At 67.8% G+C, this 93,508-nt stretch carries 92 protein-coding genes, 1 tRNA gene and 2 riboswitches (1 of these 95 only partly in view); of the genes, 44 read left to right on the top strand and 49 right to left on the bottom strand.

Annotated elements, in window-relative coordinates:
• Nucleotides 1–454: 454 nt before the first annotated feature.
• Nucleotides 455–529: transfer RNA gene (locus IE266_RS12380), tRNA-Glu, on the bottom strand.
• A 413-nt stretch (nt 530–942) separates the two neighbouring features.
• Between IE266_RS12380 and IE266_RS12375 the strand changes: the two genes are divergently transcribed.
• The 6 genes from IE266_RS12375 to IE266_RS12350 are packed head-to-tail and all read left to right on the top strand — an operon-like array spanning nt 943 to nt 7,566.
• Nucleotides 943–2,091 (top strand): aromatic ring-hydroxylating oxygenase subunit alpha, encoded by a 1,149-nt coding sequence (locus IE266_RS12375; protein ID WP_229864063.1) that lies wholly within the window; start codon nt 943–945, stop codon nt 2,089–2,091.
• Nucleotides 2,092–2,101: 10 nt separating this feature from the next.
• A complete protein-coding gene (locus IE266_RS12370; protein ID WP_189680395.1) occupies nt 2,102–3,376 on the top strand; it encodes a flavin-containing monooxygenase in 1,275 nt (424 codons plus the stop codon).
• Between the two features lie 20 nt (nt 3,377–3,396).
• Nucleotides 3,397–3,813: a RidA family protein gene (locus IE266_RS12365; protein ID WP_189680394.1), complete on the top strand. Its 417-nt coding sequence runs from the start codon at nt 3,397–3,399 to the stop codon at nt 3,811–3,813.
• A 4-nt stretch (nt 3,814–3,817) separates the two neighbouring features.
• Nucleotides 3,818–4,492 (top strand): DUF1028 domain-containing protein, encoded by a 675-nt coding sequence (locus IE266_RS12360; protein ID WP_189680393.1) that lies wholly within the window; start codon nt 3,818–3,820, stop codon nt 4,490–4,492.
• 41 nt (nt 4,493–4,533) lie between these two features.
• Nucleotides 4,534–5,475 carry a LysR family transcriptional regulator gene (locus IE266_RS12355; protein ID WP_189680392.1) on the top strand — a complete coding sequence of 314 codons (942 nt, stop codon included), beginning with the start codon at nt 4,534–4,536 and terminating at the stop codon, nt 5,473–5,475.
• A 24-nt stretch (nt 5,476–5,499) separates the two neighbouring features.
• Nucleotides 5,500–7,566 carry an oxidoreductase gene (locus tag IE266_RS12350; RefSeq protein WP_189680391.1) on the top strand — a complete coding sequence of 689 codons (2,067 nt, stop codon included), beginning with the start codon at nt 5,500–5,502 and terminating at the stop codon, nt 7,564–7,566.
• Between the two features lie 127 nt (nt 7,567–7,693).
• On the opposite strand, the gene IE266_RS12345 is transcribed toward IE266_RS12350, so the two are convergent.
• Entirely contained in the window at nt 7,694–8,473 is a 780-nt protein-coding gene (locus IE266_RS12345; RefSeq protein ID WP_189680390.1) for a short-chain dehydrogenase/reductase, read from the bottom strand.
• Between the two features lie 28 nt (nt 8,474–8,501).
• Nucleotides 8,502–9,383: a LysR family transcriptional regulator ArgP gene (locus tag IE266_RS12340; RefSeq protein WP_189680389.1), complete on the bottom strand. Its 882-nt coding sequence runs from the start codon at nt 9,381–9,383 to the stop codon at nt 8,502–8,504.
• 89 nt (nt 9,384–9,472) lie between these two features.
• Here IE266_RS12340 and IE266_RS12335 point away from each other — a divergent pair, with 89 nt between their 5' ends.
• From IE266_RS12335 to IE266_RS12310, 6 genes are all read left to right on the top strand, one after another.
• Nucleotides 9,473–10,072 (top strand): LysE/ArgO family amino acid transporter, encoded by a 600-nt coding sequence (locus tag IE266_RS12335; RefSeq protein ID WP_189680388.1) that lies wholly within the window; start codon nt 9,473–9,475, stop codon nt 10,070–10,072.
• A 39-nt stretch (nt 10,073–10,111) separates the two neighbouring features.
• A complete protein-coding gene (locus IE266_RS12330; protein WP_189680387.1) occupies nt 10,112–11,017 on the top strand; it encodes a DMT family transporter in 906 nt (301 codons plus the stop codon).
• A gap of 74 nt (nt 11,018–11,091) precedes the next feature.
• Nucleotides 11,092–11,664, top strand: coding sequence for a choline-binding transcriptional repressor BetI (gene betI, locus IE266_RS12325; protein ID WP_189680386.1), 573 nt, complete (start codon nt 11,092–11,094; stop codon nt 11,662–11,664).
• A gap of 19 nt (nt 11,665–11,683) precedes the next feature.
• Nucleotides 11,684–12,322: a glutathione S-transferase family protein gene (locus IE266_RS12320; RefSeq protein ID WP_189680385.1), complete on the top strand. Its 639-nt coding sequence runs from the start codon at nt 11,684–11,686 to the stop codon at nt 12,320–12,322.
• Nucleotides 12,322–13,971 (top strand): choline dehydrogenase, encoded by a 1,650-nt coding sequence (gene betA / locus IE266_RS12315; RefSeq protein WP_229864061.1) that lies wholly within the window; start codon nt 12,322–12,324, stop codon nt 13,969–13,971. The genes IE266_RS12320 and betA overlap by 1 nt, the downstream gene beginning before the upstream one ends.
• Nucleotides 13,972–14,025: 54 nt before the next feature.
• Nucleotides 14,026–14,673, top strand: a complete 648-nt coding sequence (locus IE266_RS12310; protein WP_189680384.1) for a thermonuclease family protein — start codon at nt 14,026–14,028, stop codon at nt 14,671–14,673.
• On the opposite strand, the gene IE266_RS12305 is transcribed toward IE266_RS12310, so the two are convergent.
• Nucleotides 14,670–15,776, bottom strand: coding sequence for a mandelate racemase/muconate lactonizing enzyme family protein (locus IE266_RS12305; RefSeq protein ID WP_189680383.1), 1,107 nt, complete (start codon nt 15,774–15,776; stop codon nt 14,670–14,672). The genes IE266_RS12310 and IE266_RS12305 overlap by 4 nt on opposite strands.
• A 150-nt stretch (nt 15,777–15,926) precedes the next feature.
• On the opposite strand from IE266_RS12305, the gene IE266_RS12300 reads away from it, so the two are divergent.
• Nucleotides 15,927–16,163 (top strand): HP1242/YdcH family protein, encoded by a 237-nt coding sequence (locus tag IE266_RS12300; RefSeq protein WP_189680382.1) that lies wholly within the window; start codon nt 15,927–15,929, stop codon nt 16,161–16,163.
• 49 nt (nt 16,164–16,212) lie between these two features.
• On the opposite strand, the gene IE266_RS12295 is transcribed toward IE266_RS12300, so the two are convergent.
• The 10 genes from IE266_RS12295 to IE266_RS12250 all read right to left on the bottom strand — a co-directional run bounded on the left by IE266_RS12295 (nt 16,213) and on the right by IE266_RS12250 (nt 25,669).
• Nucleotides 16,213–16,503 carry a hypothetical protein gene (locus IE266_RS12295; RefSeq protein ID WP_189680381.1) on the bottom strand — a complete coding sequence of 97 codons (291 nt, stop codon included), beginning with the start codon at nt 16,501–16,503 and terminating at the stop codon, nt 16,213–16,215.
• Nucleotides 16,504–16,559: 56 nt separating this feature from the next.
• Nucleotides 16,560–16,901 carry a MerR family transcriptional regulator gene (locus tag IE266_RS12290; protein ID WP_189680380.1) on the bottom strand — a complete coding sequence of 114 codons (342 nt, stop codon included), beginning with the start codon at nt 16,899–16,901 and terminating at the stop codon, nt 16,560–16,562.
• Nucleotides 16,898–17,830 (bottom strand): DnaJ C-terminal domain-containing protein, encoded by a 933-nt coding sequence (locus tag IE266_RS12285; RefSeq protein ID WP_189680379.1) that lies wholly within the window; start codon nt 17,828–17,830, stop codon nt 16,898–16,900. The genes IE266_RS12290 and IE266_RS12285 overlap by 4 nt, the downstream gene beginning before the upstream one ends.
• Before the next feature lie 207 nt (nt 17,831–18,037).
• Nucleotides 18,038–19,057: an LLM class flavin-dependent oxidoreductase gene (locus IE266_RS12280; RefSeq protein ID WP_189680378.1), complete on the bottom strand. Its 1,020-nt coding sequence runs from the start codon at nt 19,055–19,057 to the stop codon at nt 18,038–18,040.
• 108 nt (nt 19,058–19,165) lie between these two features.
• Nucleotides 19,166–20,146: an ABC transporter ATP-binding protein gene (locus IE266_RS12275; RefSeq protein ID WP_189680377.1), complete on the bottom strand. Its 981-nt coding sequence runs from the start codon at nt 20,144–20,146 to the stop codon at nt 19,166–19,168.
• The gene (locus IE266_RS12270; protein WP_189680376.1) at nt 20,146–21,135 is read right to left on the bottom strand and encodes an ABC transporter ATP-binding protein; all 990 of its coding nucleotides are present in this window, start codon (nt 21,133–21,135) and stop codon (nt 20,146–20,148) included. Before IE266_RS12270 ends, IE266_RS12275 begins: the two co-directional genes overlap by 1 nt.
• Nucleotides 21,135–22,019, bottom strand: coding sequence for an ABC transporter permease (locus IE266_RS12265; protein ID WP_189680375.1), 885 nt, complete (start codon nt 22,017–22,019; stop codon nt 21,135–21,137). Before IE266_RS12265 ends, IE266_RS12270 begins: the two co-directional genes overlap by 1 nt.
• Complete coding sequence (locus IE266_RS12260) at nt 22,016–22,993, bottom strand: ABC transporter permease (protein WP_229864060.1); 978 nt, start codon at nt 22,991–22,993, stop codon at nt 22,016–22,018. Before IE266_RS12260 ends, IE266_RS12265 begins: the two co-directional genes overlap by 4 nt.
• Before the next feature lie 67 nt (nt 22,994–23,060).
• Nucleotides 23,061–24,623, bottom strand: coding sequence for an ABC transporter substrate-binding protein (locus IE266_RS12255; protein ID WP_189680411.1), 1,563 nt, complete (start codon nt 24,621–24,623; stop codon nt 23,061–23,063).
• Between the two features lie 92 nt (nt 24,624–24,715).
• The gene (locus IE266_RS12250; RefSeq protein WP_189680374.1) at nt 24,716–25,669 is read right to left on the bottom strand and encodes a LysR family transcriptional regulator; all 954 of its coding nucleotides are present in this window, start codon (nt 25,667–25,669) and stop codon (nt 24,716–24,718) included.
• Nucleotides 25,670–25,793: 124 nt separating this feature from the next.
• Between IE266_RS12250 and IE266_RS12245 the strand changes: the two genes are divergently transcribed.
• Nucleotides 25,794–27,434, top strand: a complete 1,641-nt coding sequence (locus IE266_RS12245) for an amidohydrolase (RefSeq protein WP_229864058.1) — start codon at nt 25,794–25,796, stop codon at nt 27,432–27,434.
• A complete protein-coding gene (locus tag IE266_RS12240) occupies nt 27,431–28,336 on the top strand; it encodes a CobW family GTP-binding protein (protein WP_189680373.1) in 906 nt (301 codons plus the stop codon). The genes IE266_RS12245 and IE266_RS12240 overlap by 4 nt, the downstream gene beginning before the upstream one ends.
• A gap of 2 nt (nt 28,337–28,338) precedes the next feature.
• On the opposite strand, the gene IE266_RS12235 is transcribed toward IE266_RS12240, so the two are convergent.
• From IE266_RS12235 to thiM, 8 genes are all read right to left on the bottom strand, one after another.
• Complete coding sequence (locus IE266_RS12235; protein ID WP_189680372.1) at nt 28,339–29,175, bottom strand: universal stress protein; 837 nt, start codon at nt 29,173–29,175, stop codon at nt 28,339–28,341.
• 80 nt (nt 29,176–29,255) lie between these two features.
• Nucleotides 29,256–29,933, bottom strand: coding sequence for a 5,6-dimethylbenzimidazole synthase (gene bluB, locus IE266_RS12230; protein WP_189680371.1), 678 nt, complete (start codon nt 29,931–29,933; stop codon nt 29,256–29,258).
• A gap of 48 nt (nt 29,934–29,981) precedes the next feature.
• Nucleotides 29,982–30,167: riboswitch (cobalamin riboswitch) on the bottom strand.
• Between the two features lie 26 nt (nt 30,168–30,193).
• Nucleotides 30,194–30,910 (bottom strand): ABC transporter permease, encoded by a 717-nt coding sequence (locus tag IE266_RS12225; protein WP_189680370.1) that lies wholly within the window; start codon nt 30,908–30,910, stop codon nt 30,194–30,196.
• Nucleotides 30,907–31,602 (bottom strand): ABC transporter ATP-binding protein, encoded by a 696-nt coding sequence (locus IE266_RS12220; RefSeq protein ID WP_373310570.1) that lies wholly within the window; start codon nt 31,600–31,602, stop codon nt 30,907–30,909. Before IE266_RS12220 ends, IE266_RS12225 begins: the two co-directional genes overlap by 4 nt.
• Nucleotides 31,599–32,519 (bottom strand): ABC transporter substrate-binding protein, encoded by a 921-nt coding sequence (locus IE266_RS12215; protein WP_189680369.1) that lies wholly within the window; start codon nt 32,517–32,519, stop codon nt 31,599–31,601. The genes IE266_RS12220 and IE266_RS12215 overlap by 4 nt, the downstream gene beginning before the upstream one ends.
• 4 nt (nt 32,520–32,523) lie before the next feature.
• The gene (thiD, locus tag IE266_RS12210; protein ID WP_189680368.1) at nt 32,524–33,321 is read right to left on the bottom strand and encodes a bifunctional hydroxymethylpyrimidine kinase/phosphomethylpyrimidine kinase; all 798 of its coding nucleotides are present in this window, start codon (nt 33,319–33,321) and stop codon (nt 32,524–32,526) included.
• Entirely contained in the window at nt 33,318–33,920 is a 603-nt protein-coding gene (thiE, locus tag IE266_RS12205; protein WP_189680367.1) for a thiamine phosphate synthase, read from the bottom strand. Before thiE ends, thiD begins: the two co-directional genes overlap by 4 nt.
• Nucleotides 33,917–34,705 (bottom strand): hydroxyethylthiazole kinase, encoded by a 789-nt coding sequence (gene thiM / locus IE266_RS12200; protein WP_189680366.1) that lies wholly within the window; start codon nt 34,703–34,705, stop codon nt 33,917–33,919. The genes thiE and thiM overlap by 4 nt, the downstream gene beginning before the upstream one ends.
• Before the next feature lie 52 nt (nt 34,706–34,757).
• A riboswitch (TPP riboswitch) is annotated at nt 34,758–34,852 on the bottom strand.
• 211 nt (nt 34,853–35,063) lie between these two features.
• Here thiM and IE266_RS12195 point away from each other — a divergent pair.
• Together IE266_RS12195 and rpsD are read left to right on the top strand one after the other, a co-directional pair.
• On the top strand, nt 35,064–36,122 hold the full coding sequence (locus IE266_RS12195) for a Hint domain-containing protein (RefSeq protein WP_189680365.1): 1,059 nt from the start codon (nt 35,064–35,066) through the stop codon (nt 36,120–36,122).
• A 230-nt stretch (nt 36,123–36,352) separates the two neighbouring features.
• Nucleotides 36,353–36,973 carry a 30S ribosomal protein S4 gene (gene rpsD / locus IE266_RS12190; RefSeq protein WP_189680364.1) on the top strand — a complete coding sequence of 207 codons (621 nt, stop codon included), beginning with the start codon at nt 36,353–36,355 and terminating at the stop codon, nt 36,971–36,973.
• A 73-nt stretch (nt 36,974–37,046) separates the two neighbouring features.
• Here the strand turns inward: rpsD and IE266_RS12185 are convergent, their stop codons facing one another.
• From IE266_RS12185 to IE266_RS12175, 3 genes are all read right to left on the bottom strand, one after another.
• Nucleotides 37,047–37,706 (bottom strand): class I SAM-dependent methyltransferase, encoded by a 660-nt coding sequence (locus IE266_RS12185; protein WP_189680363.1) that lies wholly within the window; start codon nt 37,704–37,706, stop codon nt 37,047–37,049.
• A gap of 12 nt (nt 37,707–37,718) precedes the next feature.
• Nucleotides 37,719–37,985, bottom strand: a complete 267-nt coding sequence (locus IE266_RS12180) for a hypothetical protein (protein WP_189680362.1) — start codon at nt 37,983–37,985, stop codon at nt 37,719–37,721.
• Between the two features lie 165 nt (nt 37,986–38,150).
• Nucleotides 38,151–39,101: a class I SAM-dependent methyltransferase gene (locus IE266_RS12175; protein WP_229864056.1), complete on the bottom strand. Its 951-nt coding sequence runs from the start codon at nt 39,099–39,101 to the stop codon at nt 38,151–38,153.
• Nucleotides 39,102–39,356: 255 nt separating this feature from the next.
• On the opposite strand from IE266_RS12175, the gene IE266_RS12170 reads away from it, so the two are divergent.
• Complete coding sequence (locus IE266_RS12170) at nt 39,357–40,967, top strand: hypothetical protein (RefSeq protein ID WP_189680360.1); 1,611 nt, start codon at nt 39,357–39,359, stop codon at nt 40,965–40,967.
• 144 nt (nt 40,968–41,111) lie between these two features.
• Nucleotides 41,112–42,527: a homospermidine synthase gene (locus tag IE266_RS12165; RefSeq protein ID WP_189680359.1), complete on the top strand. Its 1,416-nt coding sequence runs from the start codon at nt 41,112–41,114 to the stop codon at nt 42,525–42,527.
• Here the strand turns inward: IE266_RS12165 and IE266_RS12160 are convergent.
• The 4 genes from IE266_RS12160 to ilvD all read right to left on the bottom strand — a co-directional run bounded on the left by IE266_RS12160 (nt 42,524) and on the right by ilvD (nt 46,145).
• A complete protein-coding gene (locus IE266_RS12160; protein WP_189680358.1) occupies nt 42,524–42,892 on the bottom strand; it encodes a hypothetical protein in 369 nt (122 codons plus the stop codon). The two genes, IE266_RS12165 and IE266_RS12160, sit on opposite strands and share 4 nt — an antisense overlap.
• Before the next feature lie 11 nt (nt 42,893–42,903).
• Nucleotides 42,904–43,665, bottom strand: a complete 762-nt coding sequence (locus IE266_RS12155) for a DUF6478 family protein (RefSeq protein ID WP_189680357.1) — start codon at nt 43,663–43,665, stop codon at nt 42,904–42,906.
• 103 nt (nt 43,666–43,768) lie between these two features.
• The gene (locus IE266_RS12150; RefSeq protein WP_189680356.1) at nt 43,769–44,401 is read right to left on the bottom strand and encodes a hypothetical protein; all 633 of its coding nucleotides are present in this window, start codon (nt 44,399–44,401) and stop codon (nt 43,769–43,771) included.
• Nucleotides 44,382–46,145 carry a dihydroxy-acid dehydratase gene (gene ilvD, locus IE266_RS12145; RefSeq protein WP_189680355.1) on the bottom strand — a complete coding sequence of 588 codons (1,764 nt, stop codon included), beginning with the start codon at nt 46,143–46,145 and terminating at the stop codon, nt 44,382–44,384. Before ilvD ends, IE266_RS12150 begins: the two co-directional genes overlap by 20 nt.
• Nucleotides 46,146–46,307: 162 nt before the next feature.
• On the opposite strand from ilvD, the gene IE266_RS12140 reads away from it, so the two are divergent.
• From IE266_RS12140 to IE266_RS12120, 5 genes are all read left to right on the top strand, one after another.
• A complete protein-coding gene (locus IE266_RS12140) occupies nt 46,308–49,427 on the top strand; it encodes an ABC transporter transmembrane domain-containing protein (protein WP_189680354.1) in 3,120 nt (1,039 codons plus the stop codon).
• Nucleotides 49,420–50,313: a CPBP family intramembrane glutamic endopeptidase gene (locus tag IE266_RS12135; protein WP_189680353.1), complete on the top strand. Its 894-nt coding sequence runs from the start codon at nt 49,420–49,422 to the stop codon at nt 50,311–50,313. Before IE266_RS12140 ends, IE266_RS12135 begins: the two co-directional genes overlap by 8 nt.
• Before the next feature lie 61 nt (nt 50,314–50,374).
• Entirely contained in the window at nt 50,375–51,292 is a 918-nt protein-coding gene (gene accD, locus IE266_RS12130) for an acetyl-CoA carboxylase, carboxyltransferase subunit beta (RefSeq protein ID WP_189680352.1), read from the top strand.
• Entirely contained in the window at nt 51,289–52,563 is a 1,275-nt protein-coding gene (locus tag IE266_RS12125) for a bifunctional folylpolyglutamate synthase/dihydrofolate synthase (RefSeq protein WP_189680351.1), read from the top strand. Before accD ends, IE266_RS12125 begins: the two co-directional genes overlap by 4 nt.
• A gap of 66 nt (nt 52,564–52,629) precedes the next feature.
• Complete coding sequence (locus tag IE266_RS12120) at nt 52,630–53,307, top strand: peptidoglycan-binding domain-containing protein (RefSeq protein ID WP_189680350.1); 678 nt, start codon at nt 52,630–52,632, stop codon at nt 53,305–53,307.
• 15 nt (nt 53,308–53,322) lie between these two features.
• Here the strand turns inward: IE266_RS12120 and zapE are convergent, their stop codons facing one another.
• Nucleotides 53,323–54,387 (bottom strand): cell division protein ZapE, encoded by a 1,065-nt coding sequence (gene zapE, locus IE266_RS12115; protein ID WP_189680349.1) that lies wholly within the window; start codon nt 54,385–54,387, stop codon nt 53,323–53,325.
• A 165-nt stretch (nt 54,388–54,552) separates the two neighbouring features.
• Here zapE and IE266_RS12110 point away from each other — a divergent pair, with 165 nt between their 5' ends.
• Complete coding sequence (locus tag IE266_RS12110; RefSeq protein ID WP_189680348.1) at nt 54,553–55,800, top strand: MFS transporter; 1,248 nt, start codon at nt 54,553–54,555, stop codon at nt 55,798–55,800.
• A 15-nt stretch (nt 55,801–55,815) separates the two neighbouring features.
• On the opposite strand, the gene IE266_RS12105 is transcribed toward IE266_RS12110, so the two are convergent.
• The gene (locus tag IE266_RS12105) at nt 55,816–56,262 is read right to left on the bottom strand and encodes a winged helix-turn-helix transcriptional regulator (protein ID WP_189680347.1); all 447 of its coding nucleotides are present in this window, start codon (nt 56,260–56,262) and stop codon (nt 55,816–55,818) included.
• 84 nt (nt 56,263–56,346) lie between these two features.
• On the opposite strand from IE266_RS12105, the gene IE266_RS12100 reads away from it, so the two are divergent.
• Complete coding sequence (locus IE266_RS12100) at nt 56,347–57,705, top strand: MATE family efflux transporter (RefSeq protein WP_189680346.1); 1,359 nt, start codon at nt 56,347–56,349, stop codon at nt 57,703–57,705.
• A 224-nt stretch (nt 57,706–57,929) separates the two neighbouring features.
• Here the strand turns inward: IE266_RS12100 and IE266_RS12095 are convergent, their stop codons facing one another.
• On the bottom strand, nt 57,930–59,369 hold the full coding sequence (locus IE266_RS12095) for an aldehyde dehydrogenase family protein (RefSeq protein WP_189680345.1): 1,440 nt from the start codon (nt 59,367–59,369) through the stop codon (nt 57,930–57,932).
• A 166-nt stretch (nt 59,370–59,535) separates the two neighbouring features.
• On the opposite strand from IE266_RS12095, the gene IE266_RS12090 reads away from it, so the two are divergent.
• Nucleotides 59,536–60,189, top strand: a complete 654-nt coding sequence (locus IE266_RS12090) for a peroxiredoxin (protein ID WP_189680344.1) — start codon at nt 59,536–59,538, stop codon at nt 60,187–60,189.
• A 69-nt stretch (nt 60,190–60,258) separates the two neighbouring features.
• A complete protein-coding gene (locus IE266_RS12085; protein WP_189680343.1) occupies nt 60,259–60,915 on the top strand; it encodes an FkbM family methyltransferase in 657 nt (218 codons plus the stop codon).
• 7 nt (nt 60,916–60,922) lie between these two features.
• Here the strand turns inward: IE266_RS12085 and IE266_RS12080 are convergent, their stop codons facing one another.
• Nucleotides 60,923–61,633: a glycosyltransferase family 25 protein gene (locus IE266_RS12080; protein ID WP_189680342.1), complete on the bottom strand. Its 711-nt coding sequence runs from the start codon at nt 61,631–61,633 to the stop codon at nt 60,923–60,925.
• A gap of 98 nt (nt 61,634–61,731) precedes the next feature.
• Entirely contained in the window at nt 61,732–63,879 is a 2,148-nt protein-coding gene (gene pnp / locus IE266_RS12075; protein WP_189680341.1) for a polyribonucleotide nucleotidyltransferase, read from the bottom strand.
• Nucleotides 63,880–64,236: 357 nt separating this feature from the next.
• On the opposite strand from pnp, the gene IE266_RS12070 reads away from it, so the two are divergent.
• The 3 genes from IE266_RS12070 to IE266_RS12060 all read left to right on the top strand — a co-directional run bounded on the left by IE266_RS12070 (nt 64,237) and on the right by IE266_RS12060 (nt 65,959).
• A complete protein-coding gene (locus IE266_RS12070) occupies nt 64,237–64,944 on the top strand; it encodes an SGNH/GDSL hydrolase family protein (RefSeq protein ID WP_229864054.1) in 708 nt (235 codons plus the stop codon).
• Between the two features lie 74 nt (nt 64,945–65,018).
• Complete coding sequence (locus IE266_RS12065) at nt 65,019–65,375, top strand: TA system antitoxin ParD family protein (RefSeq protein WP_189680339.1); 357 nt, start codon at nt 65,019–65,021, stop codon at nt 65,373–65,375.
• Nucleotides 65,372–65,959, top strand: a complete 588-nt coding sequence (locus tag IE266_RS12060; RefSeq protein ID WP_189680338.1) for an ATPase — start codon at nt 65,372–65,374, stop codon at nt 65,957–65,959. Before IE266_RS12065 ends, IE266_RS12060 begins: the two co-directional genes overlap by 4 nt.
• 88 nt (nt 65,960–66,047) lie before the next feature.
• Here the strand turns inward: IE266_RS12060 and rpsO are convergent, their stop codons facing one another.
• The 9 genes from rpsO to IE266_RS12015 all read right to left on the bottom strand — a co-directional run bounded on the left by rpsO (nt 66,048) and on the right by IE266_RS12015 (nt 74,466).
• Nucleotides 66,048–66,317 (bottom strand): 30S ribosomal protein S15, encoded by a 270-nt coding sequence (rpsO, locus tag IE266_RS12055; protein WP_189680337.1) that lies wholly within the window; start codon nt 66,315–66,317, stop codon nt 66,048–66,050.
• A 164-nt stretch (nt 66,318–66,481) separates the two neighbouring features.
• Entirely contained in the window at nt 66,482–66,991 is a 510-nt protein-coding gene (locus IE266_RS12050) for a DUF1643 domain-containing protein (protein WP_373310568.1), read from the bottom strand.
• Nucleotides 66,988–68,595: a hypothetical protein gene (locus tag IE266_RS27250; protein WP_308434590.1), complete on the bottom strand. Its 1,608-nt coding sequence runs from the start codon at nt 68,593–68,595 to the stop codon at nt 66,988–66,990. Before IE266_RS27250 ends, IE266_RS12050 begins: the two co-directional genes overlap by 4 nt.
• Nucleotides 68,596–68,648: 53 nt before the next feature.
• Entirely contained in the window at nt 68,649–69,548 is a 900-nt protein-coding gene (gene truB, locus IE266_RS12040) for a tRNA pseudouridine(55) synthase TruB (protein ID WP_189680336.1), read from the bottom strand.
• Between the two features lie 333 nt (nt 69,549–69,881).
• Complete coding sequence (locus IE266_RS12035; protein WP_189680335.1) at nt 69,882–70,214, bottom strand: DUF2322 family protein; 333 nt, start codon at nt 70,212–70,214, stop codon at nt 69,882–69,884.
• Between the two features lie 350 nt (nt 70,215–70,564).
• Nucleotides 70,565–71,491 carry a metal ABC transporter permease gene (locus IE266_RS12030; RefSeq protein ID WP_189680334.1) on the bottom strand — a complete coding sequence of 309 codons (927 nt, stop codon included), beginning with the start codon at nt 71,489–71,491 and terminating at the stop codon, nt 70,565–70,567.
• The gene (locus tag IE266_RS12025) at nt 71,488–72,693 is read right to left on the bottom strand and encodes a metal ABC transporter permease (protein WP_189680333.1); all 1,206 of its coding nucleotides are present in this window, start codon (nt 72,691–72,693) and stop codon (nt 71,488–71,490) included. Before IE266_RS12025 ends, IE266_RS12030 begins: the two co-directional genes overlap by 4 nt.
• A gap of 3 nt (nt 72,694–72,696) precedes the next feature.
• Entirely contained in the window at nt 72,697–73,500 is an 804-nt protein-coding gene (locus tag IE266_RS12020; protein ID WP_189680332.1) for a metal ABC transporter ATP-binding protein, read from the bottom strand.
• A 3-nt stretch (nt 73,501–73,503) separates the two neighbouring features.
• Nucleotides 73,504–74,466, bottom strand: a complete 963-nt coding sequence (locus IE266_RS12015) for a metal ABC transporter solute-binding protein, Zn/Mn family (protein WP_189680331.1) — start codon at nt 74,464–74,466, stop codon at nt 73,504–73,506.
• A gap of 184 nt (nt 74,467–74,650) precedes the next feature.
• Between IE266_RS12015 and deoC the strand changes: the two genes are divergently transcribed.
• From deoC to IE266_RS11985, 6 genes are all read left to right on the top strand, one after another.
• On the top strand, nt 74,651–75,640 hold the full coding sequence (deoC, locus tag IE266_RS12010; RefSeq protein ID WP_189680330.1) for a deoxyribose-phosphate aldolase: 990 nt from the start codon (nt 74,651–74,653) through the stop codon (nt 75,638–75,640).
• A gap of 141 nt (nt 75,641–75,781) precedes the next feature.
• Nucleotides 75,782–78,118, top strand: a complete 2,337-nt coding sequence (locus IE266_RS12005; protein ID WP_189680329.1) for an aldehyde dehydrogenase family protein — start codon at nt 75,782–75,784, stop codon at nt 78,116–78,118.
• 264 nt (nt 78,119–78,382) lie between these two features.
• A complete protein-coding gene (gene fdhF, locus IE266_RS12000; protein WP_189680328.1) occupies nt 78,383–81,148 on the top strand; it encodes a formate dehydrogenase subunit alpha in 2,766 nt (921 codons plus the stop codon).
• 67 nt (nt 81,149–81,215) lie between these two features.
• Nucleotides 81,216–82,427, top strand: coding sequence for a Zn-dependent hydrolase (locus IE266_RS11995; protein WP_189680327.1), 1,212 nt, complete (start codon nt 81,216–81,218; stop codon nt 82,425–82,427).
• A 56-nt stretch (nt 82,428–82,483) separates the two neighbouring features.
• Nucleotides 82,484–83,092: an ATP-dependent Clp protease proteolytic subunit gene (locus IE266_RS11990; RefSeq protein WP_189680326.1), complete on the top strand. Its 609-nt coding sequence runs from the start codon at nt 82,484–82,486 to the stop codon at nt 83,090–83,092.
• Between the two features lie 2 nt (nt 83,093–83,094).
• A complete protein-coding gene (locus IE266_RS11985) occupies nt 83,095–83,844 on the top strand; it encodes an NYN domain-containing protein (RefSeq protein WP_189680325.1) in 750 nt (249 codons plus the stop codon).
• Between the two features lie 106 nt (nt 83,845–83,950).
• Here the strand turns inward: IE266_RS11985 and IE266_RS11980 are convergent, their stop codons facing one another.
• The gene (locus tag IE266_RS11980; protein WP_189680324.1) at nt 83,951–84,640 is read right to left on the bottom strand and encodes a gamma-glutamylcyclotransferase; all 690 of its coding nucleotides are present in this window, start codon (nt 84,638–84,640) and stop codon (nt 83,951–83,953) included.
• A 245-nt stretch (nt 84,641–84,885) separates the two neighbouring features.
• On the opposite strand from IE266_RS11980, the gene IE266_RS11975 reads away from it, so the two are divergent.
• On the top strand, nt 84,886–85,470 hold the full coding sequence (locus IE266_RS11975) for a glutathione S-transferase family protein (protein WP_189680323.1): 585 nt from the start codon (nt 84,886–84,888) through the stop codon (nt 85,468–85,470).
• Here the strand turns inward: IE266_RS11975 and IE266_RS11970 are convergent.
• A complete protein-coding gene (locus IE266_RS11970; RefSeq protein WP_189680322.1) occupies nt 85,467–85,865 on the bottom strand; it encodes a nuclear transport factor 2 family protein in 399 nt (132 codons plus the stop codon). The genes IE266_RS11975 and IE266_RS11970 overlap by 4 nt on opposite strands.
• A gap of 67 nt (nt 85,866–85,932) precedes the next feature.
• Entirely contained in the window at nt 85,933–86,550 is a 618-nt protein-coding gene (locus IE266_RS11965; RefSeq protein WP_189680321.1) for a TetR/AcrR family transcriptional regulator, read from the bottom strand.
• 123 nt (nt 86,551–86,673) lie between these two features.
• Here IE266_RS11965 and mbfA point away from each other — a divergent pair, with 123 nt between their 5' ends.
• A complete protein-coding gene (mbfA, locus tag IE266_RS11960) occupies nt 86,674–87,648 on the top strand; it encodes an iron exporter MbfA (protein WP_189680320.1) in 975 nt (324 codons plus the stop codon).
• A gap of 34 nt (nt 87,649–87,682) precedes the next feature.
• On the opposite strand, the gene IE266_RS11955 is transcribed toward mbfA, so the two are convergent.
• Complete coding sequence (locus tag IE266_RS11955; RefSeq protein ID WP_189680319.1) at nt 87,683–88,123, bottom strand: hypothetical protein; 441 nt, start codon at nt 88,121–88,123, stop codon at nt 87,683–87,685.
• A 204-nt stretch (nt 88,124–88,327) separates the two neighbouring features.
• Here IE266_RS11955 and IE266_RS11950 point away from each other — a divergent pair, with 204 nt between their 5' ends.
• The 5 genes from IE266_RS11950 to IE266_RS11930 all read left to right on the top strand — a co-directional run bounded on the left by IE266_RS11950 (nt 88,328) and on the right by IE266_RS11930 (nt 92,163).
• Nucleotides 88,328–89,257 carry an AEC family transporter gene (locus IE266_RS11950; RefSeq protein ID WP_189680318.1) on the top strand — a complete coding sequence of 310 codons (930 nt, stop codon included), beginning with the start codon at nt 88,328–88,330 and terminating at the stop codon, nt 89,255–89,257.
• A gap of 19 nt (nt 89,258–89,276) precedes the next feature.
• Nucleotides 89,277–90,107, top strand: a complete 831-nt coding sequence (fghA, locus tag IE266_RS11945) for an S-formylglutathione hydrolase (protein WP_189680317.1) — start codon at nt 89,277–89,279, stop codon at nt 90,105–90,107.
• Nucleotides 90,104–90,550, top strand: a complete 447-nt coding sequence (locus IE266_RS11940) for a YaiI/YqxD family protein (RefSeq protein ID WP_189680316.1) — start codon at nt 90,104–90,106, stop codon at nt 90,548–90,550. Before fghA ends, IE266_RS11940 begins: the two co-directional genes overlap by 4 nt.
• A gap of 84 nt (nt 90,551–90,634) precedes the next feature.
• Complete coding sequence (locus tag IE266_RS11935) at nt 90,635–91,255, top strand: HAD family hydrolase (RefSeq protein ID WP_189680315.1); 621 nt, start codon at nt 90,635–90,637, stop codon at nt 91,253–91,255.
• Nucleotides 91,252–92,163 (top strand): ornithine cyclodeaminase family protein, encoded by a 912-nt coding sequence (locus IE266_RS11930; protein WP_189680314.1) that lies wholly within the window; start codon nt 91,252–91,254, stop codon nt 92,161–92,163. The genes IE266_RS11935 and IE266_RS11930 overlap by 4 nt, the downstream gene beginning before the upstream one ends.
• On the opposite strand, the gene IE266_RS11925 is transcribed toward IE266_RS11930, so the two are convergent.
• Both IE266_RS11925 and IE266_RS11920 read right to left on the bottom strand, forming a co-directional pair.
• Nucleotides 92,160–93,002 (bottom strand): DMT family transporter, encoded by an 843-nt coding sequence (locus tag IE266_RS11925; RefSeq protein ID WP_189680313.1) that lies wholly within the window; start codon nt 93,000–93,002, stop codon nt 92,160–92,162. The genes IE266_RS11930 and IE266_RS11925 overlap by 4 nt on opposite strands.
• Nucleotides 93,003–93,161: 159 nt before the next feature.
• Nucleotides 93,162–93,508: the final stretch of a hydantoinase B/oxoprolinase family protein gene (locus IE266_RS11920; protein WP_189680312.1), read on the bottom strand. It continues 1,393 nt past the right edge of the window; 347 of the gene's 1,740 nt are visible here — the last part of the coding sequence; its start codon lies off the right edge, out of view — the gene reads right to left on this strand; the stop codon is at nt 93,162–93,164.

Here is a 93,508-nt window from a genome sequence, read left to right as displayed (position 1 = left end):
GACCCTACCGAGAAACCCGATGGCCACCGACAGCTACACCACGCACCGGGACGTCACCGCCGTCCCATCGCACGAGCTTGAAACACGTCGAAATCGTGTGTCCGGAGACGATGAACTTTCTTCGAAAAGCCCTGGCCGATCAGGAAAACGGAATTCGCAGATCGGCAGGTCGGGTTCGGCCGGGGGGCGGAAGCAGGCTCACCCGTCGAAAGGGCGTGCCATAGCACCGGTTTCAGTTTGGTGATGCGTTTCCGGAACGAGAAAGGCCTCTGCGGGATTGATGCCGCCGGAGATGTGGCTCTCCCAAGTTCCTGGTGCTGAAGTCGCAAACAGAGCCCTACGCTCAGGTCGGCCGCTCGTCCTTCGGCATTTGGCCTCGCCATGCGCCCTGCGGTTTCGAAGGTCGCAAGACCTTCTTGCTTGCCGCCGTCCTCTGTGAAGTGCTGGGAAGCTGTGGCAGCCCGTAGGGGAGTCGAACCCCTCTTTTCAGGTTGAAAACCTGACGTCCTAACCGATAGACGAACGGGCCACGCTGTGTGTGGCGGTGTTTAGTTTGAGGCGGCGGGGGGCGCAAGAGGGAAACTGCGGATTTTTTGCAGATCGGGCAAAGGTTTTTTCGGGCGTTCGGCAAGCGGGCCGCGCCGTCGGTCGTAGGGCCGGGCGTTCGGCGCGCCGGGCCGGTCGAAAACGGCGTAAAATACGGGCAATAAAGGGGAATATGGGTTGGCCTTCCGGCACTCTCCGGAAAACGGCTTAGGCTGATCCTAATCGCAGGTGCGGAATCTAATGCTTGCCGCCGAAGCCATCTTTGTCTGATCCTGCGGGGGTATCGCGGAAAAGGCGCCTGGGCGTGATTCTGGCGGTGCGCCGGGATGCCCTCCGCCGCGGGCATCCCCGGAGTGGCAGAATCAACGCGGCGCTGCGACGAGAGGAAGACCCGCCTTGGCCCGCGACCATATCGACAGCGACCCGATCGCAGACCTTGCCGCCAATACGGCGCTGCCCTTCGAGCAGGCCCGCGCGATGCCGCCTTCGGTCTATACCTCGCAGGCTTTCCTCGAGGCCGAGTTGGCCGAGATCTTCCGCAAGGAATGGTATTGCGTCGGCCGTGCGGGCGCGCTGAGCAAGCCGGGCGACTATGTCACCGGCGAGCTGGCAGGGCAGCCCTTCATCGTGGCGAGGGGGCAGGACGGGCAGCTCAGGGCGATGTCCAACGTCTGCCTGCACCGGATGTCGACGCTGCTGGAGGGGCGGGGCAGTACCCGCGCCATCGTCTGCCCCTATCACGCCTGGACCTACAACCTCGACGGAACGCTGCGCGGTGCGCCGGCGATGACCCTGAACGGCGGCTTCGACAAGCGCGACTACTGCCTGCCGCAGATCCGCTGCGAGGAGTGGCTGGGCTGGGTCTTCGTCACACTCAACCCCGAGGCGGCTCCGGTGGCCGAGCGGCTTGCCCAAGTCGGGGACATGGTCGCCGGCTATGACATGCTGAACTATACCGAGACCTTTTTCGAGGAACACGTCTGGGACACGAACTGGAAGGTGCTGGCCGAGAACTTCATGGAAAGCTACCACCTGCCGGTCTGCCACGCGGGCACCATCGGCGGGCTGTCGAAGCTGGAGGAGATGGTCTGCCCGCCGGGCCTGCCGGCCTTCAACTATCACACCATCCTAAAGGACGATTCCCTGCGCATCGCCATGGCGCATCCCTCCAACACGCGGCTGAAGGGCGAGGAGCGGCGCACGACCTTCCTGCTGGCGCTCTACCCGAGCCTGCTCATCACGCTGACGCCCGGCTATTTCTGGTATCTCTCGCTGCACCCCAGGGGGCCGGGGCAGGTGCATATCCGCTTTGGTGGCGGCATGTCCGACGATTACAAGGACGACGCCGATGCCCAGGCCAATTTCGCCGCGCTGAAGACGCTGCTCGACGAGGTGAACGTCGAGGATCGCGGCTGCACCGAGAAGGTCTATCGCGGCCTCTGCGCCCAGCTCAGCGCGCCGGGGCATCTGAGCCACCTGGAACGGCCGAACTATGATTTCGCCCAGTATCTGAACGCGCGCGTCTCTGCTGCGCGCGCCAAGTGAGGACACAACAGTGACGACAGAGAAGATCGACACCCTTGTCGTGGGGGCCGGCCAGGCCGGCGTCGCGATGAGCGAACACCTGACCCGCAACGGCATTTCGCACATCGTGCTGGAAAAGGACCGGATTGCCGAGCGTTGGCGCACCGGGCGCTGGGATTCGCTGGTGGCGAACGGGCCGGCCTGGCACGACCGTTTTCCCGGGCTGGACTATGACGATGCCGATCCGGAATCCTTCCCCTCGAAGGACCGCGTGGCGCGCTATTTCGAGCAATATGCCGCCAAGTTCGAGGCGCCGATCCGCTGCGGGGTCGAGGTGCGCAAGGCTGAACGCAACGTCGGCCACCCCGGCTTCACCGTCGAAACCTCGCAGGGCACCATCGAGTGCGAGAATATCGTCGCGGCCACCGGGGCTTTCCAGATCCCGGTGATGCCCGATCTGGTGACCGCGCGCGAAGGCCTGACGCAGATGCACTCCATCGACTACCGCAACCCCGGCGCGCTGCCCGAGGGCGCGGTGCTGGTGGTGGGGGCGGGGTCGTCGGGCGTGCAGATCGCCGAGGAGCTGGTGCGCGCCGGGCGGCGTGTCTATCTCTCGGTCGGCCCGCACGACCGGCCGCCACGGGTCTACCGGGGCCGCGATTACTGCTGGTGGCTTGGCGTCCTCGGTCTCTGGGACATTCCCGCGCCGCGGCCCGGCACCGAACATGTCACCATCGCGGTGAGCGGCGCCTATGGCGGCCATACGGTCGATTTCCGCGACCTCGCGCGGCAGGGCATCACGCTGGTCGGGCGCACGACCGACTGCGACCAGGGCGTGCTGACCTTCTCGGGCGATCTGGCCGCGAATATCGCGCAGGGCGATGCCAACTACCTCTCGGTGCTGGACGCTGCCGATGCCTGGGCCGAGCGCAATGGCGTCGACCTGCCCGAAGAGCCCGAGGCGCGCGTCTTCGGCCCGGACCCGGATTGCGTGACCCATCCGCTACGGTCGCTCAACCTTGCCGAGGCTGGGATCACCACGATCGTCTGGGCCACCGGCTATCGCCGCGATTACAGCTGGCTCAAGGTCGATGCATTCGACGAGGACGGCGCTCCGCGCCATCAGCGCGGCGTCTCGACCGAGCCGGGGGTCTACTTCCTCGGGCTGCCCTGGCAGTCGCGCCGGGGGTCGACCTTCATCTGGGGCGTCTGGCATGATGCCCGTCACGTGGCCGACCAGATCGCCATTCAACGCAGCTATCGCGATTACGTCGGCCCGGCGCGCTCGATGCGCCAGACCGCTTGAAACTCAACGGAGACCCGGAATTGGCCCACTATCGCCACCGCAAGTTCAACACCAAGGACACCTATCCCGAGCAGAAGCTCGACAACGATCTCTGCCAGGCGGTCGTGACGCAGGGCGGGCGCACGGTCTGGCTGCGCGGGCAGTGCCCGCAGGATCTCGACACCGCGAAGAATATCGAGAGCCACGATCCGGTGGAGCAGACCCACAAGGTGATGCAGAACATCCAGCAGTTGATCGAGGAATGCGGCGGCAAGATGGAGCACCTGGTGAAGGTGGTCGTCTACATCACCGACGTGCGCCACCGCGAGGCGGTCTACCGGACGATGGGCGAGTATCTCAAGGGCGTCCACCCGGTCTCGACGGGGCTGGTGGTGAATGCGCTGGCCCGGCCCGACTGGCTGGTCGAGATCGACGGCACCGCCGTCATCCCGGACTGAGGCGATGACCTTCTCGCTTGTCGCCCGCTGCGCGCAGACCGGGATGTTCGGCGTGGCGATCTCGTCGTCCTCTCCGGCGGTGGCGGCGCGCTGTTCCTATGCGCGTGCCGGGGTCGGGGCGGTGGCCTCGCAGAACGTGACCGACCCGACGCTGGGGCCGCTGACGCTCGACCTGATGGAACAGGGGATGTCGGCGCCCGAGGCCATTGCCGAGGTGCAGAGGCGCGGCAGGTTCATCGAATACCGCCAAGTGCTGGCGGTGGACGGGGCGGGGCGCACGGCTATCCACTCGGGCCCCAATAGCTTGGGCATCTGGACCCAGGCGCAGGCCGAGAACGTCGCCTCGGGCGGCAACCTGCTGGCCAATGACACCGTGCCGCGGGCCATCGTCGACGGCTTCCTGTCCTCGCAGGGTTATCTGGGTGACCGGCTGATCGCTGCGATTCGCGCGGGGCTGGCGGCGGGGGGCGAGGCGGGGCCGGTGCATTCGGCGGGCATGAAGCTGGTCGACCGGGTCGCCTGGCCCGTCGCCGACCTGCGCTGCGACTGGACCGAGGACTGCCCGATCGAGGCCGTTGCCACCGCCTGGGAGGTCTACAAGCCGCAGCTCGACGCCTATGTGCAGCGTGCCCTCGATCCCCGCGCCGCGCCGTCCTATGGCGTGCCGGGCGACGAATGAGCGCGCTTGCCTCACCCGTTGCCCGGCGCGAATACTCGTCCATGCCCCTGCGTTTCACCCTGCGCCAGCTCGAATACTTCGTCGCCGTGGGCGAGGCGGGGTCGATCGCGCTCGCCTCGGAACGGGTGAAGGTCTCGTCGCCCTCGATCTCGGCCGCCATCGCGCAGCTGGAGCAGGAATTCGGCATCCAGCTCTTCGTGCGCAAGCACGCCCAGGGCCTCGCCCCCACCCAGGCCGGGCGGCAGTTCCTGGCGCAGGCGCGGCAACTGCTGGCCGACGCCGACCGGTTGAACCGGCTGGCCGACGATCTCTCGGGCACGGTGCAGGGGCCGCTGCGCCTCGGCTGCCTGCTGACCTTCGCGCAGCTCGTCGTCCCGCAACTGCGCCGCCGCTTCGAGACGCGCTTTCCGAACGTGCGGGTCAGCCAGCGGGAGATGGACCAGCAGCAGATTTTCGAGGGCCTGCGCAGCGGCGATCTCGACATTGCCCTGACCTACGATCTCGAGATCCCGCCCGACCTGCATTTCGTCCCGCTGGCGCAACTTGCGCCCTACGCGATGCTCTCGGAAAACCACCCGCTCGCCGGGCTGCCCGAGATCTCGGTCCGCCAGTTGGAAGACGAGCCGATGGTCCTGCTCGACCTGCCGATGAGCGCCGATTACTTCCTGTCGTTCTTCAAGGCGGCCGGCATCCGGCCCAAGATCACCGAGCGCACCCGCGACATGGCGGTGATGCGCAGCCTCGTGGGCAATGGCTTCGGCTATGCCATCGCCAATATCCGCCCGCTGAACGACCTCTCGCCCGATGGCCGCAAGCTCTGCTTCGTGCCGCTGAAGGGCCCGGTGCGCCCGATGATCCTGGGCCTGCTGATGGCCGAGGGAGCGGCGAATGTCCTCACCGTGCGCGCCTTCGTCGACCATTGCCGCGACCTCGTCACCGCCGACAGCATGCCCGGCATGAAGATGCCGCCCTCGGGCCGCTGATCTCACCCACCCACGGAGCCAGCCTTGCGCGATCCCCGCTACGATATCCTGTTCCAGCCGATGCGGATCGGCCCGCTGACCGCCAGGAACCGCTTCTACCAGGTGCCCCATTGCAACGGTGGCGGCTATCGCGACCCCTCGGCCGTGGCCGAGATGCGCGCCGCCAAGGCCGAGGGCGGCTGGGGCGTGATCTTCACCGAGCAGACCGAGATGCACCACAGCTCGGAGATCACCCCCTTCATCGAGCTGCGCCTCTGGGAGGACCAGGACATTCCAGCGCTGGCCCGCATGTCCGAGCGAATGAAGAGCCATGGCGCGCTGGCGGGCATCCAGCTTGCCTATTCCGGGATCAACGGGCCGAACCTCTATACCAAGGAGGTGCCGCTGGCCCCGACCGCGCTGCCGATCCGCACCTTCACCAATGATCCGGTGACGGCGCGGGCGATGGACCGCGAGGATATCCGCAACCTGCGCCGCTGGTTCGTCAACGCAGCGAAACGCTCGCGCACCGCCGGCTTCGACCTGATCTGCCTCTATGGCGCGCATGGCTTCGGGATCTTCCAGCACTTTCTGTCCCGCGCCACCAACCAGCGGTCCGACGAATACGGCGGCAGTCTGGAAAACCGCGCGCGCTTCGTGCGCGAGGTGATCGCCGACATGCGCGATGCGGTGGGCGAGACGATGGCGCTGACACTGCGGCTGTCGTTGGATGAAACCATCGGCGACCTCGGTTTCTCCAACGCCGAGGTGCGCGACTTCATCGAGATGCACGGCGATCTGCCCGACCTCTGGGATCTCGCCCAGGGCACATGGGAGGAATGCTCCGGCCCCTCGCGCTTCAAGGAGGAGGCGGCGCAGGAAGACCTGGTGCGCGGCATCCGCGCGCTGACCTCGAAGCCGGTGGTCGGTGTCGGCCGCTTCACCAGCCCCGACGTGATGGTGCGCATGATCCGCTCGGGCACGCTCGATTTCATCGGCTGCGCGCGTCCTTCCATTGCCGACCCCTTCCTGCCGAAGAAGGTCGAGGAGGGCCGCATCGAGGATATCCGCGAGTGCATCGGCTGCAATATCTGCATCACCGGCGACATGACGCAGGGCATGGGCCGCTGCACCCAGAACCCGACATGGATGGAGGAATGGCGGCGCGGCTGGCACCCGGAACGGATGAACCCCAAGGGCGAGAGCGGCAATGTCCTGATCGTCGGCTCCGGTCCGGCGGGGCTGGAGGCCGCCCGCGCGCTGTCGCTGCGCGGCTATGACGTCGCCATCGCCGAGGCGCGCGACGAGATCGGCGGCCGGGTGACGCGGGAACGCCGCCTGCCGGGGTTGTCGGCTTGGGGCAGGGTGGTCGACTACCGCGCCCACCAGCTCTCGCAGCGCCCGAACATCGAGACCTACCTTGCCTCGGAGCTGGATGCCGCGCAGATCCTCGACTTCGGTTTCCAGAACGTCTGCATTGCCACGGGGGCCCGCTGGCGTGGCGATGGTGTCGCGCGTCAGCATGTCGTTCCGATGGCAATGGATCCGGGATTGGCCGTGTTCACGCCCGACGACCTGATGCAGGGCCGCCTGCCGTCGGGGCGGGTCGTGCTGTTCGATGACGATCACTACTACATGGGCGGCGTGCTGGCCGAGCTGCTGGCCTCGAAGGGCTGCGAGGTCACATTGGTCACGCCCGCGCCCTATGTCTCGGACTGGTCGCGCAACACGCTGGAACAGCACGCCGTGCACGTGCGGCTGGCTGGGGCAGGGGTGCGGATCCTGCTCAACCGTGGCGTTGCCGCACTGCGCGGGGACGGGGCGGAGACCAACTGCACCTATACCGATACCCGCGAGGTCATCCCCTGCGATGCGGTCGTGCTGGTGACGGCGCAGGCGGCGGAAGATGCGCTGTACCGCGACCTGCTTGCCCGTCGAACCGACTGGGCCGATGCCGGGATCCGTTCGGTCAAGGTTATCGGCGACGCCAACGCGCCGGGCCCGATCGCATGGGCCACCTTCGCCGGCCACCGCTATGCGCGCGAGCTGGACATGCCCGAGTTGGGTGACGCCATGCCCTTCCGGCGCGAGGTGACGGCGCTGGCGCGCTAGCCAGGTGTCCACGCCCTTTGGCCGCGCGCGCATCGGGGGCGCTGCCCCCGCCGCGCCCAGGGGCGCGGCCCCCCCGGAGATATTTTTGAAGAAGAGAAGCCAGGGGCGCGGCGCGAGGTGCCGCTTGTCACGCTTTCCAGCGCTGGCCGCCGTCGATATCGACCACCGTGCCCGAGAGATACTGCACCCGGGTCGAGGCCAGCATCACCGCCAGGGCGGCGATCTCGCCGGTCTCGGTGGGGCGCCCGAAGGGGTATTTCGACGGATCCACCAGTTCCTCCCAACGCGCGGCATCGCCCAGCTCGTGGCTGGCGCGCGCCTTCAGCTGGTCGATCATCCGGTCGGTCTTGGTCACCGTCGGGTTGATCCCGAAGACGCGGACATTGTCCTTCGGCGTTGCCGCCCCGATCGCCGAGGTGAAGCCGATCAGCGCCGAGTTGCCCGCCGCGCCGATGATGTAGCTTGGCCGCACCGAGCGGCCTCCGATGCCGATCAAGTTGATCACCGTGCCCGAGCGGCGCTTGCACATCTCGGGGATGTAGAGCTTGCAGAGGTGGATGTAGCCCCAGACCTTGAGATCGAAGCCGGCGCGCCAGTCCTCCATGCTGAGCGCCTCGAGCGGGCCGCCCTTGATCGCCCCGGCGTTGTTGACGAGGATATCGATGCCGGGGCGCTCGGCGAAGAGGCGTTCGCGCCCGGCGTCCTGGCCGAGGTCGGCGGCGATCCAGTCGACGCTGGCGCCGGTGGCCCGGGAGATCTCGGCGGCGCGGGCTTCCAGCACCTCGGCCCGGCGCGCCACCATCGTCACCCTGGCCCCTTCGCGCGCGAAGGTCTCGGCGATCTCCAGGCCGATCCCCTTCGAGGCGCCGGTGACCAGCACGTGGCGGTCCTTCAGTTGCAGATCCATTCTCGCTCCTTCCCCTTTGTATTTTCTCTCAGCTGACCAGTTGCTGCGCCGCCACCCGGCGGATCGCCGATGTCAGCGGCGCCAGCGGCGCAGCCATGATCCGGCTTACCTGCCAGCGCAGCGCCACGTCCAGCGGTGCCTCGGGCAGCAGCGGCACCAGGCGGCCCTCGGCCACCGCGTCGCGCACCAGCGCCTCGGGGTTCATGCCCCAGCCGAAGCCATGCAGCGCGGCGTCGATGAAGGCATGGGTCGAGGGCACGAAATGCGCAGGCGCGGAGGGGCAGGGGCCGATGTGCCGGGCCACCCAGATGCGTTGCAGCGCATCCTTGGCGTTGAAGGTGACGCGCGGCGCGCGGGCCATGGCGGCGGCGCTGACGCCCTCGGGGAACCAGCGTGCCATGAAGCCGGGGCTGGCCGTCGCCAGGTAGCGCAGCGCGCCGAGGGGGATACTGTCGCAGCCCGGCACCGGACGGCCCTGGGCGGTCACCGCCGCGCTGACCTCGCCGCGCCGCAGCCAGTCGGCGCTGTAACTTTCATCGTCGACCACCAGGTCGAAGAGCACGTCCTCGACCTGCGCCAGCGCGCCCATGAACCAGGTGGCGAGGCTGTCGGCATTGACCGCGATGCGCATCACCACGGGCCCCGGCGCGGCCTCGAGGCCAAGGTCGCGCGCCAGCTGCGCCTCGAGCAGGCCGACGTCCTCGGCGTGCTTGGCGAGCCGCGCGCCGGTGGGCGTGGCGGTGCAGGGCGTGCCGCGGTTGATCAGCACCGCGCCGACCCGATCCTCGAGCGCGCGGATGCGCTGCGAGATCGCCGAGGGGGTGACGCTCAGGTCCGCGGCCGCGCCCTCGAAGCTGCCCTGGCGCAGGATATGGGTCAGCGCGTTCAGCTGGTCGGGATCGAACTGCATCAGTTTTTCTTAACTCGGGCCAATCTCTTTAATTTGATAGCGTGCGCCGGGACGGCTAGTCAAACCTCCTGTCTTCCAGGGGAGCCGACATGTTCACAGCCGCCCTCTCGGGCTTCCTGCTCGGGTTCAGCCTGATCCTTGCCATCGGCGCGCAGAATTCCTTCGTGCTGCGCCAGGGCCTGCGGGGCGAGCATGTGCTGGCCGTCTGCCTCACCTGTGCGCTCTCCGACGCCGCGCTGATCGCCGCCGGGGTGGCGGGTTTCGGCGCGCTGGCCGAGGGGTTTCCGCTGCTGCTGGTGCTGATGCGCTGGGGCGGCGTGGCCTTCCTGGTGGTCTACGGGTTGCTCAGCCTGCGCCGGGCGGCCAGCGGGGCCTCGGCGCTGGCGGCGGGAGGGCCCGAGGGCGGGCGGCTCTCGGTGGCGCTGCTGATGGTGCTGGGGTTCACCTGGCTCAACCCGCATGTCTATCTCGACACGCTGGTGCTGGTCGGTTCGGTCGCGGCGCAATCCGCGCATCCCGCGGTCTTCGGGGCCGGCGCGGTGGTGGCGAGCTTCACCTTCTTCTTCGCGCTGGGCTATGGCGCGCGCCTGCTGGCGCCGCTCTTCGCGCGGCCGCGTGCCTGGCAATTCCTCGATGCCGGCATCGGCGTGACCATGTTCGCCATCGCCGCCCGGTTGGTTGCCATGTGAAGGGTTGCCAGTGCCGGCGAACGGGTGTTCAACACCCACATGAGTGAAACCGTCCCCTCGCGCCCGCTCGTGGGCATCCTGTGGATGCTCTTCGCGGGCATCTGCTTCGTTGGCGTGAACGCGCTGGTCAAGATTCTCGGCTCGCGGATCCCGGCCCCCGAATCGGCCTTTCTGCGCTATCTGATCGGGCTGGTCTTCCTGCTGCCGCTGGTGCGCCAGATGGCCTCGGTCAGGATCGACCGGCTGCTCTGGACGCAGTTCATCGGGCGCGGGATGTTCCACAGCCTGGGCGTGATGCTCTGGTTCTACGCGATGACCCAGATCTCGCTCGCCGACGTGACGGCGATCAACTACCTGACGCCGGTCTACATCACCATCGGTGCCGCGATCTTCCTGGGCGAGCGGCTGGCGATCCGGCGCATCCTGGCGATCTTCGTGGCGCTGATCGGGGCGGCGATCATCCTGCGGCCGGGCTTCCGCGAGATCGGGGTGGGGCACTGGGCGATGATGCTGGCGGCGCTGATCTTTGCCGGGTCCTATATCCTGGCCAAGATCGTGGTGGACAAGGCCAAACCGGCGCTTGTCATGGGAATGCTCTCGCTCTGGGTCTCGGTCGGGCTTGCGCCCTTCGCCATCGCGGTCTGGGTGCCGCCGACGATGAACGAGATCCTCTTGCTCGCCGGCGTTGCGGTCTGCGCCACCATCGGACATTACGCCATGACCCTGGCCTTCGCCGCCGCGCCGATGGCGCTGACGCAGCCGGTGACCTTTCTGCAACTGGTCTGGGCGACGCTGCTGGGCGCGCTGTTCTTCCACGAGGCGATCGACCCCTTCGTGATCGGCGGCGGCCTGCTGATCCTGGCCTCGGTCACCTTCATCAGCTGGCGCGAGGCCATGCTGAACCGCCGGGCCGTGACCCCGCCGGCACCGGCGCCGGAGGTGTGATCGGCTTTTGTTGATTGACGAGTCAATAAACCAAACCTAAGGTCTCCGGCGACTTTTCCGGAGACTGCATCCCCATGCCCAAGGTCGGAATGGAACCGATCCGCCGCGAGGCGCTGGTCAAGGCCACCATCGCCGAGATCGGCGCGGCCGGATCGCTGGACGTGACCGTCAGCCAGATCGCCCGCCGCGCCGGCATGTCGAGCGCGCTTGCGCATCACTATTTCGGCGGCAAGGAGCAGATCTTCATTGCCGCCATGCGCCGCATCCTCGCCGATTTCGGCGCCGAGGTGCGCGCCGGCATGGCGCAGGCCGGGCCGGGGCAGCGGGCCGAAGCGATCATCCGCGCCTGTTTCGCGCCCTCCTGCTTCACGCCCGAGGTGATCAGCGCCTGGATGACCTTCTATGTCCTGGCCCAGACCCAGCCCGAGGCGCTGCGGCTCTGGCGGATCTACCAGGCGCGCATCCGGTCGAACCTGACCCACGCCCTGCGCGGCCGCGCGCATGAAGCGGGGGAGGTCGCCGCGACGCTGGCGGCGCTGATCGACGGCCTCTACATCCGCGCCGCCCTGCACGAGCCCGACCTGCCCGAGCGCGCCACCGACCATGCGTTGCGGGTGCTGGCACAGCTGACCGGGGGCGCGCGATGACGGGGCAGGGGAAAAAGACATGCTGACGATCTACGGCCGCCGTAACTCGTCCAACGTGCAGCTCGTCATGTGGGCGGTGCACGAGTTGGGCCTGACCCATGAACGGCTCGACTACGGCTTCGGCCATGCCTCGCCGCAGGCGCCCGAGTTCCTGGCGATGAATCCGATGGGCAAGGTGCCGGTGCTGCGCGACGGCGCGGTCGTCATGTTCGAGGCCGCCGCGATCCTGCGCTATCTCGGCGCGGCCTACGGCGACGACCGGTTCTACCCCGCCGATCCCAGGCGGCGCGGCCCGCTCGACACCTGGGCCGAGTGGGGCAAGAACACCTTCACCGAGGTGGTGCTGCGCCTCTTCTACCACCTGGTCCGCCAGCGGCCCGAGCAGCGCGACCCGGCCTATTACCAGACCGCCATCGAGGCGCTGGTCCCCCTCGCCGGGATCCTGAACGCCCGGTTGCAGGACCGCGCCCATATCGGTGGCGATGACTTCACCTTCGCCGACATCGCCTGCGGCCATATCCTGCACCGCTACTTCACGCTCGACTGGCCGCGCCCCGACATGCCGGCGCTGGCCGCCTATTACGAACGCCTCCAGGCCCGGCCCGCCTATCGCGAGCACGCCATGGTCAACTACGAAGCGCTGCGGGGCACCTTCTGATGGAAGCCGATTTCGTCATCGTCGGCGCCGGTTCGGCCGGTTGCGCCATGGCCTGGCGGCTGACCGAGGCGGGCGCCTCGGTCATCGTGATCGAACACGGCGGCAGCGATGCCGGCCCCTTCATCCAGATGCCCGCCGCGCTCAGCTATCCGATGAACATGCCGCTCTACGACTGGGGCTATCGCAGCGAGCCCGAGCCGCATCTGAACAACCGCCGCCTGGCTACCCCGCGCGGCAAGGTGATCGGGGGCTCGTCCTCGATCAACGGCATGGTCTACGTGCGCGGCCATGCCCGCGACTTCGACCACTGGGCCGAGCAGGGCGCCGATGGCTGGAGCTATGCCGACGTGCTGCCTTACTTCCGCCGGATGGAGAACTGGGACGACGGCGGCCATGGCGGCGATCCGTCCTGGCGCGGCACCGACGGTCCGCTGCACGTGACGCGCGGGGCGCGCTGGAACCCGTTGTTCGACGCCTTCGTCGAGGCCGGGCGGCAGGCGGGCTACCCGGTCACGTCGGACTACAACGGCCAGCAGCAGGAAGGCTTCGGCCCGATGGACCGCACCATCTGGAAGGGCCGCCGCTGGTCCGCCGCCAACGCCTACCTGCGCCCGGCGCTGAAGCGGTCCAACTGCACGCTGGTAAAGGGCTTTGCCGAGCGGGTGGAGATCACGCAGGGCCGTGCCACCGGCGTCATCCTGCGCGGCCAGCCGCCGATCCGCGCCCGGCGGCAGGTGGTGCTTGCCGCGTCGTCGATCAATTCGCCCAAGCTGCTGATGCTCTCGGGCATCGGCCCGGCGCAGCACCTGCGCGAGATGGGGGTCGAGGTGGTGGCCGACCGCCCTGGCGTCGGCGCCAACCTGCAGGACCACCTGGAGGTCTATATCCAGATGGCCGCCAGCCAGCCGATCACGCTCTACAAGCATTGGAACCTCTTCTCCAAGGCGCTGATCGGCGCGCAATGGCTGTTCACCAAGACCGGCCTCGGCGCCTCGAACCAGTTCGAGAGCGCGGGCTTCATCCGCTCGCGGGCAGGGGTCGATTACCCCGACATCCAGTTCCACTTCCTGCCCATCGCCGTGCGTTATGACGGCCAGGCGGCGGCCGAGGGCCATGGCTTCCAGGCCCATGTCGGCCCGATGCGCTCGGAAAGCCGGGGGGCGGTGACGCTGCGCTCGGCCGATCCCGCCGAGGTCCCGGTGATCCGCTTCAACTACATGAGCGAGGACAGCGACTGGCGCGACTTCCGCGCCTGCGTGCGGCTCACGCGCGAGATCTTCGCCCAGCCCGCCTTTGCGCCTTTCGTCAAGCACGAGATCCAGCCCGGCGCAGCCGTCCAGAGCGACGCCGAGATCGACGCCTTCATCGCCGAACACGCCGAGAGCGCCTATCACCCTTGCGGCACCTGCCGGATGGGCCGCGCCGACGATCCGATGGCGGTGGTCGATCCGCAGGGCCGCGTGATCGGGGTCGAGGGGCTGACGGTGGCCGACAGCTCGATCTTCCCGCGGATCACCAACGGCAACCTGAACGCGCCCTCGATCATGGTGGGCGAGAAGATGGCCGACCACCTGCTGGGCAAGGCACCGCTTGCGCGCTCCAATGACGAGCCCTGGATCAACCCGGCGTGGGAAAGGTCACAGCGTTAACCTTTCGCGCAACGTGCGATTGAATCCTTAACGGCGGCCCCGTACCTTAACCGGATGTTAAGGATTTGCGCCGCCCTCGTTTTCGCCCTGATTGCCGCCCTTGCCCAGGCCGCGCCCTCGGGCCGCGTCAAGGTGATCGACGCTGACACCTGGGACGTCGGCGATACCCGCGTCCGGATCTTCGGCATCGACGCGCCCGAGCTGGGTCAGAGCTGCACCGACCGCGACGGCCGCGACTGGTCCTGCGGCGACTGGGCCACCCAGCAGACCCGCGCGCGCTACCAGGGGCATGTCGCAAGCTGCGATGCGCTGGACACCGACCGCTACGGCCGTACGGTGGCGCGTTGCACGGTCGGGGGCCAGGACGTGGCGCGCGAACTGGTGCGCAACGGCTGGGCGCTAGCCTTTCGGCGCTACTCGCTCGACTACGACCTCGACGAGAAGGCGGCCCATGTCGCCGGCGTCGGCATCCATCGCGGCACGATCCAGCAGCCCGCCGAGTTCCGCGCCCGCCCGGTGCAGCCGGCGACGGTGGAGGGCTGCAAGATCAAGGGCAATATCTCGTCCAAGGGCGAACGCATCTATCACCTGCCGGGGCAGGAGCACTATGACCGCACCCGCATCTCGGTCAGCAAGGGCGAACGCTGGTTCTGCTCCGAGGCCGAGGCCCGCGCCGCCGGCTGGCGCCGCGCCCGCCGCTAGATGCTCAACCGCTCCACCGCCTCCTGGTCGAGCGTGATCCCCAGACCCGGCGCGTCGGGCATCTCCAGCCAGCCGTTCACCGGCGCAAGCGAGGGCGCGGCCACGATATTGTCGCGCGCCAGCTGCCACATGATCTGGTTGCCGTCGTCGAGGTTCGGGATCATCCGCGCGATCTGGTATTCCGCCGCCGTGGTGATCCCGGTGGTAAAGCTCGAATGGATGCAGATGTTCAGCCCCGCCGCCTCGGCCACCGCCGCCGCCTTGAGCATGTTCTGGATGCCGCCCACCTCGCGCGGGCCGATGCAGATCATGTCCGCCGCCCGCTGGCGGCAGATCTCGTAGACGTCGAACAGGGTGAAGGCGGCCTGGTCGGCCACGATGGGAATGCCGACCGAGCGGCGCACATGGGCCAGCGCGTCGATCGACCAACTGGTGGTCGGCTGCTCGATGAAGTCGATGTCGAAGGGCTCGAACTTGCGGCACATGCGGATCGCGCGATAGGGGTCCCAGCCCTCGTTGGCGTCGAGCCGCAGGCGGGTGTCGCCGATCTCGGCCCGCACCGCGCGGACGATCTCGATATCGACCTGCTCGTCGGCGCGGCCCACCTTCACGTAGATCACCCGCTCGCCCGCCGCCCGCGCCCGCGCGGCATCCTTCGCTAGCTCGTCGACGGTATCGCCCTGCAGGAAGCAGAAATACCCCACCCTGCGCCGGAAAGCCCCGCCCAGCAGGTCGCAGACCGGCCGCCCGGCGATCTTGCCCTGCGCATCCCAGATCGCGAAGTCGAGCCCCGCCAGCATCTGGTTCGCGGCCCGCATCGTGTTCGCCCCGAAGGCCATGTAGCGCGTCTTGAGGATGCGATCCCGCAGCGGCGCGGCGTCCCAGAGGCTCTCGCCGATCAGGCTCGAGGCCAGCGCCTCCAGTATCCGAACGCTCGCCTGCTGGTCCGGCGCGACGGTGCATTCGCCAAGGCCGATGGTGCCGTCCTCGCATTCCAGTTCGATCAGGTTGACCGAGAAATCCGTCCGGATCCCCTGTGTCCAGTGATAGGGCACCTTGAGGGGCAGGGTGATCGGGCGGATGCGGAGCGCGGTGATTTTCATGGGTCCGATTGAAGGCGCCCCGGCCCCGGCCTTCTGGCCTGTACGCGACATCCAATGGCGGCGCCTGACCCTGCGTCATTTGATCCGCGTCAAAGCCGGGGGCGATTTCTGGCGTTAGGCATGGGTGAACGTAAATTTGGGAGACAACAAATGTCGCAACATACGCCGCACGAACTGCACGAGGAATTCCCGGACAAGGCCGCGAAGATCCAGGACCTGAAGTCCTCGAACCCGCATTTCGCCCGTCTCGCCGACGAGTATCACGAGGTCAACCGCGCCGTGCACCGCGCGGAAACCAACGTCGAGCCGATCGAACAGCTGGCCGAGGTCGACCTGCGCAAGAAGCGCGCGCAACTGAAGGACGAGATCGTCCGCATGCTCGCCTGAGCATGTTTGGCGGCGGCTTTGGCCGCCGCCCCTGGCCCCTTGCGGGCCGTCAGCCTTCCGTCAGCAGCAACATGACCCGGTGCCGCCGCGCCAGCCGCGCCTTGGCCTCGTCGAGGTTGCGCCGTGCCACGGCCAGCTGCTGCAGGGCCTTCTCGCGCCGATCATAGAGCTTGCGGACCCGCGAGCCCGGGCTGCCGATCACCACGGCCATGCCGCGACGGGCGCCCGGGAACCAACTGCGCGCCTCGCGCGCTGCCGCCGACCAGTCACGGTCGGCCTCCTGATACCGCTGGATAGTCAGCACCAGCACCCGGCGCTGCGTTTCAAGATGTCGAAGCATCAAACCCTCCCTGGATTGGCCCGACTGTCTAAAGCATAGCAAAATACGAATGTGATTCAACCATTGTCGCGCTCGTGCAGCTGGCGGCAGGCCTCCAGCACGGCCTGGCGCAGCTCGTCGGGCTGGCTGTCGAGCGCCGCGCCAAGCGTGCGCAGGCTGCGCCGCGCCGCGTGCAGCCGGTCGAGCAGCGTCAGCACCACCGGCATGGCGTCGGCGGGCAGGGACATGTCCTTGCGCAGGTCGCAGATCAGCCGCAGCCGCGCCACGTCGAGCTCGTCGAACACCGGCCCGGCCTCGCCCTGCGCCGGCAGCACCCAGCCGGCGCGCACCCATTGGCGCAGGTCGCGGATGGTCAGGCGCTCGATCCGCAGCACCACCTGTTTCTCGTTCAGGCTCATTTGCTCCTCCGCTGCGGTTTGCGCGGGTCATGGCGGACATGGGCGCGCCAGCGGCGGGCGATCTCGGCCATCTCGTCGTCCATCTTCTCGGGCAGCACGATCTTCAGCCGCACCAGCTGGTCGCCCGCCGGCCCCTTCGCGGGCTTGATCCCCTTGCCCTTCAGCCGCAGCCGGTGGCCCGAGGAGACCCCGGCGGGGATCGTCATCGACACCGGATCGCCGATGGTCGGCACCTCGACCTTGCCGCCCAGCACCGCCTCGTCGAAGGTGATCGGCAGTTCGACCTCGATGTCATCGCCGTCGCGGGCAAAGCTCGGATGCGGGCGCACGTTCACCGTCACCAGTGCATCCCCCGCCGGACCCCGGCCCATGCCCGCGCCACCCTTGCCCTTGAGCCGCAGGGTCTGGCCGTCCTTCAGCCCGGCGGGAATGGTCATCTCGATGGCCGAGCCGTCGGGCAGCGACAGGCTGCGCCTGGCCCCGCGCGCGGCATCGAGGAAATCGACCTCGAGGTGATAGCGCATATCCGCCCCCCGCGCATCGAACTCCTGGTAAGTCCGCCGCCCGCCGCCCTGCTGACGGTTGCCGAAGAGGTCGGAGAAGAGATCCGACAGGTCTTCGTAGCCGCCCGGACCGGCCTGGTCATAGCGCCGCCCGGCGCCGGTATCGGCGTATTGCTGGTAATACTGCCGCTCGGGGCGTTCCTGCCCGCTGGCGTCGATCTCGCCCGCGTCGAACCGCTTGCGCTTCTCGGGGTCGCCGATGATGTCATGCGCGGCGGTGACCGCCTGGAACTCGGCCTGCTTCGAGGCATCGCCCGGGTGCAGGTCGGGGTGCAGCTTCTTGGCAAGCTTGCGATAGGCCTTCCGGATCTCGTCCTGCGTCGCCGTCTTGGCCACGCCGAGGACTTTGTACGGGTCTTCGTGCATCGTGTCCGTGCTCGTGCTTTCGGGGCCAACGCCCGCCGGGTGCCGTCTGTTCCGGCATCGGCGCGGCCCGAGCCTGTGAAATGACAGTGTCAAACTGCCCCCTCAAGGTCGGGATCACCTTGACCTGCGTCAAGCCTCGGCACGTGGGCCGACACGCAAAAACCGCCGGCTGGGCAGCCGGCGGCGGTCATGTTCGTGCCCGGAGGCTCAGCGCCAGCCGAGCGCCGGGGCCACGTGGGTCAGGATGCTTTCCAGCACATGGGCGTTGTAGTCGACGCCCAGCATGTTCGGCACCGTCAGCAGCAGGGTGTCGGCCTCGGCAATGGCGGTGTCCTTCTTCAGCTGCTCTACCAGCCGGTCCGGCTCGTCCGCATAGCCGCGCCCGAAGATGCCGCGGAAGTTGTCGATATGGCCGATCTGGTCGCTTTCCTTGCCGCCCCGCCCGAAATAGGCGCGGTCCATGTCGTTGGTCAGCGCAAAGATCGACCGGCTGACCGAGACGCGCGGCGTGCGGGTATGGCCGGCTTCCTTCCAGGCCGCGCGGAAGGCCAGGATCTGCTTGGTCTGCTGCACGTGGAAGGGCTCGCCCGACTCGTCGACCTTCAGCGTCGAGCTTTGCAGGTTCATCCCCATCTTGCCGGCCCAGACGGCGGTGGCGTTCGAGGCCGAACCCCACCAGATGCGATCCCGCAGCCCTTCCGAATGTGGCTCCAGCCGCAGCAGGCCCGGCGGGTTGGGGAACATCGGGCTGGGGTTGGGCTGGGCAAAGCCCTTGCCGTCGAGGTGGCTCAGGAAGATCTCGGCATGGCGGCGCGCCATCTCCGAGGCGTCCTCGTCCTCGCCCGGCTGATAGCCGAAATAGCGCCAGCCATCGATCACCTGCTCGGGCGAGCCGCGCGAGATGCCCAGCTGCAACCGCCCGCCCGAGATCAGGTCGGCGGCGCCCGCGTCCTCGATCATGTAGAGCGGGTTTTCATAGCGCATGTCGATCACGCCGGTGCCGATCTCGATCCTGGATGTGCGCGCGCCGACAGCCGCCAGCAACGGAAAGGGCGAGGCGAGCTGGCGGGCAAAATGGTGAACGCGGAAATAGGCGCCGTCGACGCCCAGCTCCTCGGCGGCGACCGCCAGTTCGATGGATTGTGTCAGCGTCTCGCCCGCGCTGCGCAGGGGCGAGCCGGGTTCCGGGTTCCAATGTCCGAAGGACAGAAAGCCGATCTTCTTCATGATCTATCTCCAGGGCGCGGTGGCGCCGTTGCCCCGGAGATAGGCGATTTCAGCGCCTGCGCCAATCTTCGCACATGCGCAGCCGCTGTGACCTGACGCGCACCGGGATCAGGCCGGGTCCGGCACCAGGTGGCAGGCCACGCGATGGCCGGATGCGACTTCGCGCAGGGCAGGGGGCGTCTCGCGGCAGCGCGCCTCGGCCAGCGGGCAGCGGGTGGCGAAACGGCAGCCCTTGGGCGGGTTCATCGGGTCGGGCGGATCGCCGGGGATCAGGATCCGCTTGGTCGCCTCGCGCCGCGCCTTGTCGACCGAAGGCACCGCCGAGAGCAGCGCGGCGGTATAGGGGTGCAGCGGGTTCGAGAACAGGCTGATCCGGTCGGCATGTTCCACCACCTTACCCATGTACATCACGGCGATGGAATCGCTCATGTGCTGCACCACGCCAAGGTCGTGGCTGATGAACAGGTAGGTGAGGCCGAATTCCTTCTGGAGCCGCCGCAGCAGGTTCAGGATCTGCGCCTGCACCGCCACGTCCAGCGCCGAGACCGGCTCGTCGCAGATGATGAGCTCGGGCTGGGTCGCCAATGCCCGCGCGATGCCGATGCGCTGCCGCTGCCCGCCCGAGAACTGGTGCGGGAACAGCCGCTGCTGCTCGGGGCGCAGGCCCACGGCCTTGAACAGCCGCGCGACGATCTCGGCTTTCTCGGCCTCCGGTTTGTCCGAGAGGCTGTCGAGCGGTTCCTTGACGATGGCCTCGGCCCGCTGGCGCGGGTTGAGGCTGGAATAGGGGTCCTGGAAGATGAACTGCACCCGCCGGCGCGCGCGGCGCAGCTCGGCCCCGTCGAGCGGCAGGATATCGCGCCCGTCCAGCTCGACCTTGCCGCGCCAGGCGTTCACCAGCCGCGCCACCGCCAGCGCGGCGGTGGTCTTGCCCGAGCCGGATTCGCCGACGATGGCCAGCGTCTCGCCCTTCTTCACGGCGAACGAGATATCGTCGACCGCGTGCAGGTAGGATTTCTTCCCGAACATCCCGCCGCGCTTCACCTCGAAGCGGACGCAGAGGTTCTCGACGTTCAGAAGGTCGCTCATCACATCGCCTCCGCGTGCCAGCAATCGGCCACCTGGCCGTTGGCAAAGGTCTTCGCCGGCGGCCTCTGGTCCAGGCATTCCTGCGTCCGGTGCGAACAGCGCGAGGCGAAGAGGCAGCGGTTCTGCCCGAAGTCGCGCAGGCTTGGCACGATGCCCGGTACCTCGGTCAGGTCGTGGCGTTCCTCGGTGATGGTCGACAGGATATGCGGCACGCAGGAGATGAGGCCCCGCGTATAGGGATGGCGCGCATGGTCGATGATCTGCTCCACCGGCCCGATCTCGGCCTTGCGGCCGGCATACATGACGATCATCCGCTCGGCCATTTCGGCCACCGCGCCCATGTCGTGGGTGATCATGATGATCGAGGTGCCGGTCTCCTTCCTGAGATCGCGCAGCAGGTCGAAGATCTGCGCCTGCACGGTCACGTCCAGCGCCGTCGTCGGCTCGTCCGCGATCAGGATCTTGGGCTTGCAGGCCAGCGCCATGGCGATCATCACCCGCTGCCGCTGGCCGCCCGACATCTGGAACGGATAGGCCGAGGCGCGCGACTTCGGATTGGGGATGCGCACGGCGTCCAGCAGCTCGACCGCCTGGTTCCAGGCCGCCTGCTGCGACAGGCCCTGGTGGGTGCGCAGCACCTCGGCGATCTGCTCGCCCACGGTGAAGACCGGATTGAGCGAGGTCATCGGCTCCTGGAAGATCATGCCGATCTCGTTGCCGCGAATGTCGCGCAGCCGGCTTTCGCTGGCCTGGGTCAGGTCTTCGCCGTCAAAGACGATCCGCCCCGAGGCGATGCGTCCGATGCCCTCGGGCAGCAGCCCCATGATCGCCAGCGCGGTCATCGACTTGCCGCAGCCCGACTCGCCGACGAACGAGATGTTCTCGCCCGGCATCAGGTCGAAGGACAGGTCGTCGATCACCGGCGCGACCCCGTTGCGGGTCTTCAACTCGATGCGCAGGTTCTCGACCTTGAGAAGCGGTTCGGTCATCAGCGCTGCCTCAGTTTGGGGTTCAGCGCGTCGTTCAGCCCGTCGCCGACAAGGCTGATCGCCAGCACGGTGATGAAGATCGCAAGGCCCGGAATGGTCACGGTGAAGGGCGACTCGAGGATATAGGTGCGATTGCTGCCGATGATCTGGCCCCAGCTCACCACGTTCGGGTCGGTCAGGCCCAGGAAGGACAACCCCGCCTCGAACAGGATGGCGCCGCCCACCATCAGCGCCGACTGCACGATGATCGGGGTGAGGGCGTTGGGCAGGATCACCTTGAACATCAGCTTGAGGTTGGAGGCCCCCGAGGCGCGGCTGGCGGTAACGTATTCCAGTTCGCGGATGCGCAGGAACTCGCCCCGAGTGATGCGGGCCACGGCGGTCCAGCTGACCACGCCGATGGCGAAGGTGATCATCGGCAGCGAGGCGCCGAACAGGGCGACAATGACCATCGAGAACAGCAGCGTCGGCAGCACCTGGAAGAACTCGGTGATGCGCATCAGCACTTCCTCGACCACGCCGCGGTAGAAGCCGGCCAGCGCGCCCACGGTCACCCCGATGAAGACCGAGACCAGCGCTGCGGCCAGCCCGATCACCAGCGACACCCGCGCGCCCGACAGGATCAGCGCGGTGAGGTCACGGCCAAGGTAGTCGGTCCCCAGCAGGAACCCGTCCGCGCCGGGGGGCGAGAAGGGGGCCCAGACCATGTCGAAGGGGTCGGTGCCATAGAGCGCGGGGCCGAAGATTGCGGCCAGCACGATCAGGATCAGCACCACCAGCGCGGCCACGGCAGCATGGTTCTTGCGGAACATCTCCCAGGCCTCGGCGATCGGCGGGCGCGCCTTCTCGACGGTTTCCTCGGGCAGGGCGGGGGCGTCGCTCATCTGCGTCCTCCGATTCGGGGATCGACCAGGCGCAGGGCGAGGTCGGTCAGGATGTTGCCGACGATCACCACCAGCGCCGAGAAGAACAGGATGCCGAGGATGGTCGGCGTGTCGCGGGCGATGATCGACTGGAAGGCAAGCGTGCCGAGGCCGGGCCAGGAGAACACCGTCTCGACCAGCACCGCGCCCGACACCACCGCCGAGAACTGCAGGCCCGCCAGCGTGATGACCGGCGCCAGCGCGTTCTTCAGCGCGTGCTTGTAGACCACGTCGCGCATGGTCAGGCCCTTGGCCTTGGCGGTGCGCACATAGTCCGAGCCCAGCACCTCCATCATCGTGGCGCGCGCGAGGCGCGAGTAGAGGGCAAGGAAGATCGAGGCCAGCGTCACCATCGGCAGCACCAGATGGCGCGCAATGTCCAGCGCATGGGCGAAGAAGCCGCCTTCGACGGTCACATCCTGCATCCCCGCGACCGGGAACCACTGGATCTTCAGCGAGAAGGCAATCAGCAGCAGGATGCCGGTCCAGAACACCGGGGCGGAATAGCCGAAGAGGGCGAAGAAGGTGACGAAGTGGCTCAGGATCCCGTTCGGCCGCCGCGCCGAGAAGACGCCCAGCACCACGCCGACCACCAGCGCCAGAATCTGCGCCGAAAGCACCAGCAGCAGCGTCGCCGGCAGGCGTTCCAGGATCAGGCTCGTGACCGGCTGGTTGTAGAAGAACGAATAGCCGAGGTCGAACTGCAGCACCCGCAGGACATAGCGGCCAAGCTGCACCAGGAAGGGCTGGTCGAGGCCGTAGTCGGCCCGGATCTGGTTCAGGACGGTCTCGTCCGCGCCGCCCATCGACTGGGCGATGGTGTCGACCACGTCGCCGGGGGCGAGGTGCAGCATCGAGAAGTTGAGGACAAGAACCGCGAGCAGAAGCATCACGGCATAGGCAAGCCGGATCAGGGTTGATCTGAGCTGGTCCAAGGGCGGATCCTTATCGGTCTGGCGGTGACCCGCGGCGCGCGGTGGCGCCGCGGGAAAGGAGAGGCGATCAGTCCTTGAGGTAGGTCATGTCGATCGGCGAGCTGGTGCCCCAGATGCCCATCGGCGGGTTGCCCACCTTGTCGGAATAGATCGTGTGCATCGGCACCGCGTTCAGGAAGTAGATCGGAACCTCGTCGGCGACGATTTCCTGGAACTCCTTGTAGAGCGCCTTGCGCTTCTCGGGGTCGTTCTCGGTGCCGGCCATCTGCAGCAGCTCGTCCACGCGGGCGTTGGCATAGCCCTGGGTGTTCGACCAGACGCCCTTGCCGATGTTGTCGCTCATATAGGTGCGGTTCACGCCGATCACCGGGTCACCCCAGTTGTAGACGCTGTCCAGCGACATGTCGAAGTCGAGGGTGCCCATCATCTTGGCCCAGCTCGGGAAGTCGGCCGAGGAATGGATCGTCGCGTTGATCCCGACCTTCGAGAGCGCCTGCTTGATGTATTCGGTCTGCGGCTTGTAGCCCGGGAAGGGCGCCAGTTCGAGCGTGAGGTCGAACCGCTTGCCGTCCTTCATCGGGAAACCGGCCTCGTCGAGCAGGGCCGCGGCCTTGTCGAGGTCGAGCGGGTAGTTGTTCACATCCGCATCGTAGAGCGGGCTGTCGGGGTGGATGCCGGTCTTGGCCTCGACCGCGGTGCCGCGCAGGATCGCCTTCAGGATGAAGTTCTTGTCGATCGCATAGGCAATCGCCTGGCGCACACGCTTGTCCTGCAGCGGGCCGCGGGTGGTGTTCATCGCCAGCCAGTCGATCGGGCCGATACCGCCGTATCCCTTGTTGGTGATGTTCAGCCCCTTCACCTTGGACAGGCGCTGGATCAGCGTCGGCTCGGCTTCAAAGGCGGCCAGCATCAGCTCGCCGTTCTCCAGCGCGATGGCGCGGGCCGAGCTGTCGGGCATGATGCGCATCACGATCTTGTCGAGGTAGGGGCGGCCTTCCATGAAGAAGCCGTCATAGCGCTCGAGGATGATGTGCTCGCCGTTCTTGAACTCGACCAGCTTGAACGGGCCCGAACCCACCACGTCGACGTTGTTGCGGGGGTGGTTCTTCGGGTCCTGGCCGTCGCCGTAGATGTGCTTGGGGATGATCGACATCAGCTGCCCCGACATCGCCAGCATCAGCGCCGGGTGCGGCTTGGACAGGTTGATCACAGCCGTATGCGCATCAGGCGTGTCGACCGAGGTCACCGGCGCGAACATCGACTTGAACGGGTGGTATTCCTTGATGACGTCCACCGAGAAGGCGACGTCTTCCGAGGTGATCGGCTGCCCGTCGTGGAAGGTGGCGTTCTCGACCAGGTGCAGCGTGACCTTCAGGCCGTCCTCGCTGACCTCCCAGCTTTTCGCCAGGTAGGGCTGCGGTGTCCAGCTGTCGTCATAGCGCAGCGGCGAGGCAAACAGCTGGGCGCCCGGAAAGCCGGTGGCGATGCCCGACTGCACTGCCGGGTTCAGCACCCGCGGGGTCGAGGTGATCACCGTCACCAGCGTGCCGCCCCGCTTGGGTTCATCCGCCATGGCCGAAGTGGCCAGCAGAGCTGCCGCGGCGGTCGCGGTCAGGAATTGCTTGAACATGTGTCGCACGAGACGTGATCCTCCGTGTTGCTTGTTTTGATCTTTTTATTTCGAGAGAGCGTAGATCAGCACATTTCCCCCATAAAACAGTTTTAATGCGGACTATTGATGTTTTTTTTGGCGGAACTAACCGGCGCTGCCGATACGATGAGCGGGTCGAAGGCACCGGCATCGCGCAGTTCGATGCAGGTCCGGATAAATGCCCGTACCGTGCGGGGTTGCCGGGTCTGGCGCATGGTCGCGATCCCGAAGATCGGGGCTTCGGTCTCGTCCAGGATGGGCAGCGCGCGATAGGCGCTCTTGTCGCCGTCGAACTCCGGCGGGCGGATGTTGAGGATGGTATAGCCGAATCCCCCCGCCACCAGCGCCCGCGCGAAATCGGCCGAGCGGGTGGCATGGCCGACCGTGGGACTGAGGCCGCGCCGCGAGAACAGCGTGCTGAAATAGTCGCGCGCATAGGGCAGGTCGAGCATCACCATCGTCTTGCGCGATAATTGGGCATAGGTGACGCCCGGCAGCTCCGACATCGGGTCGTCGGTCGAAATCAGCGCATAGGGCGGCGCGTTGAACAGGGGTTCGAATTGCTGCCCCGAATCAAGGCCCATTTCATATGTGAAGGACAGGTCCGCCTTGCCGTCACGCAGGAAGTCCACCACCGAGGACATGTCGCCCTCCAGCACGTCCACCGTGATATTGGGCCGCCTGTCCTTCATCGCGCGCAGGATCTCGGGCAGGAAAGCCGGCGCAGCGGTGCCATAGCAGCCGATCCGCACCACGCCCGTTTCGTCGCCGCCGACCGATTGCAGGTCGGCCTCGAAATGGCGCGAATGATTGAGGAATCCGCGGATCATCTGCAACGCCTCCAGCCCCGGCGGCGTGGCGTGGATGCCCTTGGCCGGGGTGCGCACGAAGAGGTCGTAATCCAGCGAATGCTCCAGCGCGTCGATCGCGGCGGTGATCGAGGATTGCGAGATCGCCATCTCCTCGGCGGCACGGGCGATCGAGCCCAGACGCCCGGCGGCCTCGACATAACGGAGCTGTTTCAACGTGAAATTCATTGCGGATCCATTCCACCAGAAAATCGCGGTTGATGGACAGATAAAACCATTTTTCCCCGCTTGGGAAGCGTCCTAGGCTCGCCGGCAAAGCGCAAAGTTCAGGAGACAGGCCGTGGCCGGCACTACCATTTATTCCGCAAAGACCATTCTCACCATGAACCCGGCCCGCCCGCGCGCCACCCATGTCGCCGTGCGCGAGGGGCGTATTTTGGGGGCCGGCACGCTTGAGGAACTGGCCGGCTGGGGTGACTACACCCTCGACGAACGTTTCGCCGACAAGGTGCTGATGCCCGGCCTCGTCGAGGGCCACGCGCATACTTCGGAAGGCTCGCTCTGGCGCTATACCTACCTCGGCTGGTTCGACCGGATGGACCCGGCCGGCAAGACCTGGGACGGCCTCAAGACCATCGACGCGGTCCTCGAACGGCTGCGCGAGGCCGAGGGCCAGCTTTCGGGCGACACGCCGCTCTGCGGCTGGGGCCTCGACCCGATCTACATGGACAACCAGCGCGTCAACCGCCAGCACCTCGATCAGGTCTCTGCCACGCGGCCCATCGGGGTGATGCACGCCTCGGGCCACATCCTGAACGTGAACACAAAGGCGCTGGAACTGGCCGGCCTCATGAAGCCCGGCGTCAACCACCCCGGTATTCCGCTGGGCCCCGACGGCTATCCCACCGGCGAGCTGAAGGGTCCCGACGTGATGACCCCGGTCGGCCCGCATGTCGGCTTCGACCGCTCGCTGATGGACTGCGACGAGATGGGCCTGCGCGACTTCGCCAAGCTCTGTGTGCGCACCGGCGTCACCACCGTGACCGACCTCGCCTCGCGGCTGGAGCCGGAAACCGTCGAGATGATGCTGCGCGTCACCGGGGAAGAGACCTATCCCGCCCGCGTCGTTCCGCTGCGCTTCTTCCTCGGCCTGCCGCCCAAGGAACTGGTGGCCGAGGTGGTGCGCCTCAAGGCGCTGGCAACCGACCGCTGCCGGCTCGGCCGCATCAAGGTCGTCGCCGATGGTTCGATCCAGGGTTTCTCGGCGCGGCTCAAGTGGCCGGGCTATTACAACGGCGCGCCCAACGGTCTGTGGTATGTCGCGCCCGAGCAGATGGCCGAGATCTATGAACGCGCGCTGGAGGCCGGCGTGCAGGTCCACACCCATACCAACGGCGACCAGGCGACCGAGCTGGCGCTCGACATGCTGGCCCCGGCGCTGATGAAGCACCCGAGCCGCGACCACCGCTTCACCCTTCAGCACTGCCAGCTGGCCGATGCCGCGCAGTTCCGCCGCATGAAGGCGCTGGGCATGTGCGTCAACCTCTTCGCCAACCACCACTACTACTGGGGGGACGAGCATTACCGCCTGACCGTCGGCCCCGAGCGCGCCACCCGCATGAACGCCTGCCGCACCGCGCTGGAGCAGGGGGTGCCGATGACCATCCACTCCGACGCGCCGGTCACGCCGCTGGGGCCGCTCTTCACTGCCTGGGCGGCGGTCAACCGCATCACCGCCTCGGGCCGGGTGCAGGGCGAACACGAACGCATCGGCGTCGACGACGCGCTCTGGGCGGTGACGATGGGCGCGGCCTACACGCTGCATCTCGACGGCGAGGTCGGCAGCATCGAGACCGGCAAACGCGCCGATTTCGCGGTGCTCGAACAGGACCCGACCACGGTGGAGCCGATGGCGCTCAAGGACGTGCCGGTCTGGGGCACCGTGCAGGGCGGCCGCGTCTTCGCCGCCAGCGCGATATGAGCGCGCTGCCGGTCACGGTAATCGGCGGCTATCTCGGCGCGGGCAAGACCACGCTGGTCAACCACCTGCTGCGACACGCGGGCGGGCGGCGGCTGGCCGTGCTGGTGAACGAGTTCGGCACGCTGCCGATCGACGCCGACCTGATCGAGGCCGAGGGCGATACGCTGATCTCGATTGCCGGGGGCTGCGTCTGCTGTTCCTTCGGCAATGACCTGACGGCGGCGCTGATGCAGATGCGCCAGCTCGACCCGCGGCCCGACCATGTGCTGATCGAAAGCTCGGGCGTGGCGATTCCGGGCTCGATCATGGCAACGGCGGCGCTGCTGGCAGAGGTGCGCTGCGACGGCGTGGTGGTGCTGGCCGATGCCGGGGACATCCGCCGCGCCTTCGACGACCCCTATATCGGCGATACCATCGCCCGCCAGCTGGCGCAGGCCGATATCGTGATCCTGAACAAGATGGACCTGGCCCCCGAACCGCCCGAGACGCTGACCGCCTGGGTCGCCGCGCAGGCCCCCGGCGCCGCCGTGGTGCCCTGCCGCGACGCGCAGGTGCCGGCCGAGGTGGTGATCGGCCTCGGCCCCCATCCGGTCGAGGCCCATGCCCACGCCCATGACCACGCCGACGGGCTGTTCGAGAGCATCGTGCTGACCCCCGCCGCCTCCGAAGACGCCGCCGGACTGGCCCGCCAAATCGCCACCGGCCCCTATGGCGTGGTGCGGGCCAAGGGCTGGCTGCGCACGCCCGAGGGCATGGCGCTGATCCAGGTAGCCGGGCGCCAGGGAACCGCAACCCCGGCCTCGCCGGAGTCGCGCGAAGGCCTGGTCTGCATCGGCCTCAAGGGGCAGCTCGATATCGCCGCCCTTCACGCGCTGGCAGCCCGTGAGACCGCCAGCGGCTGAACTCATTTGGCCAGCAGCACCGGCAGCGTGGCATTCTGCATCAGGTAGGTCGTGACCGCGCCGATGACGAAGTCATATAGCCGCGAGTGCCCGAAGGCTCCGGTCACCAGCAGCTGCGCGTCGCGCTCCAGCGCGGCGGCCAGCAGCGCTTCGCCCGCGGCCCCTGCGGCGGCATCGCGGTCGAGCACGGTCGCACGATAACCAAGCCGGTCGAGCGCGGCGGCCATGTCCTCGCGGCTCGACGCGGCGGCATCCATCGGCCCGACCGAGCGGTGCACCGAAAGGATGTCGATCACGGCGCCCGCGGCGGCCAGCGTCAGTGCGTCATGCGCCGCCCGGGCGGCCTCGCGCGTGTCGCTCCAGCCGACCAGCAGCCGGTCCGGGCGCACCGCCAGCGGCGCGTCTTTCGGCATGACCAGCACCGGCCGCCCCGACCGGCGCACCAGCTCGTCCCGCAGCCGTTCGACCGAAGCGGCGTTATGCGCGGGATCGGCGGTTCCGGTCACCACCAGATCGGCGCTGCGCACGCTCGACAGGGCGAATTCCTCGGCCCCGTAGAAACCGCTGTCCTGCTGGCGGAACTCGTTCGCCACGCCGGAGAGCTTGGCCGCCCGGTTGAAGATCTCGGCGATCTGCTCGGCCGTTTCGATCTGCATCCGCGTCAGTTCCGGCAGCACCGCGCCTTCCATGCCCATCGAGGCATAGAGCTGGATCGGCTCGGCGGCGTGCAGGCCGATAAGATGCGCCTCGTGGACGCGGGCGAGTTCGCAGGCGGCGGGGGCAAGCCATTCGGCCTCCTGGACCGAGAGCAGGACGACGGCGATGGTCTTGACGGACATGGTGCGCTCCAAAATTTGCGACAATAATAAATCTTTAACACGCTTCCGGCCCCCACGAATTGACGTAGGTCAAAAACCGCCTAGGGCCGTCCCTCCCAGCGGTCGGCAAAGATCATCTCGTCCAGCGGGCGCTTGCTGGCCCAGCCGCGAATCTCCAGCTCGGGGCTCTCGTAGAGCGTGTTGACGTGCCCCATGCAGAGATAGGCCACCGGCACCACCCGTTCGGGCAGGCCAAGGATGCGCCGCAGGTCGTCGTCGCGGAAGATGCTGACCCAGCCGACGCCGATCCCCTCGGCCCGCGCGGCCAGCCAGAGGTTCTGCACCGCGCAGACCGTCGAATAGAGGTCGGTGTCGAGGTCATGGGTGCGCCCCAGAACCACCGGCCCGCCGCGCTGGCGGTCGCAAGTCACGCAAAGGTTCAGCGGCGCCTCGCTGATGCCCTGCAGTTTCAGCTGGGAATAGAGCGCGCGGCGCGAGCCGTCGAACATCGCCTCGGCCTGGGCATTGGCGCCCTCGAAGGCGCGGCGCACCTCTGCGCGCACCGCGCCGTCGCGGATGACGATGAAGTTCCAGGGCTGCGACAGCCCGACCGAGGGCGCGGCATGGGCGGCCTCCAGGATGCGCCGCAGCACCGCCGGGTCGACCGGGTCGGGCAGGAACTGGCCGCGCACGTCGCGGCGTTCGTTGATGGCGCGATAGACGGCCGCCCGTTCGGGCGCCGCGAAAGGTCCGGCGGGTTTCAATCCGGTAGGCTGCATGACAAATCCCCTGTCCGACAAGCCGCAACCCCGCCGCCGTCCGCGCGTCGGGGTCTCTCTTGTCCGGCCGGTCTTCTGACTGGGCTTCAACACGAAACGGCGCCTTCCCGGCTTGCGCCAGTGGCCTCTGCCGCCCGGTCCACCTTACAGCGTTGGGCACGTCACGGAGTTTCACCGTGTTCCCGATTATCCGCCGCGCTGGGCGCAAACGGCACCGGACGCGCATTGCTAACCAGCTTCGCGGACAGGCGCAACGGCCGTCACATCGACCAGCGCCGCAGCAGGTGGTGCGTGCCCCGATTCAGGAGCAGCGTCATCAGCACGATCAGCACCAGCGCCGCGAACATCAGCTCGACCCGCATCCGCGCATTGGCCATCAGCATGAGATAGCCAAGCCCCTTCGACGCCCCCACCCATTCGCCGATCACCGCCCCGGTCGGCGCATAGGTCACGGCGATCCGCAGCCCGGCACCGAGGTGGGGCAGGGCATGGGGCAGGCGCAGCCAGTGCAGTTCGCGCAGCCGCCCCGCGCGGGCGATCCGCGCGAGGTCGAGGACCTCGGCGGGCGTTCCGCGCAGCCCGTCGAGCAGCCCCGAGGCCACCGGGAAGAACACCAAGAGCACCGTCATGGCGATCTTGGGCGCGGGTCCGTAGCCGAGCCAGATGGTCAGGATCGGCGCCAGCACGAAGACCGGCAGCGCCTGCGAGGTCACCAGCAGCGGCCCGAGCAGCCGCAGCGCCGGCGGCGAGAGGCACATCACGATGGCGGTGGCGGCCCCCAGCGTCACGCCGATGGCCAGGCCCGCCGTCACCTCGCCGAAGGTCACAAGGAAATGCCCGGCCAGCAGGGCGCGTTCGGCGACCAGCACCTCGGCCACCCGCAGCGGCGAGGGCAGCACGAAGGGCGGCAGCAGCCCCAGCGCGCTCACCGCCTGCCAGAGCGCCAGCGGCAGCAGCAGGGTCAGCAGCCCCCTCATGCGCTGAGCCGCGCCAGCAGTGCCGCCGCCGCGAGCGCCAGTTCCGCATCGCCGGGCGCGCGCGGATGCGGCGGGGGCAGGGGGGGCACCTCGCCGATGGTGCCGTTGCCGACCAGCAGCACCCGGTTGCCCAGCCGCAGCGCCTCGGCCGGGTCATGCGTCACCATCACCACGATGCGCCCGGCCAGCCGGTCGTGGGCAAGGCTCTGCATCGCCAGCCGGGTCGCCGGGTCCAGCGCGCCGAAGGGCTCGTCAAGCAGGATCACCGGCGCGTCCTCGGCCAGCACGCGCGCCAGCGCCACCCGCTGGCGCTGGCCGCCCGACAGGGTATCGGGCCGCATGTCGCCGCGCCCCGCCAGCCCGACCGAGGCCAGCAGCGCCTCGGCCCGCTCCCGCCGCGCGGGCTCGCCGCGCAGCCGGGGCATCAGCAGCACGTTGTCGATAAGGCTCAGCCGCGGCTGCAACAGGTCCGCCTGCGCCATCCAGCCGATCCGCTCGGGCGCCCGCCTGTGGCCGTCAAGCCGCGCGGCGCTCTCCAGCCCGGCAATCAGCCGCAGCAGCGTCGACTTGCCCGACCCCGAAGGGCCGAGCAGGCAGGTCCACCCCACCCCGAAGGTCAGGTCGAGACCGCCGAGCAGCCGCTTCCCCTCCAGCTGGACGTCCCCGGCAATGGCGCAGGCCGCCCCGGTCACGGCCGCGCGATATCGGCCACCGCGGGCGCCGCCGGGATCAACCCCACCTCGGCCATATAGGCCCCGAAGGCCGCATAGCGCGCGGTGTCGAGCGCCACCGGATCGGTCGCAAAGAACGGCCGGGTATCGCCCCAGGCCAGCGCGTTCAGCCGGTCGTCCAGCTCGGGCGCATAGCTCTTGAAGCTCTCCCAGCCCGCCGCGTTGTCGGCCGCGATCTCGACCGCCGCCCGCGCCGTAGCCGCCATGAACCGCGCGATCCGGTCATCCCCGGCGATCTCCTTGCGCGCGACATAGATCAGCTCGTCATAGGCCGGCACGCCGTTCTCCTCGGGCAGGAAGCAGCGCCCCTCACGCTCGACCCCGCTCATCTGGTGCAGCTCGAAGTTACGGAACGCGCCCGAGACCGCGTCGACCTGTCCCGCCACCAGCGCCGGGGTCAGCGAGAAGTTGACGTTGACCTGCTCGACCTCGGCAGGCTCCACCCCGTTGGTGCGCAGCATGGTGTAAAGCAGCGCCTCCTCGATCCCGGCGACCGAAAAGCCCACCTTGCGCCCCTTCAGGTCGGCAAGCCCGTGGATCGGGCCGGTGGCATCGACCATGACACAGTAAAGCGGGTGGTTGACCAGCGTGCCCACCCGCACCAGCGGCAGCCCGGCGGCGTGCTGGAGGTAGAGCTGCGGCTGGTAGCTCACCGCGAGGTCGACGTTCCCGGCAGCGGCCATCTTTGGCGGGTCGGCGGGGTCGGCGGGCGCGATGATTTCGACCTCCAGCCCGGCCTCGGCGAAATAGCCGCGTTGCTGGGCCACGATGATCGGCCCGTGGTCGGGATTGACGAACCAGTCGAGCATCACCGAAAGCTGGTCCTGGGCCGAGGCCGGCGCCGCTAGAAGGCCGAGGATAAGCGTAAGACGTTTCACAGCGTTATGTCCTTGTCATGAAGAAATGGTCGGTCGGCCCGTGGCCTTCCCCGACGTTCAGGTTGTCGGCCCCGGCGATCGCGCCATGCACATAGGCCTTGGCGGCCAGCGCCGCGGCCTCGATGTCGCTCAGCCGCGCCAGCTGCGCCGCCAGCGCCGAAGAAAGGGTGCAGCCGGTGCCATGGGTGTTCTTCGTCCCGATCCGCGGCGCGGTGATCCAGCGCGACCCGCCCGGCCAGAGCAGCAGGTCGGGGCTCTCGGCATCGGGCAGGTGCCCGCCCTTGAGAAACACCGCCTTGGGCCCCAGCGCCAGCAGCGCCTCGGCCTGGGCGACCATCTCCTCGCGGCTCTGCGCCTCGGCCCTGTCCAGCAGGTCGGCGGCCTCGGGCAGGTTCGGGGTGATCATCGTCGCCATCGGCAGCAGCAGTTCGCGCAGCGCCGCCACCGCCTCCTGCGCCAGCAGCCGGTCGCCGCCCTTGGCCACCATCACCGGATCGACCACGATGGGAATGCCGCGCCCGCGCAGGCCATCCGCCACGGCGGCGGTGATCTCGGAACTGCCCAGCATCCCGATCTTCACCGCATGCACGGCGATATCGTCGAATACCGCGCGGATCTGCTCGGCGACGAAGCCCGCGTCGACCATCTGCACGGCGCGCACGCCCCGCGTGTTCTGCACCGTCAGCGCGGTGATCGCCGCCATGCCATAGGCGCGATTGGCCGAAATCGCCTTGAGATCGGCCTGGATCCCGGCGCCGCCCGAGGGGTCTGACCCGGCGATGGAAAGCACATTCGGAATCATGCCGCCCTCCAGGCTTCCGCCAGCGCCCGCGCCGCCGCTTCCGGGTCGGGCGCGGCGCTGATCGCGCTGACCACCGCCAGGCCGGCGCATCCCGCGCGTTTGAGCGCCGGTATGTCCGCCAGCCCGACACCGCCGATTGCGACCGCAGGCAGCCGCGTCGCCGCCACCATCCGCGCCAGCCCGTCCAGGCCGATTGGCGTGGCATGGTCCGGCTTACTCGCCGTCGCGCGCACCGGCCCGACGCCCAGATAGTCGACCCCCGCCGGCACCGCCGCCACATGCGCCTCGGTCTCGACCGAGAGGCCGAGCAGCGGCCCGTCGCCCAGCAGCGTCCGGATCTGCCGCGGATCGCCGTCCGACTGGCCGATGTGCAGCCCCTCGGCGCCGCAGGCCAGGGCCACTTCGATGCGGTCGTTGATGACCAGCGGCACCCCGGCGGCGCGCAGATGCGGCAGCAGCCGCTGCGCCTGCGCCAGCATCTCGGCGTCGCTGGCGGTCTTGTCGCGCAGCTGCACCACGCTGGCCCCGCCCCGCAGGGCGGCCAGCACCAGCGCGTCGTCGACCCCGTCAGGCGTAACGAAATAGACCGAGAGTTTCATGCCTCGGTCACCTTCGCCCCGGCGGATAGCGTCCCGGCGTCGATGCTGTGCAGCGCGTCGAGGAAGGCGACGGCAAAGCTGCCCGGCCCCTGCGACGTTTCCGCCGCGATCTCGCCCGCCAGCCCGAAATAGGCCAGCGCCGCCACCGCCGCCTGCAACGGCGGCTGGGTCGCGGCAAAGGCCGCCATCACACCGCCCAGCGAACAGCCGAGCGCGGTGATGCGCGGCATCGTCGCGTCGCCGTTGGCGATTCGGAAGGACCGGCTGCCGTCGGTCACGAAATCCACTGGCCCGGTTACGGCGACCACGGCCCCCGAGGCGCGCGCCAGCGCCAGTGCTGCGCCTTCGGCATCGGCCACCGAGTCGGCGCTGTCCGCCCCCTTGCCCCGCGCCGCTTCGCCGGCCAGGGCCATGATTTCCGAAGCGTTTCCCTTGATGATCGTCGGCTTCAGCGCCAGCAGGTCGCGCCCCGCCTGCCGCCGCATCGCCGTCGCGCCCACGGCGACCGGGTCGAGCACCCAGGGCTTGCCCTGCTGCGCGGCAATGCTTGCGGCGGCCTTCATCGAGGCGATCCAATGCGCCGAGAGCGTGCCGATGTTGATCGTCAGCGCCTGGGCGATGGCGGCGAATTCCGCGGCCTCCTGTTCGGCATGCACCATCGCGGGCGAGGCCCCGACGGCCAGCATCACGTTGGCCATCACGTTCATCGAGACGTAGTTGGTGATATTCTGCACCAGCGGCGCACCCTGGCGCATGGTGGTCAGGCAAGTGCCCCAGTCGGTCATCTCTCGGTCCTCCGTCTGGGCGCAGGAACGGGGGAGAGATCGGCCGTATTCGGGGCAATCTTCCGCGACTTCCTCCGCCAGCATGATCTGGTTCAGGTTCAAAGGGTGCTTCTCAGCCCGCAAGCGCGGACGCCCCTGTCACGGCGCTGTGGTAGACCCGGGCCGGGGCGCTTGTCCAGCGCGCTCTGGCGGAATGCGCGGTTCGACCTGTGGACAAGCTGTGCGCATCCTGTGGGCAAGCCGCGACTGAGGCGCAAAGAACACGCCGCAAGCCATGGATTCCAAATGGCTTCCTTCGCTGGCCCGGCTCTGTTAACCTCCCGGCAACAAAAAGAAGACGAGGCAGAGAGACAGGCAGATGATGACGGGCTTTCGCGGCACGTTCGTCCTGTCCTGGTCGCAGACCGAGGTCGAGGGGCAGTCTCCCGCGCCGATCGAGGCGCTGTTGGTCGGGGCGTCCTGGACCTGGCATGGCGAGGCGGTCCGGGTGGACGGGCCCAACGACGTGCTGCGGCTGGAGAGAGGCGAGGACCAGATCGAGCTGCGCCGCCGCGCCGCCCGCAAGGTGCGCCGCCTGGTCGGCACGGCACTGGGCCGCGTGCCCGCTACCCCGGTCGAGACCAACGAGCCGCTGATGGAGGCGCGCTTCGTCGTCACCGACGGGGCGCGAGGCTATACCGCCACGCTGATCGAGGTGGCACCCGGCCAGCCGCCGCTGCTGATGTTCGTCGACGAACTGCCGCCGCGCGATACCGATCTCTACGTCGTCCACTGCGCGCTCGGCCGCTTCGTCGCGCCGACACCGGCGAAGAACGCCGGTGTCATCTGCTTCACGCCGGGCACGATGATCGCGACCCCCGAGGGGCCGCGCCCGGTCGAGGGGTTGCGTGAAGGCGACCGCGTGCTGACGCTCGACAACGGCCCGCAGGAGGTCTGCTGGATCGGCGCGCGCCGGATGAGCGGCGCGCGGCTGCATGTCGATCCGCGCCTGCGGCCCGTGCGCATCGGGGCAGGGGCGCTGGGCATCGACCGCCCCGGCCAGGCGCTGCTGGTCTCGCCCGAACACCGGATGCTGGTGCGCGGGCCGGTGGCCCAGGCACTGTTCAACACCCGCGAGGTGCTGGTCGCCGCGCGCGACCTGGTGAACCTTACCACCATCACCACCGAGAGCAGGCTGCGCGAGGTCACCTATATCCACCTGCTGCTGCCCGCCCATCAGGTCATCTGGGCCAATGGCGTGGAATGCGAGAGCTTCCACCCCGCCAGCGCCGAACTGGACGCGCTCGACGCCACCGACCGGACGCGCCTGCTGGCGCTGCACCCGGAACTGGCGCGCGACCCGCACCGCTACGGCGGCTACGCGCGCCGTAACCTCAGCGCCTCCGAAGCGGCCATACTGCGCTACGAGGCCGCCTGAGGCCGGAATTCTCCAAGAATTCCGGTCCGTTTTCCTTGCAGGAAAACGGCGTCCGGAAACCGCCGGGCATCCCGGCAATCACGTGTTGACTCCCCCGCCACCGCCGCTATAAGCGCGGCTTCATTGGTGTTGGTGGACCCCGCAAGGGGAACCCTGTCGTCCGGCAACGGAAAAAGGACAACGCCCTTCAACCGCCGCGCCCGCGCGGCACCCAACGAAGGAGATCAGCCGTGACCAAACGCACGTCTGCCAAGTACAAAATCGACCGCCGCATGGGCGAGAACATCTGGGGCCGTCCCAAGTCCCCGGTCAATCGCCGCGAATACGGCCCCGGCCAGCACGGCCAGCGCCGCAAGGGCAAACTGTCCGACTTCGGCACCCAGCTGCGCGCCAAGCAGAAGCTCAAGGGCTACTACGGCGACCTGACCGAGAAGCAGTTCCGCCGCATCTACTCGGACGCCGAGCGCGTCAAGGGCGACACCGGTGAGAACCTGATCGGCCTGCTCGAGCGCCGCCTCGACGCCGTCGTCTACCGCGCCAAGTTCGTGCCGACCATCTTCGCCGCCCGCCAGTTCGTGAACCACGGCCACGTGACCGTGAACGGCAAGCGCGTGAACATCCCCTCGTACCGCGTCAAGGAAGGCGACGTGATCGAGGTCCGCTCGAAGTCCAAGCAACTCGCCCTCGTGCTCGAGGCCGTCGGTCTCGCCGAGCGTGACGTGCCCGACTACATGGAAGTCGACCACTCCAAGATGACCGCGACCTTCGTGCGCACGCCGGCCCTCGGCGACGTGCCCTATCCGGTCCTGATGGAGCCGAACCTGGTCGTCGAATACTACGCCAAGAACTGATCCTTTCAGTTCCGATCGCATACTGGAAACCGCGCCGGGCAACCGGCGCGGTTTCTGCTTTTGGGGCAGGGCCTTAGCGCAGCTTCTTGAAGATGCGGCCCTTGCCGCATTTCTCCAGAAGCCGGCGGTCCCGGTCGAGCCCGACATGGCCGCAGCCGATCACATAGGCGCCGGTGCGCATCTTTCCGACCAGGTATTGCTCGAAGTCGTTCTGCGCGTCGGGGTCCGAGAAGGGGCGATAGAAATAGACCACGTCCCAGGGCGCGTAGTCGAAGCTGTTGCAATCGCCGCCATAGATCCGTTCGCCCAGGCCGAAGACCCGGCGGCCCTGGTCGATCAGCTCGGGGGCATGGTCGAACCCTTCGAGCCTGCGGAACTCGAAACGGTCGGTGGCGCCCAGCAGGAAGAGGTTGCGGCCCGGCCCGCAGCCCGCCTCGACCAGGTCGACCCGACGATGCCTCAGGTCGGGGTCGGCATAGTCGGGGTCGGCGGACAGCGCGGCTTCCAGGTCGAACATGCAGTCGAAGAAGTCGGCCAGGTCCAGCGGGATATAGGGGAAGGACGCCGCCGGCGCCTGCGCTTCCTCCAGACCGGCGGTGGTGATCTGCGCCAGCGCGGCTTCGAGGATCTTCAGCTTGTCCCGCAGCCGGGGCAGAAGGGCCGCAACCCGCGCCAGGTCCTCGACCGCTGTGTCGATGGCGAAATCGTTGCGCAGGCGCTCCATTTCCTCCATCGCGGCCCCGCCTCAGCGTCCATTTTCGAGCTTGCTCACGCGTTGCTCGATCCGGGCCATGTCCTTCTGGTATTTCTCATAGGCCTTGTTCAGCAGCTGGATGCGGTCGTTCAACTGGCGCCGGCTCTCGTCGAGCCTGCTTGAGTTTTCCTTGGCCTGACGCTGGTTCTGGGCAATGGTCTGTTCCTGGGTCTGCACCTGTTTTTCCAGACGCGAGACCTTTTTCTCAAGCTGGTCGACGCGCTTCTTCAACTCGATGACGGTCTTTTCCACAGACATGGACCAACTCCTCCCAAAGCGTCGGATGTTCCCGGCGACGAATTCTCCCTGAAAATGGCCCCGCAAGGGGCGCAGCGTCCGACTATTGGACCACCTCACCCCGCGCTTGGCAACAATCTTGCGCACCTTCGGGCGGGACGGGCGTCCCAACCCGTGACCGGGCGGTCAGACCAGCGCCGCGGTGTCGCCGTCGCCTTCGAGATCGCGCGCCGCCATCTGCGCCTCGGCCACCACGCAGAGCGCGGCCACGTCCGTGCCGCGGTCCTGGCGGACCACGCAGTCACTCAGGCTCACCGCACCAAAGCCCGCATCCGCCATCAGCGCGCGGATATAGTCGGGGGAATGGGCAAACCGCCGCGTCTCGCGCAGCTCGACCGGCTGGGTGCCGCGCTCGACCGTGAAGGCCAGGCGCCCGCCGGGGGCCAGGCTGCCGGCGCACCAGGCTACGACCCGTTCCAGCGCGCCGACATACATGAAGACGTCGGCGGCGGCGATCAGGTCGAAACGCTCCGCTCCCAGCTCCAGCTCGGTGATGTCGCGCTTGTCGAGCTGGTCATAGACGCCCTTCGCCTTGGCCTCGGCCAGCATCCCGGCCGAAATGTCCCAGCCTTCCAGCCAGCCGACCGACCCGCGCAGCACCTCGCCCATCAGCCCGGTGCCGCAGCCGAGATCCAGCGCGCGGCCGGCGCGGCGGAACCCGGCGCGGCCAAGTGCCTCCATCAGCAGCCAGGGACCGCGATAGTTCAGCCGGTCGACCAGCGCGGTGTCGAAGCGGGGCGCGTAGTCGTCGAACAGCAGTTCGACAAAGGACGAAGGCATCGTCTCGACCGTGCGTACCTCGCGCGCCAGCGCCCACCGCAGGCCCGCGCCCAGCCGGTCGGCGGGATCGGCGGCCATTGCCTTCTGCCAGGCCACGGCGGCCAGCTCGCGCCGTCCGGCCTGTTCCAGCCATTCGCCCAGCCGATACCAGCCCGCGGCCCAGTCGGGCACCAGCGCCATTGCGCCGGTCAGAACTTCGATGGCGGCGTCCAGATCGCCGTCCTGCGCCATGGTTTCGGCGAATTCCACGCGCCGGTCAGCGGCCGGATCGCCCGAGGGAAACGGTCTTGCAACCACGTTCATGACTTTCAAAAGGTCCGTTCATTTGCCGGAAATGGCCATGCGACGGGCAACATGCCTGCGGGTCGCCCCCGCATCGGCAGCGCGTAAATACCTGTTTTCGAAACCTGTCAATCTGTCTCGAAGGGCCGCTCACGGCGACGAAACATTTACCGCCATGCGGGCGCGGCCTCCCGCGATATCCCGCTTGACGGAACGGATCGAAGCGGCTTGATTAACCCTCACATATTTTACCAAATCGAGAATTAACCAGTGGCCTATTCCCTTTCTGCCGCCGTCGGTGACGGCAAGTCGAAATCCCCCAAACCCGCGAACAAGAAGAAGGACGTCGAACTGGTGCAGCTGATGCTGCTCGCCAACGGCTATCCGGTCGACATCAGCGGCAGCGTCGACAGCGCGACGCTCAGCTGCATCACGGCCTTTCAGCGCAAGGGCGGCAAGGTCAAGCAGCCCGATGGCGTGATCCAGCCCGGCGATGCGACCTGGAAGGCGGGGCTGCCCAAGCTGACCCGCCGCGCCAAGGAGCTGGAGAACTTCGAAGCCTACGAGGTGGTCGAGAACGGCAAGAAGAAGCTGATCACCGTCCAGGAATACATCCGGATCGAGGAAGAGACCAGGTCGCGCATCATCGGGCGGGCGCGGTCGATGTCGATCGACGCCGAGCGGATCTATGACCTCATCCAGGAGATGCACAAGGTTTCGGACGGCAGCGAAGGCTATATCAACGCCTTTATCAGCCTGGGCGTCCGTATGGCCAAGAACATCGAGATCCCGTCGAATTCCGCCGCGCTCGACGCCAAGGCCGCGGCGGATCTCATCATCGCCTATGCCGACCGCAGCAAGCCCGACTGGGCCAAGGTCAACGCGCAGCACAAGAAGGCGGTCGACCTGCTGAACAAGGCCAAGAAGGAATGGGAAGCCTACGAGAAGAAATTCGTCGAGGGCACCGAGGCCGGGCTGATGGGCGCGACCATCACCCGCGACGTGAGCTTCGGCGTGCTCGAGGTGCTGGCCACCGGCTACCTGGTAACGACGCGCGGAATGCCGCTGACCCAGGCCAACGCCCTGGCGGCGACAGGGTGCGAGGCGCTCAAGACCGGGGCGGGGGAGGTCGGCGAATACGCCGCCAACGACAAGTTTGACCCCAGGGGCTCGGCTCGGCGGATCATCGGCAACTCGGCCATCGCGGGCGCCTCGGCGCTGGTCGGCGGCAAACTGACCGGCCCGGTGATGAAGAAGATCGCGGGCAAGCTGGGCGAACAGTTCGCCCGCCGCGTTTCGGCGCGGGCGGCCAATTACGCCTGGCCCTTCGTCGAGAAGGTGATCGACAGCCAGGTCGGCCAGGCCCTGATCGAGAACGCCACCAAGGAAACCATCAAGCTGTTCCAGAAGCCGATCTCGGAAGGCAAGCTGCCCGGCGAGGACGACATCGTGAACGGCGCGATCGCCGTGCTCACCGGCAGCTTCTTCAAATGCGCCCCGGTCAAGGCCTTTGCCGATTTCGATGCCAACTGGCCGAAGAAGGCGCTTTTCGAGCTGTCCGACAGCCATGCGCGGCCGGCGATCAAGGCGATCAAGCTGCAGATGGTCAAGCATTTCCCGAACGAGACGGTGAACGAGCTGATCTCGAAAGGCGGCAAGGACATCATCAACGAGGTCTCGACCAAGCTGCTCGAGCAGGCCTCCACCATCGGCCTGCAGGCGGCCTATTCCGGCGCCACCGGGACCGAGACCAAGGAGGCCGATTTCCGCAAACGCGCGGCGGCGGCGGTGGCCAATGATGCCAAGCTGGCCCGCGAATTCGAGATGGCGGTGCTGAAAGAGGCGGAACGCCGGCTGAAGAAGATGGAAAAGGCGCGCTGACCCCGCCCACGGGGGTGCCGGGATATCCGGCACCCGGCGCGGCTCGGCCCGCGCCGATCCGCCGAGATCATTGCCAGCCCACTCCCGATAACGCAGGATGGCCCGGACCTGGCCGCCCCCGCGGTCGTACCGCAGGAGCCGAGAGTGACCCATCCCGTCTACGGCCGCATCGAGGGCCCCATCGTCATCATCGGCTTCGGCTCGATCGGGCGCGGCACGCTGCCCCTGATCGAGCGGCACTTCGACTTTGACGCCGACCAGCTGGTGGTGATCGAACCCAGCGACGAGGTCGCAAACTTCCTCCACCAGCACAAGATCCGCCATCTCCAGACCGCGATCACGCGCGAGAACCATCGGGGAATACTTTCCGACTTGTTCAAGAATGGCAAAGGCTTCTGCGTCAATCTTAGTGTGGATACATCCTCGCTCGACATCATGAAGCTCTGCCGCGAACTGGGCGTGCTCTACATCGACACCGTGGCCGAACCCTGGGCCGGTTTCTACTTCGAGACCACCGACAACGAGGCGCGCACCAACTATGCCCTGCGCCAGGCGATCCGCGACGAGAAGGCGCGCCATCCCGGCGGGCCCACCGCGGTCAGTTGCTGCGGCGCCAACCCCGGCATGGTCAGCTGGTTCGTGAAAGAGGCGCTGATGACCCTCTCGCGCGACATCGGCCGCAACGACCCGATGCCCGCCGACCGCGCCGGCTGGGCACGCCTGATGCAGGCCCTCGGCGTCAAGGGCGTCCACATCGCCGAGCGCGACACCCAGGCCCGCCGCACGCCCCGCCCGCGCGGCACCTTCGTCAACACCTGGTCGGTCGAGGGGTTCATCTCGGAAGGTTTCCAGCCTGCCGAACTCGGCTGGGGCACGCATGAGACCTGGTTCCCCGACAACGGCTACCGCCACCCCGCCGGCTGCCGCGCGGCGATCTGGCTGGAACGCCCCGGCGCGATCACCCGCGTCCACACCTGGTGCCCGACGCCGGGGCCGCAGTTCGGCTTCCTCGTCACCCATAACGAGGCGATCTCGATCTCGGATTACTACACCGTCGGCCCGGCGGACGCGCCCGAGTTCCGCCCCACCTGCCACTACGCCTATCACCCCTGCGACGACGCCGTGCTCAGCCTGCACGAGATGTTCGGCTCGGGCCGGCAGCAGACCGAACACCACATCCTTGCCCCCGACGAGATCGTCGAGGGCATCGACGAGCTGGGCGTGCTGCTCTTCGGGCACGAAAGGAACGCGCTCTGGTATGGGTCGCGCCTCTCCAACGCCCAGGCGATGCGCCTGGCGCCATACCAGAACGCCACCGGCCTGCAGGTCAGCTCGGCGGTGATCGCCGGCATGGTCTGGGCGCTGGAAAACCCCGAGGCGGGGATCGTCGAAACCGACGAGATGGACCACGTCCGCTGCCTCGAGGTGCAACAGTTCTACCTTGGCCCGGTCGAGGCGCATTACACCGACTGGACACCCCTGCAGGACCGCTGGGAGCTGTTTCCCGAGGATATCGACGAAACCGACCCCTGGCAGTTCCGCAACGTGCTGGCGAGCTAAGCGGTCTCGACGCAATGCCGCCGGAAGGCGCGCTTGAGCATGTCCAGCTCGGCGCGCAGCAGGGCGACCTCGGCGCGCAGGTCGTCGACCATGGCATCGCCGGCGATCAGGGTGAAATGGCCGAGCACCGCGTCACTGGAGGCATCGCTTATCAGGAAGGTCTGCACCCCGTCGGCAATCGCCTCGGTCGGTACCGGAACCGCCAGCTCCCACTCTTCGGGCTGACCGGCTTCGATCAGGGTGACGCCCTCCACCGGCCGGTCCATCAGCGTCACCCGCAGGTCCGGCTTCATCGCCGCGCCGCTGACGCGGCCTTCCCACAGGCCGTTCTTCAGCCGGATCCGGGTCAGGGTGAGCTGGCTCATCGTCTCTCTCCTCAGAGCGCGGCGCGCGGGTGGCGGGCGAAGGTCAGGTCGCGCAGCGTGACCTGGTTCATCTCGGGCGCCTCGAAGATCAGGTCGAGCCAGGCGTGCTCGATCCGCTTCTCGTTCAGCTTGCAATAGGCCATGTCGAATTCGACCAGCACGTCGGGCTCGTTCAGTGGCAATTCGCGCACGATCTGCTCGGTGTTCGGCCCGTGGCGCACGTTGAGGCGGGCGAAGATCTCCAGTGGCTTCTCGGTCTCGATGATCGAGGTGACGCGGATCAGATGCGACCGGTTCAGCCCGTTGACGGCTTCGTTGGGCAGTTCGACCGCCAGCGACAGGAACGAGCCGTCAAAGCGGAACACGTCCAGCCGCAGGCCGTAGGGCGCAAGATCGGCCTCGCGCTGGTTGCGCAGCTGGCGCAGGGTCAGCTCCGAGACCGCGCAGTCGTGGAACAGCGTAACCTCATTGTCGATGGGGAAGCGCGTCGGTGCCGAGGCGACGCCCGGCGCTGCCAGCGGACCGCGCCACAGGGCAGGGCGCCAGGCCCAGTCGGTGCAATGCGGGCGCGGGAAGAAGCTGGTGCCGATGGCGGGCAGGGCAAGCCGTCCGTCGGCGACATGGATCAGCGCGTCGAGATGGCTGCGCAGGCTGCGCGCCTGCGTGCGCAGCTGGCGCAGCTCGGCCAGGGACATGTTCCCGGCTGCCTCGGCCGCATTGCGCCAGCGGCGCAGCGCGCCCGCCTTCCACAGCCGCTCGACCAGTCTGCTCATCCCGTCCCCGTTGCGCGTCCTGCGCCGCTTTCCGACTATCTAGCCAATAGGTTGCGGTCAGATAAACCGGGAATTGCGTGCAAGGGCAGGAATTCGGCCGCTTCTATTGCGCCTTGCCTGCCGTCAGCGTGGCGCTGGCGCTGCGGGTGCGGGCCGACAGCCCGGTGAGCAGGCGCGCGCCGTCGCGGCCCAGGGCCCGGCTGCCGTTGGGCGCATAAAGCCCGACCGCCACCATGTGCCGCCCCACCAGGAAGACGCCGCGCCAATGGGTCGAGCTGACATCCTCCAGCGGCTTCGGCCCGTCGGGCAGGCGGGCCAGCACCAGCCCCTCGCCGCGCGCGGTGTCCAGCACCTTGGCGCTCCCGGCCGAGCGGGCGATATCCGCGGTGGTCGGCAGCTTGTCTCCCGGCGTCCATGGTGCAGTGGTCACGGTGACGATGGCCAGCGGCTGGGTGCCGAAGAAGCCGCGCACGCCGAGGGTGTCGCAGCGCGCCATCATGGCAAAGCCCTCGCTGCCCGACCGCCGCACCGAGCGGCGGTCAAAGCAGTAGCCCTCGGGTGCGGCCAGCACGATCTCGCCCGCGCCGAGGCGCACCTGGGCCATGCGCGCATGGGCATCCTCGTCGCTCTGCGCGCCGAATTCCCCGGCAAAGGGCAGGCCGGTCGCCTCGTCGCATCCGGCCAGGGTCAGTGCCGCCAGCAGAAGCGCCGCGACCCTACAGGTCCATGTAGACATGAGTCTCCGCCTTGCCGCCGGGATGGGTCACGGCGCCCTTGTTAGTCGCCCCGACGAGTTGGGCATATTTCCACAGCGCGCCCGAGGTGTAGATCGTCTTGCGCGGTCCCGGCCAGGCGGCCTTGCGCTCTGCCAGTTCCTCGTCGGTCAGGTTGACCGAGATGGTGCCCTCGATGGCGTTGATGGTGATGACATCGCCGGTCGCGATCAGCGCGATCGGCCCGCCATGCGCCGCCTCGGGGCCGACATGGCCGACGCAGAAGCCACGAGTCGCGCCGCTGAAGCGGCCGTCGGTGATCAGCGCGACCTTCTTGCCCATGCCCTGGCCCGACAGCGCGGCGGTGGTGGCCAGCATCTCGCGCATACCGGGGCCGCCTGCAGGGCCCTCGTTGCGGATCACGATGACCTCGCCTTCCTTGTAGGTCCGGTTCTGCACCGCCTCGAAGGCGTCCTCCTCGCATTCGAAGACGCGGGCGGGGCCGGTGAAGATCTGGTGCTGCGGCTCGATCCCGGCGACCTTCACGATGGCGCCCTCGGGGGCGAGGTTGCCCTTCAGGCCCACCACGCCGCCGGTCTTGGTGATCGGGGTCGAGACCGGGTGGATGACACGGCCATCCGCCTCGCGGGTGATCTTGTCCAGTTCCTCGCCGACGCTGTTGCCGCTGGCGGTCATGCAGTCCTCGTGGATCAGCCCGGCCTTGCGCAGTTCCTTCATCACGACCGGCACGCCGCCGGCCTCGTAGAGGTCCTTGGCCACATAGGCCCCGCCCGGCTTGAGGTCGACGAAATAGGGCGTCTCGCGGAAGATCTCGCAGACGTCCATCAGGTCGAAGTCGATGCCGGCCTCATGGGCGATGGCGGGCAGGTGCAGCCCGCCGTTGGTCGACCCGCCGGTGCAGGCGACAATGCGCGCGGCGTTCTCCAGGCTCTTGCGGGTGACGATGTCGCGGGCGCGGATGTTCTTCTCCAGCAGCGTCATCACCGCCTGGCCCGAGGCCTCGCAGTAATGGTCGCGCGATTCATAGGGGGCAGGGGCCCCGGACGAGTTGAACAGCGCCAGCCCGATGGCTTCCGAGACGCAGGCCATGGTGTTGGCGGTGAACTGGCCGCCGCAGGCGCCTGACGAGGGGCAGGCCACCCGTTCCAGGATATCCAGCGCGGCGTCGCTCATGGTGCCGTTCTGGTGGCGGCCGACGGCCTCGAACATGTCCTGCACGGTCAGGTCGCGGTTGGCGAAATCCTCGGGCACATCCGCGCCGGCGGGCGCGCGGCCCGGCAGGATCGAGCCGCCGTAGATGAAGACCGAGGGCACGTTGAGGCGGACCATCGCCATCATCATCCCCGGCAGCGACTTGTCGCAGCCCGCGACGCCGACCAGCGCGTCATAGCAATGGCCGCGCATCGTCAGCTCGACCGTGTCCGCAATCGCCTCGCGCGAGGCGAGCGAGGCGCGCATCCCCTCGTGGCCCATGGCGATGCCGTCGGTGACGGTGATGGTGGTGAACTCGCGCGGGGTGCCGCTGGCGGCCTTCACACCCATCTTCACCGCCTGCGCCTGCCGGTTCAGCGCGATGTTGCAGGGCGCGGCCTCGTTCCAGCAGGTCGCCACGCCGACCAGCGGCTGGTGAATCTCGGTATCGGAAACGCCCATCGCGTAGAGAAACGACCGGTGCGGCGCCCGCGCCGGGCCCTCGGTAACATGTCGGCTGGGCAGCTTCGACTTGTCGAATTCGCGCTTGAGCATCGCTGGTTTCCTCCTGAATCCCCGTCCCGCTGGAATAGACTGACGCCCCTGTGTTCACAAGTGCGAAGGGTCTCTCTGCGCTGACGCACCTTGTATTTGCGCGGGCAATGCTTAGGGTTCCTTTCCTGCCGAACGTATCGGATACCGGAACTCGAGAGACTCATGGAACGCACGCTGTTCGGCTTCATCTGGAAGTATTCGGCGCGCCAGCAGATTGGTCTGCTGGCGCTGACCGTGCTTACCTTCCCCTTCCTCTACGCCTCGCTTGAACTGCCCAAGCGGATCATCAACGAGGCCATCGGTTCCCAGACCGAACGGATCGACCTCTACGGGTTCACGCTGACCCAGGTCGAATTCCTGATGGTGCTCTGTTTCGCCTTCCTGCTCACCGTGCTGATCGGCGGGCTGATGAAGATGCGGCTGAACACCATGAAGGGCGTGCTGGCAGAACGGCTGCTGCGCCGCCTGCGCTATTCGCTGATCTCGCGGATGATGCGCTTTCCCACCAGCTACTTCCGCACCACCTCGCAGGGCGAACTGGTCTCGATGATCACCTCCGAGGCCGAGCCGATGGGCGGGCTGATGGGCGACGCGGTGGCGCAGCCCGCCTTCCAGTTCGGTCAGATGATGACGATCCTGACCTTCCTCTTCATGCAGAGCTTCTGGTTCGGCCTCGCCTCGGTCGCGCTGATCCCGTTGCAGGCCTGGCTGATCCCGCGCCTGCAACGCCAGATCAACCTGCTGAACAAGGCCCGCATCCAGGAAATCCGCCACCTCTCCTCCGAGATCGGCGAGAGCGCGGCCGGCATCTCGGACCTGCGCGAGAACGGCGGCTGGCGGTACCGGCTGGCCCAGTTCACCGACCGCCTCGGGCGGCTGTTCGATATCCGCTTCCAGATCTATCAGAAAAAATTCTTCATGAAGTTTCTGAACAATCTGATCACCCAGATGACGCCCTTCCTGTTCTACTCGGTCGGCGGCTACCTGGCGATCCGGGGCGATATCACGGTGGGTGCGCTGGTGGCGGCGCTGGCGGCCTACAAGGACCTCGCCAGCCCGTGGAAGGAACTTCTCGACTACTACAACGAGGTGCAGGACATGTCGCTGCGCTGGGTGGTGGTGACCGAACGCTTTGCCCCGCGCGGCATGATCCCGGAAGAGCTCTTCGAGGGCGAACCCGACGAGATTCCGCATCTCGACGGCTCCATCGAGCTGAAGGACGTCACCGTGCTCGACCAGGACGGCAACGTCGTGCTCGAAGACCTGACCCTCTCGATCCCGCCCGGCGCGCGGGTGGCGATCCAGTCCGACAAGCCGAACGAACGCGCCGCCTTCGCGCAGCTGCTCACCCGCGAGATCGTGCCGCAGAGCGGCCATGTCGCCATCGGCGGCTATCCCATCGACACGCTGCACCAGGCGGTGATCGCGGCGCGCGTCGGCCACGCCCACTCGCGTCCCTACCTGTTCGACGGCACGCTGGGTGACAACCTGCTGATGCCGCTGCGGATCAAGCCGCAGGAGGTCAGCTGGGACCCGGAAGGGCGCGACCGTTACCTGCGCGAAGCGCTTCGTTCGGGCAACAGCACCGACATGCTCGACGTCAACTGGGTCGACCCGGCGCTGGCCGGGCTCGACGACGGCGAGGATGTCCGCGACTGGTGGTTCAAGCTGGTCGAGGCCATGGGCATCGACGAGCAGTATTTCCGCCGCACCCTGCGCGCCCGCTTCGACCCCGAACTGCACCCGGAGTTTGCCCGCAGCATCGTCGAACTGCGCCCCGAGATCGCCCGCCGGCTCACCGAAAAGGGCCTCGACGCGGCGATCCACCGCTTTGATCCCGAAGCCTTCAACCCGGCGGTTCCGCTGGGCGGCAACCTGCTCTTCGCCACACCGGCGCGCAGCATCAGCCAGCAGGCGCTGGCCGCCGAGAACAGCTTCATCCACATGCTCTTCGACACTGGCCTCGCCGACGAGGGGCTGAACATCAGCCAGGGCGTGATGGACACGCTGGCCCAGACCTTCGGCCGCGACGGCACCGACAACCCGCTGTTCCGCAAGCTCGGCATCGACATCGACACCTACCACCGCCTCAGCGACATCGCCGCCAAGCGGGCGCGGGTGGGCGACGACGGCCTCAGCCGCGAGGAAAGTGCGCTTTTGCTCACGGTGCCCTTCCTGCTGACCGCCGAACAGATCGGCCCGACCTTCCCCGAGCACTTCAAGACCGAGATCCTGGAACTGCGCCGGACCAGGGCCGACCAGTTGCGCGCCTATGCCGGCGACATGTTCGTGCCGCTCTCGCCCGATGCCTACATGCCCCGCCTGACCCTGACCGAGAACGCGATCTATGGCCGTATCTCGATCATGGCCGGCGCCCGCGCCGAGGCGATCGAGAATACCGTGGCCGAGGTGCTGACCGAACACGATCTGCGCCAGGCCGCGGCAGTGACGCTCTACGACCTGACGGCGGGCCTTGCCGGGAACAACCTGCCCACCATCCTGCAGGAACGCGCCGCCTTCAGCCGCGCCGCGATCAAGCGGCCCGATATCCTGGTGATCGACCACGCCCTTGCCAGCCACGACAGCGCCAGCCGCACCCGCACCCGCGAGAAGCTGCGCGAGCTGATGCCGAAGACGACCATGCTCTTCCTCGAGGACAATTTCGAACACCCCGAGAACTACGACATGTTCATCGAGATCCGCGACGGCCGCGCCGATGGCGGCAGGTGCACAACGCACCGGATGGACGCCAAGGGCTCGAAGGACTTCCAGCGCAAGCTGCGCGTGGTCGCCAGCAACGATCTCTTCGCGCGCCTCGACAAGCGCAATCAGCGCCTGCTGGCCTTCAGCGCGCAATGGTACCACGCCCGGCCGGGCGAGGTGGTCTTCGCCCACGGCGATCCGCCGGATGCCGCCTATCTCTGCCTCTCCGGCGCGGCCGAGCTGCGCTGGCCCGAAGGCGAGGCGGGCGACGGGCCGATCACCGTGGTCCGTCCCGGCCGCCTCATCGGCGACCTCATGGTGATCACCGGCCAGCCGCGCCAGGCCGAGCTGGTGGCGACCGAGGAAACCACCTTCCTGCGCATCGGCGCCGAGGAACTGCGCACCGTGATCGAGGGCGACGGCAAGATGGCCATGCACCTGCTCGAAACCATGGGGCAGAACCTGTCCGGCGTCGTGGGCACGATCATCACCGCCCGCCGCCACACCGGCGAGGCGCCCTCGGCCGAGCTTGTCACCCGGATCCCGCCTCCGCCGCGCCCGGTGCCGATGGATGTCTGACTATCCCTACGCCGCCCATGAAACCCTGGTGGCGCCCGCGCGGCGTCGCCCCGAGCTCTGGCGCCTGCTGGCCGGGCTGGCGCTGATCGCGGTTGTCACCATCGGCCTCGGCATCGTGTTCCGGGGCACCCTGGCCACGGTGTTCCGCCTCCGCCCGGATCTCGCCATCGACCTGGCCCGCAGCAACACGCCCGGCGCGCTGCTGCTGATGCTCTACAGCTATGCCTTTGTCATCGTCGCCGTCGTCGTCGCGGCGCGGATGATCCATGACCGGGGCCTTGTCAGCCTGGTCGGCCCCACCGACCTCGCCCTGCGCCAGTTCGGCAAGGTGATCGGCCTGCTGCTGCTGGTGAACCTCGCCATGTTCCTGCTGCCGCCCTATGGCGGGGAAGGCGAACTGGTGCGCAACCTCGACACCCGCACCTGGCTCGCCCTGCTGCCGCTCTCGCTCGGCGCGATCCTGGTGCAGACGGCGAGCGAGGAGCTGCTCTTCCGCGGCTACCTCCAGCAGGCGCTCGCCGCGCGCTTCCGCTCGCCGCTGATCTGGATGCTGGTGCCCGCGCTGCTCTTCGGCATCGGCCACTACCAGCCGACGGCGGCGGGGGACAACGCCTGGGTGATCGTGCTCTGGACGCTCTGCTTCGGCGTCATCTCCGCCGATCTCACCGCCCGCGCCGGCACCCTCGGGCCGGCCATCGCCCTGCACATGGTCAACAACGCCACCGCGCTGCTGCTGGTCTCGCTACCCGGCCCGCAGAGCGGCCTGTCGCTTGCCACGCTGCCCTATGGTATGGATGACCAACAGAACCTGTCCCTGTACCTGGTGCTCGACTTCGCCTTTCTGCTGATCGGCTGGCTGGCCGCGCGCATCGCCATCCGGCGCTGATTGCAATTGCCGGACGGCGGGACTATTTCAGGGCCCCACAGAGGCCGCAAGGAAACCGCAGATGAACTGGATCACCAACTACGTCCGGCCCCGGATCAACTCGATCTTCTCCCGCCGCGAGACGCCCGAGAACCTCTGGCAGAAATGCGACGAGTGCGGAACGATGCTGTTCCACCGCGAGCTGTCGGGCAACCAGAACGTCTGCACCAACTGCGGCCACCACATGGCGATCACCCCGCGTGAACGCTTCAACGCCCTCTTCGACAACGGCATCTTCACCGAGGTGAAGGTCCCCGAGCCGCTGGCCGACCCGCTGCAGTTCCGCGACCAGAAGAAATACCCCGACCGCATGAAGGCCGCGCAGAAGCAGACCGGCGAGAAGGAGGCGATGCTTGTCGCCACCGGCGAGATCGGCCGCACCCCCATCGTCGCGGCGGCGCAGGACTTCTCCTTCATGGGCGGCTCGATGGGCATGTATGTCGGCAACGCCATCATCGCCGCCGCCGAAGAGGCGGTGAAGCTCAAGCGCCCGCTGATCCTGTTCTCGGCCGCCGGCGGCGCACGGATGCAGGAAGGCATCCTCTCGCTGATGCAGATGCCGCGCACCACCGTGGCGATCCAGATGCTGAAAGAGGCCGGGCTGCCCTACATCGTGGTGCTGACCCACCCGACGACCGGCGGCGTCACTGCCTCCTACGCGATGCTGGGCGACGTGCATATCGCCGAACCCAACGCGCTGATCTGCTTCGCCGGCCCCCGCGTGATCGAACAGACCATCCGCGAGAAGCTCCCCGAGGGCTTCCAGCGCGCCGAATACCTGCTCGACCACGGGATGCTCGACCGGGTGACGCCCCGCACCAAGCTGCGCGACGAGCTGATCTCGATTGTGCGCCTGCTGCTGGGCATGCCGCAGGCGGTCAAGGGCGATCTCGCCCCGCCCGAGCCGACAGCCAAGCCCGAGGCGACTGCCGGAAAATGACCAGCGCCAGCTCGGACGCCATCCTGCAACGGATGATGGCGCTCCACCCGAAGATCATCGACCTCACGCTCGACCGCGTGTGGCGTCTGCTCGAAGCGCTCGGCAATCCGCAGGACAGCCTGCCGCCGGTGATCCACATCGCCGGCACCAACGGCAAGGGCTCGACCCAGGCGATGATCCGCGCCGGGATCGAAGGGGCAGGGCAGGTGGCCCACGCCTATACCTCGCCGCATCTCGCCCGCTTCCACGAGCGCATCCGCGTCGCGGGCAAGCTGATCTCCGAAGCCGACCTGACCGCGGTGCTCGACGAGTGCTATGCCGCCAACGGGGGCGAGGCGATCACCTATTTCGAGATCACCACCTGCGCCGCCCTGCTGGCCTTTGCCCGCACGCCCGCCGATTACACCCTGCTCGAAGTCGGCCTCGGCGGCCGCCTCGACGCCACCAACGTGATCGCGAAACCGGCGCTGACCATCATCACGCCCATTTCGATGGACCACGAAAGCTACCTCGGTGACACCCTCGCCAAGATCGCCTTCGAAAAGGCCGGGATCCTCAAGCGCGGGGTGCCCTGCGTCGTCGGCCCGCAGCCCGACGAGGTGATGGAGGTGATCGAGCGTCAGGCCGCCCGCCTCGGCGCGCCGCTGATCGCCCGGGGCCAGCACTGGCATTCCCGGCGCGAGCGCGACCGGCTGGTCTTCGACGACGAGACCGGCCTGCTCGACCTGCCGCTGCCGAACCTGCTCGGCGCGCATCAGGTCGACAACGCCGGCGCCGCGCTGGCGGCGCTGCGCCACCTCGGCATGACCGAGGCCGCCTGCGAGGCCGCCGTGACCCGCGCCTTCTGGCCTGCCCGGATGCAGCGCCTGACCACCGGCCCGCTGCCCGACTCCGCGCCCGGCGTCGAACTCTGGCTCGACGGTGGCCACAACCCCGCTGCGGGCGAGGCGCTGGCGCATGTGCTGGCCGAGATGCCGAAACGGCCCACCCACCTGATCTGCGGGATGCTGAACACCAAGGACGTCGGCGGCTACCTCCGCCCGATGGCGCCGCATGTGGCCAGCCTCACCGCCGTCTCGATCCCCGGCGAGGCCAATACCCTGCCGGCCGAGACCACGGCCCAGACCGCGAAGGTCGCCGGCATGAGCGCCACCACCGCGCCCGACGTCGCCACCGCGCTCGCCACCATAGCGGCCTCCGATCCTTCCGCCCGCGTCCTGATCTGCGGCTCGCTCTACCTCGCCGGATCGGTCCTGCGCGAGAACGGCTGACGCTCTCTTGCGGGAATCGCCGGACAGGCGCACCGTGATGCCTTCTCATCATGGGAGTGCGCTGGAATGGCCGTTCTCAAGAAAGGTGCGAAGGGCAAGGAGGTCGAGAAGCTTCAGGAAGGCCTGAACAAGCTCGGCGCGAAGCCAAAGCTCAAGGTGGACGGGATCTTCGGACCGATCACCGAGGGGCAGGTCAAGGTCTTCCAGAAGAAGAACAAGCTCAGGCCGGACGGCCAGGCCGGTCCGGAAACACTGGCCAGCGTCAAATACGGCGGCCCGTTGCCGGAGATGACGGTCAAGGACTATGAAAAGCAGGCGGCCGAACTGGCCGTGGTCTTCATCAGTCGCCAGAACATCATCCTTGCCTACAACCGGATGAAGGCCGAAGCCGACGCACTGGCCTCGGTTGCCGACAAGGAGGTGCCCAACGCGACCAAGATCTACATGGACTCCATCCCGCTCTGGGTGAAGGCGATGGAAATCAGCGCCGGGATCGTGAAGATGCAGAAGGAGTTCAAGGATCTGCGCCTGACCGACCCGGCCAAGGCCGAGGCATTGGTCAAGAAATGCGAGGCCGAAGCAAGCAAGATCGAGGCCCATATCTCGGGAAAGATCTCGCCAAGTTCCAAGAAGTCGTCCGAGAGCCTGCGGGCAGTCCGCAAGAAGGTTGAAACTTCGGTCGCGGCGTTCAGGAAGGAAATCGATCTGGTCGAGAAGACGCTCGAAGCGATCTTCTCCATGTGAGGTGCGCGGACTGCCCTAGTCGTCCGCGCCCCAGTCCGCGCCCTGCATCTCCATCAGCCGCGAGGCGGTGCGGGCGAACTCGAAGGTGCCTTCGCCCTCGACATAGAGCATGTCCGGCACCGCCGCCGCGCTGGCGATCAGCCGCACCTTCGCCTCATAGAGGGCATCGATCAGCGTCACGAAGCGCTTGGCCTCGTTGAAGTTCGACCGCGACAGCCGCGGGATGTCGTCCAGCACCAGCACCCGCACCGCCTGCGCGATGGCAAGGTAGTCCGCCGGCCCCAGCGGTTTGCCGCACAACTCGTAGAAGGTCGCCCGCGCCACCCCGTTGCGGAAGGCGGGCAGCACCACTTCGCGCTTGTTCACCACCAGCGTCAGCGGCTCCGCCGGCCCGCCGGTCAGGTCGCGCCAGACCGAATCCACCGCCGCCCGGCTCGCCGGCCCGATGGGCGTGAAATAGACCTCCATCCCCTGCAGCCGCCCCTGCCGGTGGTCATTCGGGCTGACCAGCTCGCGCACGTCCATCCGCTCCTTGATGAGCTGGATGAAGGGCAGGAACAGCTGCCGGTTCAGCCCGTTCTTGTATAGCTCGTCCGGATGCCGGTTCGAGGTGGTCACCACCGTGACCCCGCCCGCGAACAGCGACTCGAACAGACGGCCCACCAGCATCGCGTCGGTGATGTCGGTGATCTGCATCTCGTCGAAAGCCAAGAGCCGCACCGTGCGCGCCACCTCGGCCGCGACCGGGGCGAGGGCATCCTCGATATTGGCTTGCCGCGCCTTGTGCAGCCCGGCGTGGATCTCCTGCATGAAGGCATGGAAGTGCACGCGGCGCACCGGGATGCCGTGCAGGCTGGCCACGAAGAGATCCATCAGCATCGACTTGCCGCGCCCGACGCCGCCCCAGAGGTAGAGGCCCTTCGGCGGCTCGGGCGCCCGACGGAACAGCCCGCGTTTCACCGGCTGCGCCAGGGCTGCCCGGATCCGTTCGAATTCGGGCAGGATTGCCTTCTGCGCCGGGTCTTCCCGCAGCGCCCCCGAGGCAATCCGCTCCGCGTATAGACGTTCGATCTCGCTCATGGTCCTGCCATAACGCGGCGCCCCGGGATTGAAAAGCCGGGCCGGCGCCGGGGCTTGAATCAGAATTATTGATGGGTGAAGTAAATTCTCCTGAATTGACGCCGCGCGCGGGTTCCCTATGGTCTCGCGCTGAATGCCGCCCGTTTGCGGCCCCGAGGAATTCCAATGCAACGCCCCGCTTCCCTCTTCACGCCAGTCCTCCTGGTCGGTTGTGCCATCATCCTTGTCAGCTTCGCGATCCGCTCCTCCTTCGGCGTGTTCCAGATCCCGATCGCCGAGGAATTCGGCTGGCTGCGCGCCGACTTCTCGCTCGCCATCGCCATCCAGAACCTGATGTGGGGCATCGGCCAGCCGATGTTCTCGGCCCTGGCCGAACGCATCGGCGACCGCCGCGCCATCGTGCTCGGCGCGCTCTGCTATGCCGGCGGCCTGCTGCTCTCGGCCGCCTCGACCACCCCGCTCGAACACCAGACCTACGCCACGCTGGTCGGCTTCGGCATCGCCGGCACCGGTCTCGGCACCATCCTCGGCGTGGTCGGCCGCTCCGCCACCGAGGGCAACCGCTCCATGTCGCTCGCCATCGTCGCCGCGGCCGGCAGCGGCGGCCAGGTGATCGGCGCGCCGGTGGCCGAATGGCTGCTCTCGATCATGTCCTGGCAGCAGACCTTCACCGTCTTCGCCGTGATAATCATCGCCGTCCTGGCCCTGCTGCCGATGATGCGCGCGCCCGAGGCCCCGGCCAGCGCCAGCGCGCCGCAATCCATGGGCAACGCCCTCATGGGCGCCTTCCGCGACCCGTCCTACGCGATGATCTTCCTCGGCTTCTTCTCCTGCGGCTACCAGCTCGCCTTCGTCACCGCCCACTTCCCGGCCATGGTGACCGAGATGTGCTCGCCGATCCAGGAGGGCGGGGTGCTCGCCGCGCTCGGCATCTCGACCACCTCGGCGCTGGGCGCCGTGGCGCTGTCGATGATCGGCCTGGCCAATATCTGCGGCACGCTGCTCGCCGGCTGGCTGGGCAAGACCTATTCCAAGAAATACCTGCTCGCCGGAATCTACACCGGCCGCACCATCGCCGCCGCGGTCTTCATCCTGATGCCGATCACGCCCGAATCCGTGGTGATCTTCTCGATGGTCATGGGCTCGCTCTGGCTCGCCACCGTGCCGCTGACCTCGGGCCTCGTCGCGCAGATCTACGGGGTGCGCTACATGGGCACGCTCTACGGCTTCATCTTCCTCAGCCACCAGCTCGGCAGCTTCATCGGCGTCTGGCTCGGCGGGCGGATGTATGATGCCTTCGGCGATTATACCGCCGTCTGGTGGATCGGCGTGGCCGTCGGCGCCTTCAGCGCCGTCGTGCACCTGCCGGTGCGCGAGACGCCCCTGGCCTCGCGCAGCCTGGCCGCCGCCTGACCCCGGCCGGCGGCCTCAGGGCCGCCGCCGCACCACCCGCACGTCGGCAAGGTCGACCGCAACCCCGTCCTCGGTCCGCGCGAAGGTCAGCGCCACCGGCTTGCCGGTCGTCTTCTCGGTGGTCTCGACCCGCGTCAGCCGCGGGTCGGGGCGCCACTTCTCCCCCCAGCGCGCCATGGCGTGAATCACCAGCCGCAGGTCACGGCATTTCTCGGTCGGCTCGTAGGCAAACCGCTTCGAGCCCTCGACGGCGACCTTCTCCAGGATCCCCGCCTCGCAGAGCTGGTTCAGCCGCCGCGTCAGCAGGTTGCGCGAGATCCCGAGGTTCTCCTGCAACTCGTTGAAGCGGACCTGTTTCTGGCTCAGCGCATCGCGCACGATAAGCAATGTCCACTGGTCGCCCAGGTCGACCAGCGCCTGCGCGATCGGGCAGAGGTGTTTTGCGTAATTCGCGGTGCTCATGGCCCGAGTCTGACATATTGAGTTGACTTTTTGAACTCTATTGTATTGCGTTCACTAAGTGAACCAAATATCGGAAATCCCGCCATGTCCCTCCAGCACGACCTGCTCACCGCGCCCATCGGCCGTCGCATCCTGCGCATGGCCGCGCCCAACGTGATCGCCATGCTGGCCTCGCTGGCCACCTCCATGGCCGAGGTCTGGTATGTCGGCCATCTCGGCACTGCGGCGCTGGCCGGGCTGGCGTTGGCCTTCCCGATGTACATGCTGAACCTGATGCTGGCGGCCGGCTCGATGGGCGGCGCGATCAGCGGCGCCATCGCCCAGCGGCTGGGGGCAAAGGACAGGGCAGGGGCCGAGGCGCTGGCCTTCCACGCGGTGGTTCTGGCGGTGCTGCTCTCGCTGGTCTCCTCCGGCGTCTTCCTGCTGCTGGGGCCGAAGATCTACGCGGCCCTCGGCGGGCGCGAGTCGGTGCTGGCCAATGCGCTGGCCTATTCCAACCTGTTCTTCCTCGGCTCGATCACGCTCTGGATCGCCAATACGCTGGCCGGGATCGTCCGTGCCACCGGGCACATGGGTGTCTCGGCGCGCGGGCTGATGACCGGCTCGGCGGTGCAGGTCGTCGCCGCAGGCCTGCTGGTCTTCGGCGCGGGCCCGCTGCCCGCCCTCGGCATCGGCGGGGCGGCGGCCGGCGCGGTGATCGGCTTCCTGGTCGCAACCGTCATCCTGCTGCACTTCCTGATGCGCCGCTGCACCGAGCTGACCCTGCGCCTCACCGGCATCCCGCTGCGCCTTTCGGTCTTCACCGACCTGCTGCGCGTCGGCGCGCTGGCCTCGGTCTCGCCCTTCACCTCGATCGCCACCGTACTCGCCATCACCACCTTCGTCGCCCGCCTCGGCCCCGACGCGCTGGCCGGCTACGGTATCGGCTCGCGGCTCGAATTCCTGATGATCCCGCTGGTCTTCGGCTTCGGCGCGGCGACCATCACCATGGTCGGCGTCCACTTCGGCGCCCGCGCCTATGCCCGTGGCCACCGCATCGCCTGGACCGCCGCCGCCATGAGCGCCTTGCTCACCGGCGCCATCGGCGCGGTGATGGCGCTGTTTCCCGGCCTCTGGGCCAATCTCTTCACCGATGTCGAGGCGGTGCGCGAGACGACGCGGCTCTACCTGCGCATCGTCGGCCCCTTCTACGCGCTCTTCGGCCTGGGCCAGTGCCTCTACTTCGCCAGCCAGGGCGCCCGGCGGATGCTCTGGCCGGTGCTGGCCTCGCTGCTGCGCTTCGCCACCGTATTCGCCGGCGGGCTGCTGCTGGGAGCACAGGCCGATACCGCCAGCATCTTCGCCCTGATCGCGCTCTCGCTCACCCTCTATGCGCTGGTCTCCGCCATCGCCATCTGGCGCGGCGCCTGGATGCGCGGCCTCGCGGCGGCCCCGGCTGAATAGGCAGGCAATAGCCGGGCGCCGAACCCCAGGTTTCTCTTCTTCAAAAATACTCGGGGGAGTCGCGCGGCACGCGCGGCGGGGGCAAGGCCCCCGAGGCGACGCCGCCCACGGGGCGTTGACGCCGGGCCCCGCCGGTAGGGCGGGGTTCACCCCGCCGCCCGCCCGGCCAATAAAAAGGCCGCGCCCCCGAAGCGGCGCGGCCTAATCCTGTCCGGCGGAGGCGCTTACTCGGCCGCCCAGCCGCCGACCGCCTTGACCTCAAGAAAGTCCTCGATGCCCCAGACGCCGCCTTCGCGCCCGTTGCCCGACTGCTTCATGCCGCCGAAGGGCGCGCCGGGGCTGCGCGGCTTGCCGTTCATCTCCACCATGCCCGAGCGCAGCTTGCGCGCCATCCGGTTGGCGCGCTCGCCGTCCTGGGTCTGGACGTAGTTGGTCAGGCCATAGACCGTGTCATTGGCGATCTCGACCGCCTCTTCCTCGGTGTCGAAGGGGATCATCGTCAGCACCGGGCCGAAGATCTCCTCCCGCGCGATGGTCATCTGGTTGTTGACGTCGGCAAAGACCGTCGGACGCACGAAGAAGCCGCGGTTGAAGCCCTCGGGCCGGCCGGGGCCGCCCGCGACCAGCCGCGCGCCTTCCTCGATGCCCTTCTCGATCAGCGCCTGGATCTTGTTGAACTGCACCTCGTTGACCACCGGCCCGATGTGCTTGCCCGGCTCATGCGCGCTGCCGACGGAGACCTTGCCGGCCACCTCGGCGGCGGTCTCGACCGCCTTCTCGTAGATCGGCCGCTGCACCAGCATCCGGCTCGGCGCGTTGCAGGACTGGCCCGAGTTGTTCATCATGTGCAGCACGCCGCGCTTGATGGCCGCGTCGTCGGCATCGGCGAAGACCACGTTGGCGCCCTTGCCGCCCAGCTCCAGGTGCACCTTCTTCAGCGTCTCGGCGGCGTTCTTCGAGATCAGCGTGCCGGCGCGGGTCGAGCCGGTGAAGCTCACCATGTCGACATCCGGGTGGCGCGACAGCTGGGTGCCGACGCCGGGCCCGTCGCCGTTCACCAGGTTGAACACGCCGGCCGGGAAGCCCGCCTCATGCATCATCTCGGCGAAGATCATCGCGTTCAGCGGGCTCTGCTCCGAGGGCTTGAGCACCATGGTGCAGCCCGCGATCGCCGCTGCGCCGACCTTCAGCGCGATCTGGTTCATCGGCCAGTTCCAGGGCGTGATCAGCGCCGCGACGCCGACCGCTTCCATGATGATGCGGTCATTGGGGAACTTCTCGGACAGCGGCTTCTCGAACTGGAAGTCCTTGGCCGCGCGCAGGAAGTTCTTGAGGTGGAAGATCCCGGCCCCGACCTGCGCGACCCGCGCCATGTCGATCGGCGCGCCCATCTCGGCGCTGATCGCCTGGGCGATGTCCTCGCCACGGGCCTCGTAGACCTGCACCAGCTTCTCGACCAGCGCGATCCGCTCCTCGGCGGGGCGATACATCCAGCCGGGCAGGGCGGCCTTGGCGGCGGCCACGGCGGCATTGGTATCGGCTTCGCCGCCCAGCGAGATCACCGCGCAGGGCTCCTCGGTCGAGGGATCGATCACCAGGCAATCATTGGGAACGGCCGGTTTCACCCACTCGCCGTTGATGTAGAACTCACGCTTTTCGATCATCCGAAACCTCCTTGGTCCTGCGTCTGCCAGCGTCCCGCCGGCGGAGTCGCGGCACTCTGTCACCGCGTAACGGGATGAGCAAGTCAGGGGGTGAAAGAAGCCGCCGAAGGGATTAGGTTGGCGGTCGAGGAACGCGACCTGCAACCACCACAAGGGGGAACTCCACATGGGTCTTCGCATCAACGACACCGTCCCGAACTTCACCGCCGAGACCGATCAGGGCACCATCACCTTCCACGACTGGATCGGTGACAGCTGGGCGATCCTGTTCTCGCACCCCAAGGATTTCACCCCGGTCTGCACCACCGAGTTCGGCGCCGTGGCGCAGCTGGCCGACGAATGGGCCAAGCGCAACACCAAGGTCATCGGCATCTCGGTCGATGGCGTCGAGGACCACAAGAAATGGAAGGGCGACATCGAGACCTACGCCGGCACCAAGGCCGGTTTCCCGATCATCGCCGATGACGGCCTCGCCGTCGCCAAGGCCTTCGACATGCTGCCCGCCGACGCCTACCTGCCCGATGGCCGCACGCCCGCGCACAGCGCCACCGTGCGCTCGGTCTTCATCATCGGCCCGGACAAGCAGCTGAAACTGTCGATGACCTACCCGATGACCGTGGGCCGCAACTTCGCCGAGGTGCTGCGTGCGCTCGACGCCCTCCAGATGTCCACCGGCAAGGGCGTTGCCATGCCGGCGAACTGGAACCTGGGCGATGATGTCATCATCCCGACCTCGGTGAGCGACGCCGACGCCAAGGCGAAGTATGGCGAGTTCACCACCCACTTCCCCTACCTGCGCACCACCAAGGCGCCGAAGTAATCAGCGCTGCTCATGCAGCCACGGGCGCGCGCGACAGACCGCGCGCGCCGAATACGGAAAGCTCCCGACATGGTCTCTTTGAAACGCTGGCTCGACCAGCGCCGCAACCCCTGGAAGGCCGAGCATTATGCCGGCCTCAAGGCCTGGCGTGCCGACAATGCGCAGAACACGCGGCTTCAGACCTATGACGGTCTTGGCCCCGAGGCGCTGGTTCTGGACGTGGGCGGGTTCGAGGGCCGATGGGCCGACCTGATCCTCGCCGCTCAGCCGAAGGCACGGATCCATGTGTTCGAGCCGCACCCCAGGTTCGTCAGCGCGCTCAGGACGAAATTCGCGGCCAGACCGAACGTTTCGGTGCACGATTTCGCCATTGGTGCCACCGCGGGCGCCCTTACGCTCAGCGACGATGGCGATGCCTCATCCGCCTTTGGTGGCAAGGGCGGCGCCTTGCAAGCGCCGATACGTCCTGTCGGCGAGGTCTTTTCCGAGCTGGGACTGGACCGGGTCGATCTGATGAAGGTCAATATCGAGGGGGGCGAATACGATCTGCTTCCTGCCCTGCTGGACAGCGGGCTGATCGCGCGCATCGCGCGGTTGCAGGTGCAGTTCCACCTGTTCGAACCGGCTCTGATCGACACCCGCGCCGCAATCTGCGCACGGCTGGCCGAAACACATGATTGCGCCTGGTCCTATCCGTTCATTTGGGAGGAATGGCGCCTGCGCTGATGCGCCGTCAGCTCCGTGACAACCGCCGCACCGCCGCGCGATAGCGCGCGCGGTGCCACTCCCGTGCGAACCGCTCGACCAGGCTCTTCTTCGCGCCGATGGTACTGCCGCCAACGACCTCGGCCCGGTCGGTCACGCCCGAGGGGCTGATCACCCCCAGCCTCAACCCGGTATGCCAGTGCATTTGCAGAAACGTGTCCACCGGTCGGTCAAAGGGTTCGGTCAGCGACAGCAGCCGTTCTGCGGCCCGGCGCGACACCAGCTGAGCCGAGGTCCGCAAGGGGGTCAGGAAGGGCTGCATGAGAACGGCCTCCCCTTGTCGATCAATTTCCGCCGCCGTCACCGGTCGGGTCTGGAACTGAATATAGCCCAACTGCGCCACATGGCGCCGTGCCAGCGTCAGCGCATCGGCGAACCCCGCCTCCAGCGCCATGTCATCCTCGATGATCAGCGCGGATTCGGCTTCGCTCGCGACCAGCCGGGACCAGGCCGCGCGATGGCTGAGAAAACAGCCGATCTCGCCCGGACGCAGCTCAAAGGGATACCTGGGGTTCAGCAAGCCGGGCTGGAAGGCGCGGGCACGCAGCTCCGGCGCCAGCGCGGCGCCGTCGACCGCCGGCAACAGCGTGGTATCCGGCAGCCGTGCCACCAGCGCATCAGCCTGCGCGCGCCGGTCCTCGGCGCGTTCCAGATGAATGACAAAGCCGATCAGATCCATCCCGGACCTCCATGCCGCCATGCCTGCTTCAGCGCGGGCTGAACGAAAAAGGCCCAGACAGCATGTCCGGGCCTTTCCATGTCTGCAAGACCAGAGGCTTATTCGGCTTCGGCTTCCGCCTCGGCCTTTTCCTTCTTGATCTCTTCACCGGTCTCCTGGTCGACAACCTTCATCGACAGGCGGACCTTGCCGCGCTCGTCAAAGCCCAGCAACTTGACCCAGACCTCCTGGCCTTCCTTCAGAACGTCCGAAGGATGGTTCAGGCGGCGGTTCTCGATCTGGCTGACGTGAACCAGACCGTCGCGCTTGCCGAAGAAGTTCACGAAGGCGCCGAAATCGACGATCTTCACGACCTTGCCCTTGTAGACGCCGCCTTCTTCCGGCTCTGCCACGATCGACCAGATCATGTCATAGGCCTTCTTGATGGCATCGCCGTTGGCCGAGGCGATCTTGATCACGCCGTCGTCGTTGATGTCGACCTTGGCGCCCGAAACCTCGACGATCTCGCGGATCACCTTGCCGCCCGAGCCGATCACTTCACGGATCTTGTCGGTCGGGATCTGCATGGTCTCGATGCGCGGCGCGTGAACGCTGAACGCATTGGCCGAGGACAGTGCCTTGGACATTTCGCCGAGGATGTGGAGGCGGCCGTCCTTGGCCTGGGCCAGGGCTTTCTCCATGATCTCGGGGGTGATGCCCGCGACCTTGATGTCCATCTGCAGCGAGGTGATGCCCTTCTCGGTGCCAGCCACCTTGAAGTCCATGTCGCCGAGGTGGTCCTCGTCGCCCAGGATGTCCGACAGCACCGCGTAGGAACCGTCATCTTCCAGGATCAGGCCCATCGCAACACCGGCAACCGGCGCCTTCAGCGGCACGCCCGCGTCCATCATCGACAGCGACCCGCCACAGACCGAAGCCATCGACGAGGAACCGTTCGACTCGGTGATCTCCGACACCACGCGAATGGTGTAGGGGAAGTCGGTCGGGGCCGGCAGGACAGCCTGCAGCGCGCGCCAGGCAAGCTTGCCGTGGCCGATTTCACGGCGGCCGGGCGAACCCACGCGGCCAACTTCACCCACCGAGTAGGGGGGGAAGTTGTAGTGCAGCAGGAAGTTCGATTTGAAGTTGCCGTGCAGCGCGTCGATGAACTGCTCGTCATCGCCGGTGCCCAGCGTGGTCACGACCAGGCCCTGGGTTTCACCGCGGGTGAACAGCGCAGACCCGTGGGTCCGCGGCAGCAGGCCGGTTTCGCAGACGATCGGACGGATCTGGGTCGTGGTACGCCCGTCGATCCGCTTGCCGGTCTTCACCACGTCGCCGCGCAGGATCGAGGCCTCGAGCTTCTTCAGCGAGGAACCGAGGTTGGCATCGGCGGCCTGCTCTTCGCTCAGCGACGCGACGATCTTCTCGCGGGCTGCGGCGACGGCTGCGGTGCGCTCCTGCTTGTCGGCAATCGCGAAGGCGGCGCGCATGTCGGCCTCGCCGGCGGCCTTCACCGCGGCATAGAGCTCCGAGTAGTCCACCGGCTGGAAGTCGAAGGGCTCTTTCGCGGCGTCTTCGGCCAGCGAGATGATCAGGTCGATCACCGGCTGGATCTGCTCATGCGCGAAGACCACGGCGCCCAGCATCTCGGCCTCGGTCAGCTCGTAGGCTTCCGATTCCACCATCATCACCGCGTCCTTGGTGCCGGCGACCACCAGGTCGAGGCGCTGGTCGGGGTTCAGGCGCAGGTCCTGCATGTCGTCGACGGTCGGGTTCAGGATGTATTCTCCATCCTCGAAGCCGACGCGGCAACCGGCGATCGGGCCCATGAAGGGCGCGCCCGAGATGGTCAGCGCGGCCGAGGCGGCGATCATGGCGACGACGTCGGGGTCGTTGACCAGGTCATGGCTCAGCACGGTGCACATCACCAGCACTTCGTTCTTGAAGCCGGGGACGAACAGCGGGCGGATCGGACGGTCGATCAGGCGCGCGGTCAGCGTTTCCTTTTCGGTCGGCCGCGCTTCGCGCTTGAAGAAGCCGCCGGGGATCTTGCCGGCAGCATAGTATTTCTCTTGGTAGTGAACGGTCAGCGGGAAGAAGTCCTGACCCGGCTTCGGCGCCTTGGCGAAGGTCACGTTTGCCATGACCGAGGTCTCGCCCAGCGTGGCGATCACGGTGCCGTCAGCCTGACGCGCGATTTTCCCCGTTTCCAGCGTGAGCGTCTCTTCGCCCCACTGCATGCTTTTCTTGGTAATGTTGAACATCGTCGTATCCTGTAAGGGAGCACTCCCGGCCCTCCGGGTCTCCCGTTTGCATGGCGGCCCCATTGCCGCCGCCCCCTATCCTGTTGCACGCGCCCGGGGGCCAAAGGCGTCACGTCTCAGATGCGCGGGCCATACAGGAGTACGGCCGGGAAGGGAAGCGAATGATTCGGGGCGCGGCAATCTGGCGGGGTCCGGCCGGGACGTCGGGGCAGGGCGCCGAATTTGCCCCCGTCCTGCCCAAGCCCTGCCGCATTCGCCGGCTCTTCTGGCCGTTCAAGGCAGAGCCCCCGCGCGGGGCTCCTTCGCATCGGGCGCTGGCCGCCGGCAGGCCCCATGTCATCGGGTAGGGAAAAGAACGTGAAGACAAGACTTGTCGCGCTGCTTGCTGTGGTTTTGGCGCTGGTGACGGGCTGTGGCGAGCCGATGACCGGCCGCGGCGCCAACGCGCGCATCCTCGCCATGGGCGATTCCATGCTGGCCTGGAACCGCTCGGGCGAGCAGGCCATCGCCGACGAGGTCGAGCAGATCCTGCACCAGCCGGTGATCGACCGCTCGGTGGTCGGGGCGCATGTGATCTACGAGCTGCCGATCAGCGGCAAGCTCGGCATGAAGATCGTCAACCAGTATCGCTCCGGCGACTGGGACTGGGTCATCCTGAACGGCGGCGGCAACGACCTCTGGCTCGGCTGCGGCTGTGCCTTCTGCGACCGTCGGCTCGACCGGCTGGTCGCGCCCGACGGCCAGTCCGGCGACATCGTCAACATGGTCTCGATGCTGCGCTCGACCGGCGCCCGCGTGGTCTATGTCGGCTACCTGCGCAGCCCCGGTTTCGGCTCGCCGATCGAACATTGCCGCGACGAGGGCCGCGAACTCGACGCCCGCCTGGCGCGGATGGCGGCGCAGGACAGCGGCACCTATTTCGTCTCGCTCGAAGACCTGGTGCCCTATGGTGACAAGAGCTTCCACGACTTCGACCACATCCACCCCTCGGTCAAGGGCAGCGCAGAGATCGCCGCCCGCGTGGCGAAGGTGATCGCCGAGGCGGGACCGGTCCGCGCGAACTGAGCCGCGACTGCAGCCGCCAAATCTTGACTTTGAGGTGGCATTTTGCTACCTTCAGGTCAACAAAGGAGGCGATCATGGCGCAATCCGTGAAGCTGGCCGACGACATCATGGCGTTGATCCGCCGCGAGGCCGACTTGCAAAGCCGCTCTGTCGCGGGGCAGATCACCCATTGGGTCCGCCTCGGCCGCGCGATGGAACGCTCGGGCCAATTCGATCACGCCCGCCTGACGGCGGCGCTCGAAGGCAGTCTCGACACCACCGAACTCGCCCCGCAGGAAGAGGCGGCCTGGCTCGATGCCTTCACCGAGAAGATGGGCCAGCCCTCCGAGGCCGAGGAGGAGTTCTTCGCCCGCCGGAAAGCGCTGGGCAGGGGCGTCGGGCGCGACGCCTCCGGCCATCTGGTCCGTGCCGAGGATGACGCCGCAGCATGAGGCCCAGCCTCGTGCTTCTGGCTGGCCCCAACGGCGCCGGCAAATCCACCCTCTACCAGACCCGTGTCGCCCCTTCATTCGCAGGGCCGTTCATCAACGCCGACATTATCCAGCGCGACGAGTTGCAGGACGCCTCGATGCAGGCCTCCTACGAGGCCGCCCGCATCGCTGGAACCCGCCGGGACGAGATGCTGGCGGCCGGGCGCAGTTTCGCCACCGAAACGGTGTTCTCGCACCCTTCGAAGCTTGAGATCATCGAAACGGCCCGTGCGCGCGGCTACATTGTCGTTGTCATGCATGTGGGCGTCGAAGGCGCCGACCTGTCGGTCGCCCGCGTCCGGGGGCGCCACGAGGAGGGCGGGCATGATGTACCCGAGGACAAGATTCGGGCCCGCTACGACCGGGGCCAGGCGTTGATCCGCGCGGCGGTGTTGCGGGCCGACCGTGGCATTGTCTTCGACAACTCGCGCTTGAATGCGCCGCCCCGGCAGATGCTGGTCTTCGCCGAGGGCCGCCTGACCATGGCCGCTCCGATCCTGCCCGCGTGGATCCTCGCCACCTATGCCGCCGATCTGGCGATCTGACCCCATCCCCAAACGAAAAACGGCACCCCAGAGGGATGCCGTTTCCTGTCCGTCGTTCTATGTCGGGCGGTGTGAACCCGCCCGGAACTCAGCGGCGCAGGCCCAGACGCTCGATCAGCGAGGCGTAGCGGGCTTGGTCCTTGCCCTTGACGTAGTCCAGCAGCTTGCGGCGCTGGGCAACCATCATGAGCAGGCCACGGCGGCCGTGGTTGTCTTTCTTGTGGGTCTTGAAGTGCTCGGTGAGCGTCGCGATGCGCGAGGACAGGATCGCAACCTGGACTTCCGGCGAACCGGTGTCGCCTTCCTTGGTTGCAAATTCCTTCATCAGGCGCTGCTTTTCTTCGGCGGTGATCGACATCGGGGTCTCCTTCAGGGTTAGAGGAATGGCGCAGGCCGGGATGTCGTCCAGCACAGGCCCGTGGAGATATGCGGCGGACGCGAATCCGGCGCACCGGCGGCGTATAGGCATGTTTGACGCAAATGGCAAAGGGAGATTGCGCGCGGGTCCCCTTGCGTGTCGCGCTAACCCCAGGGCTCGGCCTGCCGCGCCGAGGCGATGTAGAGCGGATGGCGCGGCGCGCCGTCCTTGGTCAGGCCCAGCACCAGCAACGGCCGGCCACAGCCACGCAGCATCTCGCGCACCGCGGCGCCGCGCCCGCGATGCACCCCATGCGCGCCCCAGGCCGCCAGCACCGCATCCGCGCGGCCCGCCGCCGCCAGGATCGCCGCGTCATTGTCGGGCCCCACCGGCTCGGCGGCGGCCTTCAGGTCGCGCGGATCGGTGGCCCGCCAGGCGAATAGGTTCACCACCTCGTAGCCGCCGAACCCCATCGCCCGCGCCCGCGCCTCGCAGCGCGCCACGGTCGGGTCGTTGCGCATCTCGTCCGCCTTCGAGGGGTTCAGCATGACGAAGGCCAGCCGAGGGCCGGCTTCGTCCCAGACCCGCGTCAGGCTGTAGCGATAGGCCTCGCACACCGAGTAGACCACGCGCGAGGCCACGCCATCAGCCAGATGCGCGCGCACCAGGCTCACAGCAGGAAGTGCTCCGCCGTCAGCGCGCCCGCCAGCACCGGCCCCCAGGGCTGAAGGTCGCCGCCGCCGATATCGGCCACCCACCAGTCCGGGCTGGTGTTCTGGAAATAGGCGAAATCCGGGTGCTCATAGCTGAAATGCAGCTCCGCCCCCGGCGCGATCAGGAACAGGCCCTCATGGTCGCCGGTGGTCTGCACCCCCTCGATCAGCGCGGTGATCTCCAGCGCCGACAGGTCGATCCGGTCCTTGGCCGAGATATCGGCGAAGACAATGCTCTTGGTCTGGCCCTGGTCAAACGCCCATTGCGTCCAGTCGATGCGGCCCACCAGCTTCACCACATCCGCCCCGGCCCCGGTGCGGATCACCAGGTCCTCCCGGCTCTCGGGCAGGCGGTTCACCACGAGCCGCAGGTGTTCGTCGCCCTTCGACAGGCGGATCCGCTCGAATTCGTTGGAAAACACCGTGAGCTGGCCGGGCAGGGGGGACTCCACCGCCAGCACCTCGACATGCCGGACCCGCACCGCGCCGGCACTCTCGACGATGACCTTGTCCCAGCCGCCATCACGGAACTCGAGGATCCGGTCGCCGGGGTCGTCGAAGGCGAAGGTGTCCCGCCCCGCGCCACCGATCATCACGTCGGCGCCTGCGCCCCCGTCCAGCCGGTCCGCCCCGCCGCGCCCCACCAGCAGGTCGCGCCCCGCGCCACCGCTCAGCAGGTTCGCCCGGTTCGACCCGATCAGGATATCGGCATCCGTCGCCGCGCCGTCCTGCGCGGTGCCGTCCCCGAACAGGTCCTGCTGCGCGGAGGAGGCCACCAGCAGCTCTTCGCTGGCGAAATCGACGAACTTCGCAAACCGCGCGCTCACCACCTCGATGGCAGGGCGCATCTCGGCATGGATGTCCTGCAGCCCCTGTCCGGCATAGCTCTCCGGGTTCCAGGCCGCCTCGTAGGCGAGGATATGGTCGCGATGCGCCGCATAGGTCCGCCCCGCCTGCAGCGCATCGCCGAAATCGGGGCCGCCGCCGCCATGCAGCCCGAAGGTCTCGGCCTCGATATAGCGCCGCTTGGCGATCCCGTTCTGGAACTGCGCCAGGCTGGTCTGCGCCTCGTAGCGGATCTGGTACCAGGCCTCGGCATGATTGCCTGCCAGCACGGCCTCCATGAAGGCGCCCATCTTCGAGGTCACCGCCCCGGCGCCCCGGTTGTAGGTGACCGAGACCAGCGCCGCCCGCTCCATCGAACCGGGCATCCCCAGTTGGTCCGCCGGCCCCTCGTAGCGCCCGAAGGTCTCGCCCAGCAGCGCCTTGGCCTCGGACAGGCTCAGCACATGGGTGAAGTCGTTCAGCGCGATGGCGGTGCGCGTGGCATTGTCCGCCGCCGCGTCGATCCGGCCAAGCACCGCCCATTCGTCAAGCGTCAGCGCGATCCCCGCCGCCTGCCAGATCGCGACGTTGTCGCTGCGGCTGAAGGTATAGCCATAACCGATGCTCGCCACCCCGTCGCCGATATCGCGTGCCCGCCCGATGAAGCCTTCGAGCCGGGCGATCAGGTCGACCACCGCCATCCGGTAGGCATCGGGTGTGAGGAGGGTATAGTCGAGCATGGCATTCCCTTGCAGGCCGGAGCGAGCCTATCGGCCCGCCCGGCGAGGTCAAGTCAGCCGTGGAAGACGCGAACCGGGTGCAGCTCGCCCGCCTTGTAGATGCCGACGGCCACCGCACGGCCCTCGTAGCTGGCCCAGGCCTCCTCGCCGTATTCCACGTCCGAGGCAAAGACCATGCCGGGGTTGCCGTTCCGCAGTCGCGCCGCGCCTTCGGGCGTCGCCTTCAGCTCGGGCAGGTCGGCGAGGCCGACTTCCAGCGGCTGGATATGGGCGTCGAGCTCGGGCGATTTCGCCATCCGCTCGACATCGTCCAGCGAAAGCCCGTCGGCGGCGTCGAAGGGCCCCGACCAGATCCGCCGCAGCTTGGTGACATGGCCATGGCAGCCCAGCGCCCGGCCCAGGTCGCGCGCGATGGCGCGCACGTAGCCGCCCTTGCCGCAGGTCAGCTCCAGGGTGACGTGGTCGGCATCGGGCCGCCCGGTCATCACCAGTTCCTCGACCCAGAGGGGCCGGGCGGCGATCTCCATTTCCTCGCCGTCGCGGGCGCGCTTGTAAGCGCGTTCGCCGTCGATCTTCACCGCGCTGAACTGCGGCGGCACCTGCATGATGTCGCCGACAAAGGCGTGCAGGGCTTCCTTGATCTGCTCGTCCGTCGGGCGCAGGTCGCTCTCGGCGATCACCTCGCCCTCGGCATCGTCGGTATTGGTCGCCTGGCCCAGCCGCACGGTGAAGGCATAGGCCTTCAGCGCGTCGGTGATATAGGGCACGGTCTTGGTCGCATCGCCCAGCGCCACGGCCAGAACGCCGGTCGCCTCGGGGTCGAGCGTGCCTGCATGGCCGGCCTTCTTCGCCCCCAGCGCCCAGCGCACCTTGTTGACCACGGCCGTCGAGGTCGGCCCGGCCGGCTTGTCGATCACCAGCCACCCCGTCACGTCGCGCCCTTTTCGTGCCATGTCCTGCGTCCTCTTTTGCGGATGGCGGCTTATACGTCACGCCCGCGCGCGGTCAACCGGGAAGGGGCTCCCCGCATCCCCCCCCGCCCGGAACAAGCCGAAGGCGCCGGGCGAGCGCGTCGCCATTGTCGCTCGGACCAAGGGCGAGCGTCCGATCCCCGCACCACCCCGCCCGGAACAAGCCGAAGGCGCCGGGCGAGCGCCGGCCCGTCCCCACTGGCTGGCGCTTTGTCACCCGCGCGCACCGCTCAAAGGTCGTCCGTTCGTGGCCGGGATAAAACGCAGACCTCGACCGCAGCAGCGCCATCCCACGGGCCGGCGCTCGCCCGGCGCTTACTCTGCCGCCACCAGCCGGATGCGCAACGGAGCCGCCCCTTCGGCGATCTCCAGCAGGCGGTCGACATTGGGATGCGCGCCGGGGCGGTTCCTTGCATCCTCGGTATGCTCGGCAAACACCGCCAGCCCATGCGCCGCGGCCTCGGCGGTGAGTGACCCGAAGCTCTGTTCAAGATACTGGTAAACCGCCAGCGACCCCTGCTTGCCCGGCTGGTTCTCGATCGAGGCGACAACGGCGCCGGTTCCGTCGACCAGTTCGATCCGGGCAAGGCCCCCGATCGGCGGCAGAAGTTGCAGGTTGTCCTTGAACGAAGCGCTGGGCTGGATCATTGCGAAGTCCTCTTTCGGCAGATTTGACGCGCACCTAGCAGCTTTGCCGCGCCGCCGCAAAGGCGCCGGGCGAGCGCCGGCCCCGTTCCGGTTGTCTGGCGCTTTTGCACCGGCGCGCTGCACCCGGAGGTCCACCGAACGTGGCCGGGATAAAGCGCAGATCTCATCGGTAGCTGCGCCATCCCACGGGCCGCCGCGTGCCCCGCTTGGGGCCGAAACGGATGTGCTCCCTGCGGGCCGTCGCGTCCCCAAACCCGTGACAAAACACTGTCCCAGAAACGCTCTCGTTTAAAATGACGTGAAATCAATAACTTGACCCCCCGTCCTAGCTGGGACACTTTTCGGGGCCCTCAAACAGCCGGCGCGCCGGCCCGTTTCCGGCAGGGTCCGAAGCGGGCGGCAAGGGCCAGGATCAGCCCGGCCACCGTGGCGATCATGCCCGCCGCGCTCACCGCGTCCTGCCCGCCCAGCCACAGCGGCCCGTATCCCGCCAGCACATAGCCCAGCACCGCCGCCAGCGCCGCGAAGACCACGCTCCAGCCGATCTGCCGCTCAAGCCGGTCGGTCATCAGCCGCGCCGCCGCCGGCGGGCAGATGAACATGGCGATCACGATGATCGACCCCACCGCGTCGAAGGCCGCCACCGCCGCCACCGCCGCCACGATCACCAGCCCCAGCCCCAACACCCCTGTCCGGATCCCCAGCGTGCGGGCAAAGCCCTCGTCGAAGGTCGAGATCTTCAGCGCCCGCCAGAACAGCGCGATGAAGAGGCCCACCCCGACCAGCGTGACCGCCATCCGCATCAGCTCCGGCGGCAGCCCGGCCAGCGCCTCGGGATCGATCACCGAGGCCCAGCCGGTCGCGTCCAGCCAGATCAGGCTCTCGAGGTTGCCATAGAGCGCGTGCTCGACATCGAGGTGAACGCTCGAAGTGTCGGATTGCTCCAGCAGCAGTACCCCGGCGGCGAACATCGAGGTGAAGACCACCCCCATCGCCGCGCCCGGCTCGATCCGGCCGAGCCGCCGCACACCCTCGATCAGCGCCACCGCCAGCACCGCGGCACCCGCCGCGCCCAGCATCATCGGCCAGGTGGCGACCATGCCGGTCAGCAGGAAGGCCACCACGATCCCCGGCAGCACCACATGGCTGATCGCATCGCCGATCAGCGCCTGCCGCCGCAGCACCAGGTAATTGCCGGGCAGTGCACAGGCCACCGCCGCGAACAGCCCGATCAGCATCGGTGTCAGCGACAGCGGGACGAATTCGGAACCGCTCATGCCGTCACCCCAGTCGGCGGGCCGATCTGCCGGTCGATCTCGGCGATCTGGTCGGCGGTCAGAACCGTCTCGATATCCCGCAGCCCGTCGTAGAGCGCCGCCGCCGCCTCGTGGGCCAGGTCGCGGCGCACCACCTCCCAGCGCTTCTCGTCGCGCAGGGCCTTGGCGGCGCGGGCGCGGCCCGCCTCGGTCGCCACCCCGTCAGAGCGGACCAGCCCGGCGCGGCGCAGCAGCCGCAGGGTCAGGCGCTCGTAGATCGGCTGTCCCTGCGCCAGCGCCAGCAGCCCCTGCCGCAGGTGCACCCGGCGCTGGAACCAGAGGTGGCGCAGCAGCGCCGCCAGCACCCCGCGCGAGGGTGCGAGGAACAGCGAGACCGCGAAGAGGGCGAAGGCCGTCAGCACGATGATCGGCCCGGTCGGCAGCTTCGGCGCGGTCGCCGAGACCGCCGCGCCCACATAGCCAGCGATACCGCCCATCGCGCCGGCCAGCAGGGCTACCGTCCCGGCCCGCTCGCTCCAGAACCGCGCCGCGACGGGCGGGATGATCAGCAGGGCGACGATCAGGATCAGCCCGACGATCTTCAGCCCGATCACGGTCACCGCCATGACCAGCCCCATCATCGCCAGGTCGATGCGGTGGGTATCAACGCCCCGCGCGGCAGCATATTCCGGGTCGAAGGCCACCAGCGTCATCGGCCGGTGCAGCAGGGCGACCACCGCCAGAACCAGCGCTCCGCCTGTCGCGATTACCACCGCGTCGTTCCAGAGCATCCCCGTGGTCGAGCCGAGCAGGAAGGATTCAAGCCCCGCCTGCCGCCCCGAGCTCATGGTCTGGATCACTGTCAGCAGCACGATGCCGAAGCCGAAGAAGACCGAAAGCACCGCGCCGATCGCCGCATCCTCGGCCAGTCGGGTATTGCGCACCAGCCAGCCGAGGCACAGCAACCCCGCCCAAGCTGAAAGCGCGGATCCGGCCATCAGCCCGATCAGGTTGCGCCCCTCGCCGCCGAAGGCGACCATGAGTATGAAGGCAAGCCCGACGCCGGGCAGGGTGGAATGCGAGATCGCGTCGGACACCAGCGCGCGCTTGCGCAGGAAGAGGAAGGTGCCGGTGATCCCCGCTGCGATGCCGAGCAGCGCGGCTCCGACCGTCACCAGCGTGGCGTTATAGCCCAGCCCCAGCAGCAGCGCCTCGGCCAGCATGGCTCAGCCCAGCGCCTGCGAGAGCTGGTCGACCTGCGCGGTGGCGAGCCGGCCGCCATAGGTCGCCTGCAGCGTCTCGGCGGTGAAGGTCGTCTCGACAGGGCCCTCGGCCACCTTGCGGGTAGCGATCAGGAAGACATCGTCGAAATAGTCGCGCACGGTGGCAAGGTCGTGATGCACCACCACCACCGTCTTGCCCTCGGCACGCAGGCCCTTGAGCACGCTGATGATGGCCTTTTCCGTCGCCGCGTCGACACCGGCGAAGGGCTCGTCGAGGAGGTAGAGGTCGGCCCCCTGTGCCAAGGCGCGGGCGAGGAAGACACGCTGCTGCTGCCCGCCAGAAAGCTGGCCGATCTGGCGCAGGGCGAAGTCCTTCATGCCGACCCGGTCGAGACAGTCGAGGGCGCGCGCCCTGTGGCGGCCCAGCACTCGGCCCAGCAGGCCGAGCTCGCGGTAGAGTCCCATCATCACCACGTCGATCACCCGGGTCGGGAAGTCCCAGTCGACACTGGCGCGCTGCGGCACATAGGCGATCCGCGCCCGCATCGCGTCGAGCGGCTGGCCGAAGACCCGCACCTGCCCGGAGAGCGGCTTGACGATGCCGAGCGCTGCCTTGAGCAGGGTCGACTTGCCAGCGCCGTTCGGCCCGATGATCGCGGTCATCCTGCCGGGGCGCACGGTCATGTCGACCGAGAAGACCGCCGGTTTCTGCCCGTAGGAGACGGTGAGGCCCCGGATCGCCAGCGGGCTGGTATCCAACGCCGGGTCGGCGGAGCGTTCACCCTTGTTGCTCGCCAGTTCCAGCATTGCTCAGATCCCCGCCGAAAGCTTGCCGTCCATCCCGCGCGAGGGGACCTCCGCCCCCAGCGCGCCGGCGATCACGGTGACATTGTGGTCGATCATGCCGAGATAGGTGCCCTCGTAGGATCCATCTGCCCCCATCGCGTCGCTGTAAAGCTCGCCGCCGATGCGCACCGCGTGGCCCTTGGCGGCGGCACCCTCGATCAGCGCGCGGATATTGCGGTCGGAGACCGAACTCTCGACGAAGACCGCCGAAATCTGCCGCGCGACCAGCACGTCGACCAGTTCGGCGATGCGGTTCAGCCCGGCTTCGCTTTCGGTGGAGATGCCCTGGATGCCCAGCACCTCGATGCCGAAATCGCGGCCAAAATAACCGAAGGCGTCATGCGCCGTGACCAGCACGCGGCGGGTTTCGGGCACCTTGGCCATGGCCTCGCCCGCGTAGGCGGCGAGGCGGTCGATATCGGCCTGGTAGGCGGCGGTATTGGCTGCGAAGACGTCGGCGCCCTCGGGGTAGGCGGCGCTCAGCGCGTCGCGCACGGCGGGGATCACGTCATGCCACAGGCGCGGCGACATCCAGACGTGGGGGTCGAACTTGTTGGCATATTGCGCATGGGCGCGCAGCTGGTCGTGCGGCAGGCTGTCGGCCACCGCCACCACCCGCCGCTTGCGCGCGAGGTCGTGGAAGAACTCCTCCATCTGCGCCTCGAGGTAGAGCCCATGCCAGAGCACCAGGTCCGCGCGGGTCATCGCGACGATGTCGCTGCGGGTCTGGCGGTAGGAGTGCGGATCGACGCCGGGGCCCATCAGCCCCTTGACGCTGACTAGCCCGCCGCCGACCCGGCGCGCGGCGTCGGCGATCATGCCGGTTGTCGCGACGATGTTGAGGGAGGGGCCTGCGGCTGCGGCTGTCGCCGCTGGCAGCGCCGCCAGCGCCGCAAGGCCAAGAAGAATGTGCCGTCTCGTGGTCATGGGAGTCCAGTCATCGTTGCACGTCCATTTGAATATGCAAGTCATTCGCAAGAAGTCAATGAGATTGCGAATTATTCGCAACAAAGATTGCTGACCTGCCCAGAACGCGGGCAGGGGCCTCGCTTGACCCGGTCTGGGGGCCATGCGAGTTTGCCTTTCCGAAGGCCGCGCGGAGGAGATCGCCATGACAACCGCCACCACAGAGCGCATCGCGCAGCTGCCGCAGGTGAGCGAACCGCGCAATCCGGGCATGGCGCTCGATCTCGACTGGGTGCGCGGCGTGCAGGCCAATACCTCGGCGATCGAACGGCGCGCGGCGACGCTGCCGGGGCGGCGCTCGGTCAAGAAGGATTATCAGGCCGCCTGGTTGCTGCGCGCGATCAGCTGCATCGACCTCACCACGCTGTCGGGCGACGACACGGTTCAGCGGGTCCGCCGGCTTTGTGCCAAGGCGCGCCAGCCGGTGTCGCCCGAGATCCTCGCGGCGCTGGGCATGGAGGGGCTGACGGTGGGCGCGGTCTGCGTCTATCACGACATGGTCGCCGCCGCCGTCGAGGCGCTGGAGGGCAGCGGCATCCCGGTCGCCGCCGTCTCGACCGGCTTTCCCGCCGGCCTCTCGCCCTTTCACCTGCGGGTGGCCGAGATCGGCGAGAGCGTGAAGGCCGGGGCGCAGGAGATCGACATCGTCATCTCGCGACGGCATGTGCTGGGCGGCGACTGGCAGGCGCTCTACGAAGAGATGCGCGCCTTCCGCGAGGCCTGTGGGCCGGCGCATGTGAAGGCTATCCTGGCTACCGGCGAGCTGGGCACGCTGCGCAATGTCGCCCGCGCCTCGCTGGTCTGCATGATGGCGGGGGCGGATTTCATCAAGACCTCGACCGGCAAGGAGAGCGTGAACGCCACGCTGCCGGTATCGCTGGTGATGATCCGGGCGATCCGGGACTATCACGAACGCACCGGCATCCGCATCGGCTACAAGCCCGCCGGAGGGATCTCGAAGGCCAAGGACGCGCTGGTCTATCTCGGCCTGATCAAGGACGAGTTGGGCGACCGCTGGCTGCGCCCCGACCTGTTCCGCTTCGGCGCCTCCTCGCTGCTGGGCGATATCGAGCGGCAGCTGGAGCACCATGTCACCGGCGCCTATTCGGCGGGGTATCGCCATGCGATGGGCTGAAGTGCCGGAATTCTTCGAGAATTCCGGTCCGTTTTCCTGCGAGGAAAACGGCGCGAGCGGCGGGGGGCGTGCGAAATCCTCGCAGGATTTCGGACCGTTTTCCTCGCAGGAAAACGGGGTCGCAACACAAGGATACAGACCATGACGGTCAAGGAACTCTTCGACAGCATGGACTACGGCCCGGCCCCCGAAAGCGCAGCCGAGGCGCTGGCTTGGCTGGTCGACATGGGCGACCGCTTCGGCCATTTCATCGACGGCGCCTTCACGGCGCCCGGCGCGGGCTTTGAATCGAAGAACCCGGCGACGGGCGAGGTGCTGGCGACCATCACCCAGGCGACGCAGACCGACGTTGACGCCGCCGTCAAGGCGGCGCGCAAGGCCCAGCCGAAATGGGAAAAGCTCGGCGGACCGGGACGCGCGCGCTATCTTTATGCCATCGCGCGGCTGCTGCAGAAACACGCGCGCCTCTTCGCGGTGCTCGAAACGCTCGACAACGGCAAGCCGATCCGCGAGAGCCGAGATATCGATGTGCCCCTGGCGCAGCGGCATTTCTACTATCACGCGGGCATGGCGCAGCTGATGGAAGAGGTGTTGCCGGGCCGCGCGGCGCTGGGCGTCTGCGGCCAGATCATCCCCTGGAACTTCCCGCTGCTGATGCTGGCCTGGAAGGTCGCGCCGGCGCTGGCCATGGGCAATACGGTGGTGCTGAAGCCCGCCGAATACACCTCGCTGACCGCGCTGCTGTTCGCCGATATCTGCACCCAGGCCGGGCTACCCAGGGGCGTGGTCAATATCGTCACCGGCGATGGCGCGGTGGGCGAGATGATCGTGGCCGCCGAGGTCGACAAGATCGCCTTCACCGGCTCGACCTCGGTGGGCCGCAGGATCCGCGAGGCGACTGCGGGGTCGGGCAAGGCGCTGACGCTCGAACTGGGCGGCAAGAGCCCCTACATCGTCTTCGACGACGCCGATCTCGACAGCGCCATCGAGGGGTTGGTCGATGCGATCTGGTTCAACCAGGGCCAGGTCTGCTGTGCCGGCTCGCGCCTGCTGGTGCAGGAGAGCGTGGCCGAGACCTTCCACGCCCGTCTGATCGCCCGCATGGACAAGCTGCGCATCGGCAATCCGCTGGACAAATGCATCGACGTCGGCGCGGTGGTCGACCCGGTGCAGCTGGCGACGATCCGCGGCATGGTCGAGGCCAATACCGCCGGGCAGGTGCACCAGGCGGATATCGCTCTGCCGGCGGGCGGCTGCTACTACCCGCCGACGCTCATCACAGGGCTCGCGCCCTCGGACCGGCTGATGCAGGAGGAGATCTTCGGGCCGGTGCTGGTTTCATGCACCTTCCGCACGCCGGCCGAGGCGGTGGAGCTCGCCAACAATAGCCGCTACGGGCTGGCGGCGACCGTCTGGACCGAGAACGTCAACCTCGCGCTCGACATCGCGCCGAAGCTGGCGGCGGGGGTGGTCTGGGTGAATGCGACCAACCTCTTCGATGCGGCGGCGGGCTTTGGCGGCGTCCGCGAGAGCGGTTTTGGCCGCGAGGGCGGCTGGGAGGGGCTGGCAGCCTATACCCGGCCGGTCGGCAAGGCGAAGGCCTTGAAGCCGGTTGAAAGCTTCAGCGGTTCCGGCGCGCCGGCCGATCCGATCGACCGCACCGCAAAGCTTTATGTCGGCGGCAAGCAGGCGCGGCCCGATGGCGGCTATTCCAGGCCGGTCTGGGGCAAGGGTGGCGCGCTGCTCGGCCATGTCGGCCTCGCCAACCGCAAGGATGTGCGCAACGCCGTCGAGGCGGCGCAGGGCGCGGCCGCATGGGGCAGGGCCACCGGGCACCTGCGGGCGCAGATCCTTTACTACATCGCCGAGAACCTCTCGGCCCGCGCGGGCGAGTTTGCCCATCGCCTGGACGCGATAACCGGCGCGCGGCATGGCGCGCGGGAGGTCGAGGCCAGCATCCAGCGGCTGTTCACCTATGCGGCCTGGGCCGACAAATACGACGGGCGGGTGCATTCGGTGCCGATCCGCGGCGTGGCCCTTGCGATGAACGAACCGGTCGGCGTGATCGGCGCGCTCTGCGCCGACGAGGCGCCGCTGCTGGGGCTGGTCTCGGTCATGGCGCCGGCGCTGGCGATGGGCAACCGGGTGGTGCTGGTGGCGTCGGAGCCCTTCCCGCTGGCGGCGACGGATTTCTACCAGGTGCTCGACACCTCGGACGTGCCGGGCGGCGTGGTCAATATCCTGACCGGCAGCCATGCCGAACTCGCCGCGCCGCTGGCCGGGCACCTGAACCTCGACGCGGTCTGGAGCTTCTCCTCGACGCCGCTGTCGAAAGCGGTGGAAGCGGCCTCGGCCGGGAACCTCAAGCGCAGCTGGGTGAACAACGCCCTTGCGCGCGACTGGTTCGCCAATGACAGCGCCGAGTGGCTGGCGCAGGCGAGCGAGGTGAAGAACATCTGGGTGCCCTACGGGGAATAGGCGGCGGCGGGGTGAACCCCGCCCTACGCGCCCGTTCGGTGTCGCGCATGCGGAAATGTCCGGACGGGAGTATTTGTCAAAGAGAAGAAGCACAGGGGGCTTTGCCCGGCATCCCCGCGTCGTGCCGGCGGTTCGGCCCTGCGCGGGAACACAACTTTCCGATCCGCGTCATGCGTGGCGCAAATCCCCGATACGGTGTCGGGTTTGGGAGTGGGTTTCCCCCCGTGACCTGCGCTATAAGGCGCGAAATGCTGGGAGGCAGACATGGCCGAGACGATCCGTTTCACCCTCGATGGCGCCGAGATCGAGGCGCCGAAGGGCCTGACGATCTGGGAAATCGCTAACGGGCGGGGGCTGGTTATCCCGCATCTCTGCCACAAGCCCGCGCCTGGCTATCGCCCGGACGGCAATTGCCGGGCCTGCATGGTCGAGATCGAAGGCGAGCGCACGCTTGCCGCCTCCTGCATCCGCGAGCCCTCCGATGGCATGGTGGTGAGGACCGCCTCCGAGCGGGCGAGCAAGGCGCGCGCCATGGTGACCGAACTGCTGGTGGCCGACCAGCCGAAGCGAGACGCGGCGCATGACCGCTCGTCGCATCTGTGGGACATGGCCGATCTGAACGGCGTCACCACCAGTCGTTTCCCGGCGCTGGAGCCGGACCATATCCCGCTGCTCGACGACAGCCATGTCGCCATGCGCGTCAACCTCGACGCCTGCATCCAGTGCGGCCTCTGCGTGCGCGCCTGCCGCGAGGTGCAGGTCAACGACGTGATCGGCATGGCCGGGCGGGGACATGGCGCCTATCCCGTCTTCGACATGGCCGACCCGATGGGCGCCTCGACCTGCGTGGCCTGCGGCGAATGCGTGCAGGCCTGCCCCACCGGCGCGCTGATGCCTGCCAGCGTGCTGGACGAGGCCCAGCAGGGCGACAGCAAGGATTACGACAGCGAGGTCGCCAGCGTCTGTCCGTTCTGCGGGGTGGGCTGCCAGGTCTCGCTCAAGGTCAAGGACGGGCGGGTCAAGTTCGTCGAGGGCATCGACGGCCCGGCGAACGAGGGGCGGCTCTGCGTCAAGGGGCGCTTCGGGTTTGACTATATCCACCACCCGCACCGCCTGACCGTGCCGCTGATCCGGCGCGAGGATGCGCCGGCCAAGGGGCTGAACGTCGATCCCGGCAATTGGGCCACGCATTTCCGCGAGGCGACCTGGGAAGAGGCGCTGGATGTCGCCGCCGGTGGCCTGAAGGGCAGGGGGCGCGAGGTGGCGGGGTTCGGGTCGGCGAAATGCACCAACGAAGAGGCCTACCTCTTCCAGAAGTTCATCCGCCAGGGCTTTGGCCACAACAACGTGGATCATTGCACGCGGCTTTGCCATGCGTCGAGCGTCGCCGCGCTGATGGAGAACGTCGGCTCGGCCGCCGTGACCGCGACCTTCAACGAGATCGAGAATGCCGATGTCGCCATCGTCATCGGCGCCAACCCGGTCGAGAACCACCCGGTCGCCGCAACCTATTTCAAGCAGTTCGCCAAGCGGGGCGGAAAGCTGATCGTGATGGATCCGCGCGGCGTCGGCCTGCGCCGCTTTGCCAGCCACATGCTGCAGTTCCGCCCCGGCGCCGACGTGGCGATGCTGAACGCGATCATGCATGTGATCGTCGAGGAAGAACTATTCGACCGCCAGTATATCGAGGCCTATACCGAGAACTTCCCGGCCGAGGCGGCGCATCTCAAGGATTTCGCGCCCGAAAAGATGGCTGATATCTGCGGCATCCCGGCGGAGACCCTGCGCGAGGTCGCCCGCACCTTCGCCGGTGCGCGAGCCGGCATGATCTTCTGGGGCATGGGGGTGAGCCAGCACATCCACGGCACCGACAATTCGCGCTGCCTGATTGCGCTGGCGCTGATGTGCGGCCATGTCGGGCGCCCCGGCACCGGGCTGCACCCGCTGCGCGGCCAGAATAACGTGCAGGGCGCCTCGGACGCCGGGCTGATCCCGATGTTCCTGCCGGATTACCAGAGCGTCACCGACGATGGCGTGCGCTCAGCCTTTACCGAGGTCTGGCAATCGGGCGACTTCTCGAACCAGAAGGGGCTGACCGTCACCGAGATCATGGATGCGGTGCATGAGGGGCACATCAAGGCGATGTATATCCTCGGCGAGAACCCGGCGATGTCCGACCCAGATGTCGAACATGCCCGCGACGCGCTGGCCAAGCTCGACCACCTCGTCGTGCAGGACATCTTCCTGACCGAGACGGCGAACTATGCCGACGTGATCCTGCCGGCCTCGGCCTTTGCCGAGAAGTCGGGCACCGTCACCAACACCAACCGTCAGGTGCAGATGGGCCGCCCCGCCGTGCCACCGCCGGGCCAGGCGCGCGAGGACTGGGCGATCACTGTCGATCTGGCGCGGCGCTGCGGGCTGGACTGGCAGCATGACAGTCCGGCGGATGTCTTTGCCGAGATGAAGCGCACGATGAAGTCGCTCGACAACATCACCTGGGAACGGCTGTCGCGGGTCAATGTCGTGACCTACCCCTCTCTGACCCCGGAAGACCCCGGCCAGCCCATCGTCTTCGGCGAGGGCTTCCCGCGCGCCGGTGGGCGGGCGAAGTTCACGCCGGCGAATGTCATCGCCCCGGCCGAGGCGCCCGATGCCGATTACCCGATGATCCTGACCACCGGGCGGCAGCTCGAACATTGGCACACCGGCTCGATGACGCGGCGGTCCAAGGTGCTGGACGCGGTGGAGCCCGAGGCCAACTGCTCGCTGCATCCCTCGACCCTGCGCCGCCTCGGGGTGGAGCCGGGCGGAATGCTGCGCCTGACCACGCGGCGCGGCAGCATCGAGATCATGGCCCGCGCCGACCGCGCGGTGGCGCCCGACATGGTCTTCCTGCCCTTCGCCTATGTCGAGGCGGCGGCGAACATCCTGACCAACCCGGCGGTTGACCCCTACGGCAAGATCCCCGAGTTCAAGTTCTCGGCGGTGCGGGTCGAGCCTGCAGCGGCACGGGCGGCGGCGGAGTGATGCAAAATTCCTGCAAGGAATTTTGTCCGGAATACTTGCAGAATTCCGTGCGCCCGGAGGACCTGTCATGCTGAACCCTGACCGTTTCCTCGCCGATCTCGAAACCCTGCGCGGCTTCGGAGCGGCGGGGGTGGGCAAGGGCGTGGTGCGCCCGGCCTTTTCCGATGCCGATATCGCCGCCCGCAAGTGGCTGGCCGCGCGCATGGCCGAGGCGGGGCTGACACCGCAGTTCGACCCGGTCGGCAATCTCTTCGGCCTTGTCGAGGGGCCCTCGCTGCTGCTCGGCTCGCATTCCGACAGCCAGCCCGAGGGCGGCTGGCTCGACGGGGCGCTGGGCGTGATCGCCGCGCTGGAGGTGGCGCGCGCCGCGCGCGAGGCGGGCGGGCCGGCGGTCTCGGTGGTCAGCTTCCAGGACGAGGAGGGCCGCTTCGGCGTCACCACCGGCAGCGCGGTCTGGTCGGGCACCCTGCCGATGGACGAGGCCGATCCGCTGACCGACCATGCCGGCGTGACCTATGCCGTGGCGCGGGCGCGGATGGCCGATCTCGCCGGGCCCTTCGTCGACCCCGGCCGCTTCACCGGCTATGTCGAACTGCACATCGAGCAGGGGCCGGTGCTCGACACCGCCGCCGAGCAGATCGGCGTCGTCACCGATATCGTCGGCATCCGCGACATGAAGATCACCTTCGCCGGCCAGCAGAACCACGCGGGCACCACGCCGATGCACCTGCGGCGCGACGCCTTCCAGGCGCTGGCCGCCTTCAACGCGTCGATTGCCGAACGCTTCCGCAACGTGGTGACGCCGGCCTCGGTCTGGTCGGTGGGCCATGTCTCGCTGCATCCCAATGCCTCGTCGATCGTGCCGGGGCGGGCGACCTTCTCGATGCAGTGGCGCGATGGCGATGCCGACCGGCTGAACCGGATGGAGGCGATCGTCCGTGCCACCGCCCGCGAGATTGCCGAGGCGCGCGGGATGGAGCTGAGCTTCGGCCCGCTGCTCGGCCTCGAGCCGGTGACGATGGACGCCCGCTTGCGCACGGCGCTCGAGTCGGGGGCCGAGGCGGTCGCGCCGGGCCGGTGGCGCAAGCTGCCCTCGGGCGCGCTGCATGACGCCACCAACGTGGCGGGGCTGATGCCGGTGGCGATGCTCTTCGTGCCCTCGATCGGCGGCATCAGCCACGATTTCGCCGAGGATACGGCCAATGCCGACCTGGTCGCCGGGCTGCGCGTGCTGGCGCAGGCGGCCGATATTGTCGGGCGCGGCCACGCCACCCGTTGAACCTCCCGCGCCGAGCCTCTAGGTTCCAGCGGCACACTCTAGGGAGACCCGACGCGATGAACTACCGCCTCGAAGACGAAGACGAAGATACCCGGGTCGACGAAACGCCCGACACGCCCCCGGCCGGCAAGGCCGAACAGCTGTTCTTCAAGTCGCGCAACGTCATCATCACCGGCGCCATCGACGACAAGCTGGCGCGCCGCGCGGTGACCCAGCTGCTGGCCCTGGCCGAGGACAGCGACGACCCGATCAACGTCTTCATCTCCTCGCCCGGCGGCCACGTCGAATCCGGCGACATGGTGCATGACATCATCAAGTTCATCCGCCCCAAGGTGCGCACCATCGGCTCGGGTTGGGTGGCCAGCGCCGGCGCGCTGATCTTCGTGGGGGCCGAGCGCGAGAACCGCTACTGCCTGCCCAACACCCGCTTCCTGCTGCACCAGCCCTCGGGCGGGATCGGCGGCCAGGTGAGCGACCTGATGATCCAGGCCGAACAGATCCGCATCATGGCCGAGCGGTTCCACAAGCTTTTTGCCGAGGCAACCGGCCAGACCCCGGAGAAGATCGCCGAGGACACCCGCCGCGACTTCTGGCTGACCACCAAGGAGGCGCTCGACTATGGCCTGCTCGGGAAGGTGATCTCCTCGGTCGACGAACTGGCCTGAGGATGAGCGATCCGCGCAAGCTGCTGGCCGTCCTGATCGACGCCGACAATATCTCGGCGAAATATGCCGACGCGATGTTCGAGGAGATCGCGTCGCTGGGCGAGGCCAGCATCCGGCGCATCTATGGCGATTTCGCCGGCGGCGGGCCGCAGGGCTGGAGCAAGGACCGGCTCGCCGCGCTGGCGATCGTGCCGCATCAGCAGTTCGCCAATACGACGGGCAAGAATGCGAGCGATATCGCGCTGGTGATCGACGCGATGGATATCCTGCACTCGGGCCGTTTCGACGGCTTCGTGCTGATCTCGTCGGACAGCGATTTCACCCGCCTGGCGAGCCGGATCCGCGAGCAGGGGCTCGACGTCTTCGGCATGGGGATGCGCAAGACGCCGATGGCCTTCGTGAAGGCCTGCAAGCGCTTCATCTACGTCGAGAACCTGGTGCCCGAGACCAAGCCGAAGGCGCGGCCCGAAGCGAAGCCGGCCGAGGCGCCCGCCCCGGCGCCGGCGGCGGCCGAGGCCCCGGCGGCGCTGGAGGATCCGAGCAAGCTGGTGATCCGGGCGATGGACGCGATCAACCAGGACGACGAATGGTTCACGCTCGGCCAGATCGGCCAGTATATCAGCGCGGCCAACCCCGATTTCGATACCCGCAGCTACGGCAAGAAGAAGCTCTCCGACCTCATCAAGGAGCTGAAGCTCTTCGAGACGCGGGTCGGCGAGGGCAACCAGCTGATGGTGCGGCGGCTCGACTGAAGCAACACCCGGAAGGCGTCCCAGCTGGGGCGCTTTCCAATCCATTGAAATAAAAGTAAAATTCCGGAGTGACTTTCCGGGACACCCTTCCGCATCGCAAAATCCCTCACCCCATCCGGTCGAGTTCCGCCGCCACCAGCTTCTGCAGGCGCCAGAGCCGGCCGTCCCGGATGCCATGCGCCCCCAGCGCCTTCAACGTCTCGTGCAGGTATTCGGCGTTCGAGCCGGCATGGCCGCAGGCCCGTGCGATCATCCGCGCGGTGGCCTCGGCCGTGAGGTCGGTGCGCAGCTCCTCCCCCACCGGCGGCGCATAGAAGGTGAGCGCGCGCAGGTGCCCCTCGGCGGTCTGCACATCCAACCAGCGGCGCGCCTCCAGCAGCTCACGGAAGGGCGTCTCGCGGGCGATCAGCGCCTCGGTCACCGGCACGACCGCCGCCTCGGGTACCTCCTGCACCAGCCCGGTGCAGCGCCCGCCCGGCAGCAGCGCCATCATCAGCCCCGGCGCCTCAGGCGTGCCCCGCCAGGTGGTCAGCTCGATGCAGAACGACCGGTGCCAGCCATCGACATGGCCGCGCCGGCTCGCCAGCGGCTCGAACTCGGGCTTCCAGAGCAGCGAGCCATAGGCAAAGACATGCAGCGGCCCGGCCGGGCGCGCCGCCAGCAGCTCGCGCGCGGCGGCGGCGATCTCGGCTTCGTCGAGCCGGTGCCAGCCCATCAGCAGGGCGTCGTCGGGATCAGGCACCGCGCGAAAGGTGCGGGCGACATGGTCGGGGGTCAGGTGCATCGGCCGGGACATGGCGGCATAGTCCCGCGCCACAGGCCGAGGTCAAGGCCAGCCGCGCGCCGCGGCCGCCGCCCCCCTGCATCTTCGCGCTAGGGCGCTGCGAGAAACACGCCTGTGCTTCTTCTCTTCGCAAAATACTCGGGGGTCTGGGGGCAAGGCCCCCAGCGGGTCGCCGCGCGCAGCGCGGGGAAACCCCACAGGCGCGACGGCCTCCATTCCGTGCTAGGCTGGTCATGGGTCCCTCGCAGGAGGCCGGGATGGAACTGATCTATGTCGACGGCTCGCCCTTTTCGCGGATCGTGCGGGTGCTGATTGCCGCCTGGGGCCTGCCGGTCGCCCTGCGCGAGGTGGGTTTCCCGCTTCCGAAGGCGGTCGACGCCCTGACGCCGATGGGGCAGGTGCCGCTGCTGCTGCGCGGGGACGCGCCGCCGATTTTCCCGACGCTGCTCATCATCGAGCATCTGGCCGCAATGGCCCCCAAAGGCGCGCCATTCCCCATCACGGGCGAGCGTGCGCGACTGGTCGTCGCCCTCACGGCGGGCGATGCGCTGGCGCAGGCGGCCTATATCGGCTGGGCGGGGCTGGGGCCGGTGGGGCCGAATGTGCTGGGGTTCGACCTGCGTGACCGTCTCGTCCGCCGGTTCAACAGCGTGGCGGGCTGGCTGGCGCAGCAGGCACCGCCCGACACGGTGACCGGGCTGGCGCTGGCCGTTCTGCTCGACTGGGCCCGCTCGCGCGGGGTCGAGGGGGTGGCGGCGGAGGCCCCGGCGCTGCGGAACATCCTCGAACTGCTGGAGCGGCCCGAGGTGGCGGCGACGGCACCGCGCCCCTATGCCCCCTAGCCCGCGACCTCCTCGGCGACCTGGGTCGCCTGGAAGGCCTCGCGCAGCCAGCGGCCGTTCTCGCGCCGCCAGACCTGGGTGAAGACGATGCTCAGATCCTGGGTGTCGCCCGCCGAGGTCGCGCCGCCGCCGGTGATGTCGTTGAAGCCGGTGATCACGGCGAGCTCGCCGAAGCGGCGGGTCTTCACCTCTCGGAAGGCGATCCTCGTATCGCGCCCGGTGCGTTTCGCGGCGTAGGCGAGCCAGTCCTCGCAGGGCAGGTGCGCGCCGAAGATGTCCTTGTGGGTATAGCTCGGCGAGAGCAGCGCGCGCAGCGCCGGGATATCGCCGCTGGCCCAGGCCGCCCCGAAGGCGCGGATGGCCGCATCGAGGCCGTCGTCGTCGTTGCCGGGCATGTCCCCCTCCACCCGCAGCCATTCCCCGCATCATAGCGCGGGGCGGGCCGGCTGTCTCGCCCGGCGCTCAGGCGCCGTAGCGGGCGAGGAAGGTCTCGACCGCGTTCTGCACCACCTCGGCGATCTCTTCCTCGGTAAACCGGGTCTGGATGCCGAAGACCGCGCGTGTCCAGAGCCGGGCCTTGCAAAGCTCGGTGAACTGCTCGGCGGCCATGTCGAGATCATCGATCCTCAGCTGGCCGCGCGCGGTCGCCTCGGCCATATAGGCCTTGAGCTGGCGTTTGCCGTTCTCGGGGCCGTTGGTATAGAAGGCGCGGCCCAGTTCAGGGAAGCGGTCGCGTTCGGCCATGCAGGCGCGGAAGCATTGCTGGGCGAAGTCCGAGAGCAGGAAAGGCACGATCTGCCCGGCGGCGATGGTCAGCACGGCGCGGGGTGGGGCGGTCGGGTCAACCAGTTCCAACGTGCGCTCGGCCATGCGGCGGCATTCGGTGGTCGCGACCTCGACGAAAAGCAGGCGCTTGTCGGGGAAATAGCTGTAGAGAGTCGCCTTCGAGACGCCGGCGGCACGGGCAATGTCGTCGACATTGGCGCCCTCGAAACCATCGGCCATGAAGACCTTGCGCGCGCCCGCGAGCACCTGGTCGAACTTGCGCCCGGTGCGCAGGATGGCGGGGTGGTCGGTCATCGAGTCTCCTGTCTTCTGACCTGAATATAAACCGTCGGGTTCAGTTCCGCCAACAGCCTCGCGCGGGGAATTGCCAATCCTGCGGCGATCGCTATGTTAGAATCATTCCAAACAGGGGCAGACATGCGCTTTCTCACGCAACGCAAACGATTTTCCGACCTGAGCGAGCAGGAAATCATCGCTCTGGCGATCTCCTCCGAGGAGGACGACGCGCGGATCTATCGCGGTTATGCCGAGAACCTCCGGGCCGATTTCCCGGCCACCGCCAAGCTGTTCGAAGGGATGGCGGCCGAGGAGGACCAGCACCGGGGGCGGCTGCTGGCGCTGCACGAGTCGCGTTTCGGGCCGGTGGTGCCGCTGATCCGGCGCGAGCATGTGGCGGGCTATTACAACCGCCGGCCGGTCTGGCTTGTGCAGAACCTCGGGATCGAGCGGATCCGCGAGGAGGCCGAGGCGATGGAGCGCGAGGCCGAGCGGTTCTACACCCATGCCGCGGCGCGCACGACCGATACGGCGACGCGCAAGCTGCTGGGCGATCTCGCCGCCGCCGAGGCCGGGCACCAGGCCACGGCGAGCGAACTGGAGGCCGAGCATCTCGACGGCGACACCCGCGCCCGCGAGGACGCCACCGCGCACCGCCAGTTCGTGCTGACCTGGGTGCAGCCGGGGCTGGCGGGGCTGATGGACGGCTCGGTCTCGACGCTGGCGCCGATATTCGCGACCGCTTTCGCCACGCAGGACACCTGGACCACCTTCCTCGTCGGCGTCGCGGCCTCGGTCGGGGCGGGGATCTCGATGGGCTTCACCGAGGCGATCTCGGACGATGGCGAGCTTTCGGGACGCGGCTCGCCGCTGAAACGGGGCATCGCCTCGGGGGTGATGACGGCCGTGGGCGGGCTGGGGCACGCGATGCCCTACCTCATCCCGCATTTCTGGACCGCGACGGCGATTGCCTTCTGCATCGTCTTCGTCGAGCTCTGGGCGATTGCCTGGATCCAGAACCGCTACATGGAAACGCCCTTCTTCCGCGCCGCCCTGCAGGTGGTGCTGGGCGGCGCGCTGGTGCTGGCAGCGGGGATCCTGATCGGGAGCGGGTGAGGGGTGAGTAGGCGTGGGGATCTGACCAACGTTGTTATTCTGAGAAGATGACGACTTCACCGAACCTGTTCATGGGAATCTCCACTTCTCTGGTGTCAGATTCAGTGGCGGCTGGCTTGGCCCAAAACGATTTTTGCGTATACCTTATTTTCACTGTGCCCGCGTAATGTTTGATTCTTCGCTCCCTTGCCGTTCCAGGAAGACCGTTCGAGCTCCTCTCGGAGAAGTGGCAGCAGTTCGGGAACTCTTTTCGAAACTCACTCACGCTTCCGTATGTCTTGTGGTAAACCTTTACATATTCGCCATCTGAATTCTTGCGGAGAGCAACGCTGGTCTCATGCTCAATAAAATAACCAATTGCCAGACTGATAATCTCTTCTCTTGTCGCCTCCGCTGCCGGTAAACTCTCAAAATATCGAAAAGCATAAAGCGAAAATAATGCAGCGCCGAACATAATTAATAGTTTCATTGTCATCAATCTGTTCCGCTGAAACTTCGCTATTGAGGTTAAGTGTCCACACGCAACCGTCAAGCTGGTTCTTCTTTCTGACGAGGGCAGTGACAGGCTGCGGTTTCTGGGTGGACCAGCCGATGCTGCGGGCCGATGACTCCCGCACAGCGGTTGCCCGTGCCAACACCGCTTGCGGCCTCGCCGCCAAACCGCTAACCCGTTGGCGCAATGATCGACATCTTCCTGCGCACGCTGCCGTTCTTCGCGATCATCGGCCTTGGCTACTGGGCCGGGCATACCCGTTTCTTCACTGCCGAAGCGACGGCCTACCTGACCAAGTTCGTCTTCTTCTTCGCGCTCTCGGCGATGCTGTTCCGCTTTGCGGCCAACCTCGACATGGCGGCGGTGTTCAACGGGCGGCTGATCGCGGGCTATCTCTGGGGCACGGCCTTTGTCTATGGCATCGCCACGGTGGTGGCCTTCGTGCGCGGGCTGAACGTGCAGGTTGCGGCGATCGAGGCGCAATGCGCGGTGATCGGCAATGTCGGCTTCCTCGGCCTGCCGATGTTCGTGCTGCTGTTCGGCGAGGCCTCGATCGGGCCGATGATGATGGTGCTGGCGACCGATCTCATCGTCTTCTCCAGCCTGATCGTGATCCTCATCAACGGCGCGCGCGACGGGCGGATGCGGCCAGCGGTGTTGAAGACCGTGGGGATCGGGCTGCTGCGGAACCCGATGATCGTGGCGATCACCGGGGGGCTGCTGTGGAGCGCCTTTGCCATTCCGGTGCCGGCGGTGATGAATGATTTCCTGACCATCCTGGGCGGCGCGGCGACTCCCGGCGCGCTCTTCGCCATCGGCGCCTCGCTGGCGGGCAAGTCGGCCGAGCGCATCGAGGTGGCGGGCTGGCTGACCTTCTGCAAGCTGGTGCTGCACCCGGTCTTCGTGGCGGTGAGCGTGCTGGTGATCTTCCCGCTCAAGCCCTTCGAAGCCACCATCGTGATCGCCGCGGCGGCGATGCCGGTGGCGGGCAACGTGTTCATGCTGGCCCAGCATTACGGCGTCGCGGCCAAACGGGTGTCTGCGGCGATCCTGTTTTCGACGGCCGCGAGCATCCTGACCTTCCCGCTAGTGGTGGCCTGGATCGCGCCGTCCTGACCTTTTCAAGGAGACCGAGATGAAGACCCTATCCGAGAATGCCTGTTTCGGCGGTGTGCAGGGCGTGTACACCCATGCCTCAAAGGCCTGCGCCTGCGACATGACCTTCGGGCTGTTCCTGCCGGAAGCTGTGAAGCGGGGACCGGTGCCGGTGCTGTGGTATCTCTCAGGGCTGACCTGCACCCATGAGAACGCGATGGTGAAGGCCGGCGCGCAGGGCTGGGCCGCGCGCGAGGGCATCGCGCTGGTGTTCCCCGATACCTCGCCGCGGGGCGAGGGGGTGGCCGATGACGAGGCCTATGACCTCGGCAAGGGCGCGGGGTTCTACGTCAACGCGACCGAAGAGCCCTGGGCGCCGCATTACCGCATGTGGGACTATGTCGCCGAGGAGCTGCCGGGGCTGATCGGGGCCAATTTCGCGCTGGACATGGAACGCCAGGCGATCACCGGCCATTCGATGGGCGGGCATGGCGCGCTGACGCTGGCGATGGGGTTGCCGGGGCGGTTCCGCTCGGTTTCGGCCTTTGCGCCGATCTGCAATCCGAGCGGGGCGGACTGGGGGCGCAAGCAGCTGACCGCCTACCTCGGCGCCGACGAAACCGCCTGGGCCCGGCACGACGCCTCGAAGGTGATGCGCGAGACGGGCTTCGACGGGCCGCTGCTGGTGGACACCGGGACCAAGGACCAGTTCATCGACCTGCTGCGCCCCGAGACGCTGGCCAGCGCGGTGGCCGAACGGCGCCAGCAGGGCGAGCTGCGGCTGCAGCCGGGCTATGATCACAGCTATTTCTTCGTGGCGAGCTTCATGGAGGATCACGTCAGCTTCCACGCCGAGGCGCTGGAGGCGTGATCTATGTCGACGCAGATGCCTGCCCGGTGAAGGCCGAGGCGGAGCGGGTGGCGACCCGGCATGGGCTGAAGATGTTCCTGGTCTCGAACGGCGGGCTGCGTCCGCCGGCCAACCCGCTGGTCGAGACGGTGATCGTTGCCAGCGGCGCGGACGAGGCGGACAAGTGGATTGCCGAACGCTGCGGGCCGGGCGACGTGGTGGTGACGGGCGACGTGCCGCTGGCGGCGAAATGCGTCGCCACCGGGGCGCGGGTGCTGCGCCACAACGGCGAGATCTTCACCCAGGCCAATATCGGCGGCCAGCTTGCCATGCGCGACCTGATGGCGGATCTGCGGGCCGCCTCGCCGCTGGCACAGGGCGGCGGGGGCAAGCCCTTTACAAAGGCGGACCGGTCGCGTTTCCTTGACGCGCTCGAACGCGAGATCCGTGCGGCCAGGCGCTGAGGCCGGGCCGGAAGCGGGCAAATTTTTGGGAAAAATTTGCCAAAAATCCTTGAAGGATTTTTGGCGCGGGTGGGGGTGGCAGGCATGAAACCGGAAGCGGTGATCTTCGACATCGGCAATGTGCTCATCGAGTGGCAGCCGGAACGCTTCTACGACCGGGAGATCGGCGAGGCGCGCCGCCGCGCCATGTTCGAGGCGGTCGACCTGCACGAGATGAACAACCGGGTCGACCGGGGCGAGCATTTCACCCGGACGATCTATGCCGTGGCCGAGGCCACGCCGGAATGGCGCGACGAGATCCGCATGTGGCACGACCGCTGGATCGAGCTGGCGACGCCGGTGATCGCGCGCTCGGTGCGGCTGATGCAGGCGCTGCAGGGCAAGGGCGTGCCGGTCTTCTCGCTGACCAACTTCGGCATCGAGAGCTATGATTACGCGGCGACGCATTATCCCTTCCTGCGGGAGTTCGACCGGGATTTCATCTCGGGTCACATGGGCGTCATCAAGCCGGATGCGCGGATCTACGAGATGGTCGAGGCGGGCTGCGGGGTGCCGCCCGAGCGGCTGATCTTCACCGACGACCGGGCCGAGAACATCGCGGCGGCGGCGGCGCGGGGGTGGCGGACGCATCTGTTCGAGGGGCCCGAGGGCTGGGCGGCGCGGCTGGTCGCCGAAGGATTGCTGAGCGAGGAGGAAGCGGCATGAATGTTCCGGTGATCGGCTTTGCCGAGGGCGAGGCGGGGCTCGACTGGCTGGGCCTGACCGAGGCGCTGGCGGCGGGGCACGCCCTGCCCAAGGCGAAGATCGCCGATACCTTCCTCTACCGCGACCCCGACACGCTGCTGTCGCGCGCGGCCTGGATCGACGGGATGGGGATGGCGGTCAAGTCGGCGACGGTCTTTCCGGGCAACCCGGCGCAGGGCAAGCCGATGGTGAATGGCGGGGTCTGCCTCTACTCCGATACCGACGGGATGCTCGAGGCGATTGTCGATTTCCACCTGGTGACCAAGTGGAAGACGGCGGGCGACAGCCTGCTCGGCGCGCTGCGGCTGGCGCGGGCGGACAGCGCCTCGGTGCTGATCGTCGGCGCAGGCACGGTGGGGCATTCGCTCTGCGAGGCCTTCGCGGCGGGGTTCCCGGCCGCGAAACAGGTGGTCTGGAACCGGACCACCGCCAAGGCGCATGACCTCGCGGCCCAGGTGCCGGGCCTCGCGGTGGCCGAGGACCTGGAAGCGGCGGTGCGGGCGGCCGATATCATCGTCTGCGCGACGATGTCCTCCGAGCCGGTGATCAAGGGCGAGTGGCTGCGCCCCGGCCAGCACCTGAACCTGATCGGGGCCTATCGCCCCGACATGCGCGAGGCCGATGACACGGCGCTGCGGCGCGCGAGGATCTATGTCGACAGTTTCGACACCACGCTCGACCATATCGGCGAGCTGAAGATCCCGCTGGCGCAGGGGGTGATCGCGCGCGAGGACGTGCTGGCGGATTTCTACGGGCTGGAGCGGTTCGCGCCTGCGCCGGAGGAGATCACGCTGTTCAAGAACGGCGGCGGCGCGCATCTCGACCTGATGACGGCGCGGTTCGTGCTGGACCGCTGGCGCGCGGCCTAGAAGCCCAGGGCCGCGACCCCGGCGAAGACCAGTCCGACGCCGCCCCATTGCGGCAGCGAGACCGGCTCGGCCAGGAAGAGGCGGGCCAGCACGATGGTGACGACGCCGAAGACCGAGGAGGTGGCGGCGGCGAATTCCGGGTTGGGCAGGGTGCCGGCGGCGGTGACGAGGCCGAGCGCCAGCGCGTCGAACAGGCCCATCCCGGTCAGCGTCGCGCGGTGGCGGCTGACCTGCGAGAGACGCTGGCGGGTGAGGGCGAGCAGAGCGATCATCAGCCCGATGGCGGCGAGGCGGGCCATCAGGATCACCGGCAGCTCGGCGCCGATCCGGGTCGCGGCCTGCGACAGGCCGAAGGTCAGCGCGAAACCCACCGCGCCAAGCGCGCCCCAGCCCACCGCGGCGGCGCGCGAGCCGTTGCCGGCGCCCTCGTCCGAGAGCAGCGCCACGGCGATGACCCCGCCGACGATGGCGGCGATGGCCAGCGCATCGGCAGTGCCGAGCGGCGAGCCGGAGAGCCAGGCCCAGCCGACCGAGAGCACCGGGAAGGCGCCGACCACCGGGGCCACCAGCTTGACCGGGCCGATGCGGAAGGCGAGGTAGAGGCCGAAGCAGCCGACCACATAGGCGATGCCCGAAAGGGCGGCGAGCAGCGTGGCCTGGCCGGTCATCTGCGCCCAGCCGCCGAGGCCGAGGGCCAGCGGCAGGGTGAAGAGGGTGCCGATCAGCAGCACGCTCAGGATGGCGGGGGCGATGGCGAGCCCCTCGCTGATGCGGCGCACCAGCAGGTCATGCACGCCCCAGGCGAGCGCCGCCGCGATGCCGAGAATGACGCTGCCCATCTGGGATATCCGTTAGACTGCACTGCCTCGGGGCTTAGCGGCGCGGCAGCCGAAAGGGAAGGCCCGGCGGCGGATGTCGCCTGGGGGCGCTGCCCCCGCCGCGCCTGCGGCGCGACTCCCCCGGAGATATTTTTGAAGAAGAGAAATTGGGGGTTCCGGTCAGCGGCGGCGCAGGGCGCGGGTGGCGGTCTCGTCGATGGCGAGAGGGTCGGTGGTGAGGGCGACGCCGAAGAGGGTGCGGGCCTGCTCGGGCGTGTAGCGTTGCAGGCGGACGTCTTCGAGCACCGCTTCGGGCGCGCGGCGGAAGGGGTCGCCGTAGCCGCCGCCGCCGGGGGTCATCACCCGGACGCGGTCGCCGGGTGCCATGGGGATGTCCTGTTCCTTGGACAGGTGCTCGGGCTTGTAGGGGGCGCCGTTCTGCCAGACCGTCACCCGGTTTACCGCGCCTTCGCCGCCGCCGAGCGCGCCCTGGGGGCCGAAGCGGCCGTGGTCCATGACGAAGCTGG

This window comes from Seohaeicola zhoushanensis, assembly GCF_014656415.1.
Taxonomy (GTDB): Bacteria; Pseudomonadota; Alphaproteobacteria; order Rhodobacterales; family Rhodobacteraceae; genus Seohaeicola_A; species Seohaeicola_A zhoushanensis.
Note: the sequence above shows the minus strand (reverse complement) of the source record. Positions and strands in the feature narration are given on the sequence as shown.

Bases quoted from the DNA above. Each gene is read 5' to 3' on its own strand.
- IE266_RS12360 (WP_189680393.1), top strand. From the start codon at position 3,818: ATGACCTTCTCGCTTGTCGCCCGCTGCGCGCAGACCGGGATGTTCGGC.
- IE266_RS12355 (WP_189680392.1), top strand. From the start codon at position 4,534: ATGCCCCTGCGTTTCACCCTGCGCCAGCTCGAATACTTCGTCGCCGTG.
- IE266_RS12345 (WP_189680390.1), bottom strand. From the start codon at position 8,473: ATGGATCTGCAACTGAAGGACCGCCACGTGCTGGTCACCGGCGCCTCG.
- IE266_RS12340 (WP_189680389.1), bottom strand. From the start codon at position 9,383: ATGCAGTTCGATCCCGACCAGCTGAACGCGCTGACCCATATCCTGCGC.
- IE266_RS12335 (WP_189680388.1), top strand. From the start codon at position 9,473: ATGTTCACAGCCGCCCTCTCGGGCTTCCTGCTCGGGTTCAGCCTGATC.
- IE266_RS12330 (WP_189680387.1), top strand. From the start codon at position 10,112: ATGAGTGAAACCGTCCCCTCGCGCCCGCTCGTGGGCATCCTGTGGATG.
- betI (WP_189680386.1), top strand. From the start codon at position 11,092: ATGCCCAAGGTCGGAATGGAACCGATCCGCCGCGAGGCGCTGGTCAAG.
- IE266_RS12320 (WP_189680385.1), top strand. From the start codon at position 11,684: ATGCTGACGATCTACGGCCGCCGTAACTCGTCCAACGTGCAGCTCGTC.
- betA (WP_229864061.1), top strand. From the start codon at position 12,322: ATGGAAGCCGATTTCGTCATCGTCGGCGCCGGTTCGGCCGGTTGCGCC.
- IE266_RS12310 (WP_189680384.1), top strand. From the start codon at position 14,026: ATGTTAAGGATTTGCGCCGCCCTCGTTTTCGCCCTGATTGCCGCCCTT.
- IE266_RS12305 (WP_189680383.1), bottom strand. From the start codon at position 15,776: ATGAAAATCACCGCGCTCCGCATCCGCCCGATCACCCTGCCCCTCAAG.
- IE266_RS12300 (WP_189680382.1), top strand. From the start codon at position 15,927: ATGTCGCAACATACGCCGCACGAACTGCACGAGGAATTCCCGGACAAG.
- IE266_RS12295 (WP_189680381.1), bottom strand. From the start codon at position 16,503: ATGCTTCGACATCTTGAAACGCAGCGCCGGGTGCTGGTGCTGACTATC.
- IE266_RS12290 (WP_189680380.1), bottom strand. From the start codon at position 16,901: ATGAGCCTGAACGAGAAACAGGTGGTGCTGCGGATCGAGCGCCTGACC.
- IE266_RS12285 (WP_189680379.1), bottom strand. From the start codon at position 17,830: ATGCACGAAGACCCGTACAAAGTCCTCGGCGTGGCCAAGACGGCGACG.
- IE266_RS12280 (WP_189680378.1), bottom strand. From the start codon at position 19,057: ATGAAGAAGATCGGCTTTCTGTCCTTCGGACATTGGAACCCGGAACCC.
- IE266_RS12275 (WP_189680377.1), bottom strand. From the start codon at position 20,146: ATGAGCGACCTTCTGAACGTCGAGAACCTCTGCGTCCGCTTCGAGGTG.
- IE266_RS12270 (WP_189680376.1), bottom strand. From the start codon at position 21,135: ATGACCGAACCGCTTCTCAAGGTCGAGAACCTGCGCATCGAGTTGAAG.
- IE266_RS12265 (WP_189680375.1), bottom strand. From the start codon at position 22,019: ATGAGCGACGCCCCCGCCCTGCCCGAGGAAACCGTCGAGAAGGCGCGC.
- IE266_RS12255 (WP_189680411.1), bottom strand. From the start codon at position 24,623: ATGTTCAAGCAATTCCTGACCGCGACCGCCGCGGCAGCTCTGCTGGCC.
- IE266_RS12240 (WP_189680373.1), top strand. From the start codon at position 27,431: ATGAGCGCGCTGCCGGTCACGGTAATCGGCGGCTATCTCGGCGCGGGC.
- IE266_RS12235 (WP_189680372.1), bottom strand. From the start codon at position 29,175: ATGTCCGTCAAGACCATCGCCGTCGTCCTGCTCTCGGTCCAGGAGGCC.
- bluB (WP_189680371.1), bottom strand. From the start codon at position 29,933: ATGCAGCCTACCGGATTGAAACCCGCCGGACCTTTCGCGGCGCCCGAA.
- IE266_RS12225 (WP_189680370.1), bottom strand. From the start codon at position 30,910: ATGAGGGGGCTGCTGACCCTGCTGCTGCCGCTGGCGCTCTGGCAGGCG.
- thiD (WP_189680368.1), bottom strand. From the start codon at position 33,321: ATGATTCCGAATGTGCTTTCCATCGCCGGGTCAGACCCCTCGGGCGGC.
- thiE (WP_189680367.1), bottom strand. From the start codon at position 33,920: ATGAAACTCTCGGTCTATTTCGTTACGCCTGACGGGGTCGACGACGCG.
- thiM (WP_189680366.1), bottom strand. From the start codon at position 34,705: ATGACCGACTGGGGCACTTGCCTGACCACCATGCGCCAGGGTGCGCCG.
- IE266_RS12195 (WP_189680365.1), top strand. From the start codon at position 35,064: ATGATGACGGGCTTTCGCGGCACGTTCGTCCTGTCCTGGTCGCAGACC.
- IE266_RS12185 (WP_189680363.1), bottom strand. From the start codon at position 37,706: ATGGAGGAAATGGAGCGCCTGCGCAACGATTTCGCCATCGACACAGCG.
- IE266_RS12180 (WP_189680362.1), bottom strand. From the start codon at position 37,985: ATGTCTGTGGAAAAGACCGTCATCGAGTTGAAGAAGCGCGTCGACCAG.
- IE266_RS12160 (WP_189680358.1), bottom strand. From the start codon at position 42,892: ATGAGCCAGCTCACCCTGACCCGGATCCGGCTGAAGAACGGCCTGTGG.
- IE266_RS12155 (WP_189680357.1), bottom strand. From the start codon at position 43,665: ATGAGCAGACTGGTCGAGCGGCTGTGGAAGGCGGGCGCGCTGCGCCGC.
- IE266_RS12150 (WP_189680356.1), bottom strand. From the start codon at position 44,401: ATGTCTACATGGACCTGTAGGGTCGCGGCGCTTCTGCTGGCGGCACTG.
- ilvD (WP_189680355.1), bottom strand. From the start codon at position 46,145: ATGCTCAAGCGCGAATTCGACAAGTCGAAGCTGCCCAGCCGACATGTT.
- IE266_RS12140 (WP_189680354.1), top strand. From the start codon at position 46,308: ATGGAACGCACGCTGTTCGGCTTCATCTGGAAGTATTCGGCGCGCCAG.
- IE266_RS12135 (WP_189680353.1), top strand. From the start codon at position 49,420: ATGTCTGACTATCCCTACGCCGCCCATGAAACCCTGGTGGCGCCCGCG.
- accD (WP_189680352.1), top strand. From the start codon at position 50,375: ATGAACTGGATCACCAACTACGTCCGGCCCCGGATCAACTCGATCTTC.
- IE266_RS12125 (WP_189680351.1), top strand. From the start codon at position 51,289: ATGACCAGCGCCAGCTCGGACGCCATCCTGCAACGGATGATGGCGCTC.
- IE266_RS12120 (WP_189680350.1), top strand. From the start codon at position 52,630: ATGGCCGTTCTCAAGAAAGGTGCGAAGGGCAAGGAGGTCGAGAAGCTT.
- zapE (WP_189680349.1), bottom strand. From the start codon at position 54,387: ATGAGCGAGATCGAACGTCTATACGCGGAGCGGATTGCCTCGGGGGCG.
- IE266_RS12110 (WP_189680348.1), top strand. From the start codon at position 54,553: ATGCAACGCCCCGCTTCCCTCTTCACGCCAGTCCTCCTGGTCGGTTGT.
- IE266_RS12105 (WP_189680347.1), bottom strand. From the start codon at position 56,262: ATGAGCACCGCGAATTACGCAAAACACCTCTGCCCGATCGCGCAGGCG.
- IE266_RS12100 (WP_189680346.1), top strand. From the start codon at position 56,347: ATGTCCCTCCAGCACGACCTGCTCACCGCGCCCATCGGCCGTCGCATC.
- IE266_RS12095 (WP_189680345.1), bottom strand. From the start codon at position 59,369: ATGATCGAAAAGCGTGAGTTCTACATCAACGGCGAGTGGGTGAAACCG.
- IE266_RS12090 (WP_189680344.1), top strand. From the start codon at position 59,536: ATGGGTCTTCGCATCAACGACACCGTCCCGAACTTCACCGCCGAGACC.
- IE266_RS12085 (WP_189680343.1), top strand. From the start codon at position 60,259: ATGGTCTCTTTGAAACGCTGGCTCGACCAGCGCCGCAACCCCTGGAAG.
- IE266_RS12080 (WP_189680342.1), bottom strand. From the start codon at position 61,633: ATGGATCTGATCGGCTTTGTCATTCATCTGGAACGCGCCGAGGACCGG.
- pnp (WP_189680341.1), bottom strand. From the start codon at position 63,879: ATGTTCAACATTACCAAGAAAAGCATGCAGTGGGGCGAAGAGACGCTC.
- IE266_RS12065 (WP_189680339.1), top strand. From the start codon at position 65,019: ATGGCGCAATCCGTGAAGCTGGCCGACGACATCATGGCGTTGATCCGC.
- IE266_RS12060 (WP_189680338.1), top strand. From the start codon at position 65,372: ATGAGGCCCAGCCTCGTGCTTCTGGCTGGCCCCAACGGCGCCGGCAAA.
- rpsO (WP_189680337.1), bottom strand. From the start codon at position 66,317: ATGTCGATCACCGCCGAAGAAAAGCAGCGCCTGATGAAGGAATTTGCA.
- IE266_RS27250 (WP_308434590.1), bottom strand. From the start codon at position 68,595: ATGCTCGACTATACCCTCCTCACACCCGATGCCTACCGGATGGCGGTG.
- truB (WP_189680336.1), bottom strand. From the start codon at position 69,548: ATGGCACGAAAAGGGCGCGACGTGACGGGGTGGCTGGTGATCGACAAG.
- IE266_RS12035 (WP_189680335.1), bottom strand. From the start codon at position 70,214: ATGATCCAGCCCAGCGCTTCGTTCAAGGACAACCTGCAACTTCTGCCG.
- IE266_RS12030 (WP_189680334.1), bottom strand. From the start codon at position 71,491: ATGAGCGGTTCCGAATTCGTCCCGCTGTCGCTGACACCGATGCTGATC.
- IE266_RS12025 (WP_189680333.1), bottom strand. From the start codon at position 72,693: ATGCTGGCCGAGGCGCTGCTGCTGGGGCTGGGCTATAACGCCACGCTG.
- IE266_RS12020 (WP_189680332.1), bottom strand. From the start codon at position 73,500: ATGCTGGAACTGGCGAGCAACAAGGGTGAACGCTCCGCCGACCCGGCG.
- IE266_RS12015 (WP_189680331.1), bottom strand. From the start codon at position 74,466: ATGACCACGAGACGGCACATTCTTCTTGGCCTTGCGGCGCTGGCGGCG.
- deoC (WP_189680330.1), top strand. From the start codon at position 74,651: ATGACAACCGCCACCACAGAGCGCATCGCGCAGCTGCCGCAGGTGAGC.
- IE266_RS12005 (WP_189680329.1), top strand. From the start codon at position 75,782: ATGACGGTCAAGGAACTCTTCGACAGCATGGACTACGGCCCGGCCCCC.
- fdhF (WP_189680328.1), top strand. From the start codon at position 78,383: ATGGCCGAGACGATCCGTTTCACCCTCGATGGCGCCGAGATCGAGGCG.
- IE266_RS11995 (WP_189680327.1), top strand. From the start codon at position 81,216: ATGCTGAACCCTGACCGTTTCCTCGCCGATCTCGAAACCCTGCGCGGC.
- IE266_RS11990 (WP_189680326.1), top strand. From the start codon at position 82,484: ATGAACTACCGCCTCGAAGACGAAGACGAAGATACCCGGGTCGACGAA.
- IE266_RS11985 (WP_189680325.1), top strand. From the start codon at position 83,095: ATGAGCGATCCGCGCAAGCTGCTGGCCGTCCTGATCGACGCCGACAAT.
- IE266_RS11980 (WP_189680324.1), bottom strand. From the start codon at position 84,640: ATGTCCCGGCCGATGCACCTGACCCCCGACCATGTCGCCCGCACCTTT.
- IE266_RS11975 (WP_189680323.1), top strand. From the start codon at position 84,886: ATGGAACTGATCTATGTCGACGGCTCGCCCTTTTCGCGGATCGTGCGG.
- IE266_RS11970 (WP_189680322.1), bottom strand. From the start codon at position 85,865: ATGCCCGGCAACGACGACGACGGCCTCGATGCGGCCATCCGCGCCTTC.
- IE266_RS11965 (WP_189680321.1), bottom strand. From the start codon at position 86,550: ATGACCGACCACCCCGCCATCCTGCGCACCGGGCGCAAGTTCGACCAG.
- mbfA (WP_189680320.1), top strand. From the start codon at position 86,674: ATGCGCTTTCTCACGCAACGCAAACGATTTTCCGACCTGAGCGAGCAG.
- IE266_RS11955 (WP_189680319.1), bottom strand. From the start codon at position 88,123: ATGACAATGAAACTATTAATTATGTTCGGCGCTGCATTATTTTCGCTT.
- IE266_RS11950 (WP_189680318.1), top strand. From the start codon at position 88,328: ATGATCGACATCTTCCTGCGCACGCTGCCGTTCTTCGCGATCATCGGC.
- fghA (WP_189680317.1), top strand. From the start codon at position 89,277: ATGAAGACCCTATCCGAGAATGCCTGTTTCGGCGGTGTGCAGGGCGTG.
- IE266_RS11935 (WP_189680315.1), top strand. From the start codon at position 90,635: ATGAAACCGGAAGCGGTGATCTTCGACATCGGCAATGTGCTCATCGAG.
- IE266_RS11930 (WP_189680314.1), top strand. From the start codon at position 91,252: ATGAATGTTCCGGTGATCGGCTTTGCCGAGGGCGAGGCGGGGCTCGAC.
- IE266_RS11925 (WP_189680313.1), bottom strand. From the start codon at position 93,002: ATGGGCAGCGTCATTCTCGGCATCGCGGCGGCGCTCGCCTGGGGCGTG.